The 102,394-nt window shown below is 65.2% G+C and carries 96 protein-coding genes; 38 read left to right on the plus strand and 58 right to left on the minus strand.

Annotation, left to right across the window (positions count from 1 at the left end; translation table 11 throughout):
• The first annotated feature begins 71 nt into the window (after positions 1–71).
• Positions 72–575, plus strand: coding sequence for a DUF3592 domain-containing protein (locus ACFPQ5_RS07440; RefSeq protein WP_379752957.1), 504 nt, complete (start codon positions 72–74; stop codon positions 573–575).
• Here the strand turns inward: ACFPQ5_RS07440 and ACFPQ5_RS07445 are convergent.
• The 12 genes from ACFPQ5_RS07445 to tyrS form a co-directional block, all read right to left on the minus strand.
• Positions 483–1,031, minus strand: coding sequence for an MgtC/SapB family protein (locus ACFPQ5_RS07445; protein ID WP_379752960.1), 549 nt, complete (start codon positions 1,029–1,031; stop codon positions 483–485). The two genes, ACFPQ5_RS07440 and ACFPQ5_RS07445, sit on opposite strands and share 93 nt — an antisense overlap.
• A gap of 61 nt (positions 1,032–1,092) precedes the next feature.
• Entirely contained in the window at positions 1,093–1,551 is a 459-nt protein-coding gene (locus ACFPQ5_RS07450; RefSeq protein WP_379753197.1) for a YaiI/YqxD family protein, read from the minus strand.
• Positions 1,551–2,612 carry a Holliday junction branch migration DNA helicase RuvB gene (gene ruvB, locus ACFPQ5_RS07455; protein ID WP_136220596.1) on the minus strand — a complete coding sequence of 354 codons (1,062 nt, stop codon included), beginning with the start codon at positions 2,610–2,612 and terminating at the stop codon, positions 1,551–1,553. The genes ACFPQ5_RS07450 and ruvB overlap by 1 nt, the downstream gene beginning before the upstream one ends.
• A gap of 24 nt (positions 2,613–2,636) precedes the next feature.
• Positions 2,637–3,215: a Holliday junction branch migration protein RuvA gene (ruvA, locus tag ACFPQ5_RS07460; protein ID WP_379752963.1), complete on the minus strand. Its 579-nt coding sequence runs from the start codon at positions 3,213–3,215 to the stop codon at positions 2,637–2,639.
• Between the two features lie 18 nt (positions 3,216–3,233).
• Positions 3,234–3,770: a crossover junction endodeoxyribonuclease RuvC gene (ruvC, locus tag ACFPQ5_RS07465; protein WP_379752966.1), complete on the minus strand. Its 537-nt coding sequence runs from the start codon at positions 3,768–3,770 to the stop codon at positions 3,234–3,236.
• Between the two features lie 234 nt (positions 3,771–4,004).
• The gene (purH, locus tag ACFPQ5_RS07470; RefSeq protein ID WP_379752969.1) at positions 4,005–5,591 is read right to left on the minus strand and encodes a bifunctional phosphoribosylaminoimidazolecarboxamide formyltransferase/IMP cyclohydrolase; all 1,587 of its coding nucleotides are present in this window, start codon (positions 5,589–5,591) and stop codon (positions 4,005–4,007) included.
• 89 nt (positions 5,592–5,680) lie between these two features.
• Positions 5,681–5,914: a helix-turn-helix domain-containing protein gene (locus ACFPQ5_RS07475; RefSeq protein ID WP_136220592.1), complete on the minus strand. Its 234-nt coding sequence runs from the start codon at positions 5,912–5,914 to the stop codon at positions 5,681–5,683.
• An 85-nt stretch (positions 5,915–5,999) separates the two neighbouring features.
• On the minus strand, positions 6,000–7,025 hold the full coding sequence (gene dusB, locus ACFPQ5_RS07480) for a tRNA dihydrouridine synthase DusB (RefSeq protein ID WP_379752973.1): 1,026 nt from the start codon (positions 7,023–7,025) through the stop codon (positions 6,000–6,002).
• Positions 7,026–7,364: 339 nt separating this feature from the next.
• Positions 7,365–8,018 carry a histidine phosphatase family protein gene (locus ACFPQ5_RS07485; protein ID WP_379752976.1) on the minus strand — a complete coding sequence of 218 codons (654 nt, stop codon included), beginning with the start codon at positions 8,016–8,018 and terminating at the stop codon, positions 7,365–7,367.
• A gap of 38 nt (positions 8,019–8,056) precedes the next feature.
• Positions 8,057–8,722, minus strand: a complete 666-nt coding sequence (locus ACFPQ5_RS07490; RefSeq protein ID WP_379752979.1) for a YbhB/YbcL family Raf kinase inhibitor-like protein — start codon at positions 8,720–8,722, stop codon at positions 8,057–8,059.
• A gap of 52 nt (positions 8,723–8,774) precedes the next feature.
• On the minus strand, positions 8,775–9,233 hold the full coding sequence (dtd, locus tag ACFPQ5_RS07495; RefSeq protein ID WP_379752982.1) for a D-aminoacyl-tRNA deacylase: 459 nt from the start codon (positions 9,231–9,233) through the stop codon (positions 8,775–8,777).
• A complete protein-coding gene (gene tyrS / locus ACFPQ5_RS07500; protein WP_379752986.1) occupies positions 9,230–10,492 on the minus strand; it encodes a tyrosine--tRNA ligase in 1,263 nt (420 codons plus the stop codon). The genes dtd and tyrS overlap by 4 nt, the downstream gene beginning before the upstream one ends.
• 150 nt (positions 10,493–10,642) lie before the next feature.
• Here tyrS and ACFPQ5_RS07505 point away from each other — a divergent pair, with 150 nt between their 5' ends.
• Together ACFPQ5_RS07505 and ACFPQ5_RS07510 are read left to right on the plus strand one after the other, a co-directional pair.
• Positions 10,643–11,992 carry a M23 family metallopeptidase gene (locus ACFPQ5_RS07505; RefSeq protein ID WP_379752988.1) on the plus strand — a complete coding sequence of 450 codons (1,350 nt, stop codon included), beginning with the start codon at positions 10,643–10,645 and terminating at the stop codon, positions 11,990–11,992.
• 83 nt (positions 11,993–12,075) lie between these two features.
• Complete coding sequence (locus ACFPQ5_RS07510) at positions 12,076–13,173, plus strand: anhydro-N-acetylmuramic acid kinase (RefSeq protein WP_379752991.1); 1,098 nt, start codon at positions 12,076–12,078, stop codon at positions 13,171–13,173.
• A gap of 6 nt (positions 13,174–13,179) precedes the next feature.
• Here ACFPQ5_RS07510 and ACFPQ5_RS07515 read toward each other — a convergent pair whose 3' ends face one another.
• The 7 genes from ACFPQ5_RS07515 to rplM all read right to left on the minus strand — a co-directional run bounded on the left by ACFPQ5_RS07515 (position 13,180) and on the right by rplM (position 18,275).
• Positions 13,180–13,578, minus strand: a complete 399-nt coding sequence (locus ACFPQ5_RS07515; protein WP_379752994.1) for a YybH family protein — start codon at positions 13,576–13,578, stop codon at positions 13,180–13,182.
• Between the two features lie 466 nt (positions 13,579–14,044).
• Complete coding sequence (gene erpA / locus ACFPQ5_RS07520) at positions 14,045–14,413, minus strand: iron-sulfur cluster insertion protein ErpA (protein ID WP_136220584.1); 369 nt, start codon at positions 14,411–14,413, stop codon at positions 14,045–14,047.
• A gap of 54 nt (positions 14,414–14,467) precedes the next feature.
• A complete protein-coding gene (locus ACFPQ5_RS07525; protein WP_136220583.1) occupies positions 14,468–14,866 on the minus strand; it encodes a bactofilin family protein in 399 nt (132 codons plus the stop codon).
• Positions 14,867–15,009: 143 nt separating this feature from the next.
• Positions 15,010–16,047 carry an N-acetyl-gamma-glutamyl-phosphate reductase gene (argC, locus tag ACFPQ5_RS07530; protein ID WP_379752997.1) on the minus strand — a complete coding sequence of 346 codons (1,038 nt, stop codon included), beginning with the start codon at positions 16,045–16,047 and terminating at the stop codon, positions 15,010–15,012.
• Positions 16,048–16,205: 158 nt separating this feature from the next.
• On the minus strand, positions 16,206–17,252 hold the full coding sequence (locus ACFPQ5_RS07535) for a patatin-like phospholipase family protein (protein WP_379753001.1): 1,047 nt from the start codon (positions 17,250–17,252) through the stop codon (positions 16,206–16,208).
• Between the two features lie 192 nt (positions 17,253–17,444).
• Positions 17,445–17,837, minus strand: coding sequence for a 30S ribosomal protein S9 (gene rpsI, locus ACFPQ5_RS07540; RefSeq protein ID WP_136223188.1), 393 nt, complete (start codon positions 17,835–17,837; stop codon positions 17,445–17,447).
• Between the two features lie 9 nt (positions 17,838–17,846).
• Positions 17,847–18,275 (minus strand): 50S ribosomal protein L13, encoded by a 429-nt coding sequence (gene rplM / locus ACFPQ5_RS07545; RefSeq protein WP_136223186.1) that lies wholly within the window; start codon positions 18,273–18,275, stop codon positions 17,847–17,849.
• Between the two features lie 314 nt (positions 18,276–18,589).
• Here rplM and ACFPQ5_RS07550 point away from each other — a divergent pair, with 314 nt between their 5' ends.
• From ACFPQ5_RS07550 to ACFPQ5_RS07565, 4 genes are all read left to right on the plus strand, one after another.
• Positions 18,590–20,029, plus strand: coding sequence for an alpha/beta hydrolase (locus ACFPQ5_RS07550; protein ID WP_379753006.1), 1,440 nt, complete (start codon positions 18,590–18,592; stop codon positions 20,027–20,029).
• A gap of 14 nt (positions 20,030–20,043) precedes the next feature.
• Positions 20,044–20,775, plus strand: coding sequence for an ABC transporter ATP-binding protein (locus ACFPQ5_RS07555; RefSeq protein WP_379753009.1), 732 nt, complete (start codon positions 20,044–20,046; stop codon positions 20,773–20,775).
• Entirely contained in the window at positions 20,772–21,956 is a 1,185-nt protein-coding gene (locus ACFPQ5_RS07560; RefSeq protein ID WP_379753012.1) for an ABC transporter permease, read from the plus strand. Before ACFPQ5_RS07555 ends, ACFPQ5_RS07560 begins: the two co-directional genes overlap by 4 nt.
• Positions 21,957–22,044: 88 nt before the next feature.
• A complete protein-coding gene (locus tag ACFPQ5_RS07565) occupies positions 22,045–22,470 on the plus strand; it encodes an OsmC family protein (protein WP_379753015.1) in 426 nt (141 codons plus the stop codon).
• Between the two features lie 174 nt (positions 22,471–22,644).
• Here the strand turns inward: ACFPQ5_RS07565 and coq7 are convergent, their stop codons facing one another.
• Positions 22,645–23,289: a 2-polyprenyl-3-methyl-6-methoxy-1,4-benzoquinone monooxygenase gene (gene coq7 / locus ACFPQ5_RS07570; RefSeq protein ID WP_379753018.1), complete on the minus strand. Its 645-nt coding sequence runs from the start codon at positions 23,287–23,289 to the stop codon at positions 22,645–22,647.
• Between the two features lie 240 nt (positions 23,290–23,529).
• Here coq7 and ACFPQ5_RS07575 point away from each other — a divergent pair, with 240 nt between their 5' ends.
• Genes ACFPQ5_RS07575 through ACFPQ5_RS07585 form a run of 3 tightly spaced genes read left to right on the plus strand, consistent with a single transcriptional unit; the run spans position 23,530 to position 28,197 of the window.
• Positions 23,530–24,423 carry an ABC transporter ATP-binding protein gene (locus ACFPQ5_RS07575; RefSeq protein WP_379753021.1) on the plus strand — a complete coding sequence of 298 codons (894 nt, stop codon included), beginning with the start codon at positions 23,530–23,532 and terminating at the stop codon, positions 24,421–24,423.
• 5 nt (positions 24,424–24,428) lie between these two features.
• A complete protein-coding gene (locus tag ACFPQ5_RS07580) occupies positions 24,429–27,944 on the plus strand; it encodes an ABC transporter permease (RefSeq protein WP_379753024.1) in 3,516 nt (1,171 codons plus the stop codon).
• A 43-nt stretch (positions 27,945–27,987) separates the two neighbouring features.
• A complete protein-coding gene (locus ACFPQ5_RS07585) occupies positions 27,988–28,197 on the plus strand; it encodes an addiction module protein (RefSeq protein WP_136223172.1) in 210 nt (69 codons plus the stop codon).
• Positions 28,198–28,334: 137 nt separating this feature from the next.
• Here ACFPQ5_RS07585 and ACFPQ5_RS07590 read toward each other — a convergent pair whose 3' ends face one another.
• The gene (locus ACFPQ5_RS07590; protein WP_379753027.1) at positions 28,335–30,986 is read right to left on the minus strand and encodes a DNA topoisomerase III; all 2,652 of its coding nucleotides are present in this window, start codon (positions 30,984–30,986) and stop codon (positions 28,335–28,337) included.
• 364 nt (positions 30,987–31,350) lie between these two features.
• On the opposite strand from ACFPQ5_RS07590, the gene ACFPQ5_RS07595 reads away from it, so the two are divergent.
• Positions 31,351–31,803, plus strand: coding sequence for a hypothetical protein (locus ACFPQ5_RS07595; RefSeq protein ID WP_379753030.1), 453 nt, complete (start codon positions 31,351–31,353; stop codon positions 31,801–31,803).
• 148 nt (positions 31,804–31,951) lie between these two features.
• On the opposite strand, the gene ACFPQ5_RS07600 is transcribed toward ACFPQ5_RS07595, so the two are convergent.
• The 3 genes from ACFPQ5_RS07600 to ACFPQ5_RS07610 all read right to left on the minus strand — a co-directional run bounded on the left by ACFPQ5_RS07600 (position 31,952) and on the right by ACFPQ5_RS07610 (position 34,813).
• Positions 31,952–32,416, minus strand: coding sequence for a Smg family protein (locus tag ACFPQ5_RS07600; protein ID WP_136223162.1), 465 nt, complete (start codon positions 32,414–32,416; stop codon positions 31,952–31,954).
• 161 nt (positions 32,417–32,577) lie between these two features.
• Positions 32,578–33,708: a DNA-processing protein DprA gene (gene dprA / locus ACFPQ5_RS07605; protein WP_379753033.1), complete on the minus strand. Its 1,131-nt coding sequence runs from the start codon at positions 33,706–33,708 to the stop codon at positions 32,578–32,580.
• A 7-nt stretch (positions 33,709–33,715) separates the two neighbouring features.
• On the minus strand, positions 33,716–34,813 hold the full coding sequence (locus ACFPQ5_RS07610) for a LysM peptidoglycan-binding domain-containing protein (RefSeq protein WP_379753036.1): 1,098 nt from the start codon (positions 34,811–34,813) through the stop codon (positions 33,716–33,718).
• A 282-nt stretch (positions 34,814–35,095) separates the two neighbouring features.
• Between ACFPQ5_RS07610 and def the strand changes: the two genes are divergently transcribed.
• Positions 35,096–35,638 (plus strand): peptide deformylase, encoded by a 543-nt coding sequence (gene def / locus ACFPQ5_RS07615; RefSeq protein WP_379753039.1) that lies wholly within the window; start codon positions 35,096–35,098, stop codon positions 35,636–35,638.
• 10 nt (positions 35,639–35,648) lie between these two features.
• A complete protein-coding gene (fmt, locus tag ACFPQ5_RS07620; RefSeq protein WP_379753042.1) occupies positions 35,649–36,596 on the plus strand; it encodes a methionyl-tRNA formyltransferase in 948 nt (315 codons plus the stop codon).
• 98 nt (positions 36,597–36,694) lie between these two features.
• Here fmt and ACFPQ5_RS07625 read toward each other — a convergent pair whose 3' ends face one another.
• Positions 36,695–36,925, minus strand: coding sequence for a BrnA antitoxin family protein (locus tag ACFPQ5_RS07625; protein WP_465263126.1), 231 nt, complete (start codon positions 36,923–36,925; stop codon positions 36,695–36,697).
• A 250-nt stretch (positions 36,926–37,175) separates the two neighbouring features.
• Between ACFPQ5_RS07625 and metH the strand changes: the two genes are divergently transcribed.
• On the plus strand, positions 37,176–40,955 hold the full coding sequence (gene metH / locus ACFPQ5_RS07630; RefSeq protein ID WP_379753046.1) for a methionine synthase: 3,780 nt from the start codon (positions 37,176–37,178) through the stop codon (positions 40,953–40,955).
• 137 nt (positions 40,956–41,092) lie between these two features.
• Here metH and ACFPQ5_RS07635 read toward each other — a convergent pair whose 3' ends face one another.
• Positions 41,093–42,379: an ABC transporter permease gene (locus ACFPQ5_RS07635; protein ID WP_379753049.1), complete on the minus strand. Its 1,287-nt coding sequence runs from the start codon at positions 42,377–42,379 to the stop codon at positions 41,093–41,095.
• A 1-nt stretch (position 42,380) separates the two neighbouring features.
• Positions 42,381–43,319 carry an ABC transporter ATP-binding protein gene (locus ACFPQ5_RS07640; RefSeq protein WP_379753052.1) on the minus strand — a complete coding sequence of 313 codons (939 nt, stop codon included), beginning with the start codon at positions 43,317–43,319 and terminating at the stop codon, positions 42,381–42,383.
• 110 nt (positions 43,320–43,429) lie between these two features.
• Between ACFPQ5_RS07640 and ACFPQ5_RS07645 the strand changes: the two genes are divergently transcribed.
• Positions 43,430–43,795 carry an SPW repeat protein gene (locus ACFPQ5_RS07645; protein WP_379753054.1) on the plus strand — a complete coding sequence of 122 codons (366 nt, stop codon included), beginning with the start codon at positions 43,430–43,432 and terminating at the stop codon, positions 43,793–43,795.
• Between the two features lie 124 nt (positions 43,796–43,919).
• On the opposite strand, the gene ACFPQ5_RS07650 is transcribed toward ACFPQ5_RS07645, so the two are convergent.
• From ACFPQ5_RS07650 to rsmB, 8 genes are all read right to left on the minus strand, one after another.
• Positions 43,920–45,194, minus strand: coding sequence for an EAL and HDOD domain-containing protein (locus ACFPQ5_RS07650; protein WP_379753057.1), 1,275 nt, complete (start codon positions 45,192–45,194; stop codon positions 43,920–43,922).
• A gap of 121 nt (positions 45,195–45,315) precedes the next feature.
• Entirely contained in the window at positions 45,316–46,080 is a 765-nt protein-coding gene (locus tag ACFPQ5_RS07655) for a class II glutamine amidotransferase (RefSeq protein ID WP_379753060.1), read from the minus strand.
• Between the two features lie 173 nt (positions 46,081–46,253).
• Complete coding sequence (locus tag ACFPQ5_RS07660) at positions 46,254–46,511, minus strand: BTH_I0359 family protein (protein WP_027865841.1); 258 nt, start codon at positions 46,509–46,511, stop codon at positions 46,254–46,256.
• 96 nt (positions 46,512–46,607) lie between these two features.
• The gene (locus ACFPQ5_RS07665) at positions 46,608–46,982 is read right to left on the minus strand and encodes a GTPase (RefSeq protein WP_379753063.1); all 375 of its coding nucleotides are present in this window, start codon (positions 46,980–46,982) and stop codon (positions 46,608–46,610) included.
• A gap of 52 nt (positions 46,983–47,034) precedes the next feature.
• The gene (locus ACFPQ5_RS07670; protein ID WP_379753066.1) at positions 47,035–47,757 is read right to left on the minus strand and encodes a response regulator; all 723 of its coding nucleotides are present in this window, start codon (positions 47,755–47,757) and stop codon (positions 47,035–47,037) included.
• Positions 47,758–47,818: 61 nt separating this feature from the next.
• Positions 47,819–50,143 (minus strand): sensor histidine kinase, encoded by a 2,325-nt coding sequence (locus ACFPQ5_RS07675; protein WP_379753069.1) that lies wholly within the window; start codon positions 50,141–50,143, stop codon positions 47,819–47,821.
• 3 nt (positions 50,144–50,146) lie between these two features.
• Positions 50,147–50,710, minus strand: coding sequence for a DUF4390 domain-containing protein (locus ACFPQ5_RS07680; protein ID WP_136223136.1), 564 nt, complete (start codon positions 50,708–50,710; stop codon positions 50,147–50,149).
• A gap of 44 nt (positions 50,711–50,754) precedes the next feature.
• Positions 50,755–52,287, minus strand: a complete 1,533-nt coding sequence (rsmB, locus tag ACFPQ5_RS07685; RefSeq protein ID WP_379753073.1) for a 16S rRNA (cytosine(967)-C(5))-methyltransferase RsmB — start codon at positions 52,285–52,287, stop codon at positions 50,755–50,757.
• Between the two features lie 295 nt (positions 52,288–52,582).
• Between rsmB and argS the strand changes: the two genes are divergently transcribed.
• The 7 genes from argS to ACFPQ5_RS07720 are packed head-to-tail and all read left to right on the plus strand — an operon-like array spanning position 52,583 to position 58,784.
• Positions 52,583–54,328 carry an arginine--tRNA ligase gene (gene argS / locus ACFPQ5_RS07690; protein ID WP_379753076.1) on the plus strand — a complete coding sequence of 582 codons (1,746 nt, stop codon included), beginning with the start codon at positions 52,583–52,585 and terminating at the stop codon, positions 54,326–54,328.
• Positions 54,329–54,338: 10 nt separating this feature from the next.
• Positions 54,339–55,058 carry an SPOR domain-containing protein gene (locus ACFPQ5_RS07695; RefSeq protein ID WP_379753079.1) on the plus strand — a complete coding sequence of 240 codons (720 nt, stop codon included), beginning with the start codon at positions 54,339–54,341 and terminating at the stop codon, positions 55,056–55,058.
• A 22-nt stretch (positions 55,059–55,080) separates the two neighbouring features.
• Positions 55,081–55,761: a thiol:disulfide interchange protein DsbA/DsbL gene (locus ACFPQ5_RS07700; protein WP_379753082.1), complete on the plus strand. Its 681-nt coding sequence runs from the start codon at positions 55,081–55,083 to the stop codon at positions 55,759–55,761.
• A complete protein-coding gene (locus tag ACFPQ5_RS07705) occupies positions 55,758–56,549 on the plus strand; it encodes an SDR family oxidoreductase (protein WP_379753085.1) in 792 nt (263 codons plus the stop codon). The genes ACFPQ5_RS07700 and ACFPQ5_RS07705 overlap by 4 nt, the downstream gene beginning before the upstream one ends.
• Complete coding sequence (locus ACFPQ5_RS07710; protein ID WP_379753088.1) at positions 56,546–57,316, plus strand: biotin--[acetyl-CoA-carboxylase] ligase; 771 nt, start codon at positions 56,546–56,548, stop codon at positions 57,314–57,316. The genes ACFPQ5_RS07705 and ACFPQ5_RS07710 overlap by 4 nt, the downstream gene beginning before the upstream one ends.
• Complete coding sequence (locus ACFPQ5_RS07715) at positions 57,317–58,042, plus strand: type III pantothenate kinase (protein ID WP_379753091.1); 726 nt, start codon at positions 57,317–57,319, stop codon at positions 58,040–58,042.
• Between the two features lie 16 nt (positions 58,043–58,058).
• Positions 58,059–58,784, plus strand: coding sequence for an SPOR domain-containing protein (locus ACFPQ5_RS07720; RefSeq protein WP_379753094.1), 726 nt, complete (start codon positions 58,059–58,061; stop codon positions 58,782–58,784).
• Positions 58,785–58,888: 104 nt separating this feature from the next.
• Here ACFPQ5_RS07720 and ACFPQ5_RS07725 read toward each other — a convergent pair whose 3' ends face one another.
• The 6 genes from ACFPQ5_RS07725 to ACFPQ5_RS07750 all read right to left on the minus strand — a co-directional run bounded on the left by ACFPQ5_RS07725 (position 58,889) and on the right by ACFPQ5_RS07750 (position 65,985).
• On the minus strand, positions 58,889–59,920 hold the full coding sequence (locus ACFPQ5_RS07725) for a septal ring lytic transglycosylase RlpA family protein (RefSeq protein ID WP_379753097.1): 1,032 nt from the start codon (positions 59,918–59,920) through the stop codon (positions 58,889–58,891).
• Positions 59,921–59,933: 13 nt separating this feature from the next.
• Complete coding sequence (gene rodA, locus ACFPQ5_RS07730) at positions 59,934–61,049, minus strand: rod shape-determining protein RodA (protein WP_379753100.1); 1,116 nt, start codon at positions 61,047–61,049, stop codon at positions 59,934–59,936.
• 3 nt (positions 61,050–61,052) lie between these two features.
• A complete protein-coding gene (mrdA, locus tag ACFPQ5_RS07735) occupies positions 61,053–63,089 on the minus strand; it encodes a penicillin-binding protein 2 (protein ID WP_379753103.1) in 2,037 nt (678 codons plus the stop codon).
• A 15-nt stretch (positions 63,090–63,104) separates the two neighbouring features.
• The gene (gene mreD / locus ACFPQ5_RS07740; RefSeq protein WP_379753106.1) at positions 63,105–63,623 is read right to left on the minus strand and encodes a rod shape-determining protein MreD; all 519 of its coding nucleotides are present in this window, start codon (positions 63,621–63,623) and stop codon (positions 63,105–63,107) included.
• On the minus strand, positions 63,623–64,837 hold the full coding sequence (mreC, locus tag ACFPQ5_RS07745) for a rod shape-determining protein MreC (RefSeq protein WP_379753109.1): 1,215 nt from the start codon (positions 64,835–64,837) through the stop codon (positions 63,623–63,625). The genes mreD and mreC overlap by 1 nt, the downstream gene beginning before the upstream one ends.
• 104 nt (positions 64,838–64,941) lie before the next feature.
• Entirely contained in the window at positions 64,942–65,985 is a 1,044-nt protein-coding gene (locus ACFPQ5_RS07750; protein WP_056338938.1) for a rod shape-determining protein, read from the minus strand.
• A 315-nt stretch (positions 65,986–66,300) separates the two neighbouring features.
• Here ACFPQ5_RS07750 and gatC point away from each other — a divergent pair, with 315 nt between their 5' ends.
• The 3 genes from gatC (at position 66,301) to gatB (ending at position 69,701) form a co-directional block, all read left to right on the plus strand.
• Positions 66,301–66,600, plus strand: coding sequence for an Asp-tRNA(Asn)/Glu-tRNA(Gln) amidotransferase subunit GatC (gene gatC, locus ACFPQ5_RS07755; protein ID WP_136222270.1), 300 nt, complete (start codon positions 66,301–66,303; stop codon positions 66,598–66,600).
• Between the two features lie 28 nt (positions 66,601–66,628).
• Complete coding sequence (gene gatA / locus ACFPQ5_RS07760) at positions 66,629–68,104, plus strand: Asp-tRNA(Asn)/Glu-tRNA(Gln) amidotransferase subunit GatA (protein WP_379753114.1); 1,476 nt, start codon at positions 66,629–66,631, stop codon at positions 68,102–68,104.
• Between the two features lie 136 nt (positions 68,105–68,240).
• Positions 68,241–69,701, plus strand: coding sequence for an Asp-tRNA(Asn)/Glu-tRNA(Gln) amidotransferase subunit GatB (gene gatB / locus ACFPQ5_RS07765; protein ID WP_379753117.1), 1,461 nt, complete (start codon positions 68,241–68,243; stop codon positions 69,699–69,701).
• Positions 69,702–69,865: 164 nt separating this feature from the next.
• Here the strand turns inward: gatB and pyrE are convergent, their stop codons facing one another.
• Together pyrE and ACFPQ5_RS07775 are read right to left on the minus strand one after the other, a co-directional pair.
• Positions 69,866–70,528, minus strand: a complete 663-nt coding sequence (pyrE, locus tag ACFPQ5_RS07770) for an orotate phosphoribosyltransferase (RefSeq protein ID WP_379753120.1) — start codon at positions 70,526–70,528, stop codon at positions 69,866–69,868.
• A gap of 49 nt (positions 70,529–70,577) precedes the next feature.
• Positions 70,578–72,764: an ATP-binding protein gene (locus ACFPQ5_RS07775; protein ID WP_379753123.1), complete on the minus strand. Its 2,187-nt coding sequence runs from the start codon at positions 72,762–72,764 to the stop codon at positions 70,578–70,580.
• A 217-nt stretch (positions 72,765–72,981) separates the two neighbouring features.
• Here ACFPQ5_RS07775 and ACFPQ5_RS07780 point away from each other — a divergent pair, with 217 nt between their 5' ends.
• A complete protein-coding gene (locus ACFPQ5_RS07780; RefSeq protein WP_379753126.1) occupies positions 72,982–73,752 on the plus strand; it encodes an exodeoxyribonuclease III in 771 nt (256 codons plus the stop codon).
• Here the strand turns inward: ACFPQ5_RS07780 and ACFPQ5_RS07785 are convergent, their stop codons facing one another.
• The 8 genes from ACFPQ5_RS07785 to gshB all read right to left on the minus strand — a co-directional run bounded on the left by ACFPQ5_RS07785 (position 73,753) and on the right by gshB (position 80,949).
• On the minus strand, positions 73,753–74,676 hold the full coding sequence (locus ACFPQ5_RS07785) for a pseudouridine synthase (protein ID WP_379753129.1): 924 nt from the start codon (positions 74,674–74,676) through the stop codon (positions 73,753–73,755). It abuts the gene before it with no gap.
• Positions 74,676–75,569 (minus strand): M48 family metalloprotease, encoded by an 894-nt coding sequence (locus tag ACFPQ5_RS07790; RefSeq protein ID WP_379753132.1) that lies wholly within the window; start codon positions 75,567–75,569, stop codon positions 74,676–74,678. The genes ACFPQ5_RS07785 and ACFPQ5_RS07790 overlap by 1 nt, the downstream gene beginning before the upstream one ends.
• 78 nt (positions 75,570–75,647) lie before the next feature.
• A complete protein-coding gene (gene metW / locus ACFPQ5_RS07795) occupies positions 75,648–76,262 on the minus strand; it encodes a methionine biosynthesis protein MetW (protein WP_379753135.1) in 615 nt (204 codons plus the stop codon).
• Positions 76,259–77,377, minus strand: coding sequence for a homoserine O-succinyltransferase MetX (gene metX, locus ACFPQ5_RS07800; protein WP_379753200.1), 1,119 nt, complete (start codon positions 77,375–77,377; stop codon positions 76,259–76,261). Before metX ends, metW begins: the two co-directional genes overlap by 4 nt.
• 90 nt (positions 77,378–77,467) lie before the next feature.
• Positions 77,468–79,237, minus strand: a complete 1,770-nt coding sequence (gene ptsP, locus ACFPQ5_RS07805) for a phosphoenolpyruvate--protein phosphotransferase (protein ID WP_379753203.1) — start codon at positions 79,235–79,237, stop codon at positions 77,468–77,470.
• 35 nt (positions 79,238–79,272) lie between these two features.
• Positions 79,273–79,542, minus strand: coding sequence for an HPr family phosphocarrier protein (locus ACFPQ5_RS07810; RefSeq protein ID WP_136222294.1), 270 nt, complete (start codon positions 79,540–79,542; stop codon positions 79,273–79,275).
• 59 nt (positions 79,543–79,601) lie between these two features.
• The gene (locus ACFPQ5_RS07815) at positions 79,602–80,003 is read right to left on the minus strand and encodes a PTS sugar transporter subunit IIA (RefSeq protein WP_379753138.1); all 402 of its coding nucleotides are present in this window, start codon (positions 80,001–80,003) and stop codon (positions 79,602–79,604) included.
• 1 nt (position 80,004) lies between these two features.
• Positions 80,005–80,949 carry a glutathione synthase gene (gshB, locus tag ACFPQ5_RS07820; RefSeq protein ID WP_379753141.1) on the minus strand — a complete coding sequence of 315 codons (945 nt, stop codon included), beginning with the start codon at positions 80,947–80,949 and terminating at the stop codon, positions 80,005–80,007.
• Between the two features lie 179 nt (positions 80,950–81,128).
• On the opposite strand from gshB, the gene ACFPQ5_RS07825 reads away from it, so the two are divergent.
• On the plus strand, positions 81,129–81,842 hold the full coding sequence (locus ACFPQ5_RS07825) for a class I SAM-dependent methyltransferase (protein WP_379753144.1): 714 nt from the start codon (positions 81,129–81,131) through the stop codon (positions 81,840–81,842).
• A gap of 90 nt (positions 81,843–81,932) precedes the next feature.
• Here the strand turns inward: ACFPQ5_RS07825 and gshA are convergent, their stop codons facing one another.
• From gshA to ACFPQ5_RS07845, 4 genes are all read right to left on the minus strand, one after another.
• Positions 81,933–83,234 (minus strand): glutamate--cysteine ligase, encoded by a 1,302-nt coding sequence (gene gshA, locus ACFPQ5_RS07830; RefSeq protein WP_379753147.1) that lies wholly within the window; start codon positions 83,232–83,234, stop codon positions 81,933–81,935.
• A gap of 144 nt (positions 83,235–83,378) precedes the next feature.
• Entirely contained in the window at positions 83,379–84,767 is a 1,389-nt protein-coding gene (gene amt / locus ACFPQ5_RS07835) for an ammonium transporter (RefSeq protein ID WP_379753150.1), read from the minus strand.
• Positions 84,768–84,789: 22 nt separating this feature from the next.
• Positions 84,790–85,128: a P-II family nitrogen regulator gene (gene glnK, locus ACFPQ5_RS07840; RefSeq protein ID WP_136222306.1), complete on the minus strand. Its 339-nt coding sequence runs from the start codon at positions 85,126–85,128 to the stop codon at positions 84,790–84,792.
• 13 nt (positions 85,129–85,141) lie between these two features.
• Positions 85,142–85,876, minus strand: a complete 735-nt coding sequence (locus tag ACFPQ5_RS07845; protein ID WP_379753153.1) for a TorF family putative porin — start codon at positions 85,874–85,876, stop codon at positions 85,142–85,144.
• A 249-nt stretch (positions 85,877–86,125) separates the two neighbouring features.
• Between ACFPQ5_RS07845 and ACFPQ5_RS07850 the strand changes: the two genes are divergently transcribed.
• The 5 genes from ACFPQ5_RS07850 (at position 86,126) to ACFPQ5_RS07870 (ending at position 91,024) form a co-directional block, all read left to right on the plus strand.
• Complete coding sequence (locus ACFPQ5_RS07850) at positions 86,126–86,380, plus strand: accessory factor UbiK family protein (RefSeq protein WP_136222310.1); 255 nt, start codon at positions 86,126–86,128, stop codon at positions 86,378–86,380.
• A 42-nt stretch (positions 86,381–86,422) separates the two neighbouring features.
• Positions 86,423–88,897, plus strand: a complete 2,475-nt coding sequence (locus tag ACFPQ5_RS07855) for an adenosylcobalamin-dependent ribonucleoside-diphosphate reductase (protein WP_379753156.1) — start codon at positions 86,423–86,425, stop codon at positions 88,895–88,897.
• Positions 88,898–88,962: 65 nt separating this feature from the next.
• Positions 88,963–89,820 carry a hypothetical protein gene (locus ACFPQ5_RS07860; protein ID WP_379753159.1) on the plus strand — a complete coding sequence of 286 codons (858 nt, stop codon included), beginning with the start codon at positions 88,963–88,965 and terminating at the stop codon, positions 89,818–89,820.
• Positions 89,817–90,341, plus strand: a complete 525-nt coding sequence (locus ACFPQ5_RS07865) for an OmpH/Skp family outer membrane protein (protein WP_379753162.1) — start codon at positions 89,817–89,819, stop codon at positions 90,339–90,341. Before ACFPQ5_RS07860 ends, ACFPQ5_RS07865 begins: the two co-directional genes overlap by 4 nt.
• 113 nt (positions 90,342–90,454) lie before the next feature.
• Positions 90,455–91,024 (plus strand): DUF2239 family protein, encoded by a 570-nt coding sequence (locus tag ACFPQ5_RS07870; RefSeq protein WP_379753165.1) that lies wholly within the window; start codon positions 90,455–90,457, stop codon positions 91,022–91,024.
• On the opposite strand, the gene ACFPQ5_RS07875 is transcribed toward ACFPQ5_RS07870, so the two are convergent.
• Positions 91,017–91,541, minus strand: coding sequence for a tetratricopeptide repeat protein (locus tag ACFPQ5_RS07875; protein WP_379753168.1), 525 nt, complete (start codon positions 91,539–91,541; stop codon positions 91,017–91,019). The two genes, ACFPQ5_RS07870 and ACFPQ5_RS07875, sit on opposite strands and share 8 nt — an antisense overlap.
• 106 nt (positions 91,542–91,647) lie before the next feature.
• The gene (locus ACFPQ5_RS07880; protein WP_379753170.1) at positions 91,648–94,464 is read right to left on the minus strand and encodes a M16 family metallopeptidase; all 2,817 of its coding nucleotides are present in this window, start codon (positions 94,462–94,464) and stop codon (positions 91,648–91,650) included.
• Between the two features lie 462 nt (positions 94,465–94,926).
• Between ACFPQ5_RS07880 and ACFPQ5_RS07885 the strand changes: the two genes are divergently transcribed.
• The 6 genes from ACFPQ5_RS07885 to ACFPQ5_RS07910 all read left to right on the plus strand — a co-directional run bounded on the left by ACFPQ5_RS07885 (position 94,927) and on the right by ACFPQ5_RS07910 (position 100,367).
• Positions 94,927–95,448, plus strand: a complete 522-nt coding sequence (locus tag ACFPQ5_RS07885) for an adenine phosphoribosyltransferase (RefSeq protein WP_379753173.1) — start codon at positions 94,927–94,929, stop codon at positions 95,446–95,448.
• A 110-nt stretch (positions 95,449–95,558) separates the two neighbouring features.
• A complete protein-coding gene (locus tag ACFPQ5_RS07890; RefSeq protein WP_379753176.1) occupies positions 95,559–97,088 on the plus strand; it encodes a YifB family Mg chelatase-like AAA ATPase in 1,530 nt (509 codons plus the stop codon).
• 54 nt (positions 97,089–97,142) lie between these two features.
• The gene (locus ACFPQ5_RS07895) at positions 97,143–97,670 is read left to right on the plus strand and encodes a hypothetical protein (RefSeq protein WP_379753179.1); all 528 of its coding nucleotides are present in this window, start codon (positions 97,143–97,145) and stop codon (positions 97,668–97,670) included.
• Positions 97,670–98,401, plus strand: coding sequence for an ABC transporter ATP-binding protein (locus ACFPQ5_RS07900; protein WP_379753182.1), 732 nt, complete (start codon positions 97,670–97,672; stop codon positions 98,399–98,401). The genes ACFPQ5_RS07895 and ACFPQ5_RS07900 overlap by 1 nt, the downstream gene beginning before the upstream one ends.
• Positions 98,398–99,948: a hypothetical protein gene (locus tag ACFPQ5_RS07905; protein WP_379753185.1), complete on the plus strand. Its 1,551-nt coding sequence runs from the start codon at positions 98,398–98,400 to the stop codon at positions 99,946–99,948. Before ACFPQ5_RS07900 ends, ACFPQ5_RS07905 begins: the two co-directional genes overlap by 4 nt.
• 74 nt (positions 99,949–100,022) lie before the next feature.
• Positions 100,023–100,367: a DUF1840 domain-containing protein gene (locus ACFPQ5_RS07910; RefSeq protein ID WP_379753188.1), complete on the plus strand. Its 345-nt coding sequence runs from the start codon at positions 100,023–100,025 to the stop codon at positions 100,365–100,367.
• Between the two features lie 99 nt (positions 100,368–100,466).
• Here the strand turns inward: ACFPQ5_RS07910 and ACFPQ5_RS07915 are convergent, their stop codons facing one another.
• The gene (locus ACFPQ5_RS07915) at positions 100,467–102,170 is read right to left on the minus strand and encodes a hypothetical protein (RefSeq protein ID WP_379753191.1); all 1,704 of its coding nucleotides are present in this window, start codon (positions 102,168–102,170) and stop codon (positions 100,467–100,469) included.
• Between the last annotated feature and the right edge of the window lie 224 nt (positions 102,171–102,394).

Here is a 102,394-nt window from a genome sequence, read left to right on the forward strand (position 1 = left end):
TGCTCGCGCGAAACGTGAGCCCGTCGTGATTTGATGCCTGTTGGAAATATGCCAGCTACACTGATTCCGATATGAATCCGATCACACTCGTCGTGAGCGCCGTCCTGTTGCTGTGCTATGCCATCGGCATCCTGCTCGTGAAGCTGGGCCTGAGGGATATTCGTCTCGGCCTGGGCGCACGCACCTGGCCGACGGCTCCCGCACGCCTGGAACGATGCGTCATCGGTCGCCCGCCCCTGAGCACCTCGCCCGTGTCCCAGGTGCTGGTCAAGTACTCGTACACGGTGGCAGGCGTACGCTACAGCGGCGACAACCTGGCGATCGGCTACCTGGCTTCCAACAATCGCCGCGTCCATGAAGAGACGCGGCAAAGAGTCCTCGACATGCCGAGCTTCCGAATCCGCTACCACCCTGACCAGCCGGACATCTCGACGATTTTCCCGGCGGAGAATTCGCTGGTGTTCGGGACCTTCGTCTTCGCCCTACTGTGGCTGGCCTTCACCACGGTATTCACGTTGATCGTGTTGGCGATCAGCGGCGTCGGACGCACCATGCTCGACTGGTTCGGTCTTTGACAAAGGCCGCAGGATCGCCAGGATCACGAGCGCGAACACGGCGCTCAGCACGGCCGTCGCTTCGCGTCCCATGCCCGCGGCGATGCCGACCGCGGCTGTGAGCCAGACGCTGGCCGCCGTGGTCAGGCCGCGGATGTCGCCCTTGTTGTTCTGCTTGAGGATGGCGCCGGCGCCGAGGAAGCCGATGCCGGCCGTAATTCCCTGCAGCACGCGCGACAGGTCTTCGATCTTCATGCCGGCTTGCAGCGGGATCAGCACGAACAGGGCCGAGCCCAGCGAGACCAGCATGTGGGTGCGCAGGCCGGCAGAGGCGCCTACCGATTCGCGTTCATAGCCGAGGATGCCGCCCAGCACGATCGCGACCAGCATGCGCACGGCAAGCCGGGTCAGCGATTCGACGTCGCCCAGGTCCGAGAATTCCGCCTGTACTGTTAACCAGCTCTGTTGCCACCACATGCCGCTCCTCCTGAAGTTTCAAGAGGATCATGGCAGATCGGCAATTTCTATGTCGCCACGCTCAGCCGGACTTGGGGCGGTGGCGGGCCAGATGGCGATCCAGCGCGTTGGCGAATTGCTGGCGGTCGGACTGGCTGAAGGCGGCCGGGCCGCCGGTGTCGACGCCGCCGCTGCGCAGCTCTTCCATGAAGGCGCGCATCGTCAGCTGCTGGGCGATGGTGTCCTTGGTATAAAAATCGCCGCGCGGGTTCAGGGCGTAGCCGCCCTTCTCCAGCACCTGGGCCGCGAGCGGGATGTCGCCGGTGACGACCAGGTCGCCGGCTTGCAGACGCTCGACGATTTCGGCATCGGCCACGTCGGCGCCGCTCGGCACCTGCACAGAACGAATGAATTTCGAGCCGGGCACGCGCAGCAGCTGGTTCGCGACCAGCGTGACCTGGATCTGCGTGCGCTCGGCAACCCGGTACAGGATGTCCTTGATGACGGCGGGACAGGCGTCGGCGTCGACCCAGATCTGCATCAACGCAGGTTGTCCCACAAGTCGCCGGTCGGGCTGATGCGCGGGGCGGCGACGCCGAAGTGCTGGTAGGCCGCCGGGGTGGCGATGCGGCCGCGGGGGGTGCGCTGCAGGTAGCCCTGCTGGATCAGATACGGTTCCAGCACGTCCTCGATGGTGTCGGCCGCTTCGCCGATCGCCGCCGCCAGGTTGCCGATGCCGACCGGGCCGCCGTTGAACTTGAAGAGCACGGCTTCCAGCAGTTTGCGGTCCATGACGTCGAAGCCGACCGAGTCGACGTCGAGCATTTTCAGGGCGCGGTCCGCCATCTCTTTCGTGATCTCGCCGGTGCCCTTCACTTCCGCATAATCGCGCACGCGGCGCAGCAGGCGGTTGGCGATACGAGGCGTACCGCGCGCGCGCATCGCGACTTCGCGCGCACCGTCTTCCTTGATCGGCGCTTCCAGCAGGGCCGCGCTGCGGGTCACGATCTTGGTCAGCTCCTCGACGTTATAGAACTCGAGGCGGGCGACAATGCCGAAGCGGTCGCGCAGCGGGTTGGTCAGCATGCCGGCGCGCGTGGTGGCGCCGACCAGCGTAAACGGCTGCAGGTCGAGTTTCACGGAACGCGCGGCCGGGCCTTCGCCGATCACGATGTCGATCTGGTAGTCCTCGAGCGCCGGGTACAGGATCTCCTCGACCACCGGAGATAAACGGTGGATCTCGTCGATGAACAGCACGTCGTTCGGCTCGAGATTGGTGAGAATGGCCGCCAGGTCGCCCGGACGCTCGAGCACCGGGCCCGAGGTCTGGCGCAGGTTCACGCCCATCTCGCGCGCGATGATGTGGGCCAGCGTGGTTTTACCGAGGCCCGGCGGACCGAACAGCAGCGTGTGGTCCAGCGCCTCGCGCCGTTTGCGGGCGGCGTGGATGAAGATTTCGAGCTGGTCGCGGATCTTTTCCTGGCCGACGTATTCGTCGAGCTGCTTCGGGCGCAAGGCGCGCTCGATCGCCTCCTCGTTGGGCGAGGCGGGCGCGGAATCGATCACGCGCTGCTCGGTGAAATTGTCGGTCTGGATGCTCATTGTTTATCTCGGTGATACGGGTGCTCAGGCCTTGGACAAAGCCTTCAGCGCAAACTTGATGCCGTCGGAAACGGTCGAGCCGGCCGGCAGGTTCTTGGTCGCCAGCAGGGCTTCCTTGTCAGAATACCCCAAAGCCAGCAGCGCGTTGAGCACGTCCGACTGGGTATCGTCGCGCGGGGCGCCGCCGACCACGCCGATGTCGGCGCCGATCTTGCCTTTCAGCTCCAGCAGCAGGCGCTCGGCCGTCTTCTTGCCGATGCCCGGAATTTTTACAAGGCGCCCCGACTCCTGCAGCGTGACCGCCTGCGACAGGTCGGCCACCGTCATGCCCGAGAGGATGGACAGTGCGGTGCGGGCGCCGACGCCGGTGATCTTGATCAGCTGGCGAAACAGCGCACGCTCGCTGGCCGTGCCGAAGCCGAACAGCAGGTGCGCATCCTCGCGGATCGCCTGGTGGGTGAACAGCACCACCTTTTCGCCCGTGTGCGGCAGGTTGTAGAAGGTACTCATCGGCACGTCGACTTCGTAGCCGACGCCGTTGCAATCGACCAGCAATTGCGGCGGCGTTTTTTCGAGCAGAATTCCGGAAATGCGACCGATCATGGTTGACCTTTCTTTTTTTTAGACGAGACGACCGTTCTTCATGCGCAGCACGGCCTTTTGCGGGCTCAGCGAATTCACCAGCGCCAGCGTATCGTGGCTGTGGGCATGGCAGATCGCCACGCCCAGGGCATCGGCGGCGTCGCTGCCGGGCAAGCCGGGCAGTTTCAGGAGGCGCGAGACCATGTCCTGCACTTGCGGTTTCGCCGCCTTGCCGGTGCCGACGACGGATTGCTTGATCTGGGTCGGCGAATATTCGGCCACATCGAGATCGAAGCCGACCAGCGCGCTGATCGCCGCGCCGCGCGCCTGGCCGAGCAGCAGGGTCGATTGCGGATTGACGTTCACAAACACTTTTTCGATGGCGGCACAGCTCGGCTGGTAGGTCGCGACGACTTCGCGCACGCCGTCGAGGATGATCTTCAGGCGCGGCGGCAACGCGCCTTCCAGTCCGGTCTTGATGGTGCCCGAGGCGATATAGCGCAGTTTGCTGCCGTGTTTTTCAATAACCCCAAAGCCGGTGGTGCGCAGGCCTGGGTCGATGCCGAGGATAATCATTATCGAATGTTATACCGGCCAGCAACGTTCGTGGGAAAAATACTGTGTAAAAACACAGGTGGGCTGGTGTTTATACAACCTTATCGTACGCCGAAGGGACGTAAGGTGGGCGGGTTCCCCGCCCACGCGTTCAACCAGCCCATGCAAATCGCGATTCGATTAGCACCGGTACGTTGAACGCGTGGGCGGCAGAGCCGCCCACCTTACGTCCCTTCGCTTAACAATCAGTCTAAATCAATGGCGGAAGTGACGGGTCCCGGTGTACAGCATGACAACGCCACGTTCATCCGCCGCGTCGATCACTTCCTGGTCGCGCATCGAGCCGCCCGGGTGGATGACGCAAGTCGCGCCCGCATCGACGACCACGTCGAGGCCGTCACGGAACGGGAAGAAGGCATCCGAGGCCACGGCCGAACCGCTGAGCGACAGGCCGGCGTTCTGCGCCTTGATCGAAGCGATGCGGGCCGAGTCGATGCGGCTCATCTGCCCTGCCCCGACGCCCAGCGTCATGCCGTTACCGCAGAACACGATCGCATTCGACTTGACGAACTTAGCCACGCGCCAGGCGAACATCAGGTCTTGCAGTTGCTGCGGGGTCGGCTGCTTCTTGCTGACCACGCGCAGGTCGCCAATGCCCACGTTCTTCGCGTCCGGCGCCTGCACCAGCAGGCCGCCGCCGACGCGTTTGACGTCGTACGGGTTCTGGCCGTCGCCCAGCGGGATTTCCAGCAGGCGCACGTTCTGCTTGGCCGCCATGATCTGGCGCGCCTCAGCGGTGAAGGACGGGGCGATCAGCACTTCGACGAACAGCTTCGCCAGCGCTTCGGCGGCGCGGCCGTCGACTTCGACGTTGAAGGCGATGATGCCGCCGAAGGCCGAGGTCGGATCGGTTTGCAGCGCGCGGGTGTAGGCGTCCAGCGCATCGATGCCGATGGCCACGCCGCACGGGTTGGCGTGCTTGACGATGACGCAGCCGGCCGGCTGCTGGAAGCCGCCCAGCGACTTCACGCATTCCCAGGCCGCGTCGGCGTCGGCGATGTTGTTGTACGAGAGTTCCTTGCCCTGCAGCTGGCGGTAGTTGGCCAATGCGCCAGGCACCAGCGCGATGTCGCGGTAGAACGCGGCGCCCTGGTGCGGGTTCTCGCCGTAGCGCATGTCCTGCACTTTCTCGAAGGCCATGTTGATGGTCTGCGGATACTGCGAGCGGGTCGCGTGGGCCTTGTCTTCGCCCAGGCTGGTGAGATAGTTCGTGATGGCGCCGTCGTACTGGGCGGTGTGGCTGAAGACTTTCTTCGCCAGGCGGAACTTGGTGTCGTAGCTCACGGCGCCGGCGGTCTCGCCGGTGCCTTTCATTTCGGCTAGCACAACGCCATAGTCGCTCGGATCGCAGATCACGACCACGTCGCGGTGGTTCTTGGCTGCCGAGCGCAGCATGGTCGGGCCGCCGATGTCGATGTTTTCGATCGCGTCTTCCAGCGAGCAGTCATCCTTGGCGACGGTCGCCTGGAAGGGGTACAGGTTGACCACGACCATGTCGATCTGCGGAATGCCGTGCTCTTCCAGCTTGGATACGTGCTCCGGGAAATCGCGGCGTGCGAGGATGCCGCCGTGCACTTTCGGGTGCAGCGTCTTGACGCGGCCGTCGAGCATTTCCGGGAAGCCCGTGTAATCGGCCACTTCGGTGACCGGCACGCCATTGTCTTGCAACAATTTGGCGGTGCCGCCGGTGGACAGGATGTTCACGCCGAGGGCAGACAGGGCGCGCGCAAAGTCGAGCACGCCGGTCTTGTCGGAGACGGAAATGAGAGCTTGTTTGATCATGGGGTGGCCACTGGTTGATGAGAATTCTGGTCGGAATTCCGGCGCGCCTTACTGGCCGCGCCACGCGGCCACGCGTGTCGGGGTAAAACTTAGAGCAGTCCGTGCTCTTGCAGTTTCTTGCGCAAGGTATTGCGGTTGATGCCCAGCATCTGGGCCGCGTGCGACTGGTTGCCGTCGGCGCGCGTCATCACCACTTCGAGGATAGGCCGCTCCACGGTCATGACCATCATGTCGTAGATATTCGTCGGCTTCTGCTCGCCCAGGTCATTGAAATAGTCCTCTAGGCTCTTCTGGACAACTTCCTGGATACTTTCTTTGCTCATGTCTGCTGCTTCATCCTGGTTAGTGATTGCTCCGCCAATTGTGTCGGCGGCGTCCCCATTATCGTTTTTGTTGTTTTGCTTCTTTTTATGCCGCGATTGCTTCTTCGATGAGCGATGCGGGCCGGTATTGTAACCGCTCGCCATGGCGAAGTTGCGATTCGAAAAAATTATCGACTGCCGCCAGTTGCTCGGCCGTTGATTCCAGCAGGTTCATCCGCTGGCGGAATTCCTCGCCGCCCGGCAAGTCCTCGACATACCAGCCGATGTGCTTGCGCGCGCTGCGCACGCCGACATAGTCGCCATAGAAGGCGTAATGCGCCGGCAGGTGTTCGTTCATGAGGGCCCGCACTTCCTCGACCAGGGGCGCCGGCAGGTGCTCGCCGGTGCGCAGGTAATGGTCGATTTCGCGGCAGATCCACGGACGTCCCTGGGCCGCGCGGCCGATCATGACGGCGTCCGCGCCCGTGTAGTCGAGCACAAATTTCGCTTTTTCCGGCGTCGTGATGTCGCCGTTGGCGACCACCGGAATCCCCACTGCGGCCTTGACCGCGCGGATCGTGTCGTATTCGGCCTCGCCCTTGTAGCCGTCGGCGCGGGTGCGGCCGTGCAGGGTCAGCATCTGGATGCCGGCCTCCTCCGCCATGCGCGCGATGCGCAGCGCATTCTTGTTCTGGCGATCCCAGCCGGTACGGAATTTCAGGGTCACCGGCACGTCCACGGCTTGCACCACGGCATGCAGGATGCGCTCGACCAGGTCTTCGTGCTGCAGCAGGGCCGAACCGCACCAGCTATTGCACACCTTTTTCACGGGGCAGCCCATGTTGATGTCGATGATCTGGGCGCCGCGCTCGACGTTATGGCGGGCGCAGTCGGCCAGGTCTTGCGGATCGGCACCGGCGATCTGCACCGCCTTCGGCTCCATCTCGCCTTCGTGGTCCGTACGCCGGCTGGTCTTTTCGCTGGCCCACAGGCGCGGATTCGAGGCCGCCATCTCGGACACGGCATAGCCCGCCCCGAGCTGCTTGCACAGCTGGCGGAACGGACGGTCGGTCACGCCGGCCATGGGGGCGACGAAGACGTTATTGCGCAGTGTATAAGGACCGATTTGCACAGCGGGAACAGGGGAACAGTGGACGGGAACCCGCTATTTTACCTGAACTGCTGCTCAATTTACGGGCAATATTTTTTCGAAACTGTCGCGAACGGGATAATCAGGTGTAGACAAAAGGAAAAGAAGTGCATTAGGGATTACTCAGCAGGCATATAAATTGGACGAGTGTGCCCGTGAGAGTGCGCACCGTAGGGTGGAGTCCTGACTCCACGCGTACGCACGCATGCATGTCGAAACATCTCTGGAAGACGAAAATGGCAGTTCAACCTTCGTAAACGCGTGGAGTCAGGACTCCGGTGAACCCGTCATTGTGGCCATTGGCCACAATGACCCCTACGCCTAGACATCGTCGAGCACCGCAGGCCGCAGATGCGCGACCTCGCCCCAGCTCACCAGTTCGAGTTTGCCGTCTTGCACCATAAAGCGGTTGATGCTGGCATTGAGCACCTTGAAATCCCGCGGCGTCTCCAGCGGCAAGCCCAGCGCGGCGCGGTAGATGCACTCGAGCACCCCGCCATGGGCAACAATCGCCAGCGACTTCCCCGGATTGTCTTCCGCCCACCCCAGCACGGCGCTGGTCACCCGCTCATAGAACTCGCGGAACGTTTCGCCCCGATTCTGCCCCGGCGGCAATGGCGCATCGACCTCGCGCGCCTGCCAGGCGGCAAATTCTTCCGGGTAGCGCGCGGCGATGTCGGCATACAGCAAGCCTTCGAAGCCGCCGTAGCAGCGCTCGCGCAGGCGTCCATCTATATAGAGAGGCAAGCCGCTCACGTCGCCCAGGGCCTTGGCGGTCTGGCTGGCGCGCGCCAGGTCGCTCGAGACGAGCACGTCGAAGTGCTCCTGGGCCAGGCTGGCCGCCAGGGCGCGCGCCTGGCGTTGTCCTTCTTCGTTGAGATCGATATCGAGGTGGCCTTGCAGGCGGCGCTCGGCGTTCCAGGCGGTTTCGCCATGACGGATCAGCACGATCCGGGTGGGGGTGTCGTTGTGCATGCGGTATATAAAAGCGCCCGGGTGGCCGGGCGCCGGAATCAGGCGGAAAGCGTGGGCGCGATCTCGGGGTTGAGCGAATAGACGCCGAAGATCTGGGCTTCGTCGAGGATGTGGCCGGTCAGCGCCTCCCGCGCTTCGGCGCAGGTGAAATTGCCGTCGAGCGGGAACTGGGCGATGTCGAGCGCGTAAATGGTAAACACATAGGTGTGGACGCGCTCGTCGTTCCACGGTGGGCATGGGCCGTCGTAGCCGAAGTAGTCGCCGGCCATGTCGGGATCGGCCGCGAACCAGCCCGTATAGTCGTTGATGCCCTGGCGCAGCTGGTGCTCGGTGCCGTTCTTTACCAGGAAGGACACGTTGGGGCCGCCCTTGCCGCCGGGCGTGACCATATCCGAGAACTGCCCTTCGGCGATCGACTTCAGGCTGGGCGGAATGTCGACCAGCGCCCAGTGATAGAAATCGGCGCGCTTGAGCGACTCGGGCACGCTCCTGCCCTCCTTGTTGACGTCGGTGCCGTCGGTGGGGGCATCGCCGTCCACGCAGAGGATCACCAGCGACTGGGTACCGGCCGGCACTTCGTCCCAGGCCAGATGGGGATTGCGGTTGCTCGACAGGCGCACGTGCGTTGCCGGGTCGATGACCGCGAATGCACACTCGGCCGGAATCAGGCCGCCTTCGGTAAACGAATCACTCCAGATCTTCATTTTCGACTCCACGGGGCCTCCTTACTATTGACCGCACGTGGCGGCGGGGGTTTCAACGCGAAACAACGACCGGATCAACACGTAGCCAGATCGTGACTGGACCGTCGTTGGTGAGACTGACTTTCATGTCGGCGCCAAATTGACCGGTCTCAACTTTGCCATGGCGCTCACGCGCCTGGCGCACGAAATAATCGAACAGGCGGCGCCCCTCGTCGGGACTGGCCGCCGGCGAGAACGACGGGCGCGTGCCGGAACGGGTGTCGGCCGCCAGCGTGAACTGGGGCACCAGCAGCAAGGCGCCGTTGGTATCGGTCACGCTGCGGTTCATCTTGCCGGCCTCGTCCGAAAACACCCGGTAGCCCAGCAGTTTCGTCAGCAAGGCGTCGGCCTCGCGCTCGGAGTCGCCCTTCTCGGCGCAGACCAGCACCATCAGGCCGGCGTCGATGGCGCCGACGGTGGCGCCGTCGACCACGACGCTGGCGTGGCTGACCCGTTGCAGCAGGCCAATCATGCGTTAAAGGTCACGCGGGCGAACTTGCGCTTACCCACTTGCATCACGAACTGGCCGGCTTCGACCTTCAGGTTCTTGTCGCTGACGACATCGCCATCGATGCGCACACCGCCCTGGTCGACCATGCGCATGGCTTCCGAAGTCGAGGCGCACAGGCCGGCCGCCTTCAGCAGCTGGGCCACGCCGAGCGGTGCGCCCGAGAGCGTCACTTCCGGCACGTCGTCGGGGATGCCGCCCTTCGAGCGGTTGACGAAGTCCGCCAGCGCATCGTCGGCCGCCTGGGCCGAATGGAAGCGGGTGACGATTTCCTTGCCCAGCGCCACTTTGGCATCGCGCGGATTGGCGCCGGCCTCGACGGCGGCTTTCAGGCTGGCAATGTCGTCCAGGGAACGGAAGGACAGCAGCTCGAAATAACGCCACATCATGGTGTCCGAGATGCTCATCAGCTTGGCGAACATGGTGTTCGGTGCTTCGGTGATGCCGATGTAGTTGTTCTTGGACTTCGACATCTTTTCGACGCCGTCCAGGCCTTCCAGCAGCGGCATCGTCAGGATGCACTGCGGCTCTTGCCCGTAATCCTTCTGGAGTTCGCGTCCAACCAGCAAGTTAAATTTCTGGTCCGTTCCACCTAGCTCAAGGTCTGATTTCAAAGCGACCGAATCGTAGCCTTGCATCAGCGGATAAAGGAACTCATGCACGGCGATCGGAGTCCCACTCTTGTAGCGCTTGGTGAAGTCGTCGCGTTCCATCATGCGGGCGACGGTGTAGCGCGAGGCCAATTGAATCATGCCACGCGCGCCGAGCGGGTCGCACCACTCGGAGTTGTAGCGCATCTCGGTGCGCGCTTCGTCGAGTACGAGGGCCGCCTGGCGGAAATAGGTCATGGCGTTTTCCTCGACTTGCTCGCGGGTGAGCGGCGGGCGCGTGACGTTGCGGCCCGACGGATCGCCGATCATCGAGGTAAAGTCGCCGATCAGGAAGATCACCTGGTGGCCGAGGTTTTGCAGCTGGCGCAGCTTGTTCAGCACCACGGTATGGCCCAGGTGCAAGTCGGGCGCGGTCGGGTCCAGGCCCAGCTTGATACGCAGGGGTACGCCGGTCTTTTCCGAGCGCACCAGCTTTTGTGCAAATTCGCTTTCGATCAGCAGTTCGTCGACGCCGCGTTTGGTGATGGCGAGCGCTTCCTGGACCTTGTCGGACAAAGGCAATTGATCCTTGGAAACGGAGTTGTTATTACTACAAGACGCGGAGTCTGTCATAAATTCTTTGTAGGAGTTTGGCTAAAACGGTTGTAGGACCGCATATTTTGGTACAATGCTCGATCCCATCAATCTTGCCGCAAGAAAACTTTTCAAAACAACAAGAAAAATAGTGGTCCGAAGTTCAAGCGGTAAATTTTAACTGATTGCATGAACCCTATACATAAAATCACCGGCAAACTAGCCAATACGAGCCGCAAGACCCGTATCGTCGGCGCCGGCGCACTGGCCCTGGCCCTGTGCGCATTCGGTGCCGTGGCAACCGCCCCGGTCACCCAGGACGACAGCGACGTGCAGGTTGTTTCGGTCGCCGAGAACCTGGCCCTGCCGAACCTCTCCGACCAGATCGCCGCTCTCCAGCAGGACGAGCAGCAATTCATCCACGAAGAACGTGTCCGCGCCGGCGACTCGGTCGGCACCATGCTCGGCCGCCTCGGCGTCAACGATGCCCAGGCACAGAACTTCATCCGCTCGAATAAACTCGCCCGCCGCATCCTGTCGCTGAAAAACGGCAAGCGCCTGCAGGCCGAGACCGACGAGAACGGTCAATTGTTGTCGCTGCGCGCCACCCTCACCGACAAGAATAGCGCGCCGACCACGCTGACCATCGCACGCCACGGCGACGGCTTCAAGGCGTCCGAAGCTCCTGCCAAGCTCGAGCGTCGCGTCGAAATGCGTTCGCGCGAAATCGTCAACTCCTCGCTCTACGCAGCCACCGACGCCAACGTCGACGGCGGCTCGATCCCGGATTCGGTGGTCGGCGAAATCATCAAGATGTTCTCGACCAACATCGACTTCCGCGACGACCTGAAGCGCGGCGACCGTTTCAATGTTGTGTACGAAACCTTCTGGCTGGACGGCGAACTGGTGAAAACCGGCCGCATCCTGGCAGGCGAATTCATCAACCGCGGCACCAGCTACCAGGCCGTGTGGTTCGAAGACCCGGTCACCAAGCAGGGCGGCTACTACAGCCTGGACGGCAAGTCGCTGAAGAAAGCCTTCCTCAAGTCGCCGCTGGAGTTCTCGCGCGTCTCGTCGGGCTTCGCCAACCGCGTGCACCCGATCTCGGGCCAGTGGAAAGCCCATAAAGGCATCGACTACGCAGCGCCGACCGGCACCCCGATCCGCGCCGCCGGTGACGGCGTCGTCGACTTCGCCGGCGTCTCGAATGGCTACGGCAACATGGTGGTCCTGAAGCACTGGTCGAACTACAGCACCGCCTACGCCCACATGAGCCGTATCAATGGCCTGCGCAAGGGCGCCAAGGTCAGCCAGGGCCAGGTCATCGGCTTCGTCGGCTCGACCGGCTGGTCGACCGGCGCTCACCTGCACTACGAATTCCGCGTCGCCAATGTCGCCCGCGACCCGCGCGGCCTGAAGGACCTGATGGCTGCGCCGCTGAGCAAGGGTGAACTGGCCCGCTTCCGCATGGCTGCCGCGGAAATGAACCACCGCTTCTCGCTGCTGACCCCGGGCGGCAACGCCATGGCTGCCCGCTAAGCGAACCGCCCCCTTCAAAACGCCTTCCGCTGCATTGCACGGAAGGCGTTTTTACTTGGGCCATCGATTATCATGATGGGCATATGATGACTTCCTCTCTTTATATCGGCCTGATGTCGGGCACCAGCCTGGACGGCGTGGACGGCGTGCTGGCCGACTTCGCCGATGGCGCGATCCGCACCCTCGAGGCCGCCTTCGTGCCCTTCCCTGCCGAGTTGCGCGCCGAACTGATGGCGCTGCAAGCGAACGGCGCCAACGAAATCGAACGCGAGGCGATCGCCGCCAACGGCCTGGCCCGCGCCTATGCCGACTGCGTCGCCGCGCTCAACATTAAAGCGCCGGGTCCGGTAGCCGCCGTCGCCGTCCACGGCCAGACCGTGCGCCACCGGCCCGAGCTCGGCTTTACGCGCCAGACCAATAATCCCGCGCTGCTGGCCGAATTGACCGGCATCGACGTCATCGCCGACTTTCGCAGCCGCGACATCGCCGCCGGCGGCCAGGGCGCGCCGCTGGTGCCGGCCTTCCATGCGGCCGCCTTCGGCACGCCAGGCACGACGCGGGTGGTCGTGAATATCGGCGGCATCGGTAACATCAGCGTCCTGCATGCCGATGGCCGCGTGACCGGCTACGACACGGGACCGGGCAATGTCCTGCTCGATGGCTGGATCGGACGCCACCAGGGCAAGGAATACGACGCCGACGGCGCCTGGGGCGCGCGCGGCAGCGTGATGCCGGCCTTGCTCGAACGCTTGCTGGAAGAACCCTATTTCCACCAGCCGGCGCCGAAAAGCACCGGACGCGACCTGTTCCACATGGAGTGGCTGGATGCGCGCCTGGCTGGTTTTACGGACTTGGCCGCGCAGGACGTGCAGGCCACGCTGACGGCGCTGACCGCGCAGAGCATCGCGCGCGCCATACTTGACGAGCGTGTCACCGTCGACGCCGTCTACGTCTGCGGCGGCGGCGCCTACAACGGCACCCTGCTGCGCATGCTGGCGGGTGCCCTGGGCGGCGCGGTGCCGGTCGAATCGACGGCGGCGCTCGGCATCGCCCCGAACCGGGTCGAAGCGCTTGCCTTCGCCTGGCTGGGCTACCGTTTTACTCAGCGCCAGCCGGGCAACATGCCGGCCGTCACAGGTGCGCAGGGACCGCGCATCCTGGGAGCGCTGTACCCTGCGTAGAGCTGCTCAGGCGGGACCGAGAAGATCGGTCCCGTAGGAATTGTCGATGACGCACAGCCAGCGTCCATGGAGTTCCTGGCGGAACACATAGGTCGCACGCCGTCTTACGTGCACTGGCTCGCCGTTTTCGCCGGCATAGTCGAGCACCGATTCCATGATCACCAGAGCGTTGCCGGCGCCTTCCAGCACTTCCATCCTGCCTTGCGTGACGACAAGGGTATGCCCGACGAAGTCGGCGATCCGGACGAAGGCTTGCCTGATTTGCTCCTTGCCGCGCACCGTGAGGCCGGGCTTGACGACGAGCGAGGCGTCGTCGGCATAGAACTCCATGAGGGCATCGAAATCGCCGGCCGTGATGGCGGCGTCGGCGGCCTTGATGAGCTGTTCGAGCGGGTGGGCTGGCATGCTGGTCTCCTGTTGAGTCGGTGAAGAGACGGGCATGCTGCAAAAAGAAAACCCGCCTCGTGGCGGGTTGCTGGATGAAACGAGCGCTAACCCACCATTCTTCGAATGGCGGAAATAATGCTGACGAGGGCGCGCTCGGTGTTCATGAAATAAATAGTAACCCGGAGTTACCAAGGTAACAAGGGGGTCGTAGGGGGCATAGAGGCCAATGGCCTCTATGCCGGGTTCACCGGGCTCCGCCCATGCGGTTTCGTCACGTGCGCTTACGCGGCTTGGCACACACTCTGTTCGCTCGCCGGGAGTGGGGGCGCGTCAGATCATGCGGTGATCCCGCGTGGGCGGAGCCCACCCTACGTGAGCGTGTCATGCCAGCATCGCCGGCAAGGAACAGGCATCGTAAAAAAACAAATCCGGGCAGCGCCCGGATCCGATCACGACGCCCGGGCCAGCCGGGCTGTGCTTCAGCTTACGCCGAGAACGAGGAACCGCAGCCGCAGGTGCTGGTCGCGTTCGGGTTCTTGATGACGAACTGGGCGCCTTCGAGGTCGTCCTTGTAGTCGATTTCGGCACCGACCAGGTACTGGTAGCTCATCGAGTCGATCAGCAGTTGAACGCCGTTCTTCTCCATGGTGGTGTCGTCTTCGTTGACGATTTCGTCGAAGGTAAAGCCGTACTGGAAGCCCGAGCAGCCGCCGCCCTGCACGAAAACGCGCAGTTTCAGGTCGGGATTGCCCTCTTCCTCGATCAGCTGGGCCACTTTTTCGGCAGCGCTATCGGTGAAGACGATGGGGGTCGGGATGGTGTCAAAGTCAACTACTTCGGCCACGGCGGTCATGGATAAACTCCTGATTGGATTCAAATTTATTCCATTATAGACGGTTCACGCCGGTCATGCCTGCGATGCCTCCGCCACTGCCAGGTGAAACACGGGTTCGCCCGCCGGCTGGTGCGTGAGCTTGCCGGTGACCAGGGCGCCGCCGTGCATCTCGAGCAGCTTGTAATGGACATCCCCATGAATGCGGCCTTTCGGCTGTAATTCAAGTAGTTCCGTGGAATAAACCGATCCGGCGATGAAACCGTTCACCACCAGGTTGGCGCAGCGTACTTCCCCCTCGATGCGGGCGTGCTCGGAGACGATCAGCACGCTGTCCACGCCTTCGCTGGCGATCACGTTGCCGTGCACCTCGCCATCGATGCGCAAACCACCGCTGAAGCACAGGTCGCCCTCGATCCGGGCGGCAATGCCGATCAGGCTGTCAATTTCGCTTTTTGCGTTGCGACCGAACATGGTGGCACCCCTGTGAGATAGATGATGTGATCGGAAAAAACCGATCAGCGCATCGGTCAATTTACCGTTCTCATCAGTTGCCGCCTTGATCTAGCTCTGGTCAGCTAGTGCACGACGGCAACGCCACAGGATGGTGCCGCCGCTTACGGCAGCAGGGCGATTTGCTGCAGGCCGGTCGTTTCTTCGAAGCCGAACATGAGGTTCATGCACTGCACGGCCTGGCCGGAAGCACCCTTCACGAGGTTGTCCTGCACCACCAGGATGACGACGGTGTTGCCGCCATCCGGACGGTGCAGCGCCAGGCGCAGCATGTTCGAGCCGCGGGTCGAGCGCGTTTCCGGGTGCGAACTGAAAGGCATGACGTCGACGAAAGGCGAATCCGCATAGGTTTCCTCGAACAGGGCTTGCAGCTGCTCGTCCGTGACCTCTTTCGTCAGGCGCGCGTACAGGGTCGCGTGCATGCCGCGGATCATCGGAACCAGGTGCGGGGTGAAGATCAGGCCGACTTTCTGGTCGGTGAAGCGCTGCAGCTGGGCCGAGGTTTCCGGCGTGTGGCGGTGGCCGGCGACGCCGTAGGCCTTGAAGTTATCGCTCGCTTCCGAGAACAGCGTGCCGATCTCGGCCTTGCGGCCGGCGCCAGAGACGCCCGACTTGGCGTCCGCAATCAGGCTGCCGGCGTCGATCATGCCGGCTTTCAAGAGCGGCACGAAGCCCAGCTGCATCGTGGTCGGGTAGCAGCCCGGGTTGGCGATCAGGCGCGCCCCTTTGATGTCCTCGCGGTTCAGTTCAGGCAGGCCGTACACGGCTTCTTCGATCAGGTCGGCGGCCGTGTGCTCGATCTTGTACCACTTCTCGAACGCGGCGCGGTCCTTCAGGCGGAAGTCGGCGGCCAGGTCGATGACCTTCACGCCGGCGGCCAGCAGGGCCGGGGCTTGCGCCATGGCGACGCCGTGCGGGGTGGCGAAGAACACCACGTCGCACTGAGTGAGATCGGCCTTGTCCGGCGCCGAAAAAGCCAGGTTCACGCGGCCGCGCAGCGAGGGGAACATGTCGGCCACCGGCAGGCCGTCTTCCTTGCGCGAGGTGATCGCGGTCAGCTCCACGCCGGGGTGGGCGGCCAACAGCCGCAGCAATTCCACGCCCGTGTAACCGGTTCCGCCAACGATGCCAACTTTGATCATGTTCTTTCCTTTAAATGTGTAAATGGTACAACGAGGTGCAATTTTAACAGGCAGACCGATTCGGGGTGCCGCCCTGCCCGGATTGCGGCCTGCAAAGAATATTTGCATCCAGGTTCGTTATTGCAAATATTCCATGCATCCCTCAGTGCGCCCCCGGATCAGGCATCGGTCCCCGTCAGCAACTCGGCCTGGTGTACCGGCACCGGATCCATGGTGGATCTGAGGCCGACGTCCTCGAGATGGGCGTCGAGCCAGCGCTGCGCCATCTCCACGCCCAGCGCATGCAGACGCAGCAAGAAAGGCAATTCCGTATTGAACTTGCTGGACAAGTCCAGCTGCTGCAGCGCCTCGTTGCCGCTGATCAGGTGCAGGCGCACGGGCGCCGCGTGGCTGCGCTGGCTCTCCTCGGCATCGACCAGGCCGCCCAGCTGGCGGATCGCGGCGACTTCGCGCACGAAGCTGATATTGAAGGCGATCTCGCTGGTGCGGCTCTGGACGTCGCTCATCGTCATCGGCAAGCCGGGACGCGCGATCGGATTGTTCTGGACGATGAGGATGTCGGCCGGGCCATTCTCGACCAGCGGCGACAGCGACGGATTGCCCACAAAACTGCCGTCCCAGTAAGCTTCGCCGTCGATCACCACCGGGGCGAACACGTAAGGCAGGCAGGCCGAGGCCGCGATCACGCGCGCGTCGAGTTCGCTACGCGTAAACACTTTGCCTTTGCCGCTGCGGATATTGGTGGCGGGGATGAATAAATCGATCTCCTCGCAGGCACGCACCCGTTCGAAATCGATCAGGCTCGCCAGCACGGGGATCAATGGATTCATGCTCAGCGGCGAGATTGGGGGCGCGAGCACGCCGCTGAACAATTGCATCAGCTGGTAGCCCGGCGAGGAAGCCAAGGTACCGCCGCCCATGGCCCAGTCGAAGGGCGTGGGCCTGGCTGGGCTGACCAGGGAAGCGGTAGCGCTCAAGCCGTGCCAGAAGCGCGCCAGGGCCGCCCGCGCGCCCGCACGGCCGCCGCCGCGCGCATAGCCGTCGGCCATCACGGCCGCATTCACGCCGCCGGCACTGGTGCCGCTGACGGCGGCGATGTCCAGGCGCTCTTCCTGCAACAGCCGGTCGAGTACGCCCCATCCGAAGGCGCCGAAGGCGCCGCCGCCCTGCAGCCCGAGACTGATCCGTTTGATTCCCATCGGCATTTGCTGCTCCTGCATCATTTCCAGTAGCTAGCTTACCTTGGCGGCCACAGCAGCGCCGTTCGCTACCGGGCGTCAACAAATGAGCCTGGCATGCGGCGCTGCAGTGCAACATGACGATCGCGGCAAGAATAAAAAAAGCCGCCCGAAGGCGGCTTTCTCGTCCAGCAGACGCAGCCCGAAGGCTGCCAGCGATTAACGCTTCGAGAACTGCTTGGCGCGGCGTGCTTTACGCAGGCCGACTTTCTTACGCTCGACTTCACGGGCGTCACGGGTGACGAAACCGGCACGTGCCAGGTCGCCCTTGAGGCCTGCGTCGTAGTCGATCAGAGCGCGGGTGATGCCGTGACGGACGGCGCCAGCCTGGCCCGATTCGCCACCGCCGTGCACGTTGACCTTGATGTCGAAACGCTCGACGTTGCCGGTCAGTTCCAGCGGCTGACGGATGACCATCAGGCCGGTTTCGCGCGAGAAGTAATCAGCAGCAGGCTTGCCGTTCACGATGATCTGGCCGGTGCCAGCTTTGATGAACACGCGAGCGACTGCACTCTTGCGACGGCCGGTGCCGTAGTTGTAGTTACCGATCATGTCAGTTCCTTAGAGGGTCAGTGCTTGTGGTTGCTGTGCTGCGTGCGGATGGGTACCTTCCGCGTACACTTTCAGCTTCTTGATCATGGCGTAGCCCAGCGGGCCCTTCGGCAGCATGCCTTTGACAGCCTTTTCCAGGGCACGGCCCGGGAAGCGCTGTTGCATTTTCAGGAAGTTGGTTTCGTAGATACCGCCCGGGTAGCCCGAGTGACGGTAGTAGGTCTTCTGGGTGGCTTTCGTGCCGGTCACGCGCAGCTTGCCTGCGTTGACGACGACGATGTAGTCACCGGTATCGACGTGCGGAGTGAATTCTGGCTTGTGTTTGCCGCGCAGTCGGAGTGCCACTTCGCTGGCAACACGTCCGAGGACCAAGTCCGTCGCGTCAATCACGAACCAGTCGCGCTGGACTTCATGGCCCTTAGCGGAAAAAGTTTTCATGTTGACTTCCTAATATAGGTAAATTGCTCAAATGGCGGTTCCGCAATTGTTGCTGCGGACTCTTCCTTATTATCTTTTCCAGAGCAAATGGAAAGCCAGCGATGATACCTCAACTGACCGTTACCGGTCAAGGCAAGGGCACCCCGCCTGTGGCATCCCCGCCTCCCCTGTCCATCCCGGACCAAATGATGACATGCAACAAGCAAATCCTTGTGTTGCGGACTAGACTCAGCTCAACCATTCCCAGGCGAAACAATTTGTTGACGATAGAAACGATAGCAAATTACTATTGATCAACTATCTGAGGAGTCCTCGTGAAACCACGTTTTATCCTGTCTTCCCTGCTGGCCCTGCTGTGCGCGGCCGGTACGGCGGCCGGCGCCACTCCCGAGCCGGCACGTCCGGCAGCCCGCGGCTGCCACCTGCCCGGTACCGAAGACGCGCTGCGCTGCTTTGCCGTTTCCGTGCCGCTCGATTACGCCAAGCCGGGCAACGCCAAGCTGAACATCCACGTCACCATCGCGCCGGCCTTCCGCGAAGGCGCCCGGCCCGATCCGCTGTTCGTGCTGGCCGGCGGCCCCGGCCAGGCCGGCAGCGACGTGATCATGACCCTGAATACCGCTTTCAAGCGCGTGCGCGCCACCCGCGACATCGTCTTCATCGACCAGCGCGGCACCGGCCTGTCCGGCAAGCTCGATTGCGAAAGCCGGCCCGAGCACGAAACGATGAGCGAGGCCGAGCAGGAAGCCGAAATCCACCGCTGCATCAAGAGCAGCCGCGCCCCCTTCTCGGCCTACACCACGCTGAACGCCGCGCGCGACCTCGAGCAGGTGCGGCGCGCGCTGGGCTACCAGAAGGTGAACGTCTGGGGCGGCTCCTACGGCACCCGCCTCGGCCAGGCCTATGCGCGCGCCTATCCGGCCAGCGTGCGCGCCCTGGTCCTCGACGGCGTGGCCGCGCCCGACCAGGTGATTCCCGCCGGCGGACGCGACGGCCAGGCCGCGCTCGACAAGCTGTTCGAGCACTGCGCCAAGGACGCCGGCTGCCACAAGGCCTATCCGAACCTGCGCGCCGAATTCGACAGCCTGGCCGCGCGCGCCGACGCCGGCATCAAGCTGTCGATCGCCGATCCGCGCACCGCACAGCCGGTCAATCTCACGCTGTCGGGCGCGCGCTTCGCCGGCACCGTCCACAGCATCCTGTACTCGCCGGCCGACGCGCGCCGCCTGCCCTTCCTGATCCACAGCGCCTACCAGGGCCGCTGGGAACCCTTCATCGCGCGCCAGAACCTGATGGGCGACTTCGCCGGTGACGAGGGCGGCATGGCCTTCCTGCTGCACCTGGCCGTGGTCTGCGCCGAGGACGTGCCGCGCATGACGGCGAGCCTGATGAAGGACGAGGATGCGCTGATCACGCGCCCCTGGGCCGGCCGCATGCCGGCGATGTGCAAGTCGATGAACGTGCCGGCCGTGCCTTATGTTGCGCCGAGCATGATCGAGGCACCGGCCCTGCTGCTCTCGGGCGCGCTCGATCCGGTCACGGCGCCGCGCCGCGCCGAAGCGGCAGCCCGCTACATGCGCAGCGCGCGCCACGTGGTGGTGCCCAATGTCGGCCACGGCGTCTCGCAGCTCGGCTGCGCGCCGCGCCTGCTGCGCGAATTCCTCGACAAGCCGGGCGCCGCGCTCGACGCCAAGTGCCTGTCCGAGATTCCGCCTCCGACCTTCCAGCTCGGCAGCGCCGGGCCGCAACCCTGAATATCGAGTGTCCCATGATCGAAGTACACGATGTACGTAAACAGTTCGGCGACGTCCACGCCCTCGGCGGCGTCAGCTTCAGCGCGCGCGACGGCCAGATCACGGCCCTGCTCGGCCCCAACGGCGCCGGCAAGACGACGCTGCTGCGCACCCTGGTGGGCCTGCTCAAGCGCGACCACGGCACGATCGCCATCGACGGCGTCGACCCGGAACGCGATCCGCTCGCGGTACGCCGCAACATCGGCTTCCTGACCGACCAGTTCGGCCTCTACGAGCGCCTCTCCACCCGCGAATACCTGAGCTACTTCGGTGAGCTGAACGGCATGGGCGGCGCGGCGCTGAAAAACCGCATCGACGAGGTCTCGGAACTGCTGTCGATGGACGATATCCTGGAGCGCCGCACCAAGGGCTTCTCGCAGGGCCAACGCATCAAGGTGGCGCTGGCGCGCACCCTGCTGCACCGCCCGCGTAACCTGCTGCTCGACGAACCGAGCCGCGGCCTGGACGTGATGAGCACGCGCGCGCTGCGGCGCGCCCTCTCGAGCCTGCGCGAGGATGGCTGCTGCGTCATCATGGCCACCCACGTGATGCAGGAAGTGACCCACCTGTGCGACGACGTGATCGTGATCGCCAAGGGCCACACGGTGGCCCAGGGCACGCCGCACGACCTGTGCCGGCGCACCGGCATCCACAACCTGGAAGACGCTTTCGTCAGCCTGGTCGGCGAAGAAGGGATCGCAGCATGAAGCCGGCCTTCCTGACCGTCTTCCTGAAGGAGATGCGCGAAACCCTGCGCGAAAAACGCACCGTCGCCCTGCTGGTGCTGTTCACGCTGATGTATCCGGTGATGTTCGGCGTCCTGATGCAGCAGCTGATCGACCGCGCCACCCGTTCCGAGCGCGAAGGCATCGAGCTGGCCGTGATCGGCGCCAGCCAGGCGCCGACCCTGATGGCCCAGCTCAAGCAGAAGAACATCACGGTGCGCGAGAGCGCCGCGATGGACGAGCCGGCGATCGAAGCCCTGCTCCAGAAGGGCAAGGTCGCGGGCGTGCTGCGCCTGTCCGACAAATTCACCGAGAACTACACGGCGATGCGTCCCGCGCGCGTCGAGCTGTGGTACGACTCGGCGGCCGAAAAGAACGGGCAGCGGCGCGAAGTCGAGGACGTGCTCGAGGCCTACGGCGCCAACGTGGCGAGCGCGCGCCTGCTGGCGCACGGGGTGTCGCCGGCGACGCTGGCGCCGATCCAGGTGCAGCGCTACGACACCGGCACCAACGCCTCGCGCTCGGCGGGCCTGATCGGCGGCATGCTCAGCATGCTGTTCTTCCCCGCCTTCTTCTGCGGCATGTCGGCCGCGGTCGACAGCACCGCCGGCGAACGCGAACGGCGCTCGATGGAGGTGCTGATGGCGCAGCCGGCGCGGGCCTGGGAAATCGTCACCGGCAAATGGCTAATGGCCGGCGCCCTGGCGCTGGCCGGCCTCACGCTCGAACTGCTGCTGGCGCACGTGGTGCTGGGCTGGCTGCCGCTGGAAGAACTGGGCATGTCGTGGAGCCTGAGCTGGCTCGACATCACGCTGGTCTGCGTGGTCGGGCTGCCGCTGGCGCTGCTCGCGGCGGCGCTGCAGATTGCGCTGGCCATGAACGCCAAGTCCTTCAAGGAAGCGCAGAGCACCCTGAGCATCGTGCTGCTGCTGCCGATGCTGCCGGGCGTCGTGGTCTCGATGATGGAACTGAAAACCTCGCTCTGGATGTACGCGGTGCCGATGCTGTCGAACCAGACGCTCTTGCGCGAAGTGTCGAAAGGCGTCGAGGTCGGCGCCCTGCCCTATGTGCTGACCTTCCTCAGCGCGGCGCTGCCGACGATCGCCATCGTCGCTTTTGCCAGCTGGCGCATGAAGAGCGAGCGCTACGTGCTGGCGGTGTAGGTTCTTCGCCTCCACCATCGAAAACAGCCCTGCCCGGCACGCGCCGGCCAGGGCTGTCTTACAATAGCCTTTTAGCGCGGAGAAGCACATGGAAGTCAAAGTCAGCTGGAACGGCCCCTCGGGCATGAGTTTTCGCGCCCAGACCGGATCGGGCCACATGGTCGCGATGGACGGCGCGCCCGAAGGCGGCGGCCACAACCTGGCGCCGCGGCCGATGGAGATGCTCCTGGTCGGCACCGGCGGCTGCACGGCCTATGACGTGGTCCTGATCCTGAAACGCGGCCGCGAGAACGTGCTGGGTTGCGACGTCACGCTGCAGGCGGAACGGGCCGAGACGGATCCGAAGGTGTTCACGAAGATTAACTTCCATTTCGTGGTGACGGGCCGGAACCTGAAGCCGGCGGCGGTGGAGCGCGCGGTGAAGCTGTCGCATGAGAAGTACTGCTCGGCGTCGATCATGCTGGCGGCGACGGTGGAGATGACGCATTCGGTCGAGATCGTCGAAGCGGCGTAGTACTGAGACACCCGGGTATGCACCGGCACGAACGCGCGGGCATGCCCGCCCTACGGTGCGCAACAGTCCGTGGCCGTCGCGTAACGTAGGGCGGGCATGCCCGCGCGAACGTTTGCATCGTGTTGGCCGGTGAACGTGGCGATAAGGCCATCCAACCCGGCCCGTGGACGCGACTTACAAATAATACGCCGTCGTCGTCATCACCTTCGACATCGCCCGCATCGCCAGTTTGACGGGCACCGGCATCTCGGCCGCGCCCAGGGACTGGGCAGCGTCGCCGTGGGCGATTTCATCCTGGCGCATCTGCTCGACGATCGCGCGCGACTTGGCGTCGCCGGCGGGCAGCGTCTCGAGGTGGCTGTTCAGGTGGGCCTCCACCTGACGCTCGGTCTCGACCACGAAGCCGAGGCTGCGCGCGTCGCCCAGTTTCGCGGCAATCGTCCCCATCGCGTAGGCGCCGGCATACCAGAGCGGATTCAGTACGCTCGGCTGCGAGCCGAGTTCGGACAGGCGCTGGGCGGTCCAGGCCAGGTGGTCTTCTTCCTCGCGCCCGGCCTGTTCGAACTGGGCGCGCATGCCCGGGCTCTGCGCGTGGCGCGCCTGCGAATCGTAGAGCGCCTGGGCGCAGACTTCGCCGACGTGGTTCACGCGCATCAGGCCGGCGCTATGGCGCTGCTCGCGTTCGTCGAGCTCGCAATCGACCGTATTGGCCGCCGGGTTGGCGCGCGACGCCGAGGCCACGCCGCCGACGACGCGCAAGGCCTTGTCGAAGCCGACGATCAGGTCGTCGAGTGGACTGATGAAGGGATTGGCTCGCATAGGATGTCTTTCGTCGCGGGAAAACCACATTATATGCGCCGTGCCTGCCCTCTGCCGCGCGGCTAAGAGCGCCAGAACCGCGCGCCCTGCTCCCGCTTTTCTGCAGTTTGGTCCGCACTTCGCGCCGTGCGTCGCACGGGTCCGCCCGAGTCAGCCATTAGCGCATACAATGCATTCGTCAAAAAAGGCTTGGCGGAAATGAAACTGACCGCCCTGCAAAAGTGTTTATCTGGAGTCCGCATGGAATTACGCATCCGCAATTTGTCCAAGACCTACGCCAATGGCGTGGTGGCCCTGGACAAGGTCACGCTGAACATCCCGCCGGGGATGTTCGGCCTGCTGGGGCCGAACGGCGCCGGCAAGTCGACCCTGATGCGCATCCTCGCCACGCTGCAGGAATGCGATGCCGGCTCGGTCTTCCTCGACGACATCGACGTCCTCGACGAAAAGGACGAAGTGCGGCGCATGCTCGGCTACCTGCCGCAGGATTTCGGCGTCTACCCGAAAGTCACGGCCTATGAGCTGCTCGACCATTTCGCCCAGCTGAAAGGCATCGCCAGCAAGGGGCGGCGGCGCGAAGTGGTGGACGGCCTGCTCCAGCAGACCAACCTGTTCGAGGTGCGCCACCAGAAGCTGGGCACCTTCTCGGGCGGCATGCGCCAGCGCTTCGGCGTGGCGCAGGCCCTGATCGGCGACCCGCAGCTGATCATCGTCGACGAGCCGACGGCCGGCCTCGACCCGCAGGAACGGGTGCGCTTCCATAACCTGCTGTCCGACATCGGCGCCGACAAGACCGTGCTGCTGTCGACCCACATCGTGTCCGATGTCGCGGATTTGTGCGCCAACATGGCGATCATCAACAAGGGCCGCGTGCTGCTGTGCGGCGAGCCGGCACGCCTGATCGACGACATCGAGCCGCACATCTGGGCGCGCTTCGTGGACAAGGCGGAGCTGCCGCTGTTCCAGAAGCAGCACGCGGTGATCTCGACGCGCCTGCGTACCGGCCGCACCCTGATCCACGTGTATGCCGAAAACGATCCGGGCATGGGCTTCGAGGAAACCCAGGCCAGCCTCGAGGACGTGTACTTCGCCACCATCGCCGGCCGCCACGCGTTCCAGGCCGGGAACTGCTGACACCGATGGCAGCCCTCTTTTCCATCGCCCGCTTCGAGCTGCGCGGGCGCTTTCAGCAGGTCTCGACCTGGGTCATCTTCTTCGCCTTCCTCGCCCTGGCGATGCTGTGGACGGCGGCTGCCGGCGGCGTCTTCAAGGACACCGTCGTCGCCTTCGGCACCCGGGTGCTGATCGACGGGCCGCGCCAGGCCGCGCTGTCGGTCGCCTTCCTCGGCTGTCCGGCCGTGGTCGTAATGGCCGCCATCATGGGACGCGCGGTGCAGCAGGACTTCGAGCACGGCATGCACCACTTCTTCTTCAGCGCGCCGATCCCGAAGTACGCCTACGTGTTCGGGCGCTTCCTCGGCGCCTGGGCGCTGCTGGCCTGCCTGTTCGCCGCGATTCCGCTCGGCGCGTGGCTCGGCAGCATGGTGCCGGGCGTCGACCCCGACCGCATCGGCGCGGGCCGTGCGCTGAACTACGTCCTGCCCTGGCTGCTCACGCTGCTGCCCAACCTGTTCATCTTCGGCGCCATCTTCTACGTGCTGGCGGCGCTGACGCGGCGCATGCTGCCGGTGTACGTCGCCAGCATCGTCCTGATGGTCGGCTACACGATCGCGCCCTCGCTGGCGCGCGACTTCGACTATAAAACCCTGGCCGCGCTGATCGACCCCTTCGCCACCACCGCGCTCCTGCGCCTGACCGAGTACTGGCCGACCGCCGAGCGCAACGCGCGTCCGGTGCTGCTCGAGGGCGTGTACCTGGCCAACCGCCTGATCTGGTGCGGCTTCGGCCTCGCCGTCCTGCTGCTGGGCTACTGGCGCTTCCACCTGGTCGGCTTGCTGGAGTCGCGCGGCTTCGATCCACGCGCACCGAACGACGCCGCGCCGACGCTGTCGCAGGCGGCGGTGAATACGCGCGAACGGCCCGACTTCGCGCGCCGCAGCCTCACCGCGCTGCTGGCCAAGGAAGCGGGCATGCACCTGCGCCAGTCGGTGGCGACCCTGCCCTTCGCACTGATCGCGCTGGCCGGCATGGCCATGATCGCGATCGGCAGCTTCGACATCGGCTCCCTGCACGGTGCGCGCACCTATCCGGTGACCTGGCAGATGCTGGAACTGATCGGCGGCGTGTTCTCGACGTATATCCTGGTCGTCACCGCCTTGTATGCCGGCCAGCTGGTATGGCGCGAACGCGATGCCGGGACCAGCCAGCTGTTCGACGTGCTGCCGGTGCCGGGCTGGCTGGCGCCGCTGGCGAAGACCCTGGCCCTGGTGGCGATCCAGGCGCTGCTGCTGTTCGGCGCGATGCTCACCGCGATGCTGTGCCAGCTGCTGCGCGGTTATTTCGGGCTCGAGCCGGGACTGTACCTGCAGACCCTGTTCACGATCCTGCTGCCGCAATACGTTTTATTGGCGGTGGTGGCGGTCGCGGTGCAGGCGCTGTGCGGCCGCAAGTACCTCGGCTACGCGCTGCTGGTGGCCCTGGTGGTGGCGGCCGTCGCGCTGCAGGGACGCGGCTACGACCATCCGCTGCTGGTCTACGCCAGCTTCCCGCAGCTCGACTATTCGACCATGAGCGGCTACGGCTACCAGCTGCTGCGCGAGCGCATGCTGTCGCTGTACTGGGGCGGCGCCGCCCTGATGCTGCTGGTCGCCACCGTGGTGCTGTGGCCGCGCGGCGTGAACGCGGAGCTGCGCAGCCGCCTGCGGCTGGCGCGCCAGAACCTGAGCTTGCCCATCCTCCTTGCTTTCGGCGCCGGCCTGCTGGTGTTCGGCGCGGCCGGGGCCCTGCTCTGGTACGAGCTGGACGTGGCCGGCAACTACCGCACTGCACGCGCGCAGGAGACGCGCCGCGCCGCCTACGAAACCCTGTATCGCCAATATGCGCAGCTGCCGCAGCCGCAGCTGGCGGCGGTCGACCTGCGCGTCGACCTGCATCCGCGCAGCCGCACGCTGGCGGTGCAGGGCCACTACCAGCTCGAGAACCGCAGCGGTGCGCCGCTGTCCGACCTGATCCTCTACCAGCAGCCGGGCATGGATCTGGCAAGCCGCCTGTCGCAGCCGGCCAGGCTCGTGACCAGCGACCGCGAACGCGGCTTCTTCCACTACCGCCTGGCGCGGCCGCTGGCGCCGGGCGCGCGCCTGGCCCTGGCCTTCGAACTGAGCGCGGCGCCCGCCGGCCTGCTCGGCATCGGCAGCGACACGCCGGTGAGCGCGAACGGCAGCTACTTCACCAACGAAGCGCTGCCGCGCATCGGCTACCAGGACGCGGTCGAACTGATTGATCCGCGCGACCGCCGCCGTCACCGCCTGCCGCGCCGCGCCGCGCCCTTGGCCGCCACGCCGGCCGCGCCCATCGCCTTCAGCGCCGTCGTCGGCACCGCCGTCGACCAGGTGGCGGTGGCACCCGGCACCCTGGAGCGCGAGTGGATCGCCAGCGAGCGGCGCTACTTCCTGTACCGCTCCGACGGCGCCATGCCGGACGATTACGCGATCGCCTCGGCGCGCTATGCGGTGCGCCACGAGCGCTGGCAGGACGTCGCCATCGACGCCTATTTCACGCCCGGCCACGAGACCAACGTCGAACGCCTGCTGCGCGGCGCCAGCGCCGCCCTCGACTACGGCACGCGCCAGTTCGGCCCTTACGGCCAGCACGACCTGCGCCTGGTCGAGACGCCGCGCCGGAGCGGCGCCGCGCACGCCTTCCCCGGCATGCTCGCCCTGCCGGAACACGCCGCCTTCATCGCGCGCGCCGACGGCAAGAGCGGCGGCAGCATCGATTACCCCTTCTATACGGCGGCCTGGAGCACCGCGCACCAGTGGTGGGCGCGCCAGCCTGGCGGCGCCTTACTCGCGGACACCCTGGCCGAATACACGGCGCTGATGGCGGTACGCCGCACGGCAGGCAGCGCGGCGATGCGGCGCTACCTGCGTGAAGACCAGCGCTCCTACCTGGTGGGCCGGGCATTGGCGAGCGGCCGCGAACGGCCCCTGCTCGACTACGTGGACGAGGTCTGGCTACGCCGCAGCAAGGGGGGAATCGCGCTCTACCTGCTGCAGGACCTGCTGGGCGAGGAGCGGGTCAACGGCGTGCTGCGCGCCCTGGCGGCGCGCACCGGCCCGAAGCCGCCCGACATGACGGCGCTGGCCGCGGCCCTGCGCGCCGTCGCGCCGGCCGACAAGGCCTATCTGGTGCGCGACCTGTTCGAGGACGTCGTCCTGTACGAGAACCGCGCCGATGCCGCCCGTGCGCGTGCGCTCGCCGACGGCCGCTACGAGGTCACGCTGCGCGCCAGCGCGGCCAAGGTGCGCGCCGCCGCACAGGGCGAGCAGGATATGCCGCTGGCCGACTACATCGAATTCGGCGTCGATGACCGCGCCGGCAATCCCCTGCTGCGCGAACGGCGCCTCGTCACGACCCGAGACCAGACCCTGAGCTTCGTCGTGACGGGCCGTCCGGGACGGGCCGGCATCGACCCGGACCACAAGCTGATAGACAAGAAGCCAACGGATAACATGGTTGTTGTCGACAACGAGTAAAACTCGCGCTAATATCAAGGCACTATTCTTACGAGGTTTACCGATGTCGACCATGCTTGCCGAAGTGTGCGAAAAAATCCAGCTCCTGAATGCCGACGAAAAGCATGAGGTGCTGCGCATCCTGTTGCAAGACATCGATGGCCCCGCCGACCAGGATGCCGACGAAGCGTGGCGCGACGAAGTCGTGCGCCGCGTGAAGGCGATCCGCAACGGCGAAGCCGCGATCCGCGCGCTGCAGGACTGGCAGGAATAATCCGTCTGGCCGGGTTGCCCCCGGCACGCACGGCCAGGTCTTACCCGGATCGGGTAACGGTATAAACAGAATACCGAATAAAGACGAAAAAAAACCGCAACCCGAGGGCTGCGGTTTTTTTATGCCCTCGTCAGGGCTTACTTCTTGGCTGCGGCGCGCTTGGCGGCGGGCTTGGCAGCGGCTTTTTTCGCGGCCGGCTTGGCGGCGGCTTTGGCAGCCGGCTTCTTCGCCGTCTTCGCAGCCACGCCTGCGGCTGCGCCCCCGCCCTCGCCGCCCTCGGCATCGTTCGCCGCGGCCTTGCCTTTTGCTGCCGGCTTGGCCTTGCGCTCCTCGAACTCGAAGCTGATCTTGCCGTCCTTGGCGCGCGTCAGGAAGGCCTTGAACGGACGGCGCGTGCGCTGCGAAACGAAGCCCGGCAGCAGGTCGGTCTTGCCTTCGTTGAGGAGCTTGGCCATCTGCTCGGGCAGGATCTCCTGCTGCAGGATGATGCGGCCGCTGCGGAAATCGCAGGTCTTCGGCTTCGCCACGCTCTTCTCGCACACGTATGCCAGGCCCATCTCGTAGACGCCGCCGAAGCATTTCGGGCACGGTCCCAGCGCGGTCTGGCCGGTGAAGTCGACGCCTTCGCCCTCTTCGCCCTCGGCCTGGTCCTGGCCGAAGTCGAATTCGAGCTTGAAGTTGCCGATCTCCTCGTCGCGCACGATGCGCAGGATGGCGGCAAATGGACGCCCCATCTTCGAGCGGAAACCCTGCAGCGGACCGATGGTGCGTTTTTCCAGCAGCTCTTCGACCTCATTGATTTCGAACTGGCGGCTGCCCGGCGTCTTGCTCATCGAGAAGTCGCACTTGGTGCAGGCGAAACGGCGGTAGTTTTCCTTGACCACGCCGGCGCAGTTCGGGCACGGGGTGTTGAGGGTCGCGTACTCGCCCGGAATCGTGTCGTTGTCGTATTCCTTGGCGCGCTTTACGATGATCTGCGTCATTTGCGCAATCTCGCGCATGAACTCTTCGCGCGAAATCTTGCCCTTCTCCATCTGCGACAGCTTGTATTCCCATTCGCCGGTCAGTTCCGGCGCCGTGAGTTCGTTCACGCCCAGGCCGCGCAGCAGCGTCATCAGCTGCGATGCCTTGGCGGTGGGGATCAGCTCGCGTCCCTCGCGGATCAGGTATTTCTCGGTCAGCAGGCCCTCGATGATGGCCGCGCGCGTCGCCGGCGTGCCCAGGCCCTTGCCGGCCATGGCGTCGCGCAGCTCGTCCGAGTCGACCAGTTTACCCGCGCCTTCCATCGCCGACAGCAGCGTCGCTTCGCTGTAGCGTGCAGGCGGCTTGGTGACCAGGCCATTCGCTGTGATCTTGTCGGTCAGGACCTTCTCGCCCTTCGCCACCGGCACCAGCGTGGCGCCGTCCTTGTCGTCGCCCGTGGTGTCCTTGCCGTAGATGGCCAGCCAACCGGGGTTGGTCATGACTTTACCTTCGGTCTTGAACTGGTGGCCCGAGACTTCGGTGAAGCGGGTCGTGACCAGGAACTCGGCCGGCGGGAAGAACACGGCCATGAAGCGGCGCGTGACCAGGTCGTACAGCTTTTGTTCCGGCTCGGTCAGGTTCTTTGGCGCGACACCGGTCGGGATGATCGCGAAGTGGTCCGAGATCTTGGTATTGTCGAAGATGCGTTTATTCGGCTTGACCCAGCCGTTCTTGCTGATCTGCTTGGCGAACTGGTGGTAGTTGTGGTTCTCGGCCAGCGACTCCATCGTCGACTTGACGGTGGCAATGTAATCCTCCGGCAGGTGGCGCGAATCGGTACGCGGGTAGGTCAGGACCTTGTGCTTTTCGTACAAGGCCTGGGCCAGGCCGAGGGTGTTCTTGGCCGAGAAGCCGAAGCGGCCGTTGGCCTCGCGCTGCAAGGACGTCAGGTCGAACAGGGCCGGCGCCATCGAGGTGGTCGGCTTCGATTCCTCGGTGACGACGCCCTGCTTGCCGCGGCAGGCGGCGGCGATCGAGTCGGCAGCCGTCTTGCTCCACAGGCGCTCGGCGCGCTTCTCGGGGTCGTTCTCGTCCTTCTTGAAGTTCTGGTCGAGCCAGCGCCCTTCGTAGACGCCGGCGGCGCAGACGAATTCGGCGCGCACTTCCCAGTAGTCGCGCGGAACGAATTTTTTGATCTTTTCTTCGCGCTCGACCACGATCGACAGGGTCGGCGTCTGCACGCGGCCCACGGTCGTCAGGTAGAACCCGCCCTCCTTCGAGTTGAAGGCGGTCATGGCGCGGGTGCCGTTGATGCCGATCAGCCAGTCCGCTTCCGAGCGGCAGCGCGCGGCGTCGGCCAGCGGCAGCATCTCTTCGTCGCTGCGCAGCTGCTTGAAACCTTCGCGGATCGCGGTCGGCGTCATCGATTGCAGCCACAGGCGCTTGACGGGCTGCTTGGCCTTCGCGTTCTGCGCGATCAGGCGGAAGATCAGTTCCCCTTCGCGGCCCGCGTCACATGCGTTGATGAGGGTGGTGACGTCCTTGCGCTTGATCAGCTTATTCAGCACCTTCAGGCGCGACTCGGTCTTGGCGATCGGATTGAGCGCGAAGTAAGGCGGAATCATCGGCAGGTGGGTAAAGCTCCATTTGCCGCGCTTGACGTCGTATTCCTCGGGCACCGCGATTTCCAGCAGGTGGCCGACGGCGGACGACAGGATGTATTCGTCGTTTTCGAAATACTCATCGTGCTTGGTGAAGCCGCCCAGCGTCTTCGCGATGTCGTTCGCGACAGATGGCTTCTCGGCGATGATGAGGGTTTTGGTCATAGGGTTCTCGTCTTACTTATATATATGTTTGGCCTGCGCATCATACATGCTTTAGCGAAACGGTCAGCAACGCGACACGATCTAATGTCTTAGTAGTAACAGTCTTAAATGAGCGGCCAATGATAAGCGCGTTATCACGCTGTTCGCAAGTAGGCTCTGCACCTTCCTTGTGCGGCGCGCCATTCAACGCACGCTCGTGGCGCGTCCGCAACGCGAGCATTACAAGCATGCATATCGCATGATTGCTCAGTGACGGTGGGCGCTTTCCTACATCCTCGCCATCGGGATTCCGATACAAGCGGACCGGGTCGGCGCGCATGATCGGCTCTGTTGGCGCCCACGCGCCGTTTCAGGAGGATCGACCATGAGCGACAAACACAAGGGCATGGTGAACGAGCACGGCCGCAGCGTCCGGCGCGAAAAGATGGTGCCGGTGGCGCCGGAAAGCCAGCAGGGCAAATCGCCCGGCTCCGGCGCGGGCAACCGCCAGTCGGATGTGGGGCTCGGCACGCAGGCCGGCAAGATGCAGGCGACCGATGCCGGTTCGCGCGGCGGGCCGGGTTCGCAGAGCGGCGGACGCAGCGCACGCCAGCAGGCGCAGCGCATGCAGGCGCAGGCGGAAGCCGACCGCCTCGGCACGTCGATGCAGTCCGGCGCCGGCGGCCTTGAGCAGCGCCAGCATGCCGGCTCGCAGGAATCGAACCTGGGGGCGGGATCGCAGCAGTCGGCCGGCGCCGGCTCGGGCGGACGCGGCAATCCTGAGCAGCCGGGCTCGGATTACGGTGCGGGGCTGGCAGGCACGGACAAGAAGCGCTGACCTGTCCGGACCATTCTCGACGTAGCGAAGTGGAACGCAGTGTCTCAGTTCCGAAGTGCGCTGACGCCGTGGGGCAATAGTTTCACAGCAAGTGTGCAAATGAAAACTGCCGCATATGCGGCAGTTTTTTCTGAATCTGTGTTGATACTTAATGCAGCTGGCGTGGAATCTGTTCGTCGTCGGAGCCGAACAGATCGTCGAAGATCAGCGCGTCCGGTTCCTTGTTCTGGCTCCACATCATCATCAGCACGATGATCTTCAGCTTGCTCAGGGTGACAGGCGATTCGTCCACCGCGAGCGCGCGCTCGATGACGATTTCGCGCTGCAGCGGCGTGAGCAGCTTGGCGCTTTCGAGGAACTGGATGAAACCGATCGCGGCGCTGCCGAGCTCGTTGTATTCCTCGTCCACGTAGTAACGCGTGCCGGTGGAGGCGACCACGTCGGCCAGCTCTTCGCCCGCCATTTCAGTAAGACCCGTAAGCCAATCGATGGCTTCGCAAATCTCGAAGTCGTCGAAACCGACGGCGGAGAGTTTGCGTGCCAGTGCCGCCGGCTCGGGGCAGGCTTCGGGACGATAGTACGTCTCGTAGAGATAGACCAGGATGTCGAACATAGTGACGCTACTGTAGCAGCTAAGCTCGTACTGGTACAAGCTTGCTGCGTGCGTGCGCAGTCCGGGAAGAAATTTCGTCGTTTTTCGGCCTTATCGGTTCATATAGGCTTGTGAGTAATTATCGAAAACATGCGTCTTTTTAATATCCTATTCGCGACGCATTAAATATGTATTCTCTGCACTTTTCCGCCGGGAAGCCGTTCGATCATGCCGGCCATTTCAAGCGCCAATAAACCCATGCTTAATTGGCTGATGTTCGTATCGAGTCGTTCCAATAACTCGTCGACGTCGAGCGGCTCGTGTCCGAGTTGGGCGAGCAACTCAGTACACGCGGATTCGGTAGGTAAAGCATTTGTCGATGACGTTGCCGGCACCGATGCGAGCGGCGACACCTGCATCGCCTCCAGCACTTCCTTGACGGTTTCTACGAGACGCGCACCATCGCGTATCAGTTGATGACAACCCTTGGCCAGCGGCGCATGGATCGAGCCCGGCAAGGCGAACACCTCTCTGCCCTGTTCGGCGGCCACGCGCGCGGTAATGAGCGAACCCGATTGCGCGGCGGCTTCGATCACGAGCACGCCGCTCGACAAGCCGCTGATGATGCGATTGCGGCGCGGGAAGTTGCCGCTGGTGGGAGGCGTGCCGAGCGCATACTCGCTGACGATGCAGCCTTCGTTGGCGATGCGTTCGGCGAGTGCGCGATTGCGTGCCGGATAGAACAGGTCGGCGCCGGTGCCGACCACGGCAATCGTGGAGCCTGTGCCGCGCAGTGCGCCTTCATGCGCCGCGGCATCGATCCCCAACGCCAGGCCGGACACCACGCACACACCCGCATCGGACAGCGCACCGGCAAAGGCGCTTGCATTCGCCTTGCCCTGCACGGTGGCATTGCGGCTGCCGACGATCGCCAGCGCCGGACGCGCGAGCAGGTCGATGCGCCCTCTTATATAGAGCAGCAGCGGCGGATCGGGAATATTGGCAAGCGCTTGCGGATAGGCGACGTCGCCCAATGCCAGCACATGATGCGAAGGCGACGCGAGCCAGGCGAGCGTGGTGTCGATCAGCGTGCGCGTTGCCTGGGAAGGCGGTGCGTGCAGTGCGCGCGCCAGCGCGGGACCGAGGTGGGCGGCCAAGGCATCGTGGCCGGCCTGAAAGATGGCCCGCGGCGAACCGAAGGCCGCGAGCAGCTGGTGCGCAGTGCGCAGCCCCACCCCGCGTGCGCTTTCCAGGCGCAGCCAGTCGGTGAGGGATGCAATGCGGCTGGCGGGGGTGGGGTCCGTGTCCTGCACGGTGGATTTACTCCGGTGATTTCGCCACGTCGCCGACTTCCACCGGCGCCGTCACTTGCATGATCAGGCCGTAGGACACGCGCCCGAACACTCGGAAGATGAACAGGCTGCCATATTGTTCATCGGGAAGCTTCATCGTGGCCCGCTTCAATCCGAAGAATCCTTTATTCCCTTCCGGATCGGCGACCGTCTTCCCGAAATGATAGAGCTGCAAAACCGAGCCGACATCGAGTCCGTCAATCGAACCACGGTTGACAGTGACGACCTGGCTCTGCCCGGCGTAGGTGACGCCCGAATAAATCGACATCACGCGCGCATCGATATTGGCTTGCGGCGCATGCGGCACATAGTTGCGCACGGCCGGCGGCGGCGTCGGGATCAGGCGGTCGCCGACGCCCATCTCGCTGACCGAGCTCGAGACCGTCATGGTGTGCACGTCGACGCCGGGCCCGGCCGCCTTGACCAGTTTTACGGTGCCGACATAGGCGGCCTCGTACGCCAGCACGGCGCCGGTCTGCGGATCCTTCAAGGCGGTGCCGGGACGGAACACCTGGAATTCGGTCGCGCCCTGCAAACCGCCGCGCACGTAGACGCGGTCGCCCGTGCCCAGATACAGGTGGCCTTCCTGCGAGGCGGCGATGCGCGGCGCGCTGGCCAGCGCATCCTGTTCGATCACGAGCGGCTGGGTCAGGTAGGGTTCGATCGCGCCGGCGGGAATCGCGTCGATCGCGCCGCGCTCCAGGCCTTCGCTGCGCACCTGGGGCGACAGGCGCAGCAGGGGCGCATCGCTGCCGTCGTCGCCGCTGCCCGGCTTGTTCAGCGAGAGGCGGCCGCGCGCCCGGTCGAAGTAGACGATCTGGCCGGGATAAATCCAGTGCGGATTGCGGATTTCTTCACGGTTCATGCCCCAAACCTGGGGCCAGCACCAGGGATGCTCGAGAAAGGCGCCCGAAATATCCCACAGGGTATCGCCCTTGACGACGCGGTGCTGGTCCGGCACATTCGGTTTGAAGCTGCATTCGGCAGCCTGGACAGGGCCGGCGAAGGCACACGCGACGAGCGCCGCGCAAGCAGCGCGGGTCACGACTGTGCTAAAATTTTTCATTGAAGACGTCCGTAAAATGCGGCATTGACAACGGAATTGCTGGCTGTGCCAATCGCTCGGCCAGCCACGGCGCAAGAGACAGAAGGCTCGCACTCCCAAACCGCACTGGCGGATCTAAAAGAGTTGCCCAACTGAATCAAATTCTGCACACAAATCCTTGAACTAGCAAGACAAACCGTGTCCTGCTCCCCTGGCCATGTGTTGCATTCCTGCCCCTGCACCCCGATCTGCCGTCTGTCTAACCATCCCCCTTATAAAACTACTATTACTGAACACGCTGATATGGCCCTCCTGAAGATCCTGCGCTATCCCGATCCACGCCTGCACAAGATTGCCGCGCCCGTTACCGAATTCGGCGAGCGCCTGGCCAAGCTGGTGGCCGACATGGCCGAGACCATGTACGACGCCCCGGGCGTCGGCCTGGCCGCGACCCAGGTCGACGTGCACGAGCGCGTGGTCGTGATCGACGTGACCGAGACGCACGACAACCTGATCGTGTTCGTCAATCCGGAAATCACCTGGGCCAGCGAAGAAAAGCAGGTCTACGACGAAGGCTGCCTGTCGGTACCGGGCATCTACGACGGCGTCGAACGTCCCGCACGTGTAAAAGTGCGCGCCCAGGATGCAAGAGGCGAGTTCTTCGAGATCGAGTGCGACGGCTTGCTGGCCGTCTGCATCCAGCACGAGATGGATCACCTGATGGGCAAGGTGTTCGTCGAATACCTGTCGCCCTTGAAGCGCAACCGCATCAAGGCCAAGCTGCAGAAGGAAGAGCGCGGCATGGAACGCGAAGCGGCCCTGAAAGCCGCCGGCCGCCGCTACTAAGGCGGCGCGCATGAAAGTCGTCTTCGCCGGTACGCCGGAGTTTGCCGCCTGCGCCCTGCGCGCCCTGATCGACGCCGGTTTCACGATCCCCCTCGTGCTGACCCAGCCCGACCGCCCGGCCGGGCGCGGCATGCAATTGCAGGCGTCCGCCGTCAAACAGGTCGCACTGGAACATGGCATCGAGGTGCTGCAGCCGCTGTCGCTGCGCATGGACGCCAAGGATCCGCAGCGCGCCGCCGAAGCACAGGCGGCCCATGAGCGCCTGGTTTCCCTCGACTACGACGTGATGGTGGTGGCCGCCTACGGCCTGATCCTGCCGCGCAGCACGCTCGACATCGCGCCCTGCATTAACATCCACGGCTCGCTGCTGCCGCGCTGGCGCGGCGCCGCGCCGATCCACCGCGCGATCGAAAGCGGCGATGCCGAGACTGGCGTGACCATCATGGGCATGGAAGAAGGCCTGGATACCGGACCGATGATGCTGATCGAGCGCATCGCCATCGAGGACGCCGACACCACCGGCAGCCTGCACGACAAGCTGGCCGCGCTGGGCGCGTCGATGATCGTCGAGGCTCTGCATCGCTTGGAACGAGGCGAATTGCCGGCCACGCCGCAGCCGGAAGAAGGCGTGACTTATGCGGCCAAGATCAGCAAGGACGAGGCGAAGCTCGATTTCAGCCTTCCCGCGCTCGAGCTGTGGCGCAGGGTGCGCGCGTTTAACCCTTTCCCCGGAGCGCAAGGCACGGTGAACGGAACCGCCATCAAGATCTGGAACGCGGAGTTGGCCGAAGGTAGCGGCCAGCCAGGGCAGGTGCTGGCGGCGGATGCGCAAGGCATCGTGGTCGCCTGCGGCACTGGTGCGCTGCGTGTGCTGCAGCTGCAAAAGCCAGGCGGCAAGCGACTTGCGGCAGGGGAATTCCTGAAGAGTTTTCCGCTGCAGGGCCTGCGCTTCGAGTAAATCGTAGGGTGGGCGCCCCGTGCCCACCAGCCCGCCTCGATCAAGCACCCACAAATAAAAACGCGCCCATTTGGGCGCGCTGCAAGCTGTGACGCTTTTTAGTTACCGTCGACTTCCAGGGCGCGCTGGGCATCCATGTGCTCACGCAAGACCTGGTTGATGCGAGTCTGGTAACCTGGACCGGCTGCCTTGAACCAGTCCAGCATGTCGACGTCGAGGCGGATCGTCACGATCTGCTTGGCGCCGCTTGGCGCTGCTTTTGGCTCTACTGCTGGCATGTGGCTCTGCAGCGAAGGCTGGTCCCAATCGGGTTCATACTCTTTGTTCATGCTATCCATCCCGTGTTAATACGTGCCGTGGGTCTTCACGGCGCATATTTATATTGTCGTCCCTGTATGTATCCATGAAATTACAAAACAGGCGGGTTTTGTAACGTCGTGTAACAAGCGGATGCATAAACACATAACGATACAATCTGCGCCGACTGGCCCGGCGCCGGCGGGAAGACTCGGCATTGACGTATAATTTCAGACCGCCCTTCCCGTGCAGGTACTCTTGCACGCCTCTCGAAAGTGAACGATGACTGCCCCGAAAACGTCCCCCTCCCCGATCGAAACCCAGCTGCGCGCGATCCTGTCGCGCCGCATCATGATCCTGGATGGCGCCATGGGCACGATCATCCAGCAGTACAAGCTCGACGAAGCCGCCTACCGCGGCGGGCCGAACGGCCGCTTCGCCGACTTCGCCGCGCCGCAAGACAGCGGCACGCGCGAACTCTTCGTCAAAGGCAATAACGAACTGCTGACGCTGACCCAGCCGCAGGTGATCCAGGAAATCCACGAGCGCTACCTCGCGGCCGGCGCCGACCTGATCGAAACGAATACCTTCGGGGCCACCAGCGTCGCCCAGGACGACTACCACATGGGCCACCTGGCCTATGAGATGAACGTGGAAGCGGCAAAACTGGCGCGCGCCGCCTGCGACAAGTACACGAGCGCCGACAAACCGCGCTTCGTCGCCGGCGCCCTCGGTCCGACCCCGAAGACGGCTTCGATCTCGCCCGACGTCAATGACCCGGCGGCGCGCAACATCACCTTCGACCAGCTCGTCGCGAGCTACCACGAGCAGGTGCGCGGCCTGGTCGACGGCGGCGTCGACGTGCTGCTGGTCGAAACGATCTTCGATACCCTGAACTGCAAGGCGGCCCTGTTCGCGATCGACCTGTACTTCGACGAGCATCCGGAGCAGGTCCGCAAACCGATCATGATCTCGGGTACCGTGACCGACGCTTCGGGCCGCATCCTGTCGGGCCAGACCGTGCCTGCCTTCTGGAATTCGGTGCGTCATGCCAAGCCGCTGACCATCGGCCTGAACTGCGCGCTGGGTGCGGCGCTGATGCGCCCGTACGCCGAGGAGCTGTCGCAGATCGCCGATACCTTTGTCTGCATCTACCCGAACGCCGGCCTGCCCAACCCGATGAGCGACACCGGCTTCGACGAACTGCCGGCCGATACCTCGGCCCTGCTGCGCGAATTCGCCGACGCCGGTTTCGTGAACATCGCCGGCGGCTGCTGCGGCACCACGCCCGAGCACATCGCGGCCATCTCCGAATTGCTCTCGACCGCCAAGCCGCGCGCCGTGCCGGAGATCCCGACGGCGCTGCGCCTGTCGGGCCTGGAGCCGTTCACGGTCGACGAATCCTCGCTGTTCGTGAACGTCGGCGAGCGCACCAACGTCACCGGTTCGAAAGCCTTTGCGCGCATGATCCTGAACGAGCAGTTCGACGAGGCGCTGTCGGTGGCGCGCCAGCAGGTGGAGAACGGCGCCCAGGTCATCGACATCAACATGGACGAGGCGATGCTGGACTCGCAGGCGGCCATGACGCGCTTCCTGAACCTGATCGCGTCCGAGCCGGACATCTCGCGCGTGCCGATCATGATCGACTCCTCGAAGTGGTCGGTCATCGAAGCGGGCCTGAAGTGCGTGCAAGGTAAAGCCATCGTCAACTCGATCTCGATGAAGGAAGGCGAAGCGGAGTTCATTCGCCAGGCCGGCCTGTGCCGCCGCTACGGCGCCGCGGTCATCGTCATGGCTTTCGACGAGCAGGGCCAGGCCGATACCTTCGAACGCAAGATCGAAATCTGCGAGCGCGCCTACAAGGTGCTGACCGAGCAGGTTGGCTTCCCGCCGGAAGACATCATCTTCGACCCGAACATCTTTGCGATCGCGACCGGCATCGAAGAGCACAACAACTACGCCGTCGATTTTATTAACGCCACGCGCTGGATCCGCCAGAACCTGCCGCATGCGAAGGTCTCGGGCGGCGTCTCCAACGTCTCGTTCTCCTTCCGCGGCAACGACCCGGCGCGCGAAGCCATCCACACCGTGTTCCTGTACCACGCGATCCAGGCCGGCATGACCATGGGTATCGTCAACGCCGGCATGGTCGGCGTGTATGACGACCTGCCCGCCGAACTGCGCGAGCGCGTCGAAGACGTGGTGCTGAACCGCCGCGAGGACGCGACCGAACGCATGATCGAATTCGCCGGCAGTTTAAAAGCGGGCGGCGGCAAGCAGGAACAGAACCTGGAATGGCGCAACGGCCCGGTCGAGAAGCGCCTGGCGCACGCGCTGGTGCACGGCATCACGCAGTGGATCGTCGAGGATACCGAGGAAGCGCGCCAGGCCGTCGCTAGCGCGAACGGCCGCCCGATCCACGTGATCGAAGGCCCGCTGATGGACGGCATGAACATCGTCGGCGACCTGTTCGGACAGGGCAAGATGTTCCTGCCGCAGGTCGTGAAATCGGCGCGCGTGATGAAGCAGGCCGTGGCCCACCTGATCCCCTTCATCGAAGAGGAAAAGGCGCGCGAAGAAGAACGCACCGGCATCGTCGCCAAGCCGAAGGGCAAGATCGTGGTCGCCACCGTGAAAGGCGACGTGCACGACATCGGCAAGAACATCGTCTCGGTGGTCCTGCAGTGTAATAACTTCGAGATCGTGAACATGGGCGTGATGGTGCCCTGCTCCGACATCCTGGCGAAAGCCAAGGAAGAGAACGCGGACATCGTGGGTCTATCCGGCCTGATCACGCCGTCTCTCGAAGAGATGGCCCACGTCGCGCGCGAGATGCAGCGCGACCCGTGGTTCCGCGAGCGCCAGATCCCGCTGCTGATCGGCGGCGCCACTACCAGCCGCGCCCACACGGCCGTGAAAATCGCGCCGCACTACGACGGCCCGGTGGTCTACGTGCCGGACGCCTCGCGCTCGGTTTCGGTCGGCCAGTCGCTGCTGACGGAAGAATCGCGCGCCCAGTACATGGCCGAGATCAAGCTCGATTACGAACGCATCCGCGAGCAGCACGCCAACAAGAAAGCGCTGCCGACGCTGTCGCTGGCGGACGCGCGCGCCAACAAGGCGGAGCTGGACTTCGCGCCTGTAAAACCGAAGTTCATCGGCCGCCGCGTATTCAAGAATGTCGAGCTCTCCACGCTGGCGCGCTACATCGACTGGGGCCCGTTCTTCCAGACCTGGGACCTGGCCGGTCCCTTCCCTGCCATCCTGACCGACGAGGTCGTCGGCGAGGCGGCGTCGAAGGTCTTCGAAGAGGGCCAGGCGATGCTGAAGAAGATCATCGAAGGCCGCTGGCTCACCGCCAACGGCGCGATCGCGCTGCTGCCGGCGAACAGCGTGCGCGACGACGACATCGAGATCTACACGGACGAATCGCGCGAAAAAGTCGCCTTCACCTGGCACGGCCTGCGCCAGCAGGGCGTCAAGCCTGTCGTCGACGGCGTGCAGCGTCCGAACCAGTGCCTGGCCGATTTCATCGCGCCGAAGGAGTCGGGCGTGGCGGATTACATCGGCATGTTCGCGGTCACCGCCGGTCTGGGCATCGAGAAATACGAGCAGCGTTTCGAAGCTGCGCACGACGACTATTCGTCGATCATGCTGAAGGCCCTGGCCGACCGCCTGGCCGAAGCCTTTGCCGAGTACCTGCACGAGCGCGTGCGTACCGACCTGTGGGGCTATGCGGCCAACGAGGACCTGAGCAATGCGGACCTGATCGCCGAGCAGTACGCCGGCATCCGCCCGGCGCCGGGCTACCCGGCCTGCCCGGAGCACACGGTCAAGAAGGAGCTGTTCGAGACCCTGCAGGCCGAGGAGATCGGCATGCAGCTGACCGAGTCGTACGCGATGTATCCGGGCGCCGCGGTGTCGGGCTTCTATTTCGCGCACCCGGAGTCGAAGTACTTCGTGGTCGGGAAGATCGGTGACGACCAGGTTACTGATATGGCCGAGCGCCGCGGGATGGACAAGGCCGAGGTGGAGCGTCACCTGGCGCCGAACCTGTCGTAACACGTGCATGCGAACGGTGGGCACGGGGCGCCCACCCTACGCGACTAACACGCGCATGCGAATGGTGGGCACGGGCCGCCCACCCTACGGCTCTGTCGTCTTGTAGGGTGGGCGCCCCGTGCCCACCACACATCGATCTACCCTTCCATCTTCCTGAACCGCCACACGGCCAGCGCCGCGAACAGCAGCGCAAATCCCAGCTGCGCTCCCATCGCCGGCAGCACGGCACTCATGTCCATGCCGCGCCAGGTGACGGCGTCGAAACCCTCCACCGCCCAGCGCGTCGGCATCGCCAGCGAAGCCTGCTGCAGCCAGGCCGGGAACATGAAGGAGGGCACCCAGGCGCCGCCGATCATCACCATCAGCAGGGTCGCGAACATTGCCATCTTGCGCGCCACTTCCGGCGTCTTGCCAAAGGCGGCGACCAGCACGCCGAAGCTGGCCGTGACCAGCGCGAAGCACAGGGCGATGCCGGCAAAGCCGCCAAAGCTCGAGATGTGCACGCCGAACACCAGCACCGCGAACAGGAAGATCAGGCACAGGATGGCGAAGGCGATCAGCGCGCTCGACGCGGCGCGCGCCAGCAGCAGGGTCGAAAGCGAGACCGGCGCCGCCAGCAGGCGGTTCCAGACGCCGCTATGACGGGCATGCAGCAGGGCCGTGCCCATCTCGATGCCCATGAAGAGCAGGAACTGCACGCCCATGCCGGCAAAGGCATGCGCGAAGGGATTGTAGCCCTGCGGGCCGTTGCCGCTGCCTGAAGCGAGCGCCTCGTCGCGCGTCGTGAACGGCATCGTCAGCCCGGCCTTGGCGGCGCCGGCCTGCTCGTCCTTCGCCGGCAGCGACTGGTAGGTGATCACGCTTTCCAGCACGCCGCGCAGGGCCGCCGTCTCGGCGTCCTGCGGCCGCGCTTCGAGGGCGTGCAGGTTGCGCTCGTTGACTTCGCGCCCGCCCGGCCCGCCGAACATCTCGCCGGAGACCACCTGCATCACCTGCTGGGTCAGCATGCCCTTCACCATCGACAGCACGGCTGGTTGCGACGGGTCGTAGAGCAAGGCGATTTCCGGCTTGTCGCCGGCGCCGAACAGCGCCTGCCCGGCCGCATTGCCGAAGCCGGCCGGGATCACGATCGCCGCCTTGCGCTTGCCGGTGCGGACGGCCTGGCGCGCTTCGTCCATGTTCATCTGCGCCACGGCGAGGCTGGCATCGCCCTTCAAACCGGCCGCGACGTCGCTCGCGGCCTTGCTGGAATCGTTCAGCACCAGCGCGATCTCGATCGCGCTGCCCTGCTTTTCTCCGCCGCCGAACAGGAAGCCGAAGAAGGAGGCGATCACGATCGGCAGCGCCAGGCTCATGAGCAGCGCGCGGCGGTCGTGCAGGAACAGGTACAAGTCCTTGCGGACCAGGGCGAGGAAGGCGGTCATGTCAGTCGCGCAGGCTGCGTCCGGTGAGGTGGAGGAAGATGTCTTCGAGGCGGGTGCGGTTGGTCGCGAAGCCCAGCGCCTGGCAGCCCGAGCGTTCGAGCCAGCCCATCACGGGCAAGGCGTCGTGCGCATCCTTCAGCCCGATCGCGAGCCGCAGGCCGTCGAGCCGGACATCCGTCACGCCGGCCATCGCGCGCAGGCCTTCGAGCAGGCTCGGCTCCGGCTCGCCGGCCAGCTCGACCTGCAAGGCGGCCTGCGAAGGCAGGCGCCGCTGCAGGCCCGCCGGGGTATCGTCGGCCAGCACGCGGCCGCCGTCGATGACGACGATCTGGTCGGCCAGGCGCTCGACTTCTTCCATGTAGTGGCTGGTGTAGACCAGCGCGCAGCCTTCATCGCGCAGGCGCTCGAGGATGTCGAAGATGGCGTTGCGGCTCTGCGGATCGACGCCGACGGTCGGTTCGTCCAGCACCAGCAGCTCGGGCGCATGCATCAGGGCCGCGCCGATGTTCAGGCGCCGCTTCATGCCGCCCGAGAAGGTCGACGGCTTGTCGCGCGCGCGGTCCTGCAGGTTGACCTGTTCCAGCACGCGCTGGGCGCGTTCGCGCTGCAGTGCGCGCGGCACGCCGTACAGCGCGCCGAACAGCATCAGGTTTTCGATCGCCGGCAGTTCCTCGTAGAGCGCCAGGTCCTGCGGCACCAGGCCGATGCGGCGCTTGGCCTCGCTCGCCCCCGGCCCGAGCTGCTCGCCACGCACGCGCACGCTGCCGGCGTCGGGCGCCAGCAGGCCGCACAGCATGCCGACCGTGGTCGACTTGCCGGCGCCGTTGGGACCGATCAGGCCGAGCGTCTGCCCGGCCTTGACCTGGAACGAGACGCCGTCGACGGCACGCCGCGCGCCATAGGATTTCGCCAGATTCGATGCTTCCAGCAGCACGTTCATGTCACCCCCAAATGTTTATTCGTGGCGGTGCTGTGCCGCCCGAACTTTCTTGTCTGCGGTGTTGCCTAATTCTCGGGACCTCGTCCCGCACATACTGCAAGGAGCGCATCATGGCTATGCACCTCTCGACCCGGCGCTGGCAGGACCAGGGCATCCTGCTGCTCGCCATCTGGCTCATCGTCTCGCCCTGGGTGATGGGTTACCCGAGCGATTCCCAACCGGCCGTCAACGCCACCATCGCGGGCGCCATCATGGCCGCCCTCGCCGCCTTCGACCTCTATAAAACCTATGCCTGGGCGGTATTCCTGAACATCATCCTCGGCATCTGGGTCGCCGTCTCGCCCTGGCTGGTGAACGTCATGCGCGACACGGCGATGAGCGCCAGCATGCTGGTGGTCGGCCTCGCCACGATCGTGCTCGGCATGTGGGAACTGCGCACCGACCCCGAGCTGCACCAGCAGTGGGCCGGCACGTGATCGCGGCCTTTTCTTCCAGTGTTCGTGAGCGTGTGAAAAAACTCCAGGGCAAGGCGCATCGTTAAAGACAGTACGCTAGTACGGCGAAACGATGCAACGCCGCCCTGGAGGATTTTTCACACGCTCACAGCGCGCTGCGTACGACCTGGCCGGACCACTCGAAAGCCGCCATCTCGAGTTCGACCAGGTCGTCGCCGCTGTCGGCCAGCTGGTTCAGGGCCGGCATCACGTCCTCGCCCTCTTCCATCCGCTCGAAGGATTCGGCCAGGCGCAGCAGTTCGCCGAAGAAGCCGCTGCGCTTGAGCAGCGCGTTCGCCACTTCCTCGCTCACCGGGATCTGTTCGACCAGGTCGTCCATCGGCACGCAGAACAGCGTATCCATCAGCGACATGATGCCGACCGTGAAGGCCATGTCGGCGACGTGGCGCTGGCCCGGGCGCAGGCGTTCGGCCAGCAGCTCCATCAGGCGCGCGCGGGTACTGGCCAGCATCAGCAGCGGCGTTTGCGTGTGGCCGCGCGTGCCCGGCTCGGCATACAGCATGATCTGCAGCCAGCGCTGCAGCTGGCGCCGGCCGAGCACGACCAGGGTCTGGCCGAGCGAATCGATGCGCTGGCGCAGGCCGGCCGCCGGCGTGTTCACGATGCGCAGCAGGTTGATCGATAAAGTCACGTCGCGCTTGATCGCGCGTTCGATCACGGCATTGTCGGCGTCCGAGACGACCAGGTTCATCAGGTCCAGCACGGCCAGCTGCGAAGGCGACAGCTTGCGCCCGGCGATCACCGAGGGACGGGCGAAATAAAAGCCCTGGAAGTAATCGAAACCGAGGTCGAGGCAGGTGCGGTATTCGGCCTGGCTCTCGACCTTCTCGGCGATCAGGCGTTTACCGGTTCCACGCAGGCGCGGCACCAGCGACAGCATCGTCACCACCGGCATCGCGCGCAGGTTGACCTTCACGTAGTCGAGCAGCGGCAGCAGGCGGCCCAGGCGGCTGCCGTGGACGCTGGCCTCGGCAGCGAACTTGAAGCCGTGGCCGGCCAGTTCCGCCAGGCGCCACAAGATAGGCTCGGTGGCCTCCACCGAGCCCACCAGCTCGAGCACCGTGCGCTCGCGCGGCAGGAAAGCGAAGATATCGCTCATCAGGGCTTCGCTGTCGATGTTCAGGAAGGCGGTGGCGTCGCCCACCGCGCGCGGCAGGCCGAGCTGGGCCGCGTGGGCCAGCACGCCGGCCGTGGCCGAGAGGTCGGAATCGATGTCGGCGCTGTTGTTCGGGGTATTGCGGAACAGCAGTTCGTAACCAAACAGAGCCTGGTTGCGGTCCAACAGCGGCTGGCGCGCAAGGTAGAAATGTCGCAGCTGCAAAGGCTGGGATGCCTGGTCTAGGCTGGCGGTATCGGTCATCGCGGTCGCGTGGTCAGGTTCAAGCTGTTCACTCTACCGCATTCTCGGCAATTAGTGGATTTTCGGCATTATTTTTCTTAAAAAATGATACAGAAAATACAACTTCATGCCGCAAATCGAATCAAATTGGCGCACCGTCGACGAAGACCAGTAACTCGCCCGGCGCGAACGCGGTCCAGGTTTCGTTGGTCGTCAGCGGTTCGGTGACGATGATGGCGACCCGGTCGTTGGGCGTGGTGACCTGGGAAAAGTCGACCGACAGGTCTTCGTCGGACAGGCAGGCGGTGACGAAGGGATACTGGCGCACCACGTAGCTGAGCTTGGTCGAGCAGTGCGCGAACAGGGCCGTGCCGTCCGACAGCATCATGTTGAAGGTGCCGTGATCCGAGACACTGCGTACCAGTTCGCCCAGCACCGCGCGCAGGGCCGGCAGTGCGGGCGGCGTATCGCCGAAGCGGCGGCGCAGTTCCTGCAGCAGGAAGCAGAAGGCGCGCTCGCTGTCGGTGTTGCCGACGGGGCGGAAGGCGCCGTCGAGATGCGGATGGAACTCCTTGAGGTCGCCGTTGTGGGCGAACACCCAGTAGCGGCCCCACAGTTCGCGCACGAAAGGATGGCAGTTTTCGAGCGCGACCTGCCCTTGCGTGGCCTTGCGGATATGAGCGATGACGTTGGTCGACTTGATCGGGTAACGCTTGATCAGTTCGGCAATGGGCGACGCAATGGCGGCCTGGTGGTCGACGAAATGGCGCACGCCGGCGCCTTCGAAGAAGGCGATGCCCCAGCCGTCGTGGTGGGTGTCGGTGCGGCCGCCGCGATGGGCAAAGCCGGTAAAGGAGAACACAATGTCGGTAGGGACATTGCAGTTCATTGCGAGGAGTTGGCACATGGTGAAGAGCTTACCATGTGGCCTGGGTAGGCCGTAACGGCCGATTGTTTCAAGATGTGATGCAAAGATGCTGCGAGGCGCAGGGCGAACGCGGCACCGGTCTTTCCCGGTGCCTGCATCCCGTTATGTCCCTGGCCGTCTGTGGGGCATTCTCCAGCTGGATGGCGGGCTGCTTAGTGCAGCACGACCGGCTGGCTCATCAGCGTGTCGTAGGAGCCGAGGAAATCGTCGATTTCTTCCATGGTCGGCTCGCTTGCGATGAGGTTGTTAACGTCGCGGCGGAACGATTGTGCCAGTTTGCCGCCGATGAACGCTTCGCGACGGCCGGCCTTGTCGACGATCTCGTAACCGCCGAAGCGCAGGGCTTCGAGGTCGCGATCGACGCCAAATTCGACCACGCTGTACTGTTCGCTGTTATAGATCATGTTCATGATGACTCCTTCTCTCGATCAAGTGTCTGAGCAGCCGCGCGGCGGCGGGCGACTGGCTTCGACTTCAGTGAAGAGGTGGGGCTCGCCCAAGCAATTTCAAGAGTGCAGGTCGGGCGTGAGGGCCAACAGCTGATCGTATGGTGCGCTGCTCAACCATGATCGCAACTGGTCCAGGTGCGCCGTGTCGGCCACGCCGATGAACAGGCGCGCCGGCCGCTGGCGCAGCAGACGATTTAATGTAACACGCATGACGAGATTTCCCGCGCAGCACAGGCAACCGGGTGCGATGCGCGAGATCAGGATTTTCTCGGAAATTTCCAGCGTCGGACTGCCATCCGAGAGGCCTTCCAGGATCACGGCAACCGTGTCGCTACGGGGCGTAGCGAGGTCGTGCAAGGCGTCGGCAATGGCCGCTTCGCGCAGGGCCGCGGAGGGCCCGGTGACCAGTACCGTAGGAATCGGATGACGCAAAGAAGAGCCTGATGGGAAGGGGCCAGCCCGAACGGGCTGGCGAGGGAAAAACTTATCCGCCGCGCTTGCCGAGCTTGCCCGGTTCGACGCCGAGCTGCTTCAGCTTGCGGTACAGGTGGGTGCGCTCGAGGCCGGTCTTTTCGGCCACGCGCGTCATGCTGCCGCCTTCGCGGCCGAGATGGTGTTCGAAATACATGCGCTCGAAGGCATCGCGCGCTTCGCGCAGCGGCAGGTCGAAGGACAGCGTATAGCCCTGGGTTTCGCCATGCCCGACCACGCCCACGCGGGCGCCATTGAGCGGCGCCGGTGCGGGCTGGGCTGCGAACATCGGGTTGCTCACGGGCGGCGCTTCGGCCACCGGAGCCGGCATGACCGGACGCGGCGGCGGCACCGGCGCGCGCGCCACTTCCTGGGCCCGGGTCAGGCCTTGCTGCACCGCTTTCAGCAGTTTCTGCAGGGCGATCGGCTTTTCCAGGAAGTTCAGGGCGCCGATGCGGGTGGCTTCGACGGCGGTATCGATGGTGGCGTGGCCCGACATCATGATGACGGGCATGGTCAGCAAGCCGTCGCGCTGCCACTCCTTGAGCAGGGTGACGCCGTCGGTATCGGGCATCCAGATGTCGAGCAGGACCAGGTCGGGCGCCCCGGCGGCACGCGCTTCGCGTGCCTGCTGCGCATTTTCGGCCAGCGTGATTGCGTGGCCTTCGTCTCCCAGGATTTCCGAGAGCAGCTCGCGGATGCCCATTTCATCATCAACTACGAGTATGTTCGCCATCGTTGCCTTCCGTCTCCACCCGAGTTAACAGTTGTATTCGAGTCGTGATTCTATTCCCGTTTTACGCTTCGGCCAAGTTCGCCTCTTGTGCTAACTTTAACAGCAAAATGAATACTGACGCGCCACTTCCGTCCGGACGGTTCTGAACATCAATGCGTCCACCGTGCTCGTCGATGATCTTTTTCACCATCGGCAGGCCCAGGCCGGTGCCGCGCGCCTTCGAGGTGACATAGGGTTCGAAGGCCCGCGCCAGGATCTTCGGTGCGAAACCGGGGCCGTTGTCGAGGATGGCCAGGCGCACCGCCTCCCCCGCCGTGCCGTCGGCGCCGGTATAGCGGATGATCTCGGTGGCGACGTCGATGCGCGGCTGGTGCACGTCGAGGCCGCGGTCGGCCAGCGCGTCCTGGGCGTTCTGCAGCAGGTTGTGGATCACCTGGCGCAGCTGGGTCGGGTCGCCCATCACCTTCGGCAGGTTCGGCGTCAGGCTGGCGTGGATGATGTCGGACGCGTCCTCGGCCAGGTACAAGGTCAGGATTTCTTCGATCAGCGCATTCAGGTCGAGCGGCTCGAGCACTGCCGGCGGCGTGCGCGCATAGTCGCGGAAGTCGTCGACCATGCGCTTCATGGCGTCGACCTGGTTGACGATGGTGGTCGTGGCGCGCGCCAGCAGCGCGGCGTCGGGCGCTTCCAGCTTGTCTTCCAGCTTCATCTGCAGGCGTTCGGCCGACAGCTGGATCGGGGTCAGCGGGTTCTTGATCTCGTGCGCCAGGCGCCGCGCGACCTCGCCCCAGGCCACCGAGCGCTGGGCCGAGATCACGTCCGAGATATCGTCGAACACGACGATGAAGCCGCTGCCCACGCCGACCGGCAGGCGCGAGCCGCGCGCCAGCAAGGTGGTGTCGTGGTCGTCCGCTGCGCCGTTGCCGCCGCCGCTGCCACTACTGCGGCGAGGAATCTCGATCTGCTGCTGCCAGTGGGTGCGCTGGCGCGCGGTGCCGGCGGCCGACTGCGCGCTCTGGGCCGAGAAGGCGCGGGTGACGGCGACGGCAAAGGTCTCGAGGCCTTCGATCTTCGAGAGCGGCCCGTTCAGGTGGCATTGTTCCATCTGCAGGATGCGGCAGGCGGCCTCGTTCGAATTGACGACTGTCCCTTCGGCGTCCAGCACCAGCACGCCGGCCGACATATTCGCCAGCACCGATTCCAGGTGGGCCTTGGCGCTTTGCAGGGCCGCGCGGTTGCGCTCGACGGCGCTTCTCGCCTCGAACAGCTGGCCGGTCATGGCATTGAAGGACTGGGTCAGCGTGCCCAGTTCGTCGCTGGTCTCGACGATCGGACGCGGAGAAAGGTCGCCCTCGGCCACCGCCTGCGTGCCCTCGGCCAGCACCAGTAGCGGCTGGGCCAGGTTCCCCGCGATCAGGACCGCGCTGCCGATGGCGCCGAAGATCGCCAGCAGCAGGGTCAATGTCAGGGTCTCGATGTACATGCGGCGCAGGCCGTCGCGCGCGACCGAGCGCTGCTGGTATTCGGAAAACGCGCTTCGCAGCACCTCGGCATTCGACGCCAGGTTGACCGGCACCGTCTGCATCAGCTGCAGGTAGCGCGGCGCGGCGCCGGGCGGCTCGGGCACGGCCAGCACCGCGCGCAGGCGCAGGCTGGTAGCGGCGTCGAGCGCGTTGGAGTCGTTCGCGCCATTCGCGCCGTTCGCCGCATTCTCGCGGAAGTCGAGTTCGATCCCGCCCTCGGCGCGCGCGTAACCGCCGGGCATGGCGGCCTGGCGCACCATCTGCGGATTCGGCAGGTCGGCGGTGAGATCAGCGCGCCGGTCTTCGCTGGCACTGGCGACCAGCTTGCCGTTGGCGTCGAGCAGCAGCGCGCTCTGCATGCCTTCGGTATCGGACACCAGCTGCGACAGGGTCATCTGGGCGCCGGTATCGTCCTGGCCGGACAGGGTCGCGGCCACCGTCTGGCCCTTGGCCGAGAGTTCGGCCAGCGACTCGTCGAGCGCGGCGTGGCCCAGGTTCAGGCCGGACTGCAGCGCGGCCTCGATCTTGACGTCGAACCAGGACTCGATCGAATGCGAGACGAACTGCACCGACACCATGAAGATGATCAGGCCGGGCAGGATGCCGATGCCGGCGAACAGCAGCACGAGTCTCGCCATCAGGCGCGAACCGAAGCGGCCCGCCTTATAACGCGAATACAGGCGGCCGAGGGCGACGACGACGAGGATCAGCAGCAGGAACGCGATCGTCGCGTTCAGGCCGAGCAGCCAGGAATAATAACGGTCGAAGAAGCCGGAGTTGTCCGAGGCCGAGGCAAGCAGGAACAGCAGGATCGAGACGACCGCCCCGCCGACTACCAGCGCATAGCGCATGGCCTGGTTCACGCCTTACTCCGCACGGTAATTGAAGGTCTTCCGGTTCGAGGCCAGGTGCCAGTCCGAATTGCTGAACGCGTTCACCTGCAGCGGCTTTTGCAGCAGGTCGCGGTTCATGTACATGCGCAGCGTGACCTCATAGGTCTCGCCGTGCTTGAGCGCCCCTTTCGGCGCAATCAGCCAGCGCGCGGGACGCCGGATCTGGAACATGGCTTCGTCCAGGGTCTGGTAAGTCTGCTGGACGCTGCCGCCCATCGACACATAATACTGCCGCAGCAGCACGTCGTAGGAAATGCTCACCGTGCGCTTGGTCGAGACGGCGCGGTCGTCGCGCCAGTACCAGCGCGGGCGCGTCAGTTCGATCTCGGTGGTGAAGTACAGTTTGACGCCGTGCTGCAGGGCGTCTTCCAGGTCGCGGTTCAGGTCGAACGAGTAATTGGCGGCGAGACGGTAGCCTTCGTCGGACGCCTCGATCTTCGCCAGCGTGATGTCGATCCCGTCGGCCGCCTGCGCCGTTGCGCACGCGAAGACCAGCAGGAGCTGGCAGGCGAGGAGGCGAAAGAATCGTAAAGTCACAGAGGGCCGGAACCTGAATAAATTGAACGGATGGTGCGGAAACGTTACGCCGCCTTCTTGTGGAACAGGGCGTAGAACAGTCCGTCATGATCGAGCCCGGCGCCGCTCGAGGGAAGCAGCTGCCCTGGCGCATCGAGGCGGACGGCGTCAGCATGGCGTGCCGCAAACGCGGCGGCCTGCGCCTCCGATTCCTGGGGCCAGAGCGAACATGTCACAAACAGCAATTTACCATCGGCCCGCAGCATCTGCCAAAGATTGTCGAGTATCTCACTGGAAAGTGTTGTAAGTTGGCGCGTGTCGGTCTTGCGGCGCAGCCAGCGGATGTCCGGGTGGCGCCGCACGATGCCCGAAGCCGTGCACGGCACGTCGGCCAGGATGCGGTCGAATTGACGGCCATCCCACCAGTCCTGGGTCTGTGCTTCGGCCGCCACCAGGGTGCTTGATAAGCCCAGCCGGCCCAGGTTGTCGCCCACGCGCGCCAGGCGCTGCGGGTCGGCATCGACCGCGGTCAGCTCGACATCGGCCAGCTCCAGGATATGGCCGCTCTTGCCGCCCGGCGCCGCGCAGGCGTCGAGCACGCGCATGCCCGGCTCCAGGCCCAGCAGGGGCGCGGCGAGCTGGGCGCCGGCGTCCTGCACCGAGACCAGGCCGTCGTGGAAACCCGGAATCTGCGACACATTCGTCGCCTGCTTCAGGCGCAGCGCGCTCGGGCCGATCCGGTCGGCCTGGAAGCCCGCCTCTTCCAGGCGGCGCAGGTAGTCTTCGACGCTCGTCTTGCGGGTGTTGACGCGCAGGGTCAGCGGCGGATGGCGGTTGCCGGCCGCGAGGATCGCTTCCCAGTCGCGCGGATAGGCCGCCTTGGTGGCGTCGATCCACCATTGCGGATAATTCCAGCGCGCCAGCGGCTGCTTGATGGCGGTGGCGACGAGGGTCTCGCGCTCGCGCAGGAAACGGCGCAGCACGGCGTTCACCATCGCCTTCGCATGGGCAAAATCGGGGTGGCGGCTGGCCGCCGTCACCGCCTGGTCGACCACCGTGAAGGGCTCGTAGGCGGCCTGCTCCCCTTCCGGCGGATCGAGCAGCACCAGCGCGCATTCGATCAGGCCGACCAGCATCGGCACGTCCGGCGCCTTGGTCGTCATCAGGCCGAGCAGGGTTTCGGCACGCCCGAGGCCGCGCATGCTGCGGTAGGCCAGGTCCTGGATCGCGCCACGGCCCTGGGGCGTGACTTCATAGGCGGCGAACACGTTCGACAAGGCCTGCGGCAGCGCGGTGCCGTTCCGCACCTGGGCCACAGCGCTGGCCGCGCCCAGCATGGCCAGGGCCAGCGAATCGGCCGGCAGGTCCGGGCGGTAGGCCTGCTGGAACTGGGGTTTGACCTCGTAGCTCGGGCGCGGCGCCGCGGGCCTGCGCGGTGCGGCTGGCGCCGGCTTGGCTTCAGGCTTTCTCTCGACCTTCGCCGGCTGGCCCGCCGGCTTCGGCCGGGCGTACTGCGCGGCCGGATTGGCGGGCTTGGCTGCGGGCTTGCCGCTGGCAGCCTTGGGCTTGATGGTGAGCGTCGGGCGCTTGTCGGTCATGATGGCGGGTCAATACGGGAAAGACCCGCATTGTACCGGCTCCGCCTTTGGTCGCGCTTAAAGAGAGCACCTGACAAAATCGCCATGGCGGCGTTGCAGCGCCTCGCCGTACGCTCGTACTGTCTTCGCGGTCCGCCGATGCGGCGCTGCGCCTTGCCCTGGCAATTTTGTCAGGCGCTCTAAACCGCCGGGGGGCTGTGGCGGCCAGGCCCGTATTCGGCATTGCAGCAAACCAGTATAATGAATCAGTCTGCCGTGGCCGCGCCACCGCCTTACCGAACTTATCGACTCAATTATGCTCGCCCAACAAAAACAAGAGATCGTTGCCCTCTTCCAGGCCGCCCTTGCGCCGATCGTCGCCGGCACCGATCTGACTCCCAACATCGTCCTGGAACGCCCGCGCGATCCAAGCCACGGCGACGTCGCCTGCAACATCGCCATGCAGCTGGCCAAGCCCCTGAAGACCAATCCGCGCGAACTGGCCACGCGCCTGGTCGCCGCCCTGCAGGCCGACCCGCAGGCGGCCAGCATCATCGAATCGCTCGAGATCGCCGGCCCGGGCTTCATCAACCTGCGCGTGGCCGCCAGCGCCAAGCAGTCGGTGGTGCGCACCATCCTCGAGCAGGGCGAGGCCTTCGGCCGCGGCACCTCGGGCGACGGCCACCACGCCATCATCGAATTCGTCTCGGCCAACCCGACCGGCCCGCTGCACGTCGGCCACGGCCGCCAGGCCGCGCTGGGCGACGCCTTGTCTTCCCTGTTCGAAGCCCAGGGCCACCAGGTCACGCGCGAGTTCTACTACAACGACGCCGGCGTGCAGATCGCCACGCTGGCCAATTCGGTGCAGGCACGCGCCCGCGGCTTCAAGCCGGGCGACGCCGAGTGGCCCGAGTCGGCCTACAACGGCGACTACATCGCCGACATCGCCGCCGACTTCCTGGCCGGTAAAACCGTCTCCGCCAGCGATGGCGAACCCGCCACCGGCAGCGGCAACGCCGACGACATCGAATCGATCCGCCGCTTCGCGGTCGCCTACCTGCGCAACGAGCAGGACCAGGACCTGCAGGCCTTCGGCGTCAAGTTCGACAATTACTACCTCGAGTCCTCGCTCTACGCCGACGGCAAGGTCGAACAGGCGGTGCAAGCTCTGATCGACGCCGGCGTCACCTACGAGCAGGACGGCGCCCTGTGGCTCAAGACCACGGACTACGGCGACGACAAGGACCGCGTGATGCGCAAGTCCGACGGCACCTACACCTACTTCGTGCCAGACGTCGCTTACCACATGCAGAAGTTCCGCCGCGGCTTCGACCAGGCGATCAACATCCAGGGCAGCGACCACCACGGCACCATCGCGCGCGTGCGCGCCGGCCTGCAGGCCGTGAACATCGGCATCCCGCAGGGCTATCCCGACTACGTGCTGCACAAGATGGTCACCGTCATGAAGGACGGCGAAGAAGTCAAGATTTCGAAGCGTGCCGGTTCCTACGTGACGGTGCGCGACCTGATCGAATGGTCGGGCAATGGCGACATCACGCGCGGCCGCGACGCCGTGCGCTTCTTCCTCATCTCGCGCAAGGCCGATACCGAATTCGTGTTCGACGTCGACGTCGCCCTGAAGACTTCGGATGAAAACCCGGTTTATTATGTGCAGTACGCCCACGCGCGCATCTGCTCGGCCCTGGCCAACTGGGGCGGCGACGAAGCGTCGCTGGCCAATGTCGACCTGTCGCCTTTGACCACGCCGCACGAAGCCGGCCTGCTGTCGAAGCTGGCCGCGTATCCGGAAATGCTGCAGCGCGCCCAGGCCGAACTCGGCCCGCACCAGGTCGCCTTCTACCTGCGCGAACTGGCCGGCGAGCTGCACAGCTACTACTTCGCCCATAAATGGCTGCTCGACGACGACGAGCCGCTCAAGCTGGCGCGCCTGGCCCTGGCCACGGCCACCCGCCAGGTGCTGCGCAACGGCCTGGCCCTGATCGGCGTCTCGGCGCCGAACAAGATGGAACGCGCCCCGGCGCAAGACGAACCGCAAGCATAATCAAGAGATCATGACCGCCACCTTACGTTTTCCTTCCCGCCAGCGCGGCAGCACCCTGACCGGCATCATCATCGGCCTGATCATCGGGCTGGGTATCGCGGTGGCGGTCGCGCTGATGATCACCAAGGGCGCCTCGCCCTTCACCGACCGCTCGAACAAGATGGGCCGTCCGGCCGATCTCGAACCGAGCCAGGCCAACGATCCGAACAAGCCGATGTACGGCAACCGCGACGCCGCGCGCGAGGCGGCCAAGCAGCTGGCCGAGCGCGAAGCAAAGAAGGCGGAGGCAGCCGCGGCACCGGCGCCGGCGCCGGCAGCGGCACCTGCTCCGGCACCGGCCGCCGCGACCGAATCCGATCCGCTCGGCCAGGCGATCGCCGGCATGACGGCGGCCAGCGAGCCGAAACCGGCCAGGGCACCGGCGGCAGCGCCGGCTGCGGCTCCTGCGGGTGCACCGGCAGCGCCGGCCGCGTCGGCCGCGGGCGCCGACGACAAATACATCTACTATCTGCAAGCCGGCGCCTTCCGCGACATGTCGGACGCCGAAGCCACCCGCGCCAAGCTGGCCCTGCTCGGCTTCGAAGCCGCGATCAGCGACCGCGCCAGCGACAGCGGCACCCTGCACCGCGTGCGTTTGGGCCCGTTCAACCAGGTCGAAGCCGTGAACAAGGCACGCGCCAAACTGCTCGACAGCGGCATCGATGTCGCGATCGTCCGCAATCAACGATAAGCAACGATAAGGAAAACGCTTGATGAACATGCTCCGCCGCCTGCTGTGCACCGCCGCCCTGCTGACCCTGAGCGGTGTCGTTTCCGCCGCCCCCGCGGGTCCCGTGGCTCCGAAGGAAGGCGTGCACTACAACGTGCTGCCGCAAAAGCTGGACACCCCGGCCGGTAAACCAGTGGAAGTCATCGAGTTCTTCGCTTATTACTGCCCGCACTGCAACGTGTTCGAGCCGCTGCTGGCCGACTGGGTGAAAAAGCAGGGCAACAACATCGTGTTCAAGCGCGTGCACGTGGCCGGCGGCGCACGCGTGCTGCCGCAGCAGCGCCTGTTCTACGCGCTCGACGCGCTCGGCCTGGTCGGCCAGTACCACACCAAGGCCTTCGCCGCCATGCACGAGCAGGGCGTGCGCTTCGCCAACGACCAGGAAGTGATCGACTGGGCCGCGAAGTCCGGCATCGACCGCGCCCGCTTCACCGACGCCTACAACTCCTTCGGCGTGCAGGCTAAGGCGCGCCGCGCCGGCGCCATGATGAACGAGTACCGCGTCGACCACTGGCCGATGGTCGCGATCGACGGCCGCTTCATCACCTCGCCGTCGATGGCGAACCCGGAAGGCTCGCCGGCGCAGACCGAAATCGATCAGCAGAAGGTGGCGCTGCAGGTGATGGACGCACTGGTCGACAAAGCCAAAGCGGACAAGAAATGACCGGTGCGGCCGAAGCCGGCCGGGTCTTCATCACCGGCGCTTCGAGCGGTATCGGCGCAGCCCTGGCGCGCGAGTATGCCGCGCGCGGCGCCAGCCTTGGCCTGCTTGCACGGCGCGGCGACGCATTGACTGGCCTGATCGCCTCCCTCCCCCATCCTGAACGCCACCGCAGCTATGCGCTGGACGTCCTCGACCACGCCGCGCTGGCGGCAGCCGCCGCCGACTTCATGGCCGCCCACGGCGGCGCCGACATCGTCATCGCCAGCGCCGGCATCTCGCACGGCACGCTCACCGAGCGGCTTGAGGACCTGGCCGTGTTCGAGAGCGTGTTCGCCACCAACGTGACAGCCACCGTCGCTACCTTCGCGCCTTTCGTCGCGTCCATGAAGGCGCAGGGCACGCCCTGCCGCCTGGTCGCGATCGGCAGCGTGGCGGGCGTGCGCGGCATGCGCGGCGCCGGCGCCTATTGCGCCTCGAAAGCCGCGGTGCACGCCTACTGCGAATCGCTGCGCCTCGAACTGCACGCGACCAAGATCCGGGTGGTGACCATCGCCCCCGGTTATATCGATACACCCATGACCCGCAATAACCGTTTCCCCATGCCTTTCCTGATGCCGGCCGAGCGTTTCGCGGCCCAGGCTGCGCGTGCCATTGCGCGCGGCGACAGCTACCGCGTCCTGCCCTGGCAAATGGGCGCCGCTGCCAAGCTGCTGCGCGCCCTGCCCAATGTCGTCTTCGACCGCGTGTTCGCACATGCGCCGACCAAGCACCGCAAGGAGGCCGCATGAACCCCGCCGCCATCGCCGCGCTGTCGCAGTCCGGCGTTGCCGTCGAAGTGGTCGAGGAGACCGGCTCGACCAACGCCGACCTGCTGGCGCGCGCCGCTACCCTTTCGGGGCCGCTGCTGCTGGTCGCCCGCCAGCAGACCGCCGGCCGCGGCCGCGCCGGCCGCAGCTGGCTGTCCTCGAGCGAAGGCTCGCTGACCTTCTCGCTGGCCTGGCACTTCGCGGGCGGCCTGCCGCGCCTGACCGGGCTGCCGCTGGCGATCGGCGTGGCACTGGCCGACACCCTGGAGCGCCTGGGCGTGCAGGTCGGCCTCAAGTGGCCGAACGACGTGCTGCGCGACGGAGATAAACTGGCCGGCATCCTGATCGAGACGCAAGCGGCGTCCCAGGGCGGCGTCTGGGCCGTGATCGGCATCGGCCTGAACCTCCTGATGCCCGACGAACTCGAGGCGCAGATCGGGCGCAGTGTGGCCTCCCTGCCCTGGCTGGCGCGCATGGACCGCGACGAGCTCATGGCAGCCCTGCTCGACGGCCTGGCAGGCGCGCTGCGCGAATTCGAACGCGCCGGTTTCGCCGCCTTTGCCGCGCGCTGGAACCTGCGCCATGCCTGGCAGGGCGAGACGGTGACGGTACTCGATGGCGGGACCGTGCTGCACGAAGGCAGCGCCGCCGGCGTGGACGACGCCGGCCGCCTGCTGCTCGACACGCCTGAGGGCCGCATCACGGTGCTGGCCGGCGACGTGTCGCTGCGCGTGAAAGGTGCCGAGTAAATGCTGTTGTTGATCGATGCCGGCAACACGCGGGTGAAATGGGCGCTGGCGGCGCCCGGTGCGGCGGCCGGCGAATGGAGTGAGCTGGGCGCGGCCCTGCATGCAGACCTCGACGCCGCCGGCGCCGCCTGGCAAGACCGCGGCGTCACGCGGGCCCTCGTATCTAACGTGGCCGGCGCCGAGCTGCGCGCGCGCCTGTCTGCCCTGCTCGGGACCATCGATACCGAGTGGTTCGCGTCCAGCGCCGCGCGCGCCGGCCTGGTGAACGGCTACCGCGAGCCGCAGCGCCTGGGCTGCGACCGCTTTGCCGCCGCGATCGGCGCGCGTGCGCTGGCGCCGAATCAGCCGCTGGTAGTGGCCACCTGCGGCACGGCGACCACGGTCGACGCCATTACCGCAGAGGGCCGCTTCATCGGCGGCATGATCCTGCCGGGCCTCGCATTGATGGCCGGCGCGCTGGCGAAGAACACGGCGCAGCTGCCGCAGGCGACGCCAGGTGCGGCACCGCCGCCGCTGTTCGCCGACAATACGAACGACGCGATCGTCTCCGGCTGCCTGTCGGCCCAGGCCGGCGCGATCGAGCGCGCGGTAGCAAGCCATGGGGACGCGCTGTGCATCCTCTCGGGCGGCGCCGCGCCGTATATCGCGCCGGCGCTCAAGTGCGGCCACCGCCTGGCCGATAATATCGTGCTGGTCGGCCTGCATGCGGTGGCGCTGACGGATTGAGAATGGGAGATCGGACTTGCTGAGATTCGTTTTCTGGGCTTTGCTGTGCGCGAACGCGCTGCTGTTCGCCTATGGCCGCGGCTTGCTCGGTTCCTTCGAGGCCGAGACGCACGAGCCGGCGCGCCTGCGCAACCAGCTGGCCGCCGACAAGCTGGTGCTGCTTTCCGGCGCGCAGGCGCAGGCGATCGCGGAAGCGGCGGCGCCTGCCGAAGAGGAGAGCGAAACGCCGGCGCCGGCGCCTGCCGCCGTACCGGTCGCCGCCGTGCCGCCCTCCCCCGCCGTGGCGTGCGTCGAGACCGATGCCTTCGCAGCCGGCGACGCCCGCCGCTTCGAGACGCGCCTGGCGCGCCTGGACCTGGGCGCGCGCCAGACCCGCCTGACGGTGCCCTTCCAGGAAGTGACCAGCCACCTGGTCTACCTTCCGCCGGCGAACGGCAAGGAAGGCGCCGACCGCCGCACCGCGGAGCTGCGCGAGCGCGGCGTGACCAATTCCTTCGTGATGCAGGGAGACTCGCCGCTGAAGTGGGCGATTTCGCTGGGCGTGTTCAAGACCGAAACGGCGGCGCGCAGCGAGGCGGCGCGTTTGACGAAGCTCGGCGTGGCAGGCGTACGCGTGCTGCCGCGCGGGCCGCAGTCGCAGCGTTTCGCGTATCGTTTCCGGGACATCGATGCGGCGATCCGCAACCAGATCGTCGAGGCCGGACGCGGGATGCCGGCGGCCGTTTTACATATTTGCCGCTAAGGTTTGCATAAACACGTACGCGTGGAGTCAGGACTCCACCCTACGTAAACCGATATTCGTAGGGTGGAGTCCTGACTCCACGCGTCAACGCACGCCGATAAACCCTAGCGCTTGACGACGATCGGCTTCAAGCCCAGCCCCGACGGCAGCGATTTCGCCGCCTGCTGCGCCTCCGCCCGCGTCTCGAACGGCCCGCCATACAAGCGGTGCACCGAACCCGCCGGCGCCACCTCGAGGCTGCCCACCGACACCCCCGCGTCCGCCAGCTGGCGGCTCATCTCCTGCGCCTTGTCCTGCGCCTTCTCGGCGCGGCTGTAGGCGCCCAGCTGCAGCCAGAAGCCGGCGGCGGCCGTCGCGGTGCTGAGGCCCTGGACCGGCGTCGGCTTCACCGCTGCCGCGCTGTCGATCTGCACCCGGTCGTCCAGCATTAGCGCCGCGATGTCCGGCGGCGCCGGCGTCACCTCGAGCGCCTGCGTCTTCGAGACGGCGGCGCGGCGGATGGTCGCTTCGCGCGCCGGATCGTTCGGGAACAGGCGTTCGATCTCGACCTCGTGGCTGCCCTTGCCCAGCAAGCCAAGTTTCAAGGCCGCCGTGTACGAGACGTCGACGATGCGGCTGGCGTGGAAGGGACCGCGGTCGTTGATGCGCACGACCACCGTCTTGCCGGTGGCGATGCTGGTGATGCGGGCATACGAGGGAATCGGCAGCGTCGGATGCGCGGCCGTCATCTTGTACATGTCGTAGGGCTCGCCCGAGGAGGTGCGCTGGCCGTGGAATTTCACGCCGTACCAGCTGGCCACGCCGCGCTGGCTGAAGGGTTCTTCGTGCAGGATGGGATTGTAGGTCTGGCCGAACACGGAATACGGGCGGTTCGCCCATTTCGCGTAGGGCTCGGCGCGCACGACGGCGTCGGGCACCAGCTCCAGGCCGGGCGGGATGTTGCGGCCCGGGCCGTCGTCCTTGTAATAGCCGCCGCGCCCGGAACCGGCCGCCGGCAGCGCGACGTCGCCGTGCTCGGTCGTGACCTTGTGTTTCCACGGCAGCGGAATCAGTGGCTTGTGTTCGCCAGTGGTTCCGCATCCGGTCATCAAGGCCGCGAGGGCGATGACCGCCGGGAGTAATCTCGGAGCGGTCATTGCGCCCTCCTTTTTATGTCTGCACCAGTTTCCGGTGACGTTGTATGCTCATCAATATGCCCGCGCCGAGGCCAAGCGTGATGAACGCGGTGCCGCCATAGCTCATGAATGGTAGCGGAACACCCACCACCGGGAGGATACCGCTCACCATGCCCATGTTGACAAAGGCATACGTGAAGAAAATCATCGTGATCGCGCCGGCCAGCAGCCGCGAGAACAGATTCGGTGCGTTCGCCGCGATCATCATGCCGCGGCCGATCAGCAGCAGATAGATTACCAAAAGAATCAGGTTGCCGACCAGTCCAAATTCTTCGGAATAGACCGAGAACAGGAAATCGGTGGTTTGTTCGGGCACGAACTCGAGCTGGCCCTGGGTCCCCTTGCCGTAGCCTTTGCCCATGATGCCGCCCGAGCCGATCGCAATGGTCGACTGGATGATGTGGAAGCCCTTGCCGAGCGGGTCCGAGGTCGGGTCGATCAGGGTCATCACGCGTTCGCGCTGGTAGTCGTGCAGCATCGACCAGGCGATCGGCATGCCGGCCGCGCCGGCGGCGGCGAGGCCGGCGATCACTTTCCACGACAGGCCGGCCAGGAACAGGACATAGAAGCCGGAGGCGCCGACCATCAGCGCGGTGCCGAGGTCGGGCTGCTTGGCGATCAGCGTGAACGGAATCAGCAGCAGGATCGCTCCCACCACGAAGGACTTCCATTCCCCCACCTTGGCCCGGTTCTGGAAATACCAGGCCAGCATCAGCGGGGTGGCGATCTTCAGTATCTCGGAGGGCTGGATGTCGACCCCCACGTGCAGCCAGCGCCGCGCGCCCTTCTTGATGATGCCGAACAGGGCGACCGCGACCAGCAATGCGACGCCGAAGGTGTACACGGGCACCGCCAGGCGCATCAGCGTCTGCGGCGGGATCAGGGCCGCGATCCACATGACGACGAAGGCGAGCAGGAAGTTGCGCATCTGCGCTTCGACCCGGCCCGGGAATTCGGCGCCGGCCGAGGACATCGTGATCACGCTCGTGGTCAGCAGCATGAACAGGACCATGGCGAGCGGCCAGTCGAAGACGGTGAAATACGGCTTCAGCCGGCGGCTGAGGGAACGCCGCTCCGGATAATAGGCCATCTGTTACTCCTTGGTGGGAACCGGCGCGGTCAGCGGGGACGCTGCCGCGGCAGGGGCGGCGGGCGCTGCGGCGGCCTTGGGAGGGACGGCAGCGGGCACGGCGGCCTTCGGTGCCTGGCCGGCGCGCGCAGCGGTGACGGTCGGCTTCGCGCCGGGCGCGGTCTCGTCCGTCTTGGGCGGCGGCGGGCGCTTGCCGAGCAGGTAGTAGTCGAGCGCCTTCCTGGCGATCGGCGCCGCCGAAGCCGCGCCGAAGCCGGCGTTCTCGACCACCAGCGCGATCGCGATGGTCGGCTTGTCGGCCGGCGCGAAGGCCGTGTACAGCGCGTTGTCGCGGTGGCGCTCGTCGATCGCGTGGGCGTTGTACTTCTGCCCTTTCAGGCCGATCACCTGCGCGGTACCGGTCTTGCCGCCCGAGATATAGCCGGCGTTGGCAAAGGCGCGGCGGCCGGTGCCGTAGGCTTCCTGGGTCACGCCGACCATCGCGCTCTTGATGAAGTCGATGTTCTCCTGCTTGAGCGGAATGCGCCGGCTTTCCTTCGGCACGGTGAGCGTACGCTGGCGCGTCGCGCCGTCCTCGATCAGCTTCACCAGGTGCGGCTTCATAACCACGCCGTTGTTGGCCAGGTTGGCGATCGCGTGCGCCAGCTGGATCATGGTGTAATTATTAAAACCCTGGCCGATCGAGACCGAGATGGTGTCGCCGCCGACCCACTTCTGGGCCGCGCGGTTGCGCTTGAAGCGGTTCGCCTTCCATTCCTTGGACGGCAGCACGCCCGACTTCTCGTGCTCGAGATCGATGCCGGTCGGCTCGCCGAAGCCGAAGTGATGCATGAAGGCCGACAGGCGGTCGATGCCCATCTCGTTGCCGAGCTGGTAGTAATAGGTGTCGCAGGACTCGGCGATCGAGCGGTACATGTCGACGTAGCCGTGGCCGCCCGGCTTGTCGTCGTTGAAGCGGTGCCCGCCGAGCATGAAGAAGCCCGGATCACGGATCGCATCCGACGGCCGGCGCAGCCCGTATTCGAGCGCCGCCAGCGACATGAAGGGTTTGAAAGTCGAACCCGGCGGATAGGTGCCCGACAGCGGACGGTTCATCAGCGGCTTGTCGAGCGAGGTATTGAGCTCGTTCCAGCTCTGGCTGTCGATGCCGTCCACGAACAGGTTGGGGTCGAAGCCGGGACGCGAGACATAGGCCAGCACGTCGCCCGTTTCGGGCTGGATGGCGACAAAGGCGCCGCGCTGGTCGCCGAAGGCTTCCTCGACCACCTTCTGCAGTTCGATGTCGATCGACAGGATCAGGTTGCTGCCCGGGACGGGCGGACGGCGCGACAGCGTGCGGATCGCACGCCCGCCGGCAGAACGCTCGACTTCCTCGTAGCCGGTGGTGCCGTGCAGCTGGCGCTCGTACTTCTTCTCCAGGCCTTCCTTGCCGATGTGTTCCGTGCCGTTGTAGTTGGCGGCGTCGTCGCTCTCGCCGATGGCGTCGGCCTCGCGCTGGTTGATGCGGCCGATGTAGCCGACCACGTGCGAAGCGACCTCGCCCAGCGGGTACTGGCGGAACAGGCGCGCCTGCACCTCCACGCCGGGGAAGCGGAAGCGCTGCGCCGTGAAGCGCGCCACCTCGTCGTCGGTGAGGCGGGTGCGCAGCGGCACGCTGGCGAAGCTGCGCGATTCTTCCAGCAGGCGCTTGAAGCGCTTGCGGTCCTTCGGTTCGATCGCTACCAGCTTGGCCAGCTCGTCGATCACCGAGTCCATGCTGGCCTGCAGTTTCGACGGCGTGATCTCGAGCGTGTAGGCCGAGTAGTTACGCGCCAGGACGACGCCGTTGCGGTCGACGATCAGGCCGCGGTTGGGCACGATCGGCACCAGCGCGATGCGGTTGTCCTCGGCCTGGGCGTGGTATTTGTCGTGCTGGATCACCTGCAGCCAGACGAAGCGCGCCACCAGCAGGCCGAAGCAGACGAACACCAGCCCCACCAGCACGGTCAGGCGCAGGCGGAAGCGGTGGATCTCGCGGTCGCTATCTTTAATTTCGGTCATCGCACTACTGCAGGATCAGATCGGACGGGTATGGTCGCGGTCCACGGCGCGGCGCTGCGGCGCCAGCAGCAGCCAGGTGATGACCGGCCACAGGGCGACGGCGACCGCGCTTTCGATGAAGTGCAGCCAGCCGGGGAAGCGGCCGGTTGCGAAGAAGTGCACCAGCGACTGGATCGCCTGGGTCAGCAGCAGCAGCGGAAACACGTGCATGGCCTGGGTCAGCACCGGGAACCACAGCACGCGGCGGTGGATCATGGTGGCGACGTAGGACAGTAGCGTGTAGGCCAGCGCGTTCTCGCCCAGCAGGGTCGCGTCGTGCACGTCCATCAGCAGGCCCATGGCGAAGGCGACGCCGATGCCGACTTTTCTCGGCTGGTGGATGCCCCAGAAGACCAGCACCAGCGCCACGAAATCGGGCGCGCCGGTCCACTGGCCCCAGGGCAGCAGGTTGAGCATGAAGGCGCAGGTCAGGCTGAACGCGATGAACAGCGGGCTGACCGGCAGCAGGATGTAGTTGGGACGATGTCCGGGCATTACGCGCCCTCCTTGCGAATCGTCGGCTGGGCCGGCGCGGTGATGGCTGCGGACGGCGGCGCGGCCGGGCGCGCGGCGCCGGTCGCGGCAGGCGCGGTCGTGGCCGGAGCGGCCGGCGGATTGGCGGCAGGCTGGGTGCCGGCCGGCGCGGGGGCGCGCACCGGCACCGGCGCCGTGCCTGCCGGCGCGACGGGCGTAACGGCGCCGTTCGCGGCGGGCGCGGCAGGTGCGGCCACGCCCTGCTGCTGCGCCGGCACACCCTGGGCCGGCAGCGGCGAAGCCGCCAGCGGCGGCGCCGGGACCGGTTCCATCTTCGGCAGGTTGCGGCGCGGCGCGCCATGGGCCGGCGGCGCAGGCGGATCGGCCGGACGCGGCTCGCGCGCCACCTGCGACATCACGATCAGGAGCTGGCGGTTGCGGTCAACGCCGCCCAGCGGCTGGCAGACCACGCGGCCGAAGGCGCCGGCGGCGACCTTCTCGACCTGGATGACCTTGGCCACCGCCAGGCCGGCCGGATACATGCCGTCCAGGCCCGAGGTGACGATCACGTCGCCGACCTGGATGTCGGCGTCGGGCGCGACGAAGCGCAGGTCGAGCAGGCCGGAACGCCCGCGGCCATAGGCGATGCTGCGCAGGCCCGAGCGCAGCACCTGCACGGGAATCGCCTGCTCGCGGTCGGTCAGCAGGGTGACTTCGGAGGTAAAGGGAAAGACGCGGGTGACCTGGCCGATGACGCCGGCGTTGTCGATCACCGGCAGGCCGAGCTGCACGCCGGCGCGCGCGCCGCGGTCGAGAACGATGCGGCGGGTCGAGGGATCGCGCGCGTCGTACAGGATCTCGCCCATGATCGACTGCACCGGCAGGTGCTCGCGCGCTTCGAGCAGGCGCCGCAGGTGGGCGTTCTCGGCCATCTGGAGCTGGGCCTGCTGCATCGACTGGGCCTGCGCGACCTGCTGGTTCTTCAGCTCGCGCACTTCATTCTGCAGGCTCGAGAGCGAGGAAAAATAGCCGCCCATGCTGGAGACGGCGTCGCGCGGCATCAGCGCGGCCATCTGCAGCGGATAGAGCACGGTGGCGGCGACCTGGCGCACGGTACTGAGCACGTGCATGCGCGCATCGACCACCAGCAGCACCAGCGACACCAGCGCGAAGACCGTCACCTTGACCCGTGCGGGAGCGCCCTGTTTGAAAAGCGGCGGAGGACTGTAATCCATGAATTTCAATAATGGCAGCAAAGCCGCCCATGATTAGCGCAGCGGGCGGCTGGCATCATGCCAGGCCGCCCGCCCAGGTCTTGCACAAGCCAACCGGAGGTCGATTACTCGTACGAGAAAATGGAGCCCAGCTTGTCATTGTGTTCCAGCGCCATGCCGGAACCGCGCACCACGCAGGTCAGCGGGTCTTCGGCCACCAGCACCGGCAGGCCGGTCTCTTCCATCAGCAGGCGGTCCAGGTCGCGCAGCAGCGCGCCGCCGCCGGTCAGCATCATGCCCTTCTCGGCGATGTCGGCGCCCAGTTCCGGCGGGGTCTGCTCGAGGGCGTTCTTGACGGCCGAGACGATGTTGTTGAGCGGGTCGGTCAGCGCTTCCAGGATCTCGTTCGACGAGATGGTGAACGCGCGCGGGATGCCTTCGGACAGGTTGCGGCCCTTGACTTCCATTTCCTTGACTTCCGAACCCGGGAAGGCCGAACCGATGGCCTTCTTGATCGCTTCGGCGGTCTGTTCGCCGATCAGCATGCCGTAGTTGCGGCGAATATAGTTGACGATGGCTTCGTCGAACTTGTCGCCGCCCACGCGCACCGAACCCTTGTAGACCATGCCGCCCAGCGAGATGATGCCCACTTCGGTGGTGCCGCCGCCGATGTCGACGACCATCGAGCCGGTCGCGTCCGAGACCGGCAGGCCGGCGCCGATCGCGGCCGCCATCGGCTCTTCGATCAGGTAGACCTGCGAGGCGCCGGCGCCCAGCGCCGATTCGCGGATCGCGCGGCGCTCGACCTGGGTCGAACCGCAAGGCACGCAGATGATGATGCGCGGCGACGGACGGAAGAACTTCGAATCGTGCACCATGCGGATGAACTGCTTGAGCATCTCTTCGGTGACGGTGAAGTCGGCGATGACGCCGTCCTTCATCGGACGGATCGCTTCGATATTGCCCGGCACCTTGCCCAGCATCTGCTTGGCTTTCTTGCCGACCGCCTGGATCGTCTTCTTGCCGTTCGGGCCGCCCTGCTGGCGGATCGCGACGACCGATGGCTCGTCCAGCACGATGCCCTGGCCGCGCACATAGATCAGCGTATTGGCGGTACCTAGGTCGATGGCCAGGTCGTTCGAGAAGTAACTGCGTAAAGAACCAAACATGTGTGTCCTGATGCGCGAGACCGCGCGTAAAAATTTAATCGGGAATCCTCGCCGCCCCAGCCTGCCTGCGCCCGGCGGTCTTTTGGTGCTGGTCTCGCGCTCGTTCGGCGCAGACCACGCATTAGCCCGCCATTCTACCTTATAATTTGCCGATTAAACGCTGAAAACAGGGGGTTTTCCCCTCCAGTTCTGAAGCGAGATCGACGGGATTAACAAGGTTTTATCGACCGTAGCAAGGCGTTCAACAGCGCGGCGCCCGATTCCGTTATCCGCCCAACCACATTTTGAACGCGGCCCGCGCCGCGCCTTTTTGCCATGTCCCTGACTCTTTCAGACGTAAAACGCATCGCCAACCTGGCGCAGCTCGAAATGGACGATGCCCACGCCGAGACCGCACTGGGCGAGTTGAACGGCATTTTCGCCCTGGCCGAACAAATGCAGGCGGTCGACACCAGCGGTGTTGCGCCGCTGTCGCATCCGCTGGCCGCCATCCTCGCGCTGCCGCTGCGCCTGCGCGAAGACGTGGTCACGGAAGAAAACCGCCGCGACGACTACCAGGCGCCTGCACCGAAAGCCCAGGACGGTTTGTACCTGGTGCCGAAGGTGATCGAGTAACCCTGCCCTCACGAACAGAGTACGCACCATGCATAACAAGACCATCAAAGAACTGTCCGCGCTGCTGCAGGCGAAACAGGTGTCGAGCACCGAGCTCACGCGCCACTTCCTCGACCGCATCGCGGCCAGCGGCCACAACGCCTTCCTGCACGTCGACCCGGCCCTGTCGCTGGCCCAGGCGGCCGCGGCCGACGCGCGCATCGCCGAAGGCAGCGCCGGTCCGCTGACCGGTGTGCCGATCGCCCATAAGGATATCTTCGTCACGCGCGACTGGCGCACGACTGCCGGTTCGAAGATGCTGGCCAACTACGTCAGCCCCTTCGATGCCACCGTCGTCGAGCGTTTCAACGCCGCCGGCATGGTCACGCTCGGCAAGGTGAACTGCGACGAATTCGCGATGGGTTCGGCCAACGAGAACTCGGCCTTCGGCCCGGTGAAGAACCCGTGGGATGCCCTGGCTGTGCCGGGCGGCTCCTCGGGCGGCTCGGCCGCCGCGATCGCCGCGCGCCTGGCGCCGGCCGCGACCGCCACCGACACCGGGGGCTCGATCCGCCAGCCGGCCGCCTTCTGCGGCGTCACCGGCATCAAGCCGACCTACGGCCGCGTCTCGCGCTTCGGCATGATCGCCTTCGCCTCCTCGCTCGACCAGGGCGGCCCGATGGCGCAGACGGCGGAAGATTGCGCCCTGCTGCTCAACGAAATGGTCGGCCACGACGGCCGCGATTCGACCAGCCTGACGCCGGAACAGGGCAACCTGCACGAGGACTTCACGCGCGACCTCGACAAGCCATTGACCGGCCTGCGCATCGGCGTGCCTTCCGAATACTTTGGCGAAGGCCTGGCCAGCGACGTGGAAAGCGCCGTGCGCGCCGCGCTCGAGCAGTTCGTGAAACTGGGCGCGACGCTGGTCGACATCTCGCTGCCGAAGACGGCGCTGTCGATCCCGACCTACTACATCATCGCCCCGGCGGAAGCCTCGTCGAACCTGTCGCGCTTCGACGGCGTGCGCTACGGCCACCGCGCCAGCGAGTACAAGGACCTGGCCGACATGTACAAGAAGACCCGCGCCGAAGGTTTTGGACGCGAAGTCCAGCGCCGCATCATGGTCGGCACCTATGTGCTCTGCCACGGCTACTACGATGCCTACTACGTGCAGGCGCAGAAGATCCGCCGCCTGATCGCCGACGACTTCCAGGCCGCCTTCGCCGACAAGTGCGACGTCATCATGGGCCCGGTCGCGCCGAGCGTCGCCTGGGACGCCGGTTCGAAGACCAACGACCCGGTCGCCAACTACCTGGCCGACATCTTCACGCTGTCGACCAGCCTGGCCGGCCTGCCCGGCATGTCGATCCCTTGCGGCTTCGGCGAAGGCGAGAAGAACGGCAAGCGTCCGGTCGGCCTGCAAATCATCGGCAACTACTTCAGCGAAGCGAAACTGCTGAACGTCGCGCACCAGTACCAGCTGGCGACCGACTGGCACCAACGTGCGCCTGAAGGCGTCTAACGTACATCGACACGTTCCGGTCGCTGTTGAACTTGTAGGGTGGGCACTCTGTGCCCACGCGGTACACCGGCTTCGCAGCCGCACTGTCACCGCGAGACACTAGCCACGCGAACCGAACAGAAAAAGAGAGAACACCATGCAATGGGAAGTCGTCATCGGTCTTGAGAACCACGTCCAGCTCACGACCAATTCGAAAATCTTCAGCGGCAGCTCGATCCAGTTCGGCGCCGAGCCGAACACGCAGGCCAGCCCCGTGGACCTGGCCCTGCCGGGCGTGCTGCCCGTGATGAACAAGGGCGCCGTCGAACGCGCCATCCGCTTCGGCCTGGCAGTGGGCGCGAAGATCGCGCCGCAGTCGGTCTTCGCCCGTAAAAACTACTTCTATCCGGACCTGCCGAAGGGCTACCAGATCAGCCAGTTCGAAGACCCCGTGGTCCAGGGCGGCACGATCACCTTCGGCTACGAGAAGGACGGCAAGCTGGAGACGAAGACCGTCAACCTGACCCGCGCCCACCTCGAAGAAGACGCCGGCAAGTCGCTGCACGAGGACTATGCCGGCATGACCGGCATCGACCTGAACCGCGCCGGCACGCCGCTGCTCGAGATCGTCTCGGAGCCGGAAATGCGCAGCGCCGCCGAAGCGGTGGCCTACGCAAAGGCCCTGCACTCGCTGGTGATGTGGCTCGGCGTCTGCGACGGCAACATGCAGGAAGGCTCCTTCCGCTGCGACGTCAACGTCTCGGTACGTCCGATGGGCCAGCAGGAATTCGGCACCCGCTGCGAGATCAAGAACCTGAACTCCTTCCGCTTCATGGAAGAGGCGATCCATTACGAAGTGCGGCGCCAGATCGAGCTGATCGAAGACGGCGGCAAGGTGCAGCAGGCGACGCGCCTGTGGGACCCGGACCGCAAGGAAACCCGCGCGATGCGCTCGAAAGAGGACGCACAGGATTACCGCTACTTCCCGGACCCCGACCTGCCGCCTTTGATGATCTCGGAAGACTGGATCGAGCGCGTGCGCGCCGACATGCCGGAACTGCCGGAAGCCATGCGCAAGCGTTTTACGGGCGACTACGGCCTGCCGGAATACGACAGCCTGATCCTCACCTCCTCGCAAGCGATGGCGACCTACTACGAAGCTGTGGTGGCCAAGGCTGGCAAGGAAAACGCGAAAGCCATCGCCAACTGGATGATGGGCGACGTCTCCTCGACCCTGAACCGCGAAGGCGTCGAGATCACCGAGTCCCCGGTCGAAGCCTCGCAGCTGGCGCTGCTCATCAAGCGCATCGCCGACGGCACGATCTCGAACAAGGCCGGCAAGGAAGTCTTCGCGGCGATGTGGGAAGCCAAGTCGCTCGATGAGAACCTGGCCGACATCGTGATCGAACAGAAGGGCCTGAAGCAGATCTCGGACACGGGCGCGCTGGAAGCGATCGTCGACGAAGTGCTGGCGGCGAATGCGAAATCGGTCGAGCAGTACCGCGCCGGCAAGGAAGCGGCGATCAACGCGCTGATCGGCCAGACCATGAAGGCCTCGAAGGGCAAGGCGAATCCGGCGCAGGTGACGGAACTGCTGAAGAAGAAGCTGGCGGGTTGAGACGGCCTGTAGCAATGAAACATAAAAAGCCGGAGCATGACTCCGGTTTTTTTTCACTTGCGTAGGGTGGGCACTCCGTGCCCACGCAGAATCGAAGAGTGGTGTGCAAAAATCGTCAACACAGCGCCCATGTCCGCGTGGGCACAGAGTGCCCACCCTACGAATCACACGCCGTAGCGCGTGCGGTAGGCCGCCACGGCTTCCTTGTGCTGTCCCAGTTCGGCACCGGCGCCCTCGCCCGACAGGTAGGTGAACAGGTCGTCCAGATTGGCGATCGAGATGACGGGAATGCCGAACTCCTGCGCCACCTGCTGCACCGCCGAACCGTCGGAGAGCGCGTCGTCCTTGCCCGAGCGTTCCATGCGGTCGAGCGCGATCAGCACGGCGGCAGGTTCGGCGCCGGCGGCGCGGATCATGGCGACCGATTCGCGCACCGAGGTGCCGGCCGAGATCACGTCGTCGACGATCACGACCTTGCCTTTCAAGCCGGCGCCGACGATGGTGCCGCCTTCGCCGTGGTCCTTGGCTTCCTTGCGGTTGTAGGCGTATTGCGTGTTGCGGCCCTTGGCAGCCAGCGCCACGGCGGTGGCGCTGGCCAGCGTGATGCCTTTATAGGCCGGGCCGAACAGCATGTCGAATTCGACGCCGGAGTCGAGCAGGGTCTGGGCATAGAACTGGGCGAGCTGGCCCAGCGTGGCGCCGTCGTGGAACAGGCCGGCGTTGAAGAAGTAGGGCGAGAGCCGCCCCGCCTTGGTCGTGAATTGACCGAATTTCAAGACTCCGGTCTCGACCGAAAACGCAATAAACTCCTGGCGCAGATTGTTCACACGGCTCTCCCTGTATTCGAAAGACCGTATTTTAATCTGCGCCGGAGTTTCAGTCCTCGGCCAGGCGCGCGATCTGCTCGGGCGTGATCGGCTTGACCAGGTGGCGCTCGAAGCCGGCGGCCTCGCTGCGCTCGCGGTCGCCGTCCTGGCCATAGCCCGTCAGCGCGATCAGGCGGCAGTGTTCAAAACCGGGCAGCGCGCGCAGGCGCGCCGCCAGTTCGTAGCCGTCGAGGACCGGCAGGCCGATGTCGAGCACCGCGATGTCCGGCCGCAGGCGCGGCGCCGCTTCCAATGCGCTGACCGGATCGTGGAAGACGCTGACCTCGTGCCCATGCACGGACAGCAGCATGCCCAGCGTCTCGGCCGCATCGGCGTTGTCGTCGACAACCATGAAGCGCCGGCCCGACGCCGCCGGCAGCGGCCCCGCGGCCGCCTCCGGCTCGCTGCCCGGCGCCAGCGCGTGCACCGGCAGGCGCACGATGAACTCGCTGCCCTGCCCCAGGCCGGCGCTGCGCGCCTCGACCGTCCCGCCGTGCAGCTCGACGATGTTCTTCACCAGCGCCAGGCCGATGCCCAGGCCGCCTTCGACACGGTCGACACTGCGTTTACCCTGGAAGAACAGGCCGAAGACTTGCGGCAGCACCTCGGGCGCGAGGCCGATGCCGTTGTCCTTGACCGCGATGCGCAGCCAGCCGGCGCCGTCGCGCCGGGCCGACAGGGTCACCGCGCCGCCGTTCTCGGTGTAGCGCGCGGCATTGGTCAGCAGGTTCGACACCACCTGCGCCAGGCGCATCGGATCGCCTTCCCAGTCCATGTCCGCTTCCACCTCGATGGCGAGATGGTGGCCGCGCTGCTCGAGCAGCGGGCTGGCCATCTCGACCGCCTTGGCCAGCGGGACCGCGAGGTCGCCGCGTTCGGACTTCAGTTCGATCTGGCCGCGGGTGGCGCGCGCCACGTCCATCAGGTCGTCCACCAGGCGCACCAGGTGCTCGACCTGGCGCTCGATGATCTCGCGCTCGCGCAGGGCGGCGCTTTCCTCGCGCATGCGCATCAGCTGCAGCGCGGTGACGATCGGCGACAGGGGATTGCGCAGCTCGTGGCCGAGCATGGCCAGGAATTCGTCCTTGGCGCGGCTGGCGGTGGTCAGCTCGTCGAGCAGGCGCTCGCGCTCGGCATGGGCGCGTTCCAGGCGGCTCAGCGCCTCGTCGCGCTGGTGGCGTTCGGTGGCGTCGCGCGTGAAGCAGCGCGTGTAGCGCAGGGTGCCGCCATCCATGCAGCCGTTCGAACTGATCAGGACGTGCTTAACCGAGCCGTCCTTGCAACGCAGGCGCGCCGGCTGGTCGATCAGGGTGCCGCCCGCGAGCAGCGTGGCGAGGATATGGTCGATGACGTCGGCGTCGAGGTGGAAGTCGGCGATATGGCGGCCGACGTATTCTTCCGCGCCGTAGCCGAGCATCTGCAGCTCGGCCCTGTTGGCCCACAGGATGGTGCCGTCCGCGCCGACCTTGTGCAGGCCCTCGGCGGCGTTCTCGACGAAGTCGTTCAGCTCCTCCTCGCGCCGCTGCAGGGCGCGCTCGGCTGCCTGGCGGCGCGCGACTTCTTCGTCGAGCGCGCGCGCCTTGCGTTCGAGCCTGACGAGTTCGAGCGGCTTGCCCATCACGTCGTACAGGGCATCGCCCGCGCCCTGGCTGCAGGCATGCTGGTGCGCGGCGCAGACCTCGTCGAAGCGCGCGGCGAATTCGGCGTTCGGAAAGGCCTGCCAGGGATAGGCGCAGAACAGGGAAAAATGCATCTCTTCGGCCAGTTCGTTCCACAACTGCTCGAGGCGGACCGCGGCGCTGTAGTTGCCGTCGGCGCACAGCAGGGCGACCATTTCGCCGAAGGCGTGCAAGGTGCCGGCATGCTTGCCCAGCTGCGCGCGTGCGGCGCGGATGATGGTCTTGAAGCGTTCGCTGTCCGGTTCGCCGTCCACCATCAGGCGCTCGAGCGTGTCGCGCGCGTCCAGGAAGGCCAGGCGCGTGCCGGCGGCGGCGCCGTGCTTCAGGCGTGCGCGCAGAGCTTGCGCGTGCTCGGGTGTCGCAATGACAAGACCGGCGCCGCCGATCGACAGGGCGGCGTCGACGAACCCGGCGACCTCGTCCATCAGGCGAGCGTTGTCGTCGTAGAAACGCACGATATGCGCGTTCTCTCCATGGTTCTCAAGCGGCACTGCGTCATCGTGAATGAGCACTGTCATCTTTCCCTTTCTGTTGCCGGCGTGAAATGAATGTGTCGCCGCAAGGGTCAAGTTTAACAGATGATGCCGACAGGAATGCGTGGGATGGGCTCATTGTCCCCGTCAAGCAACAGGCCGTTGCATCGCAGCAATGCCAAAAAAGCGCTACACTAATGCCGCGCCGCACTGTCGCGGCCTCAACCAGGACTGTCCGGTCCACTTCTCTCCGCTCTTATCCATGCCACGAATTATTTCCGCCAACCTGAACGGCATCCGTTCGGCGCACAAGAAAGGTTTTTTCAACTGGCTCGCGAACGCCGACGCCGACTTCATCTGCGTGCAGGAACTGAAGGCCCAGGAAGCCGACATGACCGAGGAATTCCTCCGTCCGCACGGCTACCACGGTCATTTCCACTACGCCGAAAAGAAGGGCTATTCGGGCACCGGCGTGTATAGCCGCCTGGCGCCGGACAACAGGCGCATCGGCTTCGGCTGCGAAGAATTCGATGCAGAAGGCCGCTACACGCGCTGCGACTTCGGCAACCTGATCGTGATCTCGGTGTACTGCCCCTCGGGTTCGTCCTCGCCCGAGCGCCAGCTGGCCAAGTTCCGCTTCATGGAAGTCTTCCTGCCGCACCTGCAGGAACTGAAGGCCGAGGGCCGCGAAGTCGTCATCTGCGGCGACTGGAACATCGCGCACAAGGAAATCGACCTGAAAAACTGGAAGAGCAACCAGAAGAACTCGGGCTTCCTGCCGGAAGAACGCGCCTGGATGACGCGCCTGTTCGACGAACTGGGCCTGGTCGACGTGCACCGCACCGTGGCGCCGGAAGCGGCCGACTACACCTGGTGGAGCAACCGCGGCCAGGCGTACGCGAAGAACGTGGGCTGGCGCATCGATTACCACGTGGCGACCCCGGGCATTGCGGCCAAGGCGCATGCCGTGTCGGTCTACAAGGACGAGCGGTTCTCGGACCACGCTCCCCTGATCATCGACTACCACCTGTAATCATTCAGGCCAGTCCAGCGTACGTTCGCTATGGAACGTACGCATCTCTCCGCTCAGGGGATCCTCGAAGCTGATCGAACGCGCCAGCAGCTGCAGCGGCGCGCTGAAATCATCGCCCTTGCAGGGCAGCGCCACCGGATAAAAAGCGTCGTTCAAAATCGGCGCGCCGAGCGACGACAAATGCAGGCGCAGCTGGTGCTTGCGGCCCGTGTGCGGGTGCAGGCGGTAGCGCACGACGTCGCCGCGGCGCTCCATTACCTCGATCAGCGTTTCCGAATTCGGCTCGCCCGGCACCTCTTCGCTCACAAAAAACTGCGCCGCATCCTGCATGCGGCTGCGGTAGGTGAAGGGGAATTCCCTCCCCTCGATCGGCCCCGCCAGCGCTTCGTACACTTTTTTCACCACCCGCTTCTGGAACATCGACTGGTACTTGCCGCGCGTGTCCGGGTTGTGCGAGAAGATCACCACACCGGCCGTTTCGCGGTCCAGGCGGTGGATCGGCACCAGGTGCGGCAGTTCCAGCTGGGCTTTCAGGCGCACCAGCAGGGTCTCGTGCAGGAAGCGCCCGGTCGGGATCATCGGCAGGAAATGCGGCTTGTCGACGATCAGCAGGTGCTGGTCCTGGAACAGGATGCGTTCCTTGAACGGGATCGGGGTTTCGGGCTCGTCGAGCTCGCGGTAATACCAGATGCGCATGCCCTGGCGGACATGGCTGTCCGCTTGCAGAGGCTTGCCCGTGGCGTCGACGACTTCGCCACGCTGCAGGCGCGCGGCCCAGGACTCGCGCGTGACGTCCGGGAAGCGCTCGGTGAGAAAACGCAGCATGCCGCCGGCCAGCGTTTCGGTCAGCCACAGGTAGCTGGGCGCGACGCCATTGCGGACCGGCAGCGGGACGTAGGAGTTGGCTTCCGCCTGACGACCCATCAGCGAATCGCGACGTTGGTGCGGTAAGGCGGCAGGCGGTTGACCGGCACGTTCTTGCTGCGCGCGTACAGCGGCAGCAGCACGTTCATGTGCTCTTCCATGTCGCGGATGCGGGTTTCACCGCCCGGGTGGGTGGACAGGAACTCGGGCGGCGCGCCCTTGTTCAGCATCGCCATCTTGCGCCACAGGGCGATCCCCGCGCGCGGGTCGTAGCCGGCGCGGGCCGCGATGTCCAGGCCCACGAGATCCGCCTCGCGCTCCTCGTCGCGCGAGAATTTCAGGACCACGCCCTGGCCGATCATGCCGGTCACGGTGTTCGTGATGTTCGGGTCGATCCCGAAGATGGCGGCGCCGAGCGCGCCGGCGCCGCGCGCGACCATCGAGGTGATGCCGGATTTCGCCGTGCGCTCGCGGCCGTGCTCGCGCAGCGCGTGGGCCACCTCGTGGCCGATGATGGCGGCCATTTCGTCGTCGGTCAGTTTCAGCTGGTTGACGATGCCGGTGAACACGCCGATGCGCCCGCCCGGCATGCAGAAGGCATTCACCTGGGGCGAATCGAACAGGTTGACTTCCCAGTTCCACTTTTTGGCGTTGGCATTCCAGCGCGGCGCATAGGGAATGATGCGCTGGGCGACGCCGCGCACCCGCTTGGTCTGCGGATCGGTGGCCGGTACCAGCGCGCCCTTTTGCTGCGCCTGCGAGAGCATCTCGCGGTACTGCTGGGCCGCCGCTTCGTTCATCTGCTCTTCAGGCACCAGCACGCGCACGCGCGAGAGCGGCTTGACGGCGATGCCGTCCTGGACGACCTGCTCTTTCTGGGCCTGGGCCGGGGTGACGCCGGCGAAGCTGGCCAGCAGCGCGGCGCACAGGGTAAGGTGTTTCAGTTTTTTCATGTCGGTAGCCGGTGTGCTGTTTTTGTCAACAGCATCGTCGCAGAAATGGGCGGATGGGATCGCACGATAAGGAGGCGTTTATACCCGCTTCGCCTTCTTACGCAGCCTGAACACCGCCAGGCTGCCGCGCAGGTTCGGCAGGAAACTCACCGGCTTGCCCTCGGCCAGCGCCACGTAGTCCAGCACCTCGAGGCCGCACTCTTCCGCCAGCTCCTTGAAGTCATAGATCGTTGCGCAGCGCACGTTCGGGGTGTCGTACCACTGGTAAGGCAGCGAACGCGAGACCGGCATCCGCCCCTTCAGCAGCGCGACGCGGTGCGGCCAGTAGGCGAAGTTCGGGAAGGAGACGATTGCCTCGTTCCCCACGCGCACGATGTCGCGCAGCAGGGCCTCGACGTGCTGCATCATCTGCAGCGAGGACAGGCACAGCACCGTGTCGAAGGAATTGTCGCCGAATAGTCCCAGGCCCTGTTCCATGTCGTGCTGGATCACGTTGATGCCGCGGCGAGTGCTCTCCAGCACCTTGTCGTCGGCGATCTCGATGCCGTAGCCGGTGCAGCGCTTGCCCTTTTCCAGGTAGCGCAGCATGGCGCCGTCGCCGCAGCCGACGTCCAGCACGTGGGCGCCGTCGCCGACCCAGTGCGCGATGAAGGCCAGGTCGGGCCGCAGCGTCGTCAAGTCTTCGAATTTCATGCGGCCTCCCCTGCCAGCTGCTCGGCAATGCGGTCGTAATAGGCCCGCACCACGCCCATGTAGCGCGCGTCTTCCAGCAGGAAGGCGTCGTGCCCGTGCGGCGCGTCGATCTCGGCATAGGTGACCTGGCGCCGGTTCGAGATCAGGGCTTCCACGATCTCGCGGCTGCGCTCCGGAGAAAAGCGCCAGTCGGTGGTGAAGGAGGCGATCAGGAACTGGGCGCGGGTCGACGCCAACGCGCGGGTCAGGTCGCCGCCGTGCTCGCGTGCCGGATCGAAGTAGTCGAGCGCTTTCGTAATCAGCAGGTAGGTGTTGGCGTCGAAGTATTCCGAGAACTTGTCGCCCTGGTAGCGCAGGTAGGATTCGATCTCGAAGTCGATGCCGAAGTCGAACTTGTAGTCGTTGGTTTCGGCGGCATTGCGCAGCTTGCGGCCGAATTTCTCTGCCATGTCGTCGTTCGACAAATACGTGATGTGGCCGACCATGCGCGCCACTTTCAGGCCGTTCTTCGGCACCACGCCGTGCTCGTAGAAGTCGCCGCCATGGTAATCCGGGTCGGTGAGGATCGCCTGGCGCGCGACGTCGTTGAAGGCGATGTTCTGGGCCGAGAGCTTCGGGGTCGAGGCGATCACGATGCAGTGGCGCAGGCGCTCGGGGAACATGATGGACCACGACAGGGCCTGCATGCCGCCCAGCGAGCCGCCCATCACGGCGGCGAACTGACTGATGCCGAGACGGTCCGCCAGGCGCGCCTGGGCCGCGACCCAGTCTTCGACGGTCAATAAAGGAAACGCCGCGCCATAAGGCTTGCCGGTGGCGGGGTTCGTGTGCATCGGGCCGGTCGAGCCGAAGCAGGAGCCGAGGTTGTTGACGCCGATGACGAAGAAGCGGTCGGTGTCGACGGGTTTACCCGGTCCGACCATGTTGTCCCACCAGCCCAGGTTTTTCGGCGCGTCGGCGTAGGTGCCGGCGACGTGGTGCGAGGCGTTCAGTGCGTGGCAGATCAGCACCGCATTCGATTTGTCGGCATTGAGCGTGCCGTAGGTTTCATACATCAGCGTGTAGCCGGCGAGCTGCGCGCCGCTTTGCAGCAGCAGGGGCTCGGCGAACTGCATCGCTGAAGGAGAAACGGTTCCAATGGATCCCATGAGACTTTCTTGATGATGTGTTTGGCGACGCTGTGTGTCGCCTTGGGTATGACGGTATTACGTGAGCTGGAGCTGTTCGACCGCGTCGAGGATCTCGCCCGGCTCCATCGAGCGCATGATGCGCCGCATTCGGGGAGCGATCTGCGCCAGGTCGGCGTTCAGGATTTCCTGTTTCACCGACAGCAGCTGGGCCGGGTGCATCGAGAACTCGCGCAGGCCCATGCCCAGCAGCAGGCGCGTCAGCTTGATGTCGCCCGCCATCTCGCCGCACACGGCGACGTCGATGCCGGCCTTCTGCCCCGCCGCGATCGTCATGCCGATCAGCTGCAGGACGGCCGGATGCAGCGGATCGTACAGGTGCGCCACTTCGTAGTCGACGCGGTCGATCGCCAGCGTGTACTGGATCAGGTCATTCGTGCCGATCGAGAGGAAGTTCATGCGCCGCACGAACATCGGCAGCGCCAGCGCGGCGGCCGGGATCTCGATCATGGCGCCCACTTCCACGGCTTCGTCGAACTTGACGTTCTGTTCGCGCAATTGAAGCTTGGCCTGCTCCAGGATGTTCAGGGTCTGGTCGATCTCGAAGGCGTGCGCCAGCATCGGGAACAGGATGCGCACCTTGCCGAAAGCGGAGGCGCGCAGGATCGCGCGCAGCTGGGTCAGGAACAGCTGCGGTTCGGCCAGGCAGTAGCGGATCGCGCGCAGGCCCAGTGCCGGATTCAGGGCCGTGTGCTCGGTCGGATCGAGCGGCTTGTCGGCGCCGACGTCGAGCGTGCGGATCGTCACCGGACGGCCCTTCATCGCCACCACGGCGCGCTTGTACTGTTCGAACTGTTCTTCCTCGTCCGGCACCTGCAGGCCGGGCGCGCCGCGGCCCATGAACAGGAATTCGGAGCGGAACAGGCCGATGCCGGTCGCGCCGGCATCCAGCGCATGCGGGCAGTCGTCGGGCAGCTCGATGTTCGCCATCAGCTTGATCGCGGTGCCGTCCTTGGTGACGGCCGGCGTCTTTTTCAGCTTCAGCAGGCGTTTTCTAGCCTTGGTCAGCGCCGCCTGGCGCGCGCGGTACTGTTCCAGCACCAGCGGGCTCGGATTGCAGATCACGACGCCGGCGTCGCCGTCGACGATGACCCAGTCGTCCTGCTCGATCAGGCGCGAGGCCTGGCTCATGCCCACTGCCGCCGGGATGTCGAGCGAGCGCGCCACGATCGCGGTGTGCGAGTTCTGGCCGCCGACGTCGGTGACGAAGCCGATGAAGGAGCGCGATTCGCCGGCGCGGTCGCGGAAGGCCAGCATGTCGGCCGGCGAGATGTCATGGGCGACCACCACCATCTGCGGCTGGTAGCCTTCGTCGCTGGCCAGCACCGGCGGCACGTTCAAGGCGGTGCCCAGCAGGACCTTTAACACGCGCTCGGCGACCTGCTGGATGTCGTGCTTGCGCTCGCGCAGGTAGGGGTCTTCGATCTCGTCGAACTGGGCCGAGAGCTCGTCGATTTGCGTGACCAGCGCCCATTCGGCGTTGTAGTGGCGCGTGCGGATGATGTCGAGCGGCGCCTCCGAGATCATCGGGTCGGACAGGATCAGCGCGTGGACGTCGATGAAGGCACCCAGTTCGGTCGGCGCATCCTTCGGCAGGTCGGTCCACAGTTCCTGCAGGTTGCGGTGCACTTCGGCGATCGCGTCCTGCAGGCGCTTCACCTCGGCTTCGACCTGCTCTTCCGGGACCAGGTAGTGCTTGACGTCGAGCGCGGCCGGCGTGAGCAGGTGCGCGCGCCCGATCGCGATCCCGCGCGAGACGGGAATGCCGTGGAGCGTGAAGGATGCCATCGAGGGTCCCGAACGGTAGCGGCCCGATTCCGGCATTATTCGCCTTCGCCGAACTTGTCGTTGACGAGGGCGGCCAGCGCCGTGATCGCGTCCTGTTCGTCGGCGCCGTCGGCTTCTAAGGTGACTTTCGCGCCCTTGCCGGCGGCCAGCATCATCACGCCCATGATCGACTTGGCGTTGATGCGGCGGCCATTGCGGGTGAGCCAGACTTCGCTTTTGTACTTCGCTGCCAGCTGGGTGAATTTAGCGGATGCGCGGGCGTGCAAGCCCAGTTTGTTGATAATTTCAAGTTCTTGTTGAATCATGTTTTCGTTTTCTTTTCAATCGTCAGAACTGCATCCGGGGTACTTCTTTTTGAATCCGATTAACCGACACGAATGCGGTTATCTACTCGCACCGCGCCATTCTGCGCGCCGGCCAGCGCCATCTCCACCACCACGTCGAGCGTGTCCCTGCGGTAGGTGATCGCGCGCAGCAGCATCGGCAGGCTGATGCCGGCGATGACTTCCACGCGGCCGTCCTCGGACAGTGAGCCGCAGCAATTCGAGGGCGTGCCGCCCTTCACGTCGGTGATCACGAGCACGCCGTCGCCCTCGTCCAGGCGGGCGATCGCCTCGCGCGCCCGGGCGTTGACGGCGTGCGTGTCCTCGTCGGCGGCGACGTCGATCGCCTCGAAGCGCTCGGTCGGGCCACGGAACACATGGGCCACCGCCGCGATGAATGCCTGGCCCAGCGGTGCGTGGGTCAGGAGCAAAATACCTACCATGTCATTTTCCTGTTGCCGACTCGACGGCGTCGATGAACATCGCTGCCACGTCGAAACCGGTCTGGTCGGTGATCTCCTGGAAGCAGGTCGGGCTGGTGACATTCACCTCGGTCAGGAAATCGCCGATCACGTCTAATCCTACCAGCAACAGCCCACGCTCGGCCAGCATCGGCCCGAGGGTCTCGGCGATCTCGCGGTCGCGCTCGGTGATCGGCTGGGCGACGCCGATGCCGCCGGCCGCCAGGTTGCCGCGCACCTCGGTGCCCTGCGGAATGCGCGCGAGCGCGAAGGGTACCGGTTTGCCGCCGATGACGAGGATGCGCTTGTCGCCCTTGACGATGTCGGGTATGTATTTTTGCACCATGATGGTGCGTTTTCCATTGTCGCTCAGAGTTTCGATGATGGCGCCCAGGTTCATCGCGTCTGCCTTGACGCGGAAGATGCCGGTGCCGCCCATGCCGTCGAGCGGCTTGAAGATCACGTTGCCATGCTGGGCGTGGAAAGCGCGCAGGCGTTTTTCCGAAGAGGTGACCAGGGTCGGCGAGGTGAACTGGCTGAACTGGCCGATGGCCAGCTTTTCGTTGTGGTCGCGGATCGCCGAGGGCTTGTTGAAGACGCGCGCACCCTGCTTCTCCGCCAGTTCCAGCAGATAGGTGCCGTAGACATATTCCATGTCGAAGGGCGGATCCTTGCGCTCGATGATGGCGTCGAAACTCGACAGGCGTACATCGTGGGCTTCGTCGGCGCGGTACCAAGGGTCCTGCTCGCCGGTCAGGTGGATGCGCCGCACCTCGGCACTGACCACGCCCTGCTCGAGCGCCATGTCGCGCTGCTCGAAGGCATAGATCTCGTGGCCGCGCCGCGCCGCCTCGCGCATCATCGCAAAGGTCGAGTCCTTGTAGATTTTAAAACCCGATAAGGGATCGGCGAGGAAGGCGATTTTCATGGAGGGTCCTGTCTGGATAATGCCCTCGATTTTAGCCGGAATCCCGAAGTCGCGCGGCCGGCGGGCCAGTCCGGATAATTCCACTCGGCACATAATGCCAGTGGGCAAATTGAGGCAGATCAGGAGCACGCCTGAGCGCGCGCAAACCCGCATGCGATTGCTTGCGCGACGATGGCTGCATGGATGCCCAACTCGACCACCAGAGGGAACAGGATCGCCTCGCCGGCGTGTACCGCGGCTGGCATGGCGGCGCCGCGCTGGCACGCTATGCCTGGCACCGGCCCGACGTCGTCATGCAGCACACGATGCGCATGCGGGCCGTGGCACGCATGCTGGCCGCCACCGTCGGCACCGACCTGGGCAAGATACGCGTCATTGACGTCGGCTGCGGCACCGGCGGCTTCCTGCGCCAGCTGATCGACTGGGGCGCCACGCCCGCCCACCTGCTGGGTACCGAACTGCAGCAGGACCGGCTCGACCTGGCCCGGCCGCGCACGGCGCCCGAGGTGCGCTGGCATTGCGGCCCGCTCACTGCCCTGCCCGCCGCCAGCGCCGACCTGGTCAGCGCGAATACCGTGATCTCCTCGGTGCTCGATCCGGAGCTGCGCCAGCGCCTGGCCGCCGACATGTGGCGCGTATTAAAACCCGGTGGCTGGTGCCTGGTGTTCGACTTCCGCTACAACAATCCGCGCAATCCGCACGTGCGCAAGCTGACGCGTGCCGAGCTGGACACTTACTGGCCGGGACATCGGCAGCAATACGAGACCTTGTTGCTCGCGCCGCCCGTCGGCCGCCCGCTGGCTGCCATGCCGGCGCTCGTGACGGAGGCGGTGGCGGCGCTGGTGCCGCCGCTGCGTTCGCATTTCATCTACATGGCGCAGAAGGAGCGCTGAGGACGTCGTAGGGTGGGCGCCCCGTGCCCACCGAAAACCTGCACCGCGTTTGCTCATCATTTTGGTGGGCACGGGGCGCCCACCCTACAATTAATACACCTCTGGATTCGGATCAGTCCGCTCCATCTCGAGCGAGGCCGCCAGCAAGCCCAGGCGCGCCACCACGCCATACACATAGAACCGGTTCGGCGCCGCCGTCCCCGGCTTCGCCTTCAAATCCGGCACCGCGTGCTGCTGCGCGAACGCAAGCGGCACGTACTGCGATCCCGGCGCGTTCAGGTTCTGGTCGATGCCCTTCTCGGCGTGCACGCGGTAGAAGCCGCCGACCACGTAGCGGTCGATCATGTACACGACCGGCTCGGCCACCGCGTCCTCGATCTTCTCGAAGGTCGGCACGCCTTCCTGCACGATCAGGTCGGTCACGGCGACGCCGTCCTTGATGACCGACATGCGCGCGCGCTGCTTGAGCGACAGGTCGCGCACTTCGCTCGCATCCTTGATGGTGATGACGCCCATGCCGTAGGTGCCGGCGTCGGGTTTGACGATCACGAAGGGTTTTTGCTCCTTCATGCCGTATTCCTTGTACTTCTTCTTGACCTTCGACAGCAGCGAAGACACGGCATCGGCCAGCGCCTCGGTGCCTTGGTCGTGCTCGAGGTCGACCTCGCCCACCTTCGCGTGCAGCGGGTTCACCAGCCAGGGATCGATGTCGATCAGCTTGCCGAATTTCTTCGCGACTTCGTCGAAAGCCTTCAGGTGGTTGCTCTTGCGGCGCAGCGCCCAGCCGGCGTGCACGGGCGGCAGCAGCGACTGCTCGTGGATGTTTTCCAGGATAGCCGGGATGCCGCTCGACAGGTCGTTGTTCAGCAGGATCGTGCACGGATCGAAGTCGGCCAACCCCAAGCGGCGCCCGTTCGGCGAACGCACCAGCGGTTCCACGACCAGCATGTTCCCGTCCGGCAGCGCCAGCGGGGTCGGCTGGGTGACGTCCGGCGACAGGGAACCCAGGCGCACGTGCAGGCCGGTCTGGCGGAAGATCTGCATCAATCTCGCCACGTTTTGCAGGTAGTGCGGGTTGCGCGTGTGGGTTTCCGGAATCAGGAGCAGGTTGCGCGCGTCCGGACAATACTTGTCGATCGCCGCCATCGCCGCCTGCACGGTGAGCGGCAGCATTTCGGTGGCGAGATTATTAAAACCGCCCGGGAACAGATTGGTGTCGACCGGCGCCAGCTTATAACCGGCATTGCGCAGGTCGACCGAGCAATAGAACGGCGGCGTATGCTCCTGCCACTCGAGACGGAACCAGCGCTCGATCGCCGGCGTGGCGTCGAGGATCTTTTTCTCTAAGTCGAGCAGCGGGCCGGTGAGGGCGGTGGCGAGGTGCGGAACCATGAAAGTGGGCGTCCTTATTGGCTTCTTGGCAATGAATGCCCTTATTTGGGGCAATATTCCCTATTTTAAAGGCATTGCTGCACCGCACCCTAAAACAAAAAAAGGCGCCCCGCAGGGCGCCCTTATGCTGACCGGGTCGCGGTATTACGAATGGTACGCCGATTCGCCGTGGCTGGTAATATCCAGACCCTCGCGTTCCTGCTCTTCCGGCACGCGCAGGCCAATGACGATGTCGACGATCTTGAAGGCGACGAAGGCGATTACAGCCGACCAGACGATGGTCACGCCGACCGCTTGCGCCTGCACCCAGACCTGGTGGCCAATCGAATAGTCAGGCGACGCCTTGTTAGTGACGTAATCCCAGACGCCCTGCCCGCCCAGCTGCGGCGATGCGAACACGCCGGTCAGCAGTGCGCCGACGATGCCGCCGACACCGTGCACGCCGAACACGTCGAGCGAATCGTCCACGCGCAGCATGCGCTTCAGGCCGTTCACGCCCCACAGGCAGACGAAGCCGCCGACGATACCGATCACCAGCGCGCCCATCGGGCCGACGAAGCCGCAAGCCGGGGTGATGGCCACCAGGCCGGAGACGGCGCCGGAAGCCGCACCCAGCATCGAAGGCTTGCCCTTGGTCAGCCATTCGCCCATGGTCCAGGCAACGGTGGCGGCGGCGGTGGCCAGCATGGTGTTGATGAAGGCGAGTGCTGCAACGTCGCCCGCTTCCAGTGCCGAGCCGGCATTGAAACCGAACCAGCCCACCCACAGCAGCGAGGCGCCGATCATGGTCATGGTCATCGAGTGCGGGGCCATCGATTCGCGGCCGTAACCGACGCGCTTGCCGATCACATAGGCGCCGACCAGGCCGGCGACTGCCGCATTGATGTGCACCACGGTGCCGCCCGCGAAGTCGAGCGCGCCCTTCTGCCACAGCCAGCCGGCGGCGTCGGTGACGGCGGCGAGCGTCGTGGCGTCCGTGATCGCGTCAGGACCGGCCCAGAACCAGACCATGTGCGCGATCGGCAGGTAGCCGAAGGTGAACCACAGCACGATGAACAGCATCACCGCCGAGAAGCGCGCGCGCTCGGCAAAGGCGCCGACGATCAGGCCGCAGGTGATGGCAGCAAAAGTGCCCTGGAAGGCGACGAAGATGAATTCTGGAATCATCGTCTCCTTGCTGAAGGTGCCGGCCATGCTGAACACGCCGGCCACGGGATCATAGATGCCGTTCAGGAAGGCGCGGTCGAAGCCGCCGATGAAGGGGCTGCCGCCGGTAAAGGCGAGCGAGTAGCCGTACAGGCACCACAGCACGACGATCAGCGAGAAGATCATGAAGACCTGCAGCAGCACCGACAGCATGTTCTTGGCGCGCACCAGGCCGCCGTAGAACAGGGCCAGGCCCGGGATCGACATCATGATCACGAGCAGCGTCGCGACGAACATCCAGGCGGTGTCGCCCTTGTTGATGCTCGGTGCCGCCATGGCCGGCAAGGCCACGCCCAGCGCGAGTGCACCGCCCAACAATTTGGTCATTAGTGATTTCATTGGAATCCCCTTACAGTGCTTCGTTGCCGGTCTCGCCGGTACGGATACGGATGACCTGGTTGAGGTCGGACACGAAAATCTTGCCGTCGCCGATCTTGCCGGTGCGCGCCGCGCCCTGGATGGCGTCGATGACCTGGTCGACGATGGCGTCGTCCACGGCCGCTTCGATCTTGATTTTCGGGAGGAAGTCGACCACGTACTCGGCTCCACGGTAGAGCTCGGTGTGGCCCTTCTGGCGGCCGAAGCCTTTTACTTCGGTCACCGTCATGCCCTGCACGTTAATTTCGGACAGCGCCTCGCGCACTTCGTCGAGCTTGAAGGGCTTGATAATGGCGGTAATCAGTTTCATCGGATTGCCTCTTTCAGAAAGTTTTTGTGACGGAGAGCACGGCGGCGGAGCGGCCCTGGTTGCGTCCGCCGGGGACGAGATAGGCTTCGGTATCGGCCTTGACCCAGGCCAGCGAGGCGCTGGCGAAGCCGAAGTCCTTCGTCAGGCCTACCTTGTAGTCGGTGTACGACAGGCCGCCGTTGTTCTTCACGCGCTGGCGGCCGACGTGCAGGTTCAGCACCAGGCCCTCGACGGCGCCGATCGGCAGGTTCGCGCCCAGGTCCAGGTAGCCGCTCTGCTTGCTGTCGGGCGTACCGAACAGGTTCGTGGTCGCGTGCGAATATTTCAGGTAGGCGGGGCCGACGCCGACCTGGCCGTAGAGTTCGAAAGTGTTGGCGTTCGGGTTCAGGCCGTTCGACGGATACCAGTAGTACAGGCCGCCGACGTCGTAGCTGATCGCGTCCGTGATCTGGCCGCGCTTGCCGGCATACAGGTCGACCTCGACATTGCCGTCGCCGCCCAGGTCCTTCGTCCACTTGATGGTCGACAGCCAGGTGCCCACATACAGGCCGCTCGGGGTGTGGGTGTAGTCGGCGCCGCCCTGCAGTGCCGGGTCGAAGCGGGTCTGCGACAGGCCGCGGTAGCGGTATTCGCTGGTCAGCGTCGCGTTATAGCTCACCTGGTGTTCCGGTGCAGGCGTTTCCTGCGCCTGTGCACTGCCCATCATTGCCAGCGCGAACGCTGCACTGCTTGCCAACTTGATCTTCATATGATTTCCCCTGTTTGGATGGACGGATGGTGGTGTCTCTGGTGGCCTGAGTTGCAGCTTTATTCATCCTGTAGCAGAATGCGTGCCAGCTCACGGGGGCATCTCATGTGCTTGATTTCTCGCTCACACGCCCCACTTTCGGTGGTAATCACCACAAATTCGTGCGCGGCCGACGCAAGACACGCCGCCACGCACTAAAACGAGGTCGCCGCGCACCAGCGTGGTGCGCCGCCTCGCTGACCAGGACAGATGGATATGAATAATTTCTTCAACGACTTGCAAGGCAAGATCAACCAGGCGATGGAAAGCTCGCCCGCCAAGGACATCGAGCGCAACGTCAAGGCGATGATGACCCAGGGCTTTTCCAAGCTCGACCTGGTGACCCGCGAGGAATTCGATATCCAGGCCCAGGTGCTGGCAAAGACGCGCGCGAAGCTCGAAGCGCTCGAGCTGCGCGTGGCCGAGCTGGAAGCGCGGCTGACGGAGACGGCTCCGAAGGTGTAATCCGCGCTCCGGCGCATGCTCCTCTCTCAAGAAAGCAGCGCCATGAATGCAAACGACAAACTCCTCGGCACTTCTCTGCCTCCACAAGAGGTGTCGATCGACGTACTGCGCGAGAAATACGCCAAAGGCGACGAGACTTCGATCACCGATGTGCGCCGGCGCGTGGCGCAAGCCCTTGCCGCGCGCGAGGCGCCGGACCTGCGCGCCGAACTGGCCGAACGTTTTAACTGGGCCATGGAACATGGTTTCGTTCCCGGCGGGCGCATCAACTCCGCCGCCGGCCTCGATCTGAAAGCCACCCTCATCAATTGCTTCGTCCAGCCGGTCGGCGATTCCGTCACCGGCGTCGAGGACGGCCTGCCCGGCATCTATACGGCGCTGGCGGAAGCGGCGGAAACCATGCGCCGCGGCGGCGGCGTCGGCTACGACTTCAGCGCCATCCGTCCCTTCGGCAGCCTGGTGCACGGCACCCGCTCGCGCGCGTCCGGTCCGGTGTCCTACATGGAGCTGTTCGACGCTTCCTGCCGCACGGTCGAATCGGCCGGCGCCCGGCGCGGCGCCCAGATGGGCGTGCTGCGCATCGATCACCCCGACATCGAACGCTTCATCGCGGCGAAAGACCGCGGCGCCCTCTCCAACTTCAATATCTCGGTCGGCGTCAGCGACGCCTTCATGCATGCGCTGGAAGCGGATTCTCTGTTCCCGCTGGTGCACCGCGCAGAGCCGGGCGAGGAGCTGAAGGCAAGCGGCGCGCACAAACGCGAGGACGGTCTCTGGGTCTACCGCGAAGTGCGCGCGCAAGGCCTGTGGGACAGCATCATGGCCTCGACCTACGACCATGCCGAGCCGGGCGTGCTGTTCATCGACCGCATGAACGGCGAGAACAACCTGTGGTATTGCGAACAGCTGCGCGCGACCAATCCCTGCGGCGAGCAGCCTTTACCCGCCTATGGCTGCTGCGACCTCGGCTCGCTCAATCTCACCAGCTTCGTGACAGCGCCCTTCAGCGACGATGCCCGCTTCGATTTCGAGCGCATGCAGGAAGTGACAGCCGTCGCCGTACGCATGCTCGACCTGGTGCTGGACGCCACCGAATGGCCGCTGCCGCAGCAGGCGCAAGAAGCACGGGCCAAGCGCCGCATCGGCCTCGGCTTCCTGGGTCTGGGCAGCGCCCTGGTGATGCTGGGCCTGCGCTACGACGCACCCGAGGGCCGCGCCCTGGCCGCGCGCATCGCCGAGCAGCTGCGCGACGCGGCGTATGCCGCATCTGTGGACTTGGCGCGCGAAAAAGGCGCCTTTCCCCTGTTCGACACCGAACGCTACCTGGAGGGCGCCTTCGTCTCGCGCCTGCCGCAGGCCTTGCGCGAGGCGATCCGTACGCACGGCATCCGCAATTCGCACCTGCTCTCGATCGCGCCGACGGGCACCATCGCGCTTGCCTTCGCAGACAACGCCTCGAACGGCATCGAGCCTGCCTACTCTTGGACCTACCAGCGCAAGAAGCGCATGCCGGACGATTCGATGCGCGCCTACGAGGTGCAGGACCACGCCTGGCGCCTCTACCTGCAGATGGAACCGGATGCGGCGCCCGAGGGCCCGCTGCCGCCCGCCTTCGTCACCGCCCTGCAGATGCGCGCCGACGATCACCTGCGCATGCTGGAAGCGGTGCAACCCTATGTCGATACGGCGATCTCGAAGACGGTGAACGTGCCGGCCGACTACCCTTTCGCCGATTTCCGCGGCCTCTACCTGGAAGCCTGGCGCGCCGGCCTGAAGGGGCTGGCGACCTACCGTCCGAACACGGTGCTGGGCAGCGTGCTCGGCACCGTCCCCGCGAACGACAGCCCGGCCTTGCCGGACGAAGACCCGCTGCGCAAGCGTTTCGATGGCCGTCCGCTCGGCGAACTGGAATCGGTCACCTCGAAGATCGAGTATTCGACCCAGGAAGGCCGCAAGACCTTTTATCTGACGGTCAGTTTTATCCGCGCCGAAGGCGTGGTCGACGGCTTGCCGGTGACGATCGAGCGCCCCTTCGAATTCTTCATGCCGGCCAACCAGAGAAGCGACGGCCAGCAGTGGATCACTTCCTCGATGCGTTTATTGTCGATGCTGGCGCGCGCCGGCGGGCCGATTGCGAAAGCCCTGGCCGACATGCGCGACGTGGTCTGGGAGAAGGGACCGGTGCGTTGCGGCTTCCTCACCCGCGAGGACGGCACCCGGGTGCCCGTGTTCCACGACTCGGAAGCGGCGGCGGTCGGCTTCATGCTGCAACGGATCCTGGTCAATCGCGGCTTCCTCGACAACCAGGGCAACCAAGTGCCGGTGGCGCAGCTAGCGCGCCAGTTGGCCGCGCGTGGTGCGGCGTCCGGTGTGGATGTGGCTGAAGTGCCGCTGCCGGCCAGCGCACCCGCGGCGGTCGCCGGCGCCAAATGTCCGGAATGCGGCGCCCGGGCGCTGCGCAAGCGCGATGGCTGCACGCGCTGCGAGAACTGCCAGTATGTGGGGGAATGCGGCTGAGTTGTCGTGCCAGGGAACCCGGCGTGGTGATACCATCACGAGACCAGGCGCCCATCTCCACGTGCATGACGACCCAACACATTTCCCGCGCCCCCGACGGCGGCATCAATGAAGACCTGATCGCGGTATTCGCATCCGGCGCCACGACCGACCTGCTCGTGCTCGACGGCGCGAGCTCGGTCGCCGATACCAATTATGTCGACAAGCGCCAGGGCGACGTCGCCTGGTTCGTGCAGGCCTTCGCCGCCGAAATGGAAGGCGCGATCGCGGCGAACCTGTCCCAGGGCGCGGCCGTGCGCAAGGCGGTCGACGCCGTCCACCGCCGCTACCGCGCGCAGGCCGGCGGCGCCGCGGTGCCGCTGTACGCGCATCCGCTGGCCGCCCTCACCTGGATCCGGATTCTCCGCATGGACGACCATCTTGCGCTCGCGCTCTACTGCCTGGGCGACTGCAAGGCCTTCGCGGTCGATGGCGCGGGCGCCGTGCTCGATCTCGACCCGTACGTGAATCCCTACGAAGCCGTGGTGCAGGAGGCGATCGCCGCGCTCGACCTGGCGGAGGTGAACGATCCGTCTATCAAGCGCGCGCGCCTGCTGCCGATGCTGCGCGCGCGGCGCGAAGCCCAGCACGGCGCGCCTGAACCAGGCGCGCTGTGCCTGGCGCCGCAGGGCGAGTTCAAGGCGCGCGAGTATGCGCTGCGCCTGCCGCTGGACACGGCCGTGCTGGCCATGACCGACGGCTTTTATCGCCTCGTCGATCCCTACGGCCTGTATGCGATCGAGGAACTGGCGCAGCGCTGCCGCAGCCTGGGCCTGGCGGCGCTGCTGGACGAATTGCGCGAGCATGAAGCCGCGCGCGCGCATGCCGCATTGGCCGTAAAAAGCGCCGACGACGCGTCGGCGCTGCTGTGGAGAACACATTGAACAAGCACCTGAAACATGCGGCTGCGGCCTGCTTCGCACTCGGCCTGGCGTGGTCCGCATCCGTGGCGGCACAGGACATCGGCCGCCCGCTCGAGGTACGGATCGCCGTCGTCAACGTCGAACGCCTGCTGGCCGACTCGCAGCGTGCCCGCGCCGCGGCCGCGAAAATCGAGGCGGAATTCCTGCCGCGGCGCGAACGCATCGCCGCCCAGCTGCGCCAGTTGCGCGCGCTGTCGGCCAGGCTGGAACAGGATGCGCCCCACCTCGACGACCGCGAAAAACTGGTGCGCTCGCGCGCCGTGGGCGAACTCGAACGCACGATTGCCCGCGCCCAGGCCAAGATCAGCGACGATTACGCCGATCGCACGGCAGCCGAGCGTGCCGCCTTGGCCAGGCGCATCCACGACCTGATCCAGAAACTGCCGGCCCAGCTGGGCGTGGACGTGGTTCTGACGCGCACGGTCTGGCATCGCCCGCAGATCGACGTGACGGACAAGGTCGCCGCCATGCTGGACCGCTGAGGCCTGCGCGCTACACAAGCCAAATTTTATCCGGGTATTATTGCAATCCCATTTTTATCCGGGTAATATTCTCCCATTCGCGCTCGCCCGAGCGCGCCTCATGGGAGAATCACATGTATCCAAGCCATTGCATCGCCTTTGCCGGGACCGAGCTCCTGGCCAAGGGCGCCCTCGTCGACGTCGTGCGTGCCGTGAAGGCTGCGCTCGACCAGGGCAGCGAGCGTTCGGTCGCGCTGCTCGACGCCGAGACCAGCAAACCCGTCGAGATCAATTTCACCGGTACGGAAGAAGAAGTCCTGCAACGCATCCCGCGTGCCCCTGGCCGCAGCGCCGGCCGCCCGAAGCTGGGCGTGATCCCGCGCGAAGTCACCCTGCTGCCGCGCCACTGGGAATGGTTGGCCAAACAGCCGGGCGGCGCCTCGGTGGCGCTGCGCAAACTGGTCGAACATGCCTCGCGCGACGCGGCCCAGGCCGACACCATGCGCGAAGCGCGCGACGCGGCCTACCGCTTCATGCATGAGTTAATGGGCGATGCGGCCGGCTTCGAGGAAGCCTCGCGGGCACTGTTCGCGGCCGACGGCGAGCGCTTCCGCAGCCTGGTGGCGGACTGGCCGCAGGATGTGCGCGCGCATCTGCTGGAGCTGGCGGGGCCGGCTTTCGGGCCAGGCACGGGCGCTACTTGAGCGCGAAGGCCGCGATGTACCTGCGCGCACGCTTTTCGGCGGCAGCGACCTGCTCTTCGGGGAGCTGGTCCAATACGCGAAGCAGGTCATTTTTCGCCATGGCCAGCGTCTCTCGTTCGTCTTCGTCCCTTACGTTGACCGATATGCTCACTATCGCACACCGATACCAGGCATACGCCTCCACGGGGTCAGGGTCGGTGCCCTCGCCGGATTCGCTCGCTTGAGCAAGGTGCCACTGCGATTCGGACTGCCCCTTCTTTGCCGCCTGCGTCCATAGGGACACCGCGCGTTTCTGGTCGCGTGGCCCGCCTTGCGCGGTATGGAGCAGGAAGCCAAGATTGTTCATGGCATCGATATTGCCTTCGGCGACGGACTTTTCCCAATGCTGCCGCGCATCGGCGTAATCCTGCGCGCGGTACGCAATGACGCCGAGGTTGTATTCAGGCTCGGCGGCGTGCGCCGGCCACTGCAACAGGAGTGCAAGCACAAGGACCACACTGCGTTTCCAGATTGGCATGATGTTGAATAAGGCAAGGTTTTGGGGATGAGCGCCGGCGGCGCCGTTTGCAAAAAAATCGCCCGGTCACATGACCGGGCGATTTCGCAAGCAGGACGGCCGGGACTTACTTGGCGCTGCTCGCTTCCTTGGTGGCCTTGGCAAAATCGCCCGCCGCGATGAAGGAGATGGCGCCCGGCTTGATGTACTCGCGCATGGCTTCGTTCACCTGCGCCAGCGTCAGCTTGCGCACCTGGTCTTCGACCGCACCGTCGAAGGCCATCGTGCGGTCCAGGGTCAGGTACTCGGACAAGGCATTGGCCAGCGCTTCGTCGGACGTGCGCGAGACTTCCTCACCCCGCAGCCAGCCCTTCTTCGCTTCGGCCAGTTCGGCTTCGGTGAAGCCTTCGCTGACGGCACGCGCCATTTCCTCGCGCAGCACGGTTTCCACCTTGGCCGTATTCTGCGGCGCGCTCATCGCGTAGGCGATCCACACGCCGGCCGGATCGTACATCGGAACGCTCAGCTGGGCGCCGACGCCGTACGACAGGCCTTCCTTCTGGCGGATGCGGTCGGCCAGACGCGAACGCAGCGCGCCGCCGCCCAGCATGTAGTTGGCCATCACCAGCGCCGGATAGGCTTTCGCATCGTCCTTCAGCGGCACCGGATGCACGGCCAGCAGCATGCTGCTGGCTTTGTCCGGCGTTTCGAGCGCCAGCTTCTGGCCGGCGACCGGCTTGACGCTGCTCGGCACGCGCACGTACTTCTGCTGCGCGTTCCAGCCGCCGTACAGGCGCTCGACCTGCGCCTTGAGCGTTGCCGCATCGAAGTCGCCCACGGCGGCGAAGGTGGCGTTGTCCGCACCGTAGAAGGCGCTGTGGAAAGCCTTGACCTCGTCGGCCGATACGGCCTTCTGCGCGGCCAGCTTTTCCTGGAGCGTCATCGCATGCTTGACGTGGCCTTCCGGCGTCGTATCGATCAGGCGCGAGAGCGCGACGCTGGCTTGCGGATTCGGTTCCGGAATCGCCTGCTCGGTCGCATTGATGTTCGCGCGCTGGAATTCGCCGAATTCAGTCGCCGCATACGCCGGCTTCTTGAGCACCTCGGCCATCAGGTCCATCACGGCCGGCAGGTTTTCGCGGGTGGTGGTCACCGATGCGGTCACGCCTTCGGCGCCGCCCATGATCCGGGTTTGCGCCTTCAGCTTGTCGAAGGTGTCCTTCAGCTGCTGGCGCGATTTGTCCTGGGTACCGTAGCTCAGCAGACCGGCGGCGAAGCTGCCGGTGGTCGCCTGGTTGCGCAGCGTTTCCTCGGTACCGAAGCGCAGGCGGATGGTCGCGGTGACCAGGTTACCCTTGGTCTTCTTCGGCAGCAGTGCGCCCTTCATGCCGTTAGCCAGCTTGAAGCGCTGGGTGCGGGTTTCGATGTTGGCCGGGCTCGGATCGAATACCTCGCCCTGTGCCACTACTGCGCGGCCTTTATAGTCGTTGACCATGGCGGCGATGTCGACCTTGCCCGGGACCTCGGTACGGTCCGCCGCTTCGGTCGGGACGAACACGCCCAGGGTGCGGTTCGAGGCTTTCAGGTATTTCTCGGCCGCCGCCTGCACGGCCTTGGCATCGACTTTTTCGACCAGGTCGCGGTTCACGAAGAACAAGCGCCAGTCGCCGGCTGCCATCGCTTCGGTCAGGCCGATCGTCAGGCTGGCGCTGTCGTTCATCGCCAGTTCGATGTTCTTCGAGATGGCCTGTTTCGCGCGCGCCACTTCGGCGTCGGTGACCGGATTGGATTTCAGCTCTTCCAGCACCTTGAGCAGGGTATCCTGGGCCGGCGCCAGCGGCTGGTCCTTCGGCACCACCGCGCCGAAGACGCGATAGCCTGGCTCGAGATTGCTGACCGACATACCGTTCACGCCGGTGGCCAGCTTGGTTTCCACCAGCGCCTTGTGCAGGCGGCCCGATGGGGCATCGGTCAGCACGCGGGCCAGGACCTGCAGCGCCGCGGCGTCCGGGTGGCCGCTCGGCGCGACGTGGTAGCCGGCGCCGACGTACTGGGTGCCGCCGGTGCGGCGCACGGTGACCGAGCGCTCGCCGTCCTGGGTCGGCTCGAGCGTATAGGTCGGCTGGATCACGCGCGACGGTTTCGGGATCTTGCCGAACACGGTGTTCACGTGGGCCAGCACCTTGGCTTCGTCGAAGCGGCCGGCCACGATCAGCACCGCGTTGTCCGGCTGGTAGTACTGCTTGTAGAAGGCGCGCAGGCGCGGGATGTTCACCTGTTCGATGTCGGAACGGGCGCCGATGGTCGACTTGCCGTAGTTATGCCAGTCGAAAGCGACGGCCTGCAGGCGCTGCAGCGTGACGCGGACCGGGTTGCTCTCGCCGATCTCGAACTCGTTGCGCACGACCGTCATCTCGCCCTTGTTGGTCTTGGTGTTCCACAGGTCGTCCTGCGAAATCGGGGCATTGATCATGCGGTCGGCTTCGAGCGACAGCATCAGGTTCAGGTTGTCGGCATTGGCCGGGAAGGTTGCATAGTAATTGGTGCGGTCGTACCAGGTGGTGCCGTTGAAATCGGCGCCGAGCTGGTTCAGCACTTCGACCGGGCTCTTGCTGCCCTTCTTGACGCCGAAATTGGCGGTCGGCTTGAACAGCAGGTGTTCCAGCAAGTGCGCCATGCCCGTTTCGCCGTAGTTTTCGTGGCGCGAACCGACCATATAGATCATGTTGGTGGTCAGCGTCGGCTTGGATGCGTCCGGGAACAGCAATACGCGAAGGCCGTTGGCCAGGCGGTATTCCGAAATGCCTTCGACCGAGGTCACCTTGACCGGGCCGCTTTGTTTCGCGGACTTGGCCTGGACAGCCGTTTCCGGAGCGGCTGCACCTGCAGCGAAAACCGGCGACAGGATGCCGGCACTTACCATGAGCGCAACTAGAACTTTCACGTTTTTATATCCCTAGTATTTATACGAAAAAAAACGGTTCATGCAAACCATTCATATCCTGATGGGGTAACGCGGGGTTCCCCATTTGACTCCTCAACAATGCCGTTCGGTTTTCCGGAAGTCAATAATAAATCGCCCGCGATTGGGGTTCATTTCGAAAAAATTCTCCTCGCATTCGTAATAAGACGACATTACGAAAAAGCGCGGCCAGTCCAGCCGGCGATAACTCACGAATAATCACCATGCATATGTCAATATGCGGCGGCAAAAATAGACCTGATTAATTATGTCGGGTGCGCAGATAATATATGCATGCCGGGCCGGCCTGCATATCGATTGCGGCCGTGGAATCGCGGACCGGAACGCGACTGCTTCGCTTTCCGGCCGATGCGGCAAGGGTCGCGCAGCCTTTGCGCAAACCGGCGATAATGGTCGCCCCCTTCGCTTCACCCACACGACCCTATGCCGCAGATGAATGATTTCGACAGCGTTCCGCTGGAATTTTTTCAGGATTACCCGGAACCGGGTGTCCGCTTTATCGATGTGGGCTGCATCTTCGATCATCCCGAGCATTGGCGCCTCGCCATCGATACCTTGCACGCGGCGACCGACGGCCTGCACTTCGACTTCATCCTCGCCATGGACGCGCGCGGCTTCATGATCGCGGGCGCTCTGGCCCTCGAACACAAGGTCGGCTTCGCCATGGCGCGCAAGGCCGGCAAATTGCCCGGCAAGGCAATCCGCATCGATTACCAGCGCGAATACGGAAGCGCGACCATCGAGATCCAGCCGGAGCGCATCAAGGGCCAGCGCGTGCTGATCGTCGACGACGTGCTGGCCACCGGCGGCACCATCGAAGCGGCAGCCTCCCTGCTGCGCCAGCTCGGCAAAGAGGTCGTCGGTGCAGCGGCTCTGTTCGATATCGCTTTCTTCAAGGACAAGCGCGCGCTGACGATGCCCGTCGTGACCCTGCGCGAGGTCTGACAGCCTCTACAGGCACGCGCACCTGGAGGCGATGCACGATTGGGTGCGCTCAACAGGTGGATTTGAAAGCGGTGCCACCATCCTGCGAGTCCCTACTTGCCAGGAAGCCCATGAGCCTCGCCGTCCTACGCAGCCGCGCCCTGTCCGGCATGGAAGCCCCCGCCGTCAGCGTCGAAGTCCACCTGGCCAACGGGCTGCCTAGTCTCACCATCGTCGGCCTGCCCGATGCCGAGGTGCGCGAGGCGAAGGACCGGGTGCGCGCGGCCCTGCAGAATGTCGGCTTCGAAATGCCGGCGCGGCGCATTACGGTCAACCTGGCACCGGCCGACCTGCCGAAGGAATCCGGCCGCTTCGACCTGCCGATCGCGCTCGGCATCCTGGCGGCGTCGGGCCAGATCCCGTCACAGGAACTCGACCGCTACGAGTTCGCCGGAGAATTGTCGCTATCCGGACAGTTGCGTCCGGTTCGCGGCGCGCTGGCGATGACCTTCGCCATCGGGCGCAGCAGCCAAGGGCAGGGTCGAGGCACTCAGCGCGCCTTCATCCTGCCGCAGGCGAATGCGGACGAAGCGGCGCTGGTGATGGATGCGGCCATCTATCCCGCCGATACGCTGCTGCAGGTGTGCGCCCACTTCGCGGCCGGCGACGGCAGCGCGAGGCTCGAGCGTTACCGCAACGAGCGGCCCGGAGAAGCCGTGCGCTATCCCGACTTCAGCGAGGTCAAGGGCCAGCAGCATGCGAAGCGGGCGCTGGAGATCGCCGCCGCCGGCATGCATTCGCTCTTGCTGATGGGGCCGCCGGGTGCCGGAAAAAGCATGCTGGCGGCGCGCTTTCCCGGTTTGCTGCCGCCGATGACGGACGAGGAAGCGCTGGAAGCAGCCGCCGTGCAATCGCTGAACGGCAGTTTTTCCGCCGAACGCTGGCGGGTGCGGCCCTTCCGCAGTCCGCATCACACGAGCTCGGGCGTGGCCCTGGTGGGCGGCGGCAATGCGCCGCGTCCGGGCGAGGTGTCGCTGGCGCATTGCGGCGTGCTGTTTCTCGACGAGTTGCCCGAATTCGACCGCAAGGTACTCGAGGTATTGCGCCAGCCGCTCGAATCGGGCTGCATCACGATTTCGCGCGCCGCGCACCAGGCCGAGTTTCCCGCGCGCTTCCAGCTCATTGCGGCGATGAATCCCTGTCCTTGCGGCTGGCAGGGCCACCCTTCGGGCAAATGCCACTGCACCATTGAAGCCGCGCTGCGCTACCGCGACCGGATTTCCGGACCCTTGCTCGACCGCATCGACATGCAGATCGAGGTGAACGCCATGACGCCCGATGCGATGGGCGCCCGCGCCGATGGCGAAAGCAGCACGGCGATTGCGCAGCGGGTGGCGCGCGCTCACGCGATCCAGCTGGAGCGCCAGGGCAAGCCGAACCAGCGCCTCGGTACGCGTGAGATCGAACGCCATTGCGTGCTCGACCCGCTGGGCGAGCGGACTTTACGATCGGCCATGTCGCTGATGAACTGGTCGGCCCGCGCCTATCACCGCGTTTTAAAAGTGGCGCGCACCATCGCCGACCTGGCGGGGACAGACGCGATCGAAGCGCCGCACATGGCCGAAGCCGTCCAGTACCGGCGCGGCTTGCAGACACGCTAGCCTGCGCTCCAGCCGAAGGTGGCGCCAGACCAGGCGCCCTGCTACCATCGGCACATGCAAAAACGACCATTCATCGCTTTCGTCCTTGCCGCGCCCTTGCTGCTGGCCGCCTGCAATCCGACCTATAACTGGCGCGACTACAGCAGCCCGGATGCGCCCTACCGCATCATGTTCCCGGCCAAGCCGGCGACCCACACCCGCAGCGTCGACCTGAACGGCATGCAGGTGGACATTACGATGACGGCGGCTGAAGTCGAGGGCGTGATGTTCGCCGTCGGCACCGGTGTGGCGCCGGACGAGGCGCAGGCAAAGGCGGCGGTCAGCGCCATGAAGACTGCGCTGGTACGCAACATCGGCGCCAAGGTCGAGCACGAAAGCACTGCAGTTGCCACGAATCCCGTGGGCCAGGAGACCGCCGTCGACATCGACGCGCTCGGCACTGCCAACGGCCAGCCGATGAAGCTGCGCGGCCATTTCGCGGCGCACGGCAAGCGCTTCTACCAGGTGATCGTGATGGGCAAGGCCAGCGCCGTGGTGCCCGAGCACAGCGACCAGTTCATCTCTTCCTTCAAGCTGCTGTGATGCCGGACACGCCTGCGCTGGCGCTCACCGGGCTGAGCAAGCATTTCGGCCGTCCCGCCGTCGATGGCCTGGATCTGCTTGTGAGGCGCGGAGAATTCTATGCGCTGCTGGGGCCGAACGGGGCCGGCAAGACCACGACCCTGCGCATGGTGGCGGGCTTGCTGGCGCCGGACGCGGGCCGGATCGAGGTGATGGGCATCGACCTGGCTCTTGAACCGACCGCGGCCAAGCGCAAGATCGCCTACTTGCCGGACGACCCGATGCTCTACGGGAAACTGAAGCCCTACGAATATCTGGAGTTCGTCGCCGGCCTCTGGGGCATCGAAGGCGCGGCGGCCGAGCCGCGGGCGCGCGAGCTGCTGGCCTGGCTGGATCTCGAACAGCATGCGCACGAGCTGACCGAAGGTTTTTCGCGCGGCATGAAGCAGAAGCTGGCCCTGGCCGGCGCCCTGATCCATGCGCCGGAACTCCTGATCCTGGACGAGCCGCTGACCGGGCTGGACGCCGGCGCCGCGCGCCAGGTCAAGGATCTGCTGCTCTCGCATGTGCAGCAGGGCGGCACCGTCATTCTCACCACCCACATCCTCGAAGTGGCCGAGCGGCTGGCCGGACGCATCGGCATCATCCAGCACGGGCGCCTGATCGCCGAAGGCACGCTCGATGAGTTGCGTGCCGCGACGCCGGGCGCGACCCTGGAAGACCTGTTCCTGCGCCTGACGGGGCCGGCGTGAACGTGCAACCCGGCAGTGCCCTGTGGCTATTGCGCCATGAATTGCGCCTGTTCTGGTTCAGCCTCTCCAGCGGCAAGGCTGGCGCACCTCGTCGCCCTGCCTGGCGCGTGCTGGGCAGCGGCCTGCTGGTCTGGCTCGGTTTGCACGCGGGCGTGTTCGCCTTGTTACATGCGATCGGTCCGACGGGAGGCATGCCGCCGCGCGAATTCGTGATCGCCGTCAGCGCGCTCCTGCTGTCGACTTTTCTCTTCATGCTGTCGAGCGCGCTCAAACGCAGCGTGGAAACCCTGTTCGACCGCGGCGACATGGATTTGCTGCTGTCCTCGCCCCTGCCCTCGCGCAGCATTTTTACGGTGAAGCTGGCCGGCATGGCCTTCGGCGTCGCGGCCTTGTACCTGTTCTTCCTGACGCCGTTCGCGCACGTCGGTCTGCTGCTGGGGCAGCTGCGCTGGCTGGCGCTGTATCCGGTGCTGTTTGGACTGGCGGTACTCGCGGCATCGCTGGCCATGCTGCTGACGCTGACCCTGGTGCGCGTACTCGGCGCCCGTCGCACCCGGGTGGTGGCGCAGGTGGTCGGCGCGCTGGCGGGCGCTTTGCTCTACCTGCTGTCGCAGGCCGGCAACCTGATGGCGCAAAGCGGGGGCATGGCGGCAACGAGCAGCGCGCGCGTGATGGCCGCCCTGCAAGCGGTCGATCCGGGCAGCTTGCTGTTCCTGCCTGCGCGCGCGGCGCTGGGCGATGCCGCAGCGGTGGCCGTGATCGCTACGCTCGGCTTGCTGGCCGGACTGCTGACCGTGCGCTGGACCCACCGCTTCTTCGTGCGTGGTCTGCAACAGGCGGCCGGCAGTACGCGCGTGGCGGGCCGACGCGGCCCCGTGCCTTATCGTTTCGACCGCGGCCTGCTGCAGCTCGTCATGGTCAAGGAATGGCGCCTGGTCTGGCGCGATCCGCATCTGATCTCGCAGATCCTGCTGCAGCTGCTGTACCTGCTGCCGATATGCTTTGTCGTGTTCCGCAACAACCAGCTGCAGTTGACCGTCATCGCAGCCGGCCTGACGATGCTGTGCGGCTCGCTCAGCGCGTCCCTCGCCTGGATCATCCTGTTGGCCGAGGACGCGCCGGACCTGCTGCAATCGTCGCCGGCACGGGCGCTGACCGTGCGCATGGCCAAGCTGGGGGCTGCAGTGATTCCGGTGTTCATGCTGGTCGCCTTGCCGCTGCTGTGGCTGGTCGTGCGTGCGCCGCTGGCGGGCTTGCTGACGGCGCTGACGGCGCTGGGCGCGACCTTGAGCGCGGCCCTGGTCAACGAGTGGACCGGGCGGCCGGCGACGCGCGGCGAATTCAGGAACCGCGGGCAGCGCGGCGTGGCGACGCGCCTCCTTGAACTGTGCAGCGTGCTGGCGTGGTCGGCCCTGGCCTGGCTGCTGCAGCGGGCGGCATCCGGTGCGCCGGCCAGTCTGGCCTTTGCTGCCGGCCTGGGAGCCGCCGCAGCCATCGCCATTGGGATCCTGCCGCTGGCCTGGCTGCTGCGCCGGCGTGTCCGTTAGGTACGTGCGCGGGATGACCGCACCCGGCACTCGTGTTATCGTTTAGTTACGACGAAAATACACGAGAACGCATTATGTTAATTACATTCAAAAGCAAAGCATACCCCGACGTGATGATGTACCAGGATCACGCCAAGCGCATCCTCGACCTGTTGAACAAGGAGCCGGAGATCGGCGTCATCACCGCGGCGGAAGCCGGACGCGCCGTCGAGCTGCTCGAGCATGAAATCGAAGAAAGCCGCAAGCATCCGCCAAGCGAAGAGATCGAGCAGGACATCAAGGCCCATCGCGGCGAAGACGACGAGGACCCGGATCACGAGCAGGCGCAACTCGTCAGCTTCTCGACCCGGGCCTATCCGATGCTCGAGATGCTGCGCGCGGCGCGCGACAACAAGTGCGACATCCTCTGGGGCGTGTAAGCCACGCTTCCCTGCTGCGCCTCCTGCAAGGCTGCAAAGTACAAAGCCCGTCAGCAGTGCTGGCGGGCTTTTTTCATGCTTGCGGAGGTTGACGGGCGATTACTCCGCGTCGGCTGTTTCCGGTATACGCCGGTCGGACGCCGCCTTGCGTGCCGGACGCGCACGGCGCCGCCAGACGAATGCAGCCAGTATCGCACCGAGGCCGGCACCGATGCCCGCCACCGGCAGCGGGACCGGGGATGGATCGTCGTCTGGCGTCAGGTCGGCTTCACGCAGGACGGCGGGGAAAGGACGCGGGCCGACGGGCACGATCTTCCAGTCGGCCTGGTCTGCCGGCACCCGCGAGCGGAACTCATCGAAGGAAAAGACCGGTGCCGAACCCATCGCGCGGCTCGACGGCACTTGCGGGATGCGCACCAGCAGGATCGCTTCGACATCTTCCCTGAGCTGCTGCTCGTAACTGCTCAGCGGACGCTTGGGCATGCCCTCCGTGCCGACGAGCTGCAGCAGGTCCTGTCCGATGGCGTCGAAGCCGACCGCCGGCAGCAGGCGGACCTGCTCTTCGTTCAGGTAATCGTAGATCTTGCGGCCGCTGGCCAGGCTGCCGTCCGTCGCAGCGACATAGCCGTAGGCGCCGATCGACTTCAAGGGCGCCGTGGGTCCCCGTTTCGGAACGTGCCAGCCAAGCGCATCGAACACGTCGACGCTGATGCCTGTGCAGTTCGCTGCCGCGTGGCGGTAGCGGAAGTCGTGCCGATAAAAATGGTTGAACACGCGCTGGATGCCGCCCTGGTAAGCCACCGCCGTGCGCGCATTGTTGAGGACGGCAACCAGCATGACCGAGGGCCGGTAGTACTGCTGGCCGCTGTTCAGGTCCATCAGATAATTGTCCATCGGGACGGTCGCTGCGAGGATGCCCTTTTCGCTGACCGAATCGAGGTTATAAAAATTGTTCACGGCCCAGTTGGACCAGTCGCCCTTGTCGCCGAAGCGTCCGGTGGCCACTGCAAAATGACCGCCGAGCGATTCGTCGTCGTCGCCCTGGGCGCCGTTCAAGACGATGCCCAGCACCGGCTTGTCTTTCCAGGCGCGCTCCTGGCCGGGATGGCGTTCCCACAGCAGGCGCGTCTCGATGCTCTTCCCTTCGCCAGCCGGGGCGCGCACGAAGTGGGCCAGGCCCGTAGGATGCTTTAGCGGTTCGGTTTTCAGTGTGGCGGGTTCGATTGCGAAATCGGCGGGCCAGATCGTGCGGGCGACGAAGCTGGGGCGTCCGCCAGCGTCCTCGAGCGTGCCGCGCATCCGCACTTGCCGGCCGGCGAGCCAGGCGGTGGTGGCGGCATTGGCGTAAGAGCGGTTGGTGGACAGCCGTGGTGCGAGCTTCAGGCCGATTTCCTGGCCGTTAGCAGTGCGCAGGGTTTGCCCGCCCGCGAGAACGGTCGCTCCCTCAAGTATGCCGGGTGCGCCGAGCCAGACCACGGACGGATGGGCTAGCTGTGCGGCCGCAGGCGTCGCAGCCCAGCGGGCGACGTCCGTATTCCTGTCGACGCCCCTGCTGAAGCCCGATGCTGCCGTGGCGTTTGCCGGCACGGCGATAAACTCATTCTGGAAATACCACAGGTTTTGCTTCGGCACGGCGCAGTCAGGGCACGCGCCGATGCGCAGGCGGAAACCGTCGGCCGGCAGGAGCCCGATCGATTCGTTTTCGAGCGCTTGTTTGAAACCCGCGACAGGTGTTTCCGCGTTCGCAAACGTCGTGAAGCCGGCAATACCAATTGCAACACAACCCAACAGAGTTCGGCCCATGCTCATTTCCCATTTTCGGCAAAAGATAAAAATCTAATCGAATGATGCCGTAGGGAATTGATTTGCGCCATTATTAAAGTGGGCATGACGAATAAGCGACAGACACAAAAAGCAAAAAACCCCGCAGAGATCACTCTGCGGGGTTTTTCATATAATTAGCCTGACGATAACCTACTTTCACACTGGTTGCAGCACTATCATCGGCGCAAAGTCGTTTCACGGTC

The sequence above is a fragment of the Massilia suwonensis genome, from assembly GCF_042655665.1.
Taxonomy (GTDB): Bacteria; Pseudomonadota; Gammaproteobacteria; order Burkholderiales; family Burkholderiaceae_D; genus Telluria; species Telluria suwonensis.

Coding starts and splice junctions, on each gene's coding strand:
- def (WP_379753039.1), top strand. CDS start 35,096: ATGGCCCTCCTGAAGATCCTGCGCTATCCCGATCCACGCCTGCACAAG.
- ACFPQ5_RS07450 (WP_379753197.1), bottom strand. CDS start 1,551: ATGCAGATCTGGGTCGACGCCGACGCCTGTCCCGCCGTCATCAAGGAC.
- mreD (WP_379753106.1), bottom strand. CDS start 63,623: ATGCCCGGACATCGTCCCAACTACATCCTGCTGCCGGTCAGCCCGCTG.
- ACFPQ5_RS07695 (WP_379753079.1), top strand. CDS start 54,339: ATGACCGCCACCTTACGTTTTCCTTCCCGCCAGCGCGGCAGCACCCTG.
- ACFPQ5_RS07775 (WP_379753123.1), bottom strand. CDS start 72,764: ATGACAGTGCTCATTCACGATGACGCAGTGCCGCTTGAGAACCATGGA.
- ACFPQ5_RS07670 (WP_379753066.1), bottom strand. CDS start 47,757: ATGGCGAACATACTCGTAGTTGATGATGAAATGGGCATCCGCGAGCTG.
- erpA (WP_136220584.1), bottom strand. CDS start 14,413: ATGACCGCCGTGGCCGAAGTAGTTGACTTTGACACCATCCCGACCCCC.
- ACFPQ5_RS07445 (WP_379752960.1), bottom strand. CDS start 1,031: ATGTGGTGGCAACAGAGCTGGTTAACAGTACAGGCGGAATTCTCGGAC.
- ACFPQ5_RS07580 (WP_379753024.1), top strand. CDS start 24,429: ATGGCAGCCCTCTTTTCCATCGCCCGCTTCGAGCTGCGCGGGCGCTTT.
- purH (WP_379752969.1), bottom strand. CDS start 5,591: ATGATCAAACAAGCTCTCATTTCCGTCTCCGACAAGACCGGCGTGCTC.
- ACFPQ5_RS07505 (WP_379752988.1), top strand. CDS start 10,643: ATGAACCCTATACATAAAATCACCGGCAAACTAGCCAATACGAGCCGC.
- ACFPQ5_RS07660 (WP_027865841.1), bottom strand. CDS start 46,511: ATGAACATGATCTATAACAGCGAACAGTACAGCGTGGTCGAATTTGGC.
- ACFPQ5_RS07525 (WP_136220583.1), bottom strand. CDS start 14,866: ATGTTCGGTCGCAACGCAAAAAGCGAAATTGACAGCCTGATCGGCATT.
- mrdA (WP_379753103.1), bottom strand. CDS start 63,089: ATGACCGAAATTAAAGATAGCGACCGCGAGATCCACCGCTTCCGCCTG.
- ruvC (WP_379752966.1), bottom strand. CDS start 3,770: ATGATTATCCTCGGCATCGACCCAGGCCTGCGCACCACCGGCTTTGGG.
- tyrS (WP_379752986.1), bottom strand. CDS start 10,492: ATGACAGACTCCGCGTCTTGTAGTAATAACAACTCCGTTTCCAAGGAT.
- glnK (WP_136222306.1), bottom strand. CDS start 85,128: ATGAAACTGATTACCGCCATTATCAAGCCCTTCAAGCTCGACGAAGTG.
- ACFPQ5_RS07560 (WP_379753012.1), top strand. CDS start 20,772: ATGAAGCCGGCCTTCCTGACCGTCTTCCTGAAGGAGATGCGCGAAACC.
- ptsP (WP_379753203.1), bottom strand. CDS start 79,237: ATGGCATCCTTCACGCTCCACGGCATTCCCGTCTCGCGCGGGATCGCG.
- ACFPQ5_RS07875 (WP_379753168.1), bottom strand. CDS start 91,541: ATGCCAATCTGGAAACGCAGTGTGGTCCTTGTGCTTGCACTCCTGTTG.
- ACFPQ5_RS07815 (WP_379753138.1), bottom strand. CDS start 80,003: ATGGTAGGTATTTTGCTCCTGACCCACGCACCGCTGGGCCAGGCATTC.
- ACFPQ5_RS07845 (WP_379753153.1), bottom strand. CDS start 85,876: ATGAAGATCAAGTTGGCAAGCAGTGCAGCGTTCGCGCTGGCAATGATG.
- ACFPQ5_RS07900 (WP_379753182.1), top strand. CDS start 97,670: ATGCCGGACACGCCTGCGCTGGCGCTCACCGGGCTGAGCAAGCATTTC.
- ACFPQ5_RS07715 (WP_379753091.1), top strand. CDS start 57,317: ATGCTGTTGTTGATCGATGCCGGCAACACGCGGGTGAAATGGGCGCTG.
- ACFPQ5_RS07790 (WP_379753132.1), bottom strand. CDS start 75,569: ATGAAAAAACTGAAACACCTTACCCTGTGCGCCGCGCTGCTGGCCAGC.
- ACFPQ5_RS07725 (WP_379753097.1), bottom strand. CDS start 59,920: ATGACCGCTCCGAGATTACTCCCGGCGGTCATCGCCCTCGCGGCCTTG.
- metW (WP_379753135.1), bottom strand. CDS start 76,262: ATGAAATTCGAAGACTTGACGACGCTGCGGCCCGACCTGGCCTTCATC.
- gshA (WP_379753147.1), bottom strand. CDS start 83,234: ATGGTTCCGCACCTCGCCACCGCCCTCACCGGCCCGCTGCTCGACTTA.
- ruvA (WP_379752963.1), bottom strand. CDS start 3,215: ATGATCGGTCGCATTTCCGGAATTCTGCTCGAAAAAACGCCGCCGCAA.
- ACFPQ5_RS07780 (WP_379753126.1), top strand. CDS start 72,982: ATGCCACGAATTATTTCCGCCAACCTGAACGGCATCCGTTCGGCGCAC.
- ACFPQ5_RS07650 (WP_379753057.1), bottom strand. CDS start 45,194: ATGACCGATACCGCCAGCCTAGACCAGGCATCCCAGCCTTTGCAGCTG.
- ACFPQ5_RS07785 (WP_379753129.1), bottom strand. CDS start 74,676: ATGGGTCGTCAGGCGGAAGCCAACTCCTACGTCCCGCTGCCGGTCCGC.
- ACFPQ5_RS07590 (WP_379753027.1), bottom strand. CDS start 30,986: ATGACCAAAACCCTCATCATCGCCGAGAAGCCATCTGTCGCGAACGAC.
- ACFPQ5_RS07890 (WP_379753176.1), top strand. CDS start 95,559: ATGAGCCTCGCCGTCCTACGCAGCCGCGCCCTGTCCGGCATGGAAGCC.
- ACFPQ5_RS07555 (WP_379753009.1), top strand. CDS start 20,044: ATGATCGAAGTACACGATGTACGTAAACAGTTCGGCGACGTCCACGCC.
- ACFPQ5_RS07825 (WP_379753144.1), top strand. CDS start 81,129: ATGGATGCCCAACTCGACCACCAGAGGGAACAGGATCGCCTCGCCGGC.
- ACFPQ5_RS07510 (WP_379752991.1), top strand. CDS start 12,076: ATGATGACTTCCTCTCTTTATATCGGCCTGATGTCGGGCACCAGCCTG.
- ACFPQ5_RS07895 (WP_379753179.1), top strand. CDS start 97,143: ATGCAAAAACGACCATTCATCGCTTTCGTCCTTGCCGCGCCCTTGCTG.
- amt (WP_379753150.1), bottom strand. CDS start 84,767: ATGACCAAATTGTTGGGCGGTGCACTCGCGCTGGGCGTGGCCTTGCCG.
- metH (WP_379753046.1), top strand. CDS start 37,176: ATGACTGCCCCGAAAACGTCCCCCTCCCCGATCGAAACCCAGCTGCGC.
- ruvB (WP_136220596.1), bottom strand. CDS start 2,612: ATGAGCATCCAGACCGACAATTTCACCGAGCAGCGCGTGATCGATTCC.
- rodA (WP_379753100.1), bottom strand. CDS start 61,049: ATGGCCTATTATCCGGAGCGGCGTTCCCTCAGCCGCCGGCTGAAGCCG.
- metX (WP_379753200.1), bottom strand. CDS start 77,377: ATGCAGTTCGCCGAGCCCCTGCTGCTGCAAAGCGGCGCGCAGCTCGCC.
- ACFPQ5_RS07485 (WP_379752976.1), bottom strand. CDS start 8,018: ATGCACAACGACACCCCCACCCGGATCGTGCTGATCCGTCATGGCGAA.
- gatC (WP_136222270.1), top strand. CDS start 66,301: ATGTCCCTGACTCTTTCAGACGTAAAACGCATCGCCAACCTGGCGCAG.
- coq7 (WP_379753018.1), bottom strand. CDS start 23,289: ATGCGAGCCAATCCCTTCATCAGTCCACTCGACGACCTGATCGTCGGC.
- ACFPQ5_RS07705 (WP_379753085.1), top strand. CDS start 55,758: ATGACCGGTGCGGCCGAAGCCGGCCGGGTCTTCATCACCGGCGCTTCG.
- mreC (WP_379753109.1), bottom strand. CDS start 64,837: ATGGATTACAGTCCTCCGCCGCTTTTCAAACAGGGCGCTCCCGCACGG.
- gatA (WP_379753114.1), top strand. CDS start 66,629: ATGCATAACAAGACCATCAAAGAACTGTCCGCGCTGCTGCAGGCGAAA.
- ACFPQ5_RS07625 (WP_465263126.1), bottom strand. CDS start 36,925: ATGAACAAAGAGTATGAACCCGATTGGGACCAGCCTTCGCTGCAGAGC.
- ACFPQ5_RS07640 (WP_379753052.1), bottom strand. CDS start 43,319: ATGAACGTGCTGCTGGAAGCATCGAATCTGGCGAAATCCTATGGCGCG.
- ACFPQ5_RS07565 (WP_379753015.1), top strand. CDS start 22,045: ATGGAAGTCAAAGTCAGCTGGAACGGCCCCTCGGGCATGAGTTTTCGC.
- rsmB (WP_379753073.1), bottom strand. CDS start 52,287: ATGACCGACAAGCGCCCGACGCTCACCATCAAGCCCAAGGCTGCCAGC.
- ACFPQ5_RS07655 (WP_379753060.1), bottom strand. CDS start 46,080: ATGTGCCAACTCCTCGCAATGAACTGCAATGTCCCTACCGACATTGTG.
- gatB (WP_379753117.1), top strand. CDS start 68,241: ATGCAATGGGAAGTCGTCATCGGTCTTGAGAACCACGTCCAGCTCACG.
- fmt (WP_379753042.1), top strand. CDS start 35,649: ATGAAAGTCGTCTTCGCCGGTACGCCGGAGTTTGCCGCCTGCGCCCTG.
- ACFPQ5_RS07575 (WP_379753021.1), top strand. CDS start 23,530: ATGGAATTACGCATCCGCAATTTGTCCAAGACCTACGCCAATGGCGTG.
- argC (WP_379752997.1), bottom strand. CDS start 16,047: ATGATCAAAGTTGGCATCGTTGGCGGAACCGGTTACACGGGCGTGGAA.
- ACFPQ5_RS07750 (WP_056338938.1), bottom strand. CDS start 65,985: ATGTTTGGTTCTTTACGCAGTTACTTCTCGAACGACCTGGCCATCGAC.
- ACFPQ5_RS07610 (WP_379753036.1), bottom strand. CDS start 34,813: ATGAAAAATTTTAGCACAGTCGTGACCCGCGCTGCTTGCGCGGCGCTC.
- ACFPQ5_RS07915 (WP_379753191.1), bottom strand. CDS start 102,170: ATGGGCCGAACTCTGTTGGGTTGTGTTGCAATTGGTATTGCCGGCTTC.
- ACFPQ5_RS07855 (WP_379753156.1), top strand. CDS start 86,423: ATGAATGCAAACGACAAACTCCTCGGCACTTCTCTGCCTCCACAAGAG.
- rplM (WP_136223186.1), bottom strand. CDS start 18,275: ATGAAAACTTTTTCCGCTAAGGGCCATGAAGTCCAGCGCGACTGGTTC.
- ACFPQ5_RS07885 (WP_379753173.1), top strand. CDS start 94,927: ATGCCGCAGATGAATGATTTCGACAGCGTTCCGCTGGAATTTTTTCAG.
- ACFPQ5_RS07515 (WP_379752994.1), bottom strand. CDS start 13,578: ATGCCAGCCCACCCGCTCGAACAGCTCATCAAGGCCGCCGACGCCGCC.
- ACFPQ5_RS07710 (WP_379753088.1), top strand. CDS start 56,546: ATGAACCCCGCCGCCATCGCCGCGCTGTCGCAGTCCGGCGTTGCCGTC.
- ACFPQ5_RS07595 (WP_379753030.1), top strand. CDS start 31,351: ATGAGCGACAAACACAAGGGCATGGTGAACGAGCACGGCCGCAGCGTC.
- ACFPQ5_RS07600 (WP_136223162.1), bottom strand. CDS start 32,416: ATGTTCGACATCCTGGTCTATCTCTACGAGACGTACTATCGTCCCGAA.
- ACFPQ5_RS07870 (WP_379753165.1), top strand. CDS start 90,455: ATGTATCCAAGCCATTGCATCGCCTTTGCCGGGACCGAGCTCCTGGCC.
- ACFPQ5_RS07850 (WP_136222310.1), top strand. CDS start 86,126: ATGGATATGAATAATTTCTTCAACGACTTGCAAGGCAAGATCAACCAG.
- ACFPQ5_RS07860 (WP_379753159.1), top strand. CDS start 88,963: ATGACGACCCAACACATTTCCCGCGCCCCCGACGGCGGCATCAATGAA.
- ACFPQ5_RS07535 (WP_379753001.1), bottom strand. CDS start 17,252: ATGCCGATGGGAATCAAACGGATCAGTCTCGGGCTGCAGGGCGGCGGC.
- argS (WP_379753076.1), top strand. CDS start 52,583: ATGCTCGCCCAACAAAAACAAGAGATCGTTGCCCTCTTCCAGGCCGCC.
- ACFPQ5_RS07910 (WP_379753188.1), top strand. CDS start 100,023: ATGTTAATTACATTCAAAAGCAAAGCATACCCCGACGTGATGATGTAC.
- ACFPQ5_RS07645 (WP_379753054.1), top strand. CDS start 43,430: ATGGCTATGCACCTCTCGACCCGGCGCTGGCAGGACCAGGGCATCCTG.
- ACFPQ5_RS07700 (WP_379753082.1), top strand. CDS start 55,081: ATGAACATGCTCCGCCGCCTGCTGTGCACCGCCGCCCTGCTGACCCTG.
- dtd (WP_379752982.1), bottom strand. CDS start 9,233: ATGATTGGCCTGCTGCAACGGGTCAGCCACGCCAGCGTCGTGGTCGAC.
- ACFPQ5_RS07635 (WP_379753049.1), bottom strand. CDS start 42,379: ATGACCGCCTTCCTCGCCCTGGTCCGCAAGGACTTGTACCTGTTCCTG.
- ACFPQ5_RS07585 (WP_136223172.1), top strand. CDS start 27,988: ATGTCGACCATGCTTGCCGAAGTGTGCGAAAAAATCCAGCTCCTGAAT.
- rpsI (WP_136223188.1), bottom strand. CDS start 17,837: ATGATCGGTAACTACAACTACGGCACCGGCCGTCGCAAGAGTGCAGTC.
- ACFPQ5_RS07810 (WP_136222294.1), bottom strand. CDS start 79,542: ATGATTCAACAAGAACTTGAAATTATCAACAAACTGGGCTTGCACGCC.
- ACFPQ5_RS07440 (WP_379752957.1), top strand. CDS start 72: ATGAATCCGATCACACTCGTCGTGAGCGCCGTCCTGTTGCTGTGCTAT.
- gshB (WP_379753141.1), bottom strand. CDS start 80,949: ATGAAAATCGCCTTCCTCGCCGATCCCTTATCGGGTTTTAAAATCTAC.
- ACFPQ5_RS07490 (WP_379752979.1), bottom strand. CDS start 8,722: ATGAAGATCTGGAGTGATTCGTTTACCGAAGGCGGCCTGATTCCGGCC.
- ACFPQ5_RS07475 (WP_136220592.1), bottom strand. CDS start 5,914: ATGAGCAAAGAAAGTATCCAGGAAGTTGTCCAGAAGAGCCTAGAGGAC.